This window comes from Streptomyces sp. TN58 (assembly GCF_001941845.1).
Lineage (GTDB): Bacteria > Actinomycetota > Actinomycetes > Streptomycetales > Streptomycetaceae > Streptomyces.
Genome location: NZ_CP018870.1, coordinates 5772853 through 5887680 on the forward strand (window position 1 = coordinate 5772853; position 114828 = coordinate 5887680).

94 protein-coding genes, 1 tRNA gene, 2 pseudogenes and 1 riboswitch (1 of these 98 only partly in view) are annotated in these 114828 nt (G+C 73.6%); of the genes and pseudogenes, 43 read left to right on the forward strand and 54 right to left on the reverse strand.

Features of this window, described 5'->3' with window-relative positions; all coding sequences use genetic code 11:
- Nucleotides 1–24: 24 nt before the first annotated feature.
- Nucleotides 25–699 (forward strand): AIM24 family protein, encoded by a 675-nt coding sequence (locus tag BSL84_RS26190; protein ID WP_030030840.1) that lies wholly within the window; start codon nucleotides 25–27, stop codon nucleotides 697–699.
- Between the two features lie 60 nt (nucleotides 700–759).
- Here BSL84_RS26190 and BSL84_RS26195 read toward each other — a convergent pair whose 3' ends face one another.
- The 4 genes from BSL84_RS26195 to BSL84_RS26210 form a co-directional block, all read right to left on the reverse strand.
- Nucleotides 760–1650, reverse strand: a complete 891-nt coding sequence (locus tag BSL84_RS26195; protein ID WP_075971254.1) for a glycosyltransferase family 2 protein — start codon at nucleotides 1648–1650, stop codon at nucleotides 760–762.
- Between the two features lie 107 nt (nucleotides 1651–1757).
- Entirely contained in the window at nucleotides 1758–2699 is a 942-nt protein-coding gene (locus BSL84_RS26200) for a polysaccharide deacetylase family protein (protein ID WP_045322374.1), read from the reverse strand.
- An 88-nt stretch (nucleotides 2700–2787) separates the two neighbouring features.
- Complete coding sequence (locus BSL84_RS26205) at nucleotides 2788–4149, reverse strand: alkaline phosphatase PhoX (RefSeq protein ID WP_075971255.1); 1362 nt, start codon at nucleotides 4147–4149, stop codon at nucleotides 2788–2790.
- A gap of 9 nt (nucleotides 4150–4158) precedes the next feature.
- Complete coding sequence (locus BSL84_RS26210) at nucleotides 4159–4716, reverse strand: hypothetical protein (RefSeq protein WP_045322365.1); 558 nt, start codon at nucleotides 4714–4716, stop codon at nucleotides 4159–4161.
- 343 nt (nucleotides 4717–5059) lie between these two features.
- Here BSL84_RS26210 and BSL84_RS26215 point away from each other — a divergent pair, with 343 nt between their 5' ends.
- Both BSL84_RS26215 and BSL84_RS26220 read left to right on the forward strand, forming a co-directional pair.
- Nucleotides 5060–6373 carry a cytochrome P450 family protein gene (locus tag BSL84_RS26215; protein WP_045322366.1) on the forward strand — a complete coding sequence of 438 codons (1314 nt, stop codon included), beginning with the start codon at nucleotides 5060–5062 and terminating at the stop codon, nucleotides 6371–6373.
- A gap of 40 nt (nucleotides 6374–6413) precedes the next feature.
- Nucleotides 6414–7499 carry an amidohydrolase family protein gene (locus BSL84_RS26220; RefSeq protein WP_234363517.1) on the forward strand — a complete coding sequence of 362 codons (1086 nt, stop codon included), beginning with the start codon at nucleotides 6414–6416 and terminating at the stop codon, nucleotides 7497–7499.
- Nucleotides 7500–7561: 62 nt separating this feature from the next.
- Here BSL84_RS26220 and BSL84_RS26225 read toward each other — a convergent pair whose 3' ends face one another.
- Nucleotides 7562–7987 carry an OsmC family peroxiredoxin gene (locus BSL84_RS26225; protein WP_030030469.1) on the reverse strand — a complete coding sequence of 142 codons (426 nt, stop codon included), beginning with the start codon at nucleotides 7985–7987 and terminating at the stop codon, nucleotides 7562–7564.
- A 68-nt stretch (nucleotides 7988–8055) separates the two neighbouring features.
- Nucleotides 8056–9114 carry a cell division protein ZapE gene (gene zapE, locus BSL84_RS26230; protein ID WP_420711184.1) on the reverse strand — a complete coding sequence of 353 codons (1059 nt, stop codon included), beginning with the start codon at nucleotides 9112–9114 and terminating at the stop codon, nucleotides 8056–8058.
- Between the two features lie 84 nt (nucleotides 9115–9198).
- On the opposite strand from zapE, the gene BSL84_RS26235 reads away from it, so the two are divergent.
- The 4 genes from BSL84_RS26235 (at nucleotide 9199) to msrB (ending at nucleotide 12488) form a co-directional block, all read left to right on the forward strand.
- Complete coding sequence (locus BSL84_RS26235) at nucleotides 9199–9981, forward strand: pyrimidine reductase family protein (protein ID WP_075971256.1); 783 nt, start codon at nucleotides 9199–9201, stop codon at nucleotides 9979–9981.
- A 137-nt stretch (nucleotides 9982–10118) separates the two neighbouring features.
- The gene (locus BSL84_RS26240) at nucleotides 10119–10586 is read left to right on the forward strand and encodes a hypothetical protein (RefSeq protein ID WP_037662822.1); all 468 of its coding nucleotides are present in this window, start codon (nucleotides 10119–10121) and stop codon (nucleotides 10584–10586) included.
- Nucleotides 10587–10653: 67 nt separating this feature from the next.
- Nucleotides 10654–12051 (forward strand): UDP-N-acetylmuramate--L-alanine ligase, encoded by a 1398-nt coding sequence (gene murC, locus BSL84_RS26245; protein WP_075971257.1) that lies wholly within the window; start codon nucleotides 10654–10656, stop codon nucleotides 12049–12051.
- Nucleotides 12052–12074: 23 nt separating this feature from the next.
- The gene (msrB, locus tag BSL84_RS26250; RefSeq protein ID WP_030029809.1) at nucleotides 12075–12488 is read left to right on the forward strand and encodes a peptide-methionine (R)-S-oxide reductase MsrB; all 414 of its coding nucleotides are present in this window, start codon (nucleotides 12075–12077) and stop codon (nucleotides 12486–12488) included.
- A gap of 123 nt (nucleotides 12489–12611) precedes the next feature.
- Here the strand turns inward: msrB and BSL84_RS26255 are convergent, their stop codons facing one another.
- Nucleotides 12612–12935, reverse strand: a complete 324-nt coding sequence (locus BSL84_RS26255) for a hypothetical protein (RefSeq protein ID WP_030029807.1) — start codon at nucleotides 12933–12935, stop codon at nucleotides 12612–12614.
- Between the two features lie 368 nt (nucleotides 12936–13303).
- On the opposite strand from BSL84_RS26255, the gene BSL84_RS26260 reads away from it, so the two are divergent.
- Genes BSL84_RS26260 through BSL84_RS26275 form a run of 4 tightly spaced genes read left to right on the forward strand, consistent with a single transcriptional unit; the run spans nucleotide 13304 to nucleotide 17115 of the window.
- A complete protein-coding gene (locus BSL84_RS26260) occupies nucleotides 13304–15718 on the forward strand; it encodes a sensor histidine kinase (protein WP_075971258.1) in 2415 nt (804 codons plus the stop codon).
- The gene (locus BSL84_RS26265) at nucleotides 15715–16134 is read left to right on the forward strand and encodes a roadblock/LC7 domain-containing protein (RefSeq protein WP_030032847.1); all 420 of its coding nucleotides are present in this window, start codon (nucleotides 15715–15717) and stop codon (nucleotides 16132–16134) included. The genes BSL84_RS26260 and BSL84_RS26265 overlap by 4 nt, the downstream gene beginning before the upstream one ends.
- Nucleotides 16134–16523: a DUF742 domain-containing protein gene (locus BSL84_RS26270; protein WP_045322371.1), complete on the forward strand. Its 390-nt coding sequence runs from the start codon at nucleotides 16134–16136 to the stop codon at nucleotides 16521–16523. The genes BSL84_RS26265 and BSL84_RS26270 overlap by 1 nt, the downstream gene beginning before the upstream one ends.
- Nucleotides 16510–17115: a GTP-binding protein gene (locus BSL84_RS26275; protein WP_075971259.1), complete on the forward strand. Its 606-nt coding sequence runs from the start codon at nucleotides 16510–16512 to the stop codon at nucleotides 17113–17115. The genes BSL84_RS26270 and BSL84_RS26275 overlap by 14 nt, the downstream gene beginning before the upstream one ends.
- 31 nt (nucleotides 17116–17146) lie before the next feature.
- Here BSL84_RS26275 and BSL84_RS26280 read toward each other — a convergent pair whose 3' ends face one another.
- The 5 genes from BSL84_RS26280 to BSL84_RS26300 all read right to left on the reverse strand — a co-directional run bounded on the left by BSL84_RS26280 (nucleotide 17147) and on the right by BSL84_RS26300 (nucleotide 22920).
- Nucleotides 17147–18061, reverse strand: a complete 915-nt coding sequence (locus tag BSL84_RS26280; protein ID WP_234363518.1) for an NAD-dependent epimerase/dehydratase family protein — start codon at nucleotides 18059–18061, stop codon at nucleotides 17147–17149.
- On the reverse strand, nucleotides 18058–19218 hold the full coding sequence (locus BSL84_RS26285; RefSeq protein WP_075971261.1) for a cytochrome P450: 1161 nt from the start codon (nucleotides 19216–19218) through the stop codon (nucleotides 18058–18060). Before BSL84_RS26285 ends, BSL84_RS26280 begins: the two co-directional genes overlap by 4 nt.
- Nucleotides 19219–19679: 461 nt before the next feature.
- On the reverse strand, nucleotides 19680–21158 hold the full coding sequence (locus BSL84_RS26290; protein WP_075971262.1) for an AMP-binding protein: 1479 nt from the start codon (nucleotides 21156–21158) through the stop codon (nucleotides 19680–19682).
- Nucleotides 21158–21892, reverse strand: a complete 735-nt coding sequence (locus BSL84_RS26295) for a glycosyltransferase family 2 protein (protein WP_075971263.1) — start codon at nucleotides 21890–21892, stop codon at nucleotides 21158–21160. Before BSL84_RS26295 ends, BSL84_RS26290 begins: the two co-directional genes overlap by 1 nt.
- A gap of 5 nt (nucleotides 21893–21897) precedes the next feature.
- Nucleotides 21898–22920 carry a 3-oxoacyl-ACP synthase III family protein gene (locus tag BSL84_RS26300; RefSeq protein WP_075971264.1) on the reverse strand — a complete coding sequence of 341 codons (1023 nt, stop codon included), beginning with the start codon at nucleotides 22918–22920 and terminating at the stop codon, nucleotides 21898–21900.
- 337 nt (nucleotides 22921–23257) lie between these two features.
- Here BSL84_RS26300 and BSL84_RS26305 point away from each other — a divergent pair, with 337 nt between their 5' ends.
- Complete coding sequence (locus BSL84_RS26305; RefSeq protein WP_075971265.1) at nucleotides 23258–25318, forward strand: phosphocholine-specific phospholipase C; 2061 nt, start codon at nucleotides 23258–23260, stop codon at nucleotides 25316–25318.
- Here the strand turns inward: BSL84_RS26305 and BSL84_RS26310 are convergent.
- On the reverse strand, nucleotides 25305–26018 hold the full coding sequence (locus BSL84_RS26310) for a hypothetical protein (protein WP_159393558.1): 714 nt from the start codon (nucleotides 26016–26018) through the stop codon (nucleotides 25305–25307). The genes BSL84_RS26305 and BSL84_RS26310 overlap by 14 nt on opposite strands.
- A 73-nt stretch (nucleotides 26019–26091) precedes the next feature.
- Here BSL84_RS26310 and BSL84_RS26315 point away from each other — a divergent pair, with 73 nt between their 5' ends.
- Nucleotides 26092–26847 (forward strand): alpha/beta fold hydrolase, encoded by a 756-nt coding sequence (locus BSL84_RS26315; protein WP_075971267.1) that lies wholly within the window; start codon nucleotides 26092–26094, stop codon nucleotides 26845–26847.
- A 54-nt stretch (nucleotides 26848–26901) separates the two neighbouring features.
- On the opposite strand, the gene BSL84_RS26320 is transcribed toward BSL84_RS26315, so the two are convergent.
- Nucleotides 26902–26974: transfer RNA gene (locus tag BSL84_RS26320), tRNA-His, on the reverse strand.
- A gap of 74 nt (nucleotides 26975–27048) precedes the next feature.
- Complete coding sequence (locus tag BSL84_RS26325; protein WP_107484932.1) at nucleotides 27049–27894, reverse strand: glutamine amidotransferase-related protein; 846 nt, start codon at nucleotides 27892–27894, stop codon at nucleotides 27049–27051.
- Nucleotides 27895–27971: 77 nt separating this feature from the next.
- Here BSL84_RS26325 and BSL84_RS26330 point away from each other — a divergent pair, with 77 nt between their 5' ends.
- A complete protein-coding gene (locus BSL84_RS26330; protein ID WP_045322400.1) occupies nucleotides 27972–28817 on the forward strand; it encodes a LysR family transcriptional regulator in 846 nt (281 codons plus the stop codon).
- A 189-nt stretch (nucleotides 28818–29006) separates the two neighbouring features.
- Nucleotides 29007–29279: a hypothetical protein gene (locus BSL84_RS26335; protein WP_030030559.1), complete on the forward strand. Its 273-nt coding sequence runs from the start codon at nucleotides 29007–29009 to the stop codon at nucleotides 29277–29279.
- A 149-nt stretch (nucleotides 29280–29428) separates the two neighbouring features.
- Here BSL84_RS26335 and treZ read toward each other — a convergent pair whose 3' ends face one another.
- On the reverse strand, nucleotides 29429–31177 hold the full coding sequence (gene treZ / locus BSL84_RS26340; protein ID WP_030030558.1) for a malto-oligosyltrehalose trehalohydrolase: 1749 nt from the start codon (nucleotides 31175–31177) through the stop codon (nucleotides 29429–29431).
- Nucleotides 31178–31311: 134 nt separating this feature from the next.
- Between treZ and BSL84_RS26345 the strand changes: the two genes are divergently transcribed.
- Nucleotides 31312–31875, forward strand: a complete 564-nt coding sequence (locus tag BSL84_RS26345) for a DUF1707 and FHA domain-containing protein (protein WP_030030557.1) — start codon at nucleotides 31312–31314, stop codon at nucleotides 31873–31875.
- Nucleotides 31876–31972: 97 nt separating this feature from the next.
- The gene (locus BSL84_RS26350) at nucleotides 31973–32458 is read left to right on the forward strand and encodes a GNAT family N-acetyltransferase (RefSeq protein WP_030030556.1); all 486 of its coding nucleotides are present in this window, start codon (nucleotides 31973–31975) and stop codon (nucleotides 32456–32458) included.
- Here the strand turns inward: BSL84_RS26350 and BSL84_RS26355 are convergent.
- Both BSL84_RS26355 and lpdA read right to left on the reverse strand, forming a co-directional pair.
- Nucleotides 32413–33828, reverse strand: a complete 1416-nt coding sequence (locus BSL84_RS26355; protein WP_045322383.1) for a M14 family zinc carboxypeptidase — start codon at nucleotides 33826–33828, stop codon at nucleotides 32413–32415. The two genes, BSL84_RS26350 and BSL84_RS26355, sit on opposite strands and share 46 nt — an antisense overlap.
- A 116-nt stretch (nucleotides 33829–33944) precedes the next feature.
- Nucleotides 33945–35357: a dihydrolipoyl dehydrogenase gene (gene lpdA, locus BSL84_RS26360; RefSeq protein WP_075972241.1), complete on the reverse strand. Its 1413-nt coding sequence runs from the start codon at nucleotides 35355–35357 to the stop codon at nucleotides 33945–33947.
- An 83-nt stretch (nucleotides 35358–35440) separates the two neighbouring features.
- Here lpdA and BSL84_RS26365 point away from each other — a divergent pair, with 83 nt between their 5' ends.
- Nucleotides 35441–36376, forward strand: coding sequence for a LysR family transcriptional regulator (locus tag BSL84_RS26365; RefSeq protein ID WP_075971269.1), 936 nt, complete (start codon nucleotides 35441–35443; stop codon nucleotides 36374–36376).
- Here the strand turns inward: BSL84_RS26365 and BSL84_RS26370 are convergent.
- The 4 genes from BSL84_RS26370 to treY form a co-directional block, all read right to left on the reverse strand.
- On the reverse strand, nucleotides 36333–37439 hold the full coding sequence (locus tag BSL84_RS26370; protein WP_107069633.1) for an alpha/beta hydrolase: 1107 nt from the start codon (nucleotides 37437–37439) through the stop codon (nucleotides 36333–36335). The two genes, BSL84_RS26365 and BSL84_RS26370, sit on opposite strands and share 44 nt — an antisense overlap.
- Nucleotides 37436–38746 (reverse strand): hypothetical protein, encoded by a 1311-nt coding sequence (locus tag BSL84_RS26375; RefSeq protein WP_051873358.1) that lies wholly within the window; start codon nucleotides 38744–38746, stop codon nucleotides 37436–37438. The genes BSL84_RS26370 and BSL84_RS26375 overlap by 4 nt, the downstream gene beginning before the upstream one ends.
- Nucleotides 38747–38750: 4 nt before the next feature.
- Nucleotides 38751–40520, reverse strand: coding sequence for a protein kinase domain-containing protein (locus tag BSL84_RS26380; RefSeq protein ID WP_075971270.1), 1770 nt, complete (start codon nucleotides 40518–40520; stop codon nucleotides 38751–38753).
- An 86-nt stretch (nucleotides 40521–40606) separates the two neighbouring features.
- Nucleotides 40607–42898: a malto-oligosyltrehalose synthase gene (treY, locus tag BSL84_RS26385; RefSeq protein WP_075971271.1), complete on the reverse strand. Its 2292-nt coding sequence runs from the start codon at nucleotides 42896–42898 to the stop codon at nucleotides 40607–40609.
- An 82-nt stretch (nucleotides 42899–42980) separates the two neighbouring features.
- Here treY and BSL84_RS26390 point away from each other — a divergent pair, with 82 nt between their 5' ends.
- Complete coding sequence (locus BSL84_RS26390; protein WP_075971272.1) at nucleotides 42981–44306, forward strand: MFS transporter; 1326 nt, start codon at nucleotides 42981–42983, stop codon at nucleotides 44304–44306.
- On the opposite strand, the gene glgX is transcribed toward BSL84_RS26390, so the two are convergent.
- Nucleotides 44291–46405, reverse strand: a complete 2115-nt coding sequence (glgX, locus tag BSL84_RS26395) for a glycogen debranching protein GlgX (RefSeq protein WP_030032037.1) — start codon at nucleotides 46403–46405, stop codon at nucleotides 44291–44293. The genes BSL84_RS26390 and glgX overlap by 16 nt on opposite strands.
- A gap of 285 nt (nucleotides 46406–46690) precedes the next feature.
- Here glgX and BSL84_RS26400 point away from each other — a divergent pair, with 285 nt between their 5' ends.
- Nucleotides 46691–47968, forward strand: coding sequence for an SAV2148 family HEPN domain-containing protein (locus tag BSL84_RS26400; protein WP_045322388.1), 1278 nt, complete (start codon nucleotides 46691–46693; stop codon nucleotides 47966–47968).
- A 240-nt stretch (nucleotides 47969–48208) separates the two neighbouring features.
- On the forward strand, nucleotides 48209–48922 hold the full coding sequence (locus BSL84_RS26405; RefSeq protein WP_075971273.1) for a 3'-5' exonuclease: 714 nt from the start codon (nucleotides 48209–48211) through the stop codon (nucleotides 48920–48922).
- Between the two features lie 9 nt (nucleotides 48923–48931).
- Here the strand turns inward: BSL84_RS26405 and BSL84_RS26410 are convergent, their stop codons facing one another.
- The 5 genes from BSL84_RS26410 to BSL84_RS26430 are packed head-to-tail and all read right to left on the reverse strand — an operon-like array spanning nucleotide 48932 to nucleotide 53827.
- Entirely contained in the window at nucleotides 48932–50458 is a 1527-nt protein-coding gene (locus BSL84_RS26410) for a S1 RNA-binding domain-containing protein (protein ID WP_234363519.1), read from the reverse strand.
- Between the two features lie 57 nt (nucleotides 50459–50515).
- The gene (locus BSL84_RS26415; protein ID WP_075972243.1) at nucleotides 50516–51301 is read right to left on the reverse strand and encodes an alpha/beta fold hydrolase; all 786 of its coding nucleotides are present in this window, start codon (nucleotides 51299–51301) and stop codon (nucleotides 50516–50518) included.
- Nucleotides 51302–51340: 39 nt separating this feature from the next.
- Complete coding sequence (locus BSL84_RS26420; protein ID WP_075971274.1) at nucleotides 51341–52204, reverse strand: phosphotransferase enzyme family protein; 864 nt, start codon at nucleotides 52202–52204, stop codon at nucleotides 51341–51343.
- Nucleotides 52205–52220: 16 nt separating this feature from the next.
- Nucleotides 52221–53195: an SDR family oxidoreductase gene (locus BSL84_RS26425; protein WP_079273300.1), complete on the reverse strand. Its 975-nt coding sequence runs from the start codon at nucleotides 53193–53195 to the stop codon at nucleotides 52221–52223.
- Nucleotides 53192–53827: a TetR/AcrR family transcriptional regulator gene (locus tag BSL84_RS26430; protein WP_030033150.1), complete on the reverse strand. Its 636-nt coding sequence runs from the start codon at nucleotides 53825–53827 to the stop codon at nucleotides 53192–53194. The genes BSL84_RS26425 and BSL84_RS26430 overlap by 4 nt, the downstream gene beginning before the upstream one ends.
- Before the next feature lie 130 nt (nucleotides 53828–53957).
- Here BSL84_RS26430 and BSL84_RS26435 point away from each other — a divergent pair, with 130 nt between their 5' ends.
- The 3 genes and pseudogenes from BSL84_RS26435 (at nucleotide 53958) to BSL84_RS26445 (ending at nucleotide 58197) form a co-directional block, all read left to right on the forward strand.
- On the forward strand, nucleotides 53958–56390 hold the full coding sequence (locus BSL84_RS26435) for an FUSC family protein (protein WP_234363520.1): 2433 nt from the start codon (nucleotides 53958–53960) through the stop codon (nucleotides 56388–56390).
- A pseudogene (gene mgt / locus BSL84_RS26440) lies at nucleotides 56391–57628 on the forward strand (macrolide-inactivating glycosyltransferase).
- Nucleotides 57629–57648: 20 nt separating this feature from the next.
- The gene (locus BSL84_RS26445) at nucleotides 57649–58197 is read left to right on the forward strand and encodes a DUF1697 domain-containing protein (protein WP_075971276.1); all 549 of its coding nucleotides are present in this window, start codon (nucleotides 57649–57651) and stop codon (nucleotides 58195–58197) included.
- A gap of 4 nt (nucleotides 58198–58201) precedes the next feature.
- Here BSL84_RS26445 and BSL84_RS26450 read toward each other — a convergent pair whose 3' ends face one another.
- Nucleotides 58202–58579: a DUF4440 domain-containing protein gene (locus BSL84_RS26450; RefSeq protein WP_075971277.1), complete on the reverse strand. Its 378-nt coding sequence runs from the start codon at nucleotides 58577–58579 to the stop codon at nucleotides 58202–58204.
- A gap of 85 nt (nucleotides 58580–58664) precedes the next feature.
- Here BSL84_RS26450 and BSL84_RS26455 point away from each other — a divergent pair, with 85 nt between their 5' ends.
- Nucleotides 58665–59672 (forward strand): ketopantoate reductase family protein, encoded by a 1008-nt coding sequence (locus BSL84_RS26455; RefSeq protein ID WP_075971278.1) that lies wholly within the window; start codon nucleotides 58665–58667, stop codon nucleotides 59670–59672.
- Nucleotides 59673–59875: 203 nt separating this feature from the next.
- On the opposite strand, the gene BSL84_RS26460 is transcribed toward BSL84_RS26455, so the two are convergent.
- The 14 genes from BSL84_RS26460 to BSL84_RS26520 form a co-directional block, all read right to left on the reverse strand.
- Complete coding sequence (locus tag BSL84_RS26460) at nucleotides 59876–60631, reverse strand: sirohydrochlorin chelatase (protein ID WP_075971279.1); 756 nt, start codon at nucleotides 60629–60631, stop codon at nucleotides 59876–59878.
- A 5-nt stretch (nucleotides 60632–60636) separates the two neighbouring features.
- Entirely contained in the window at nucleotides 60637–61521 is an 885-nt protein-coding gene (locus BSL84_RS26465; RefSeq protein WP_030027825.1) for an ABC transporter permease, read from the reverse strand.
- Complete coding sequence (locus tag BSL84_RS26470) at nucleotides 61508–62302, reverse strand: ABC transporter ATP-binding protein (protein ID WP_030027824.1); 795 nt, start codon at nucleotides 62300–62302, stop codon at nucleotides 61508–61510. The genes BSL84_RS26465 and BSL84_RS26470 overlap by 14 nt, the downstream gene beginning before the upstream one ends.
- 49 nt (nucleotides 62303–62351) lie before the next feature.
- On the reverse strand, nucleotides 62352–63479 hold the full coding sequence (locus tag BSL84_RS26475; RefSeq protein WP_075971280.1) for an ABC transporter substrate-binding protein: 1128 nt from the start codon (nucleotides 63477–63479) through the stop codon (nucleotides 62352–62354).
- Between the two features lie 189 nt (nucleotides 63480–63668).
- Nucleotides 63669–65027, reverse strand: a complete 1359-nt coding sequence (locus BSL84_RS26480) for a sulfate adenylyltransferase subunit 1 (RefSeq protein WP_045322406.1) — start codon at nucleotides 65025–65027, stop codon at nucleotides 63669–63671.
- A gap of 2 nt (nucleotides 65028–65029) precedes the next feature.
- Nucleotides 65030–65968, reverse strand: a complete 939-nt coding sequence (gene cysD, locus BSL84_RS26485; protein WP_045322407.1) for a sulfate adenylyltransferase subunit CysD — start codon at nucleotides 65966–65968, stop codon at nucleotides 65030–65032.
- The gene (gene cysC / locus BSL84_RS26490; RefSeq protein ID WP_075971281.1) at nucleotides 65965–66510 is read right to left on the reverse strand and encodes an adenylyl-sulfate kinase; all 546 of its coding nucleotides are present in this window, start codon (nucleotides 66508–66510) and stop codon (nucleotides 65965–65967) included. The genes cysD and cysC overlap by 4 nt, the downstream gene beginning before the upstream one ends.
- Before the next feature lie 35 nt (nucleotides 66511–66545).
- A complete protein-coding gene (locus BSL84_RS26495; protein ID WP_045322409.1) occupies nucleotides 66546–67274 on the reverse strand; it encodes a phosphoadenylyl-sulfate reductase in 729 nt (242 codons plus the stop codon).
- Nucleotides 67271–67450 carry a hypothetical protein gene (locus BSL84_RS26500; protein WP_030027817.1) on the reverse strand — a complete coding sequence of 60 codons (180 nt, stop codon included), beginning with the start codon at nucleotides 67448–67450 and terminating at the stop codon, nucleotides 67271–67273. Before BSL84_RS26500 ends, BSL84_RS26495 begins: the two co-directional genes overlap by 4 nt.
- Complete coding sequence (locus tag BSL84_RS26505) at nucleotides 67447–69153, reverse strand: nitrite/sulfite reductase (protein WP_075971282.1); 1707 nt, start codon at nucleotides 69151–69153, stop codon at nucleotides 67447–67449. The genes BSL84_RS26500 and BSL84_RS26505 overlap by 4 nt, the downstream gene beginning before the upstream one ends.
- A 218-nt stretch (nucleotides 69154–69371) precedes the next feature.
- A complete protein-coding gene (locus BSL84_RS37670) occupies nucleotides 69372–69455 on the reverse strand; it encodes a putative leader peptide (protein ID WP_310942095.1) in 84 nt (27 codons plus the stop codon).
- An 880-nt stretch (nucleotides 69456–70335) separates the two neighbouring features.
- A complete protein-coding gene (locus tag BSL84_RS26510; protein ID WP_045323862.1) occupies nucleotides 70336–70899 on the reverse strand; it encodes a GNAT family N-acetyltransferase in 564 nt (187 codons plus the stop codon).
- A gap of 5 nt (nucleotides 70900–70904) precedes the next feature.
- Nucleotides 70905–72167: a GAF domain-containing protein gene (locus tag BSL84_RS26515; RefSeq protein WP_045323863.1), complete on the reverse strand. Its 1263-nt coding sequence runs from the start codon at nucleotides 72165–72167 to the stop codon at nucleotides 70905–70907.
- A 380-nt stretch (nucleotides 72168–72547) separates the two neighbouring features.
- Nucleotides 72548–74191, reverse strand: a complete 1644-nt coding sequence (locus BSL84_RS26520) for an acyl-CoA dehydrogenase family protein (protein ID WP_030031495.1) — start codon at nucleotides 74189–74191, stop codon at nucleotides 72548–72550.
- Between the two features lie 17 nt (nucleotides 74192–74208).
- Here BSL84_RS26520 and BSL84_RS26525 point away from each other — a divergent pair, with 17 nt between their 5' ends.
- From BSL84_RS26525 to BSL84_RS26540, 4 genes and pseudogenes are all read left to right on the forward strand, one after another.
- Nucleotides 74209–75324 (forward strand): YihY/virulence factor BrkB family protein, encoded by a 1116-nt coding sequence (locus BSL84_RS26525; RefSeq protein ID WP_045323861.1) that lies wholly within the window; start codon nucleotides 74209–74211, stop codon nucleotides 75322–75324.
- 65 nt (nucleotides 75325–75389) lie between these two features.
- Nucleotides 75390–75937, forward strand: a pseudogene (locus BSL84_RS26530) (GNAT family N-acetyltransferase).
- Nucleotides 75938–76196: 259 nt separating this feature from the next.
- Nucleotides 76197–77336, forward strand: coding sequence for a ribosome small subunit-dependent GTPase A (gene rsgA, locus BSL84_RS26535; protein WP_045323859.1), 1140 nt, complete (start codon nucleotides 76197–76199; stop codon nucleotides 77334–77336).
- 161 nt (nucleotides 77337–77497) lie between these two features.
- A complete protein-coding gene (locus tag BSL84_RS26540; RefSeq protein ID WP_045323858.1) occupies nucleotides 77498–79153 on the forward strand; it encodes a hypothetical protein in 1656 nt (551 codons plus the stop codon).
- A gap of 31 nt (nucleotides 79154–79184) precedes the next feature.
- Here BSL84_RS26540 and BSL84_RS26545 read toward each other — a convergent pair whose 3' ends face one another.
- From BSL84_RS26545 to BSL84_RS26560, 4 genes are all read right to left on the reverse strand, one after another.
- Nucleotides 79185–79379, reverse strand: coding sequence for a hypothetical protein (locus BSL84_RS26545; protein ID WP_045323857.1), 195 nt, complete (start codon nucleotides 79377–79379; stop codon nucleotides 79185–79187).
- A gap of 141 nt (nucleotides 79380–79520) precedes the next feature.
- Complete coding sequence (locus tag BSL84_RS26550; RefSeq protein ID WP_030034053.1) at nucleotides 79521–80138, reverse strand: GNAT family N-acetyltransferase; 618 nt, start codon at nucleotides 80136–80138, stop codon at nucleotides 79521–79523.
- A 75-nt stretch (nucleotides 80139–80213) separates the two neighbouring features.
- Nucleotides 80214–80696: a DUF456 domain-containing protein gene (locus BSL84_RS26555; RefSeq protein WP_075971283.1), complete on the reverse strand. Its 483-nt coding sequence runs from the start codon at nucleotides 80694–80696 to the stop codon at nucleotides 80214–80216.
- A gap of 24 nt (nucleotides 80697–80720) precedes the next feature.
- On the reverse strand, nucleotides 80721–81698 hold the full coding sequence (locus tag BSL84_RS26560) for a helix-turn-helix domain-containing protein (protein WP_075971284.1): 978 nt from the start codon (nucleotides 81696–81698) through the stop codon (nucleotides 80721–80723).
- Nucleotides 81699–82105: 407 nt separating this feature from the next.
- On the opposite strand from BSL84_RS26560, the gene BSL84_RS26565 reads away from it, so the two are divergent.
- The 3 genes from BSL84_RS26565 to BSL84_RS26575 all read left to right on the forward strand — a co-directional run bounded on the left by BSL84_RS26565 (nucleotide 82106) and on the right by BSL84_RS26575 (nucleotide 86343).
- Nucleotides 82106–83983, forward strand: coding sequence for a protein phosphatase 2C domain-containing protein (locus BSL84_RS26565; protein WP_075971285.1), 1878 nt, complete (start codon nucleotides 82106–82108; stop codon nucleotides 83981–83983).
- Between the two features lie 28 nt (nucleotides 83984–84011).
- Nucleotides 84012–85754, forward strand: a complete 1743-nt coding sequence (locus tag BSL84_RS26570) for a pyruvate dehydrogenase (protein WP_075971286.1) — start codon at nucleotides 84012–84014, stop codon at nucleotides 85752–85754.
- Nucleotides 85755–86007: 253 nt separating this feature from the next.
- The gene (locus BSL84_RS26575) at nucleotides 86008–86343 is read left to right on the forward strand and encodes an ATP-binding protein (protein WP_376499679.1); all 336 of its coding nucleotides are present in this window, start codon (nucleotides 86008–86010) and stop codon (nucleotides 86341–86343) included.
- A gap of 42 nt (nucleotides 86344–86385) precedes the next feature.
- Here the strand turns inward: BSL84_RS26575 and BSL84_RS26580 are convergent, their stop codons facing one another.
- Together BSL84_RS26580 and BSL84_RS26585 are read right to left on the reverse strand one after the other, a co-directional pair.
- Nucleotides 86386–87444: a DUF2637 domain-containing protein gene (locus BSL84_RS26580; RefSeq protein ID WP_030029985.1), complete on the reverse strand. Its 1059-nt coding sequence runs from the start codon at nucleotides 87442–87444 to the stop codon at nucleotides 86386–86388.
- Nucleotides 87445–87694: 250 nt separating this feature from the next.
- Entirely contained in the window at nucleotides 87695–88555 is an 861-nt protein-coding gene (locus BSL84_RS26585; RefSeq protein WP_045323851.1) for a (2Fe-2S)-binding protein, read from the reverse strand.
- Nucleotides 88556–88688: 133 nt separating this feature from the next.
- Here BSL84_RS26585 and BSL84_RS26590 point away from each other — a divergent pair, with 133 nt between their 5' ends.
- Nucleotides 88689–89354 (forward strand): GntR family transcriptional regulator, encoded by a 666-nt coding sequence (locus BSL84_RS26590; RefSeq protein ID WP_045323850.1) that lies wholly within the window; start codon nucleotides 88689–88691, stop codon nucleotides 89352–89354.
- Nucleotides 89355–89746: 392 nt separating this feature from the next.
- Here BSL84_RS26590 and BSL84_RS26595 read toward each other — a convergent pair whose 3' ends face one another.
- Both BSL84_RS26595 and BSL84_RS26600 read right to left on the reverse strand, forming a co-directional pair.
- Entirely contained in the window at nucleotides 89747–90541 is a 795-nt protein-coding gene (locus BSL84_RS26595; protein ID WP_045324068.1) for a hypothetical protein, read from the reverse strand.
- A 165-nt stretch (nucleotides 90542–90706) separates the two neighbouring features.
- Complete coding sequence (locus BSL84_RS26600) at nucleotides 90707–92386, reverse strand: PucR family transcriptional regulator (RefSeq protein WP_045324069.1); 1680 nt, start codon at nucleotides 92384–92386, stop codon at nucleotides 90707–90709.
- 254 nt (nucleotides 92387–92640) lie between these two features.
- On the opposite strand from BSL84_RS26600, the gene BSL84_RS26605 reads away from it, so the two are divergent.
- The 7 genes from BSL84_RS26605 to BSL84_RS26635 all read left to right on the forward strand — a co-directional run bounded on the left by BSL84_RS26605 (nucleotide 92641) and on the right by BSL84_RS26635 (nucleotide 102389).
- Nucleotides 92641–93534, forward strand: a complete 894-nt coding sequence (locus BSL84_RS26605; RefSeq protein ID WP_030027480.1) for an FAD binding domain-containing protein — start codon at nucleotides 92641–92643, stop codon at nucleotides 93532–93534.
- 2 nt (nucleotides 93535–93536) lie between these two features.
- Entirely contained in the window at nucleotides 93537–94136 is a 600-nt protein-coding gene (locus BSL84_RS26610; protein ID WP_030027482.1) for a (2Fe-2S)-binding protein, read from the forward strand.
- A 2-nt stretch (nucleotides 94137–94138) separates the two neighbouring features.
- The gene (gene pucD / locus BSL84_RS26615) at nucleotides 94139–96538 is read left to right on the forward strand and encodes a xanthine dehydrogenase subunit D (RefSeq protein WP_030027483.1); all 2400 of its coding nucleotides are present in this window, start codon (nucleotides 94139–94141) and stop codon (nucleotides 96536–96538) included.
- 324 nt (nucleotides 96539–96862) lie between these two features.
- Nucleotides 96863–98326 (forward strand): NCS2 family permease, encoded by a 1464-nt coding sequence (locus BSL84_RS26620; protein WP_030027484.1) that lies wholly within the window; start codon nucleotides 96863–96865, stop codon nucleotides 98324–98326.
- Between the two features lie 118 nt (nucleotides 98327–98444).
- A complete protein-coding gene (locus BSL84_RS26625) occupies nucleotides 98445–99608 on the forward strand; it encodes an XdhC family protein (RefSeq protein ID WP_075971287.1) in 1164 nt (387 codons plus the stop codon).
- A gap of 131 nt (nucleotides 99609–99739) precedes the next feature.
- Nucleotides 99740–100993 (forward strand): YncE family protein, encoded by a 1254-nt coding sequence (locus tag BSL84_RS26630; protein WP_075971288.1) that lies wholly within the window; start codon nucleotides 99740–99742, stop codon nucleotides 100991–100993.
- 148 nt (nucleotides 100994–101141) lie between these two features.
- Nucleotides 101142–102389: a GNAT family N-acetyltransferase gene (locus BSL84_RS26635; protein ID WP_075971289.1), complete on the forward strand. Its 1248-nt coding sequence runs from the start codon at nucleotides 101142–101144 to the stop codon at nucleotides 102387–102389.
- A gap of 154 nt (nucleotides 102390–102543) precedes the next feature.
- Here the strand turns inward: BSL84_RS26635 and BSL84_RS26640 are convergent, their stop codons facing one another.
- Nucleotides 102544–104769, reverse strand: a complete 2226-nt coding sequence (locus BSL84_RS26640; RefSeq protein WP_075971290.1) for a terpene synthase family protein — start codon at nucleotides 104767–104769, stop codon at nucleotides 102544–102546.
- Between the two features lie 109 nt (nucleotides 104770–104878).
- Nucleotides 104879–107002 (reverse strand): ABC transporter ATP-binding protein, encoded by a 2124-nt coding sequence (locus tag BSL84_RS26645; protein ID WP_079273301.1) that lies wholly within the window; start codon nucleotides 107000–107002, stop codon nucleotides 104879–104881.
- A 290-nt stretch (nucleotides 107003–107292) separates the two neighbouring features.
- Between BSL84_RS26645 and BSL84_RS26650 the strand changes: the two genes are divergently transcribed.
- Entirely contained in the window at nucleotides 107293–108789 is a 1497-nt protein-coding gene (locus BSL84_RS26650; protein ID WP_030036619.1) for an immunity 49 family protein, read from the forward strand.
- Nucleotides 108790–109025: 236 nt separating this feature from the next.
- On the opposite strand, the gene cobN is transcribed toward BSL84_RS26650, so the two are convergent.
- Nucleotides 109026–112646 carry a cobaltochelatase subunit CobN gene (gene cobN / locus BSL84_RS26655; RefSeq protein ID WP_075971291.1) on the reverse strand — a complete coding sequence of 1207 codons (3621 nt, stop codon included), beginning with the start codon at nucleotides 112644–112646 and terminating at the stop codon, nucleotides 109026–109028.
- A gap of 30 nt (nucleotides 112647–112676) precedes the next feature.
- Nucleotides 112677–112827: riboswitch (cobalamin riboswitch) on the reverse strand.
- A gap of 386 nt (nucleotides 112828–113213) precedes the next feature.
- Between cobN and BSL84_RS26660 the strand changes: the two genes are divergently transcribed.
- Nucleotides 113214–114464 (forward strand): cobalamin biosynthesis protein CobG, encoded by a 1251-nt coding sequence (locus BSL84_RS26660; RefSeq protein WP_234363522.1) that lies wholly within the window; start codon nucleotides 113214–113216, stop codon nucleotides 114462–114464.
- Nucleotides 114465–114468: 4 nt separating this feature from the next.
- Nucleotides 114469–114828, forward strand: partial view of a precorrin-8X methylmutase gene (locus tag BSL84_RS26665; protein ID WP_030898811.1) — the 5' portion only. 288 nt of this gene lie beyond the right edge of the window; only the first 360 of its 648 coding nucleotides appear in the window; it begins with the start codon at nucleotides 114469–114471; the stop codon falls past the right edge of the window.

The following is a 114828-nucleotide window of genomic DNA, read 5'->3' on the forward strand; positions in this document are numbered from 1 at the left end:
CCGGCCCGGGTGAGGATCAATGCCATGAAGAGTGACCTTTTCGCGTCCGAGAACCTGGCCCAGGCGGCCGTCGCCCCCGGCATGAGCCTGCAGAACGCCAAGTCCGTGAGGTACAACGTCAACGGGGAGATGCTGGCCCGTCAGGGATCGATGGTCGCCTTCCGCGGCAACCTGCAGTTCGAGCGCAAGGGCCAGGGCATAGGCGGCATGCTCAAGCGGGCCGTCACGGGCGAGGGCCTGGCGCTCATGTCCGTACGCGGCCAGGGCGAGGCCTGGTTCGCCCACCAGGCGGGCAACTGCTTCATCGTCGACTTCGAGCCGGGTGACGCCCTCACCGTCAACGGTCGCAACGTGCTCTGCTTCGACCCGACCCTGTCCTACGAGATCAAGATGGTGAAGGGCGCCGGCATGACCGGCGGCGGCCTCTTCAACAGCCTCTTCACCGGTACCGGCAAGCTCGCCGTCGTCTGCGACGGCAACCCGATCGTCATCCCGGTGACCGCGCAGTCGCCGGTCTTCGTCGACACGGACGCGGTGGTCGGCTGGAGCGCCCAGCTGGAGACCGGCCTGCACCGCTCGCAGTCGGTCGGCTCGATGATCCGCGGCGGCTCCGGTGAGGCCGTCCAGCTGAAGCTGAGCGGTGAGGGCTTCGTCATCGTCCGCCCGAGCGAGGCCACCGAGACGGCGGCCGCGCACTGAACCTGACCGGTGTGGGCCGCCGCTACGGAGGCGGACGCCCCGGGTGCCGCAGGGGCGGGGTCAGAGTACGGGGGGCCGGCCGAGGCGGGTCATCCGCCATACGGTCCGCCACCGCATGGGCCGTCGGGGCGGACAGGGCGTCCGTACGCCCTCGAAGAACCCGGCCCACCAGGCGGCCAGGCCGGACAGCGGGGGGCGCTGCGCGATCGTGTACGCGGCCCAGGTCGCCAGGTAGACCGGCACGAGCACGGCAGGCAGGTGCCGCTTGGCGAGCCAGACCCGGTTCCGGCCGGTGTTGCGGTAGTAGACCGCGTGCCGGGACGCCGCTGTACGCGGGTGCTGCAGGACCATGTCGGCCCGGTAGTCGATGTCCCAGCCGGCGTCCAGGACCCGCCATGCGAAGTCGGTTTCCTCGTGGGCGTAGAAGAACGGGGCGGGGAAGTCGCCCACCTGGTCGATCACGCGCATACGGATGGCGTGGCCGCCGCCGAGGAACGTCGTCACCGGCCCGGACACCAGCGGGTCCTTGCCGCCCAGGCGGGGGACGTGCCGGCGCTGGCTCGCCCCGGTCTCGTCCGCGATCCGGAAGCCCACCACCCCCAGGCCGGGGTTGTCGGTGAAGGCTTCCCGGACGAGGCCGAAGGTGTCCTTGTGGGGCAACCGTCCGTCGTCGTCCAGGACCACGACGACGTCCACGCCGCCGCTCTCACGCAGCCACTCGACGCCGGCGTTCCGGCCGCCGGGGATGCCCAGGTTCTCGGGCAGCTCCACACCGGCGACACCGTCCGGCAGCGCGGGCAGGGCCACGCCCTGGCCGAGGACCACGACGGTGGCCGGCTCTCCGTCCTGGGCGGCCACCGAGTCGAGCAGGGCCCGCAGCTCGGTGGGCCGGTCGCCCATGGTCAGCACCACGACGCCCAGCGTCGGCGTCCTGCCCTTCGTGCCGGTCATGCGGAGCCTTTCAGCAGTTCGGTGGCGCCGCCCGGTCCAGGTTCGCGGCCGAGCCCAGGCTAGACGCCGCAGCGCACCGCCTGCTCCGGCCCGGCTCCGCGCCCGTACTACGTCCCGATCAGGTCGGAGACCTTCACGAAGCGGTAGCCGCGTTTGCGGAGTTCCGGGACGATCTTGCGGATGGCCTCCTCGGTGACCGGGGCGGCGCTGCGCGTGCAGTGCATCACCACCACCGAGCCCGGTCTGACGCCTGCGAGGACCTGTTCGGCGACCGCGTCCGGGTCCGTCGCGAAGGCGTCCCCGCTGACCACGTCCCACTGGACCGCCGTGACCCGGGCCGTCGACAGGGCCCGTAGCGCCGGGTCGTCGTAGCAGCCGCCGGGGAAGCGGAAGTAGGGGACGGTGTTGACGGCGCCGGCCTGCCGGAAGGCGGCGAAGGCCCGGTCCACGTCGGCCCGGGCGGCCGCGCCGTCGAGCGCGGGCAGGCCGTAGCAGGGGGACTTGAAGGCGTGGTGGCTGTAGGAGTGGTTGGCGATCTCGAAGTTCGGGTCGGTTCCGATGGACTTGGCCTGGTCCGGGTACTCCTCGGCCCAGCGGCCAGTCATGAAGATCGTCGAGGGCACCTTCAGGGTGCGCAGCGTCGAGATCAGCTCGGGGTTGTCGAAGCGCTCCCCGCCCGCGGCGCGCGGTCCCTGGTCGGAGGTCATGTCGGCGTCGAAGGTCAGCGCCACGGTCTTGTCCGTGTGCTGCTTCGCCCGCTCGAAGACCGGGGTCAGGCCGTTCGGTCCGGGGGCCAGGGTCGGGGCCCTGCCGGGGGCGCCGGCGGGCGGGGCGCCCGGCAGGGGGCTCTGGGAGGCGGCCGCGGCGCCGGGCGCGGAGGCCGCCGGGGCCGCCGGGGACGCGGAGGCCGCCGGGGACGCGGGGCCGGATGCCGGGGGCGTGCCCATACGGGCTTCGCGGCCGCCCTCGGGGGAGCCGGAGCCGCCGCAGCCCGCGAGGGAGGCCGTGAGGGCGGCACTGAGTGCGGCCGCGGCCGCCACCTTGCGCATGCGCACAGAAATGGTCACGCACGCAAAATATATGACTATGTGACAAGTGGGTGCCGCGGCACTCCCGTCGTGCCGCGGCACCCCCCGGTCAGCGCCGCCAGGGGCCCGTCACGGCGAAGGTCGTGCCGGGGGCGTAGGCGTTGACGTACATCGTCCGCCCGTCGGGGGAGAAGGCGACCCCGGCGAACTCCCCCCACTCCGGCGCCCCCGGGCCGCCGACGTCCTGGGCGTTGCGGGCCACCGGGTAGACCTCGCCGTCCGCCGTCACCCCGAGCACGTACTGCGCCCCGCCGCCGTCCTCGCAGACCATCAGCCCGCCGTCCGGGGCCAGGCAGATGTTGTCGGGGGAGTCCCCGGGCAGCGCCACGTCGGCGGACGGACCGAAGAGAACGTCCAGCCGGAGCCGGGCGCGGCGCGGGTCGTAGAACCACACCTGCCCGTGGTGGTCGGCGGGCGCGCCCTCGGCCCGGCGGGCGTAGCTGGACACGAAGTGCACGCCGTGGCCTCCCCAGTAGCAGCCCTCCAGCTTCTGCGCGTGGGTGATGCCGCCCGGGCCGAAGTCCTGGTACCGGATCGGGGTGCCGGCCGCCGAGGGGTCCGGTACGGGCACCCACTCCACCGGGAACTCCGCGCCCGTTTCGTCCACCGCCGCCAGGTCCGCCAGCCCCGGGACCCGCAGGGCCTCCAGGACGCCGCCCGCCCGCAGCGAACCGGCGCCGCCGAGCGGCCGCTCCGGCAGGAACCGGTAGAACAGCCCGAAGGGCCGGTCGAAGGCGTCCTCGGTCTCGTACACCACCCCCCGGTACGGGTCCACGGCCACGGCCTCGTGCGCGAAGCGGCCCATCGCGGTGAGCGGGACCGCGCCGGTGCGGTGGGGCCGGGCGGGGTCCACCTCGAAGACGTAGCCGTGGTCGCGGGTGTAACCGGAGGTCCCGGCCCGGTCCTCTGTCTCCTCACAGCTCAGCCATGTGTTCCAGGGGGTGCGGCCGCCCGCGCAGTTGACGGCGGTACCGGCCAGGGCGACCCGCTCGCCGGTCACCCGCCCGTCCGCGGCGAGGTCCAGGGCCGTGCACCCGCCGAGCGCCCCGGGGTCGTACGTCAGCCCCGGTACGGCGGGCACCCGCAGGGCGGCGGTGGCCCGGTTCTCGTGGTTGCGCACCAGCCGCACCCGGCCGGCCCCGGCGTCGAAGGCGGCCATGCCGTCGCAGTTGGCGGGGACGGGGCCCTCCCCGGAGCGCAGCGGGTCGCCCGCGCGGGAGAGGACCCGGTAGGTGAACCCGGCGGGCAGGTCGAGGAGCCCGCGCGGGTCGGGGAGCAGCGGCCCGTACCCGCCGCCGGCCCGGGCGGCGGCCCGGGCCGAGGCGGGGGAGCCGCCGGCGAACAGCGCGCCCAGCGCCCCGCTGAAGGCGATGGCGCCGGCGGCGAGCAGGCTGCGCCGGGGGACGGACACCGGCTCCCCCTACGGGCGGGTGGTGCCGGGCAGGCAGGCCACCGCCGGGTTGAAGGTCTCGTGCAGGCCGCGCGGGTTCTTCTTCCACAGCCACAGGTGCAGGGCGTAGTGGACCGGCTGCCCGGGGAAGTTGCCGGGCTTGGGGCCCTTGAACGCGGTGCCGAGCAGCGTCGGGCGGTCGTCGTCCGTGGTCAGCTTCTGGTCGCGGTCGTAGACCAGCCACTGGACCCCGACGAGGCGCTTGCCGCCGCGCCCGTCGTCCTCGTAGTACAGCGCTGCGGGCTTCGCCGGGTCGACGGAGTTGTCGTACGCGTGGTTGAAGTGCGGGTAGCCGAGCGCGCCGGTTCCCCCCGCCCTGTCGTAGACGCAGTACTTGTCGGGGACGTAGCCGGCCGCCACCGCGTTGGCGTGCACCTGGAACCGGGCGGTGGCGCGGTACACGGCCGCCCGGTCGGCCAGGGCCCGGCCGGCGTCCGGGCCGTGGCCGGCGGCGGCCGGCGGCGCGGCGAGGGCCGCCAGGGCCAGCGAGGCGGCTGCGGTGAGGGCGGGGGCGATACGTCGGACCATGCGCGGGCTCCTCGGAACGGACTGGCTGATGGCACACCAGCCCTTCCCGCCGCCCGCCGCGCCCGCCCCGCGTCCGCCCCGTACACGGCACGGACGGACGACCGCCGATCGGCCGACGCCCGACCCGGCGCCACCGCGCCGACCACCCGCCGGGCAGCCGTACGCCGACGGCCCCGCACCGGGAGCCGGCGGCTCACCCGAACGGGAGCCGGGCCGTTTCACGGCGCACCGGCACGGGGAACCGGTGAGTCCGCAGACGGCCGTTGCGACGGCCACGGGCGGACGGCCGTTGCGACGGCCCCGGCCACAGCCACGGCGGCGAATGCGACGGAGGGTGCGGAACATGGCGCAGCGGGACGCGGCACCGATCGGCGACGGAGGACTGCGGGACATCGTCTCGGCGGTCTCCCGGGGCGCACCGGAGTACCGGCAGTGCCCCCACCCGGTGTACGCGGCCCTGCGCGAGCAGGACCCGGTGTGCCGGCTCACCCCTGCGCACGGGATCGACACCTACCTGATCACCCGTTACGACGACGCCCGCGACGCCCTGTCGGACCCCCGGTTCAGCAAGGACATGCACGGCGCCATCGACACCTACCACGCGGTGTACGGCAGCTTCTTCGACGCGCTCGACGACAACGTGCTCTTCTCGGACCCGCCGCGGCACACACGGCTGCGCCGCGTCCTGCGGAGCGCCTTCACCCCCCGCCGGGTGGAGCTGATGCGGCCGCGGATCACCCGGATCGCGGAGGCGATCCTCGCCGAGTGCCGCAGGGCGGGCACGGTCGACCTGATGGCCTCGTTCGCCTTCCCGCTGCCCGTCGCGGTCCTGTGCGAGCTGATGGGCATCCCGCAGGAGGACCGCCCGGAGATCCTGGAGCAGTTCGCGGTGGTCACCCGCTGCCGGTTCGACCCGAGCCGCAGGGCGGAGCTGAAGGCGGCCGAGGAGCGGCTCCAGCACCGGCTGGAACGCCTCATCTCGGACACCCGCGACCACCCGTCGGACACCTTCCTCAGCGACCTCCTCCAGGCGGAGGAACGCCTGGACGACCCAGAACTGGTGGCGTCGCTGTGGGTGCTGTTCTTCGCCGGCCACAAGACCACCGCCTACCAGATCGGCAACTCCGTCCTCAACCTGCTGCTCCACCCCGACCAGGCGGCCAGGCTCCGCCAGGACCCGCGTCTCATCCCGGGGGCGGTCGAGGAGATGCTGCGCTACGAGGGGTCGGTGGAGACCTCCACCTTCCGGTACGCGGCCCGGGAGGCCCGGATCCGGGACACGGTGATCCCCGAGGGCTCGCTGGTGCAGATCGCGATCTCCTCGGCCAACCGGGACCCGGAGCGGTTCGACGAGCCCGACCGGCTGGACGTGACGCGCGAGGGGCTGCAGGGCACGCACCTGGGCTTCGGCCACGGCACCCACTACTGCCTGGGGGCGCCGCTGGCCCGGCTGGAACTGGAGATCGCGCTGGCCTGCCTGCTGCGGGAGTTCCCCGGCATGCGGCCGGTGGACCTGGAGGAGACCCGGGGCGCGTGGCTCAAGGGCCCCGTCCCGGCCTTCCGGGGGCTGGAGCACCTGCGGGTCGTCCTGGAACCCACGGGCCCGGACGGGGACCCCGGCGAGCCGACCCTGGCCTCCGTGGCCTCCGGAAAGTAACCCAGACCCGAACGGGCGGTGGATTGGCATGACGGATTCCGTGAGTACCCCTGTGCGTCTCCTGGGAACACCGGCGGACGAACTGCGCATCGCGGCGGTCGGCACCAGCGAGGTCATCCGGATCGCCCGGGGCCCCTCCGCGCCCGCCGCGGACGCGGACACGGCGGGCACGGTCCATTCGAAGATCGACATGCACCACCACTACTGCGCTCCCGAGTGGCGCGAGTGGGCGGTGCACCACGGGCTGATCACACCGGAGCAGCTGCCCCCGTGGGCGCGCCTCGACACCGAGGCGTCGATCCGGTTCATGGACGACGCGGGCATCACCACGGCCGTCCTCAAGCCGATGCTGCCGGCGCGCTACCGGTCGTCGGCGCAGCTGCGCGAGGCGATCAACATCACGCTGCGGTCGATGATCGAGGTGGCGACCTCACACCCGGGGCGGTTCTCGTACTACGTGCCGCTCTTCCTGGACGACCAGGAGGCCTCGTCCTGGGCCGTGCGCCGGGGCCTCGGGCAGCTCGGCGCCGCCGGCGTCAACCTGACCGCCAACTACGGGGGCGTCTACCTCGGGGACCCCGCCTACGACCGGCTCTTCCACGAGCTGAACGACTACTCGGCGGTGGTGGACACCCACCCGCACAACCTCCCGGGCGGCCCGCCCGGCGCTCCGACGGTTCCGGGGATCCCGAACTTCATGTGCGACTTCCTGCTCGACACCACCCGGGCCGCCGTGAACATGATCAGCAGGAGGACGCTGGACCGGTTCCCGGACCTCTCGGTGGTCCTGCCGCACGCCGGCGGCTTCCTGCCGTACATCGCCACGCGCCTGCAGGCACTGGGCCGGTTCTGCGAACCGAGGGTGGAGCCCGCCGCCGTACGCGACCACCTGGGCCGCTTCTACTACGACACCGCGGGCCCCATGGCGCCCGCGGCGACCCTGCTGGAGCACGTGCCCGCCGACCACGTCCTCTTCGGCACCGACTGGCCCGCCGCCCCCGCCGACACGGTCCTGGACCTGGCACTGCCCGCCCTGGAAGCGGACCCGGCCTTCACTCCGGAGCAGCTGCGGGGGATCTACCACGGCAACGCGATGCGCCTGATCCCGCAGCTGGCGACGGCCTGAGGGGACACTCCCGGGGGTACGGGCCGCGCCGTGCGCGCCGGCCCGTACCCCCGGGACGGTGATCAGGCGAGCTTGGCGCTCAGGGTGATCGTGGTGCCGGTCAGGGCCTGGCTCACCGGGCAGTTCTTCTTGGCGTCCTCGGCGGCGGCGGCGAAGGCGTCGTCGTCCAGCCCCGGGACCTCCCCCTCCACGCTGAGGTGGATGCCGGTGATGCCCTCACCGGGCTGGAAGGTGACGTCCGCCTTGGTCTCCAGCCGGGTGGGCGGGGTGCCCGCGCCCGCGAGGCCGTGGGACAGCGCCATCGAGAAGCAGCTGGAGTGGGCGGCGGCGATCAGCTCCTCCGGGCTGGTCTTGCCGTTCGCGGCCTCGGAGCGGGCGGGCCAGGAGACGTCGTACGAACCGATGCCCGAGGAGTCGAGGCTGACGACGCCCTTGCCCTTGAGCAGGTCGCCTTCCCAGACGGTGTGCGCGTGACGCGTGGTGGCCATGGTGATCCCTTCGCAGGTGTTGGGAAACGGCCGGCCTCCCGCAAGGGGGCGGACCGGCCTTCCCAAACCTACTGGGACACCAGGGGTTTCGCGTCGCGCGCCAGCGCGGTGAGCCGCGATATGGCGCGGAAGTACTTCTTCCGGTAGCCGCCGTTCAGCATGTCCTCGCTGAACAGCCTGTCGAAGGGGACACCGGACGCCAGCACCGGCACCTCGCGGTCGTACAGCCGGTCGGCCAGGACCACCAGCCGCAGCGCCGTCGACTGGTCCGGCACCGGGCCGACGTCGGTCAGGCAGACCGCCGTGATCCCGTCGGTCAGGGCGCCGTAGCGGCTCGGGTGCACCCGGGCCAGGTGTTCCAGCAGGCCGGGGAAGTCGTCCAGGCTCGCGCCCTCGGTCGCGTACGCGGCCTTGGCGACCTGCTCGTCGGAGAACGGCGCCGGAGCCTCCGGCAGGCCGCGGTGGCGGTAGTCCTGGCCGTCGATCCGCAGCGGCCGGAAGTGCGCCGACAGCCCCTGGATCTCCCGCAGGAAGTCCGCGGCGGCGAAGCGGCCCTCGCCGAGCTTGCCGGGCAGCGTGTTGGAGGTGGCGGCCAGTGCCACGCCCTGCTCGACCAGGCGGCTGAGCAGCGAGGACACCAGCACGGTGTCGCCCGGGTCGTCCAGCTCGAACTCGTCGATGCACAGCAGCCGGTGCCCGCCCAGGGTCTGCACGGTCTGCTGGAAGCCGAGCGCGCCCACCAGGTTCGTGAGCTCCACGAAGGTGCCGAAGGCCTTGAGCGCGGGCTCGGCCGGGGTGGCGTGCCACAGGGAGGCGAGCAGGTGGGTCTTGCCGACGCCGTAACCGCCGTCGAGGTAGACCCCGCGCGGCCCGGCGGGGGCCGCGGGCTTCTTCGAGAACCAGCGCCTCTTCCCCGCGCCGCTCGCGTGCGCCCCGCCGAGGCCCGCGGCGAAGCCGCTCAGCACGGTGACCGCCTCGGCCTGGCTCGGCTGGGCCGGGTCGGGGTTGTAGGTGTCGAAGCGGACGGAGTCGAACCGCGGCGGCGGCACCATCTCGGCCACCAGCCGTTCGGCGGGCACCCGCGGCTCGCGCGCGCACAGCGCCCGCGGCCCGGCGTCGTCGGCTATCGGGGGCCGGCCCGGGGTGTGACCGGAGGTGGAGAGTGATGTCGACACAGCCCTTAACTCTACGGGGCGTGGCACACTGCACCGATGCGACGCCTGTTCCCTGTGACCGATCAGACACCAGCCCAGAGGGCGGACGCGGCCGACCGGGAGTGGTCGCTCGACGAGCTCGCGGACGCCTACGCGTACCCCGAGCTGGCGGCGGACGGCCACTGGCTGCGGGCCAACATGGTTTCCACCCTGGACGGCGCCGCCCAGCACGACGGCCGCTCACAGCCCATCTCCGGCGAGACCGACATGCGGATCTTCGGCACCCTGCGGGCGCTGGCCGATGTGGTGGTCGTCGGCGCGGAAACGGTTCGCCAGGAGGGGTACCGCCCCGCCCGCGCCCGGGAGGCCTTCGCGGCCCGCCGGGAGGCCGCCGGTCAGGGCCCCGCCCCCGCCATCGCGGTGATCACCGCCAGCCTCGACCTGGACTTCTCGCTGCCGCTCTTCACCTCGCCGCTGGTGCCGACCCTGGTGGTCACCGGCGCCGCGGCGCCCTCCGACCGGGTGGCCGACGCCGTGCACGCCGGGGCCGAGGTCGTGGTGGCCGGCGAGGGCGCGGCCGTGGACGCGGCCCGGGCCGTACGGGAACTCGCCGACCGGGGGCTGCGCCGTCAGCTCACCGAGGGCGGCCCCCGGCTGCTGGGGCAGTTCGTGGCCGCCGACGTGCTGGACGAGCTGTGCCTGACGATCTCCCCGACCCTTACGGCGGGCGGTGCCCAGCGCATCGCGGGAGGGCCCCCCGTCACGGTTCCGCACCGGCTCGTGCCCGCCTGCGTACTGGAAGAGGCCGGGTTCCTGTTCACGAGCTACCGTCGGATCTGACAAGGGGCGGAATTTCCCGTTCCGCTTTGCTTCCGCTGGGCACATATACCTGCGCAAGCCCCGTGCGAGAGCGGGGCAGGATGGTTTCCGCAGGGGCCGGCCGGCGCCGGCCTCGGCCCATGAAGGAGAGGGCGTCCGTGTTCACGAGCGTATTGATGATCGAGCAGCCGCTGACCACGGTGGACGTGGACTTCGTCACCAGCCTCCACGGAGACGACCCGGTCTCCTTCGTCGTCCTCATGCAACCCCGCGGCGACCAGGACCGACTGCTGCGCGCCATCGACGACGTGGCACTCGGCGAGCTCCCGGAGGCCATCCGCGAGGGCGACGAACCCGAGGGCGAGGACGCGCTCGGCCCCGCCGCACACGCCCTCGCGCACTCCCTGAACGCCCTGCGCCAGAAGGGCGCCATGGCCGTCGGGCAGATCGTCGAGAAGCATCCGCTCGACAAACTGCAGTCCGTCGTGGACGAGACCGGCGCCGACGAGGTGATCGTCCTGACCTCGCCGCACTTCGTGGAGGAGTTCTTCCACCGGGACTGGGCCTCACGGGCGCGCCACAAGGTCGGCGTTCCCGTGCTCAAGCTCTTCGCCCACAACGAATAGGCTGGGACCCCACAGCCCGACGCCCACGGGGCACCCAAGCACCGCACTCGATCCTGGAGCGACCTGAATGAAGCCCGGCCTGCCGACCGCCATGGAACGGCCCCACTTCATCGGCATCGGCGGCGCCGGCATGTCCGGCATCGCGAAGATCCTGGCCCAGCGCGGCGGCCAGGTCGCCGGCAGCGACGCCCGCGGCGACTCCGAGACCGCCGACGCCCTGCGCGCCCACGGCGTCACCGTCCACGGCGGGCACACCGTCGACCACCTCGCCGCCGACTCCACCTGCGTGGTCGTCTCCAGCGCCATCCGCGCCGACAACCCCGAGCTGGCCCGCGCCGCCGAGCTCGGCATCCCCGTCGTGCACCGCTCCGACGCCCTCGCCGCCCTGATGGACGGCCTGCGTCCGATCGCCGTCGCCGGCACCCACGGGAAGACCACCACCACCTCGATGCTGGCGGTCTCCCTCTCGGCCCTGGGCCTGGACCCCTCCTACGCCATCGGCGGCGACCTCGACGCCCCGGGCTCCAACGCCCACCACGGCGAGGGCGACATCTTCGTGGCCGAGGCCGACGAGAGCGACCGCACCTTCCACAAGTACTCCCCGCAGGTCGCGATCATCCTCAACGCGGAGCTCGACCACCACGCGAACTACGCGTCGATCGAGGAGATCTACGAGTCCTTCGAGACCTTCGTCGGCAAGATCGTGCCCGGCGGCACCCTGGTCGTCGCCCACGGCCAGGAGGGCGCCGCCGAGATCGCCCGCCGCGTCGCGGGCCGCGAGGGCCTCACCGTCGTCACCTACGGCGAGGAGGAGGACGCCGACATCCGCATCACCAAGATCACCCCGCGTGGCCTGACCAGCGAGGTCACCGTGGTCCTGGACGGCCGGATGCTCACCTTCACCGTCTCCGTCCCCGGCCGCCACTACGCCCACAACGCCGTCGCCGCGCTCGCCGCGGGCGTCGCCCTCGGCATCCCGGCCCACAACCTGGCCTCCGCCCTCGGCAAGTACACCGGCGTCAAGCGCCGCCTCCAGCTCAAGGGCGAGGCCGCCGGCGTCCAGGTCATCGACTCCTACGCGCACCACCCCACCGAGATGACCGCCGACCTGGAGGCCATCCGCGGGGCCGCCGGGGACTCCCGGATCCTGGTCGTCTTCCAGCCGCACCTGTTCTCCCGCACCCAGGAGCTCGGCAAGGAGATGGGCCAGGCCCTGGCCCTCGCCGACGCCTCCGTGGTCCTGGACATCTACCCCGCCCGCGAGGACCCGCTCCCCGGCGTCACCAGCGAGATCATCATCGCCGCGGCCCGGGCGGCGGGCGCCGACGTCACCGCCGAGCACGACAAGACGGCCGTCGCCGACGTGATCGCGGGAATGGCCAAGCCCGGCGATCTCGTTCTCACCATGGGCGCGGGCGACGTCACGGACCTCGGTCCGGCCATCCTCGCGCGCCTGTCGAGCTGACGGAACGAGGGAGCGGGAGAGTCATGTCGTACGAGGTCGAGAAGACGGACGAGCAGTGGCAGGCGGAGCTGACCCCGTCCGAGTACCAGGTGCTGCGCCTCGCCGGCACCGAGCCGGCCTTCCGCGGTGAGTACACCGACACCAAGACGGAGGGCGTCTACTCCTGCCGCGGCTGCGGCGCCGAGCTGTTCCGCTCCTCGGAGAAGTTCGAGTCGCACTGCGGCTGGCCGTCCTTCTACGACCCGAAGGACACCGACGCCGTCGAACTGCTCGCCGACACCTCCCACGGCATGGTCCGCACCGAGGTCCGCTGCGCGAAGTGCGGCTCCCACCTGGGACACGTCTTCGAGGGCGAGGGGTACCCGACGCCCACCGACCAGCGGTACTGCATCAACAGCATCTCGCTGCGCCTGACCCCGGCCCCCGACGCGGGCTGACGCCCGCTCCGCAGGACCGGGCCCCGGCTTCCGGGGACGACGGGCCTTCCTCAGCCCCCGCACGGGGCCGGGGAAGGCCCGTCTGCGTGTCCGCGCGGGCTCAGACCCGTACGCCGCGCCGGCTCAGCCGCTGCACTGGGTCAGTTCGCCGCCCTGGCGGACGCTGTACTGCCCCGGCGGCACGTTCATGACCTGGAAGCCGCCGTTCTGGGCGATCTCGACCGTCCCGCCGAAGCCGGCCGACCCGTACACGTAGGCCGGGCCCGCAGTGAAGCCGCCGCCGGACAGGTGCACCTTGCCGTTCTCCAGGACCCCGGAGGTCGAACACGTCGCGGCCGGGACCGCGGCCGGCGGGGTGTGCGGGACCGCGGCGAGCGCGGCCGGGGCGGCGACGAACGAGGCGGCCACGAGGGGACCGAGGACGAGGAGCCGTGTGCGCCGGTTCATGGGACTTCCTTACCGGGAGGAATCGGGAGGCCTCGCGCCGCACGCCGCGGGCGGGGCCGCCTTTCCATCGTCACCCCGCCCCCTGCCCGGTGCGACCGGAGCGCCGGGCGGCCGAAACCGGACGCCGATGATGTCGAGGACATCGCGGTTCGATTCCGATCCGGTCTCTGGCCTGGGGTGATCCACCGCAGATAGCACGGACGGCCTTCGAAGACACCTCTCTGTTTCTTCCGTCTGTCTGGTTATGATCGCCCCCTCACATCCCGTCACCACCACGCGGGTTGTGGCCGTCCCCTCAGCAGTGCCCTGCCCGGTCAGGCCGTTCGCCCGCCCCTGACGTCCCCAGTCGCCCCCGCTCCCGAGGACCGATGTCTCCCACAGAACCCGAAGGCATACGAGGGCGGTCGACGACGCGTCGGTGGCGCAACGTACGCCTGCGCACCCTCCTCATCTGGCTGGCCGTGGTCCCCACCGTGGCGATGGGCACCCAAGTCACGTTGACCGCCGACCGGTTGCTGGAGCAGTCCGCGCAGCTGCGCGCCGACGTGGAGGCAGCCGAGCGGGTCGGCGCACCCCTCTACACGCTCATGGTCGACATGCAGGCCGAGCGGACGGCGACCGCGGCCCTGTGGGCGGGCACCGAAGGGGCCGAGGGCGAACTGCGCATACGGCGCGCCGCCACCGACTCGGCCGCCGCCGAGTTCGGCCGGCTCGCCGACGACCCGGCGAGGTCCTTCGCCGAAGTGACCGGGCAGCTCGGCAAACTGGCCGCCTACCGCCAGCGCGCGGACACCCGCAGCGGCGCCGCCGACAGCACGCTCGCCTACTACTCCGAGGTCATCGGCAAGGTCATCCAGGTCTACCAGCGGGAGTTCAGCCACGCCGAGGACGCCGAACTCGCCCAGGCCAGCCGCCCCGTGGTCTCGATGCTCCAGGCCACCGAGATGGTCGCGCGCGAGGACACCGTCCTGGCGCTCGCCGGACCGTCCGGAGAACTGGGCTTCGTCGGCTACGACCAGTTCGTCAGCTCCCTGGGAGCCCAGCGCTACCTCCACGAGGCGCTGATCGTGCCGCACCTCGCGGAAGGCGACGAGCGGTTCTACGAACGGGTCGTCGGCTCCGCGGACTGGCAGACCAAGACACGTATCGAGAACGCGGTCCTCTCCGGCCACAAGGACACCGACACGGGCATCAGGGTGCCCGCCGAGGTCGGCGAATGGAAGTCCGCCCACGCCAACTTCTCCGTCCAGATGACCACGCTCAACATCGACCTGGCGCGCTCGGTGCTCACCCGCGGCGAGGCCAAGGCCGCCGAGCTGCAGACCGAGGTGACCTGGCTGATCGCCGGCAGCGGCGGCGGGCTGCTGGCCGTCGTCGTCGTGGTCGTCTTCACCACCCGGTCGGTCCTGCGCCGCCTGCGCGAACTGCACGAGCGCACCGTGACCGTGGCCGAGGACACCCTCCCCGACGTCGTCGCCCGGCTCCAGCGGGGGCAGACCGTGGACCCCGAGGCCCTGCCGGCCGTCAGCGGGGACCGGGACGAGGTCGGCCGCATCAGCGACGCCTTCGCCCGCGCCGTCGCCGTGTCGGTCGACGGACACCGGCAGCTGGCCGCGGAGCGCCACGGCTTCGGGCTGTTCGCCTCGGGCATCGCCTCGCGCACCGGGAACCTCGTCAGCCGCCAGCTGAGCCTGACCGAGGACATCCAGGACGCCTTCGGCCACGACGAGGCGCTGCTCGCCCAGTTGATGCGGTCCGACCAGCTGACGGTCGGCATGCGGCGGCAGGTCGAGAACCTCCTCATTCTGGCGGGCGGTGAGGTCCCCGACCCGCACACCGAGCCCATGCGCGTCGCCGACCTGCTGCGCGAAGCCGCCGCGGAGGTCGAGGACTTCCGGCGCATCGAGCGCCAGGCCCTGGACGAGACCAGCGTGGAGCCGAGCGCCATCAGTCAGATCAGCCACCTGCTGGCCGAGCTGCTGGACAACGCCACCCGGTTCTCCCCGCCCAAGTCCAAGGTGGTCATCCGCGCCGAACTCGTCGCGGACGGACTGACGGTGGAGATCGAGGACCGCGGGCCACGCGTGAGCCCCGAGCGGTACGAGGAGATGAACGGGCGCCTGCACCAGGCGCCGCCGTACTCCGTCCTGGCGCAGAACGCGCACCGGCTCGGCCTCTTCGTCGTGGGCCACCTCGCCGACCAGCTCGGCGCCACGGTCACCCTGCGCCGCTCGGTGTACGGCGGGACCTGCGCGGTGGTGGTCCTCCCGGCCGCACTGCTGCTGCCGACCGAGGGGGAGCCCCCGCGCGAGGACCCGGTTCCGGCCGCGACCCCGGCCGCGGAACGGATCCCGGCCCCGGCCGCGGCCGCGGAGCACGCTGTGGAGCGGGCCGCGGAGCCCGAGTCGGCCGAGGCCGAGTCCGCCGAGACCCGGACTGCCGTGCCCGAGTCCGCCGCGGACCGCGAGCCGGAGCCGGTGGCGCACACGAGCGCCGGACTGCCCAGCCGCCGTACGAAGACGCCCCGGCACGCACCCGCCGCCGTACCCGCACCCGCCGCCGTACCCGCGGCCCGCCCGGACGCCGCTGCCGCCCCCGCGCGCCCGGCCCTCCCCGAGCGTGTCCCGCAGGCCCACCTCGCCGACCAACTGCGCGCGCCCCGCGCGCCGGAAACACAGGTCCCCCAGGACAGCGCGACACCCGAAGAGGTCGCCGACGCCTGGGCGGACTACGAACAGGGGACCCAGACAGTGGAAGAAGAGCTCCGACGGGATCAGTCATGACCACCTCATCGAACACCGCGGCATCCAACGACGCGATCTACAGCGTCCTCGACAACAACCTGAGCAGAATCGCCGGCATCCAGGGAGCGGTGCTCCTGTCCAACGACGGCATCCGCCTCAGCGCCTACCTGCTGGACCAGCCCCAGGCCGAACGCATGGCGGCCGCCGCCTCCGGCATCGCCTCCACGATGAAGGCGATATCCCGGGAGATCGACGGCGGCCGCGTCATCCGCCAGCTCGTCGAGATGGACGACCGGTACCTGTGCATCGTCGGGTGCGGGGAGGGCAGCACGCTCATCGTGGTGACCTCCCGCAAGGCCCGCCTCGGCGAACTGGGCGGCGAGGCCGTACGCACCGCGCAGGCGCTCGGCGAATGGCTGGGCACCCCCGAGCGCGGCCAGACGCCGAACCGGTAATGCCGCCGCAGGACGAGCCGCAGGCGCCGCCGCCGCAGCAGCCCGCAAGTCGCCGCCGTACGCGGCTGTACGCCCTCACCGACGGCCGTACAGCCGCACAGCACACCGTCCTGACCATGGACACCACCATCACGGCGGCGGACGCCGACGACGCGCACGGGGCGCTGCCCACCGAGTGGCAGGAGATCCTCGACCTGTGCGCGCCGCCGGGCGGGCGGGCGGTCGCGGAGATAGCGGCACGGATGAACATCCGCCTCACCCCGATGACGCTGCTCCTCGGGGAACTCGCCGAACGCGGGCTGATCACCCACCGGCCGCCTCTGGCGGCCTCCGACACCACCGACGTCAACCTGCTCATGAGAATCAGGGACAGCCTTGCCCGGATATGAAACGCCCGCCACACCCGCCCCGGGGGAACCGGCCCCGGTCAAGATCCTGATAGCCGGCGGATTCGGGGTCGGCAAGACCACCCTGGTGCAGACGATCTCCGAGATCGAGCCGCTGCGGACGGAGGAGCGGCTGACGGCCGCGGGCGTCGGCGTCGACGACCTCGAAGGCATCGAGTCCAAGAACCTCACCACCGTGGCGATGGACTTCGGACGGATCACGCTCACCGACGCCGGCGTCGTCCTCTACCTGTTCGGCACGCCGGGCCAGGAACGCTTCTGGTTCATGTGGGACGACCTCCTGGGCGGCGCCCTCGGGGCGATCGTGCTGGTCGACACGCGGCGCCTCGACCGCAGCTTCGCGGCCGTCGACTTCTTCGAGAGCCGCGGCCTGCCCTTCGTGGTCGGCGCGAACTGCTTCCACGGCGAACAGCCCTACACCGCCGAGGAGATCGGGGCGGCCCTGCACCTGCGGGATCCGAACACGCCCGTCCTCATGCTCGACGCCCGCTCGCGCACGGACGTCCGCGCGTCCCTGCTCGCCCTCCTCGACGTCCTCATCGACCAGGCCCGCCAGGCCCCCGCCACCGGCTGACGGTCCCCCGCCACCGGCTGACGGTCCCCCGTCACCGGCTGACGGCCCCGGCCCGGACCGCCACCACGTCTCCCAGATGGTCCGCCAGCGTGCGCCGCGGGAGCCAGCCCCGGGCGCGGGCCCGGGTCAGGTCCAGGACCACCGGGTGGGCCAGCTGGTCCACCGCGTACCGGCTCAGGGCCGGCTCGGCGGTCGCCAGCGCCTCCGCGACCCGGGCCGCCGTACGGGCCACCCGCAGCGGCAGGTGCCGGACGCGGGCGCGGACGCCGTGCGCGTCCAGCACCGCGCGGACCGCGGTGTCCCGCCCGTACGGCTGCCCGTCGGCGATGTTGTACGCCCCCGGCGGCCAGGCCGCAGCCGCGAGGCAGGCGTCCGCCAGGTTCTCCACGGCCGTCAGGCTCAGCCGTACGTCCGGGCCCGGCAGCAGCAGGGTCCCCGCCCGTACCCGGGACAGCAGCCGCGGCAGCAGCGTGGTGTCACCCGGCCCGTACACGGCCCGCGGCCGCAACACCACCGCCCCGGCGGCCAGCGCCAGCTCCTCGCCCGCCGCCTTCGTACGGCCGTAGGCGTTCAACTGCCCGGCGCGCGGATGGTCCTCGCCGACCAGGGAGCGGTCGAGCCGCGGGTCGTAGACGCTGGCACTGCTCACCCACACCACCGGCCGGCCCGCCGCGGCCCGTAGCAGCCGCTCGGTACCGACGACGTTGACCTCCTGCATCAGCGCCTCCGCCGCGGAACCGGGGGAGGGATCGCCGACCGCCGCCGCGCAGTGCACCACCACGTCCACGCCGGTGAGGTCCGGGTCGCCCGCGGCCGCGTCCCAGAACCGGTGCCCGCCCACCGGTCCCGGCCGGCGGCCCAGCCCCACCACCCGCGCACCGGCCGCCGCCGCGGTGCGCGCCACGTGCCCGCCGCAGAAGCCGCTCGCGCCCGTCACCGCGATCACGACGCCGCCCGTAGGCACAGCGTCCGCCAGCCCGGCAGGGCAGCGCCCCGGTCCACGCGGGCGCGTGTCACCACCGGCCGGTGGGGGGCCAGCGCCGCCAGTACGTCGGCCAGCTGGACGGCCGCGAGCCGGGCCCCGGGGCACGTGTGCGCCCCGGCCCCGAACACCAGTCGGGACACCGCCGGTTCCGCGGGGTCGCGGGCGTCCGGGTCGCGCCGGTGCGCGTCCGCCGCGTGCCGGGCGACCAGCAGCAGCCGGTCGCCGGCCCGCACCGGGCAGCCGCCGACCGTGCCGTCCGCGGCGGCCACCCGCGGCAGCAGCGGCGAGGCCGCGGTGACCCGCAGCAACTCGGCCGCCAGGGCCGGGCGAAGTGCCTCGTCGGCTGCCTGGTCCCACAGCCCCGCGTCGGCGCACCAGGCCACGGCCCGCGGCAGCGCCGCCACGGTGGTGTTCACGGCGGCCACCGCCACCATCGCCGCGAGCGCGCCGTCGACACCGTGCCCGCGCATGTGCCGGGTGGGACAGGGCCGGTGGGCCGCACGGGCGTCTTCCGCCGCCTCGCCGCCCAGCAGGTCGCGGAGCCGGCCGGCGGCCCGGGCGGCGGCGGCCTCGGCGCGCGGGCGGCGGGGGCCGGGCAGGTGGCTGCGTACGGCGGCGGCCGCGGCCTCGGCGGCGGCCCGCGCGACCCCGTACGGGTCGGCGCCGGAGCCGAGCAGCGCGCACACCACCGTCCCGGACAGTTCCCGGGCCAGCTCGACGAGGTCCACCTCCCGGCCCTCGGCGAGCGGCGCGAGACGGCGTACGAGCAGGGGCTGCCAGCGGGCCCGCAGCTCCTCCACCCCGGCGGTGCCGAGGCCGCCCGCGAGGTCCCGCCGGTCGGCCCGGTGCCCGCCGCCCTCCTGGTCGAAGAGCACACCCCCGTCGCCCCCCAGCGCGGAGCGCGCCGCGGCGCCGGTGGTGCCCTCGGCGGTCCGGTCGAGCGGCAGCCCGGTCAGCGCCTCCCGGTAGGCGTCCGTGCCGTGCACCAGCATGGTCCGGCCCAGTCGGCGCACGGGACGGCCGCGGGTGGCGGCGAGCAGCCCGAACAGCACGGGATGGCCGCCCAGATAGACCCGGCGGTCACGGCGACGCGCCCGGGCATGCGACGTGGGACTCATCAGGGCGGTACCTCCGTGGAACGTGCGGACGAGGGGAAAGAGCGGGCTGCCACGGCCGTACGCCGCCCCCGGCCGGCGGCGCGGCTCCGGCTCGGCGGCCCGGACACCGGCCGCCGGGCCGCGCGGACGCGGTATGGGGCCCAGGCCTGGCGGCTCGGCCGGCGCCTGACGGCAAGAACAACGGCGTGGTGGCCGTAACACAGGCGGCCCTGCGGCTCGGCGCGGACAGCGGTACGGCGGCCCGGACACGGGCCGGTGGCCGGCATGCCGGCCGCCGGGCCGCGCGGACGCGGTATCGGGCGCAGGGAGGCGGCTGGGCCGTGGCCTGACGCCTCGAACGACGGCGTGGTGGCCCGGACACCGGGCCCGGCGGCGCGGCTCCGGCCGGGTGGCTCGGCCCCGGCCCGGCGGCCCGGACACCGGCCCGGCGGGGGTTGCTGTCGGCGCGGTGGGGCCGGTTCTCACGCCGGGCCCAGGTGCCGGGCCGCCAGGGCGGCCGTCGCCGCACGGTCCGGTTTGCGCGAGCGCCCCGACAGCGGGATCCGCGCGAGGAGCACCTCGTCCGGGCGGGCCGTGCCCATCCGGGCGACCGGCTCCGACAGGGCCGCGCGCAGCGCCGGTTCGTCAGCGCCGCGCTGCGGCTGCACGACGGCGACGAGGCGTTCGTCGCCGTCGCCCGCCGGGATCCCGACGAGCACGGCCAGCTCCACCCCCGGCACGTGCAGGGCGGGCTCGTACAGGCCCGGGTAGATGTTCTCGGCCCGGCGCAGCACCATGTCCTTGCACCGGCCCTCCAGGACGATCCGGCCCCCGGCGTCCAGCCGCGCCCGGTCGCCCGTACGCACCCACGGATCGGGATCCTCGCCGAGGTAGCGGTGGCGGGCCGCCGGCCCGGCCAGCAGCAGCTGGCCGTCGCCGTCCCGGTCGGCCCGTACGCCGGGCAGCGGGGCCCCGACCAGGTCCCCGGCCCCCTCGAAGGCGGACTTCTCCCGGGACTCGACCGCCGCGGCGGGGAACAGTTCGGTGAGCGCGTACACACCCCAGGCCTCCGCCGCGCCCGCGTCCCGTACGCGTTCCAGCAGGCCGGCGCCTGCCGGGGCGGAGCCCGTCCACACCCGGCCGTGGAACCGGGCGCCGGCCCCCAGAGCGTCCCGCAGCCGGGGCGGGGTCAGATAGCTGTCGCAGGGCCGCAGCCGGTGCAACTGCCGTGCCAGTACCCGGGCGTTGCCGGCCGGCAGGGCCACGGCGGCGCCGCGGGTCAGGGCGGGGACGAGGACGAAGAAGGTGCCGCCGAGCACCGGATCGTCCCCGCGGGCGTCGAACAGGGAGGAGACCGTCGCCATGCCCGCCGAAAGGCTCGCCCGGGTGTGCACCACGGCGCGCGGCCGGGAGGTGGTCCCGGAGGTGAACACGATCACCGCGTCGGCGTCGCCGTCCACGGCGGCGGACGCGGGCACGCCGAGCCGCGGAGCCCCCGGGTCCAGTGCGGGCGCGCACCCCGGCAGCCGGGGTCCGACGGTGGCCACCGGGCCCAGGCCTGCCAGGTCGGGCAGGGCGAGCCCGGCGCGGCGGGCCAGCGGCCGGGCCCAGCCCGCCACGGCCTGCGCGGCCGCGTCGGCCAGCACCAGCGCGGGCCGCGCCAGCGCGAGGCGGGCCCGCAGGACGTCGGGCCCGGCGCCCGGGTCCAGGACGGCCCCGCGCAGCCCCAGCCGCCACAGCGCCAGCAGCATGGCGAGGGCCCGCGGTCCGGGGCGTACGGCGACCCCGACGGTGTCGCCGGCGCGCAGCCCGCGCGCGTGCAGGGCGGCGGCGAACGCGTCGGCCAGCTCGGCGACGTCGCCGCGGGTGGCCCGCACCCGGGGCGCGCCGGTACGGGTCGCGGTGAGGACGGCGGGCCGCTCGGGGCGGCTGCGCAGCGCGTGGTCGAGTCGGTCCAGCATCAGCGGGGGTCGTCCGTTCCGTGTGGTCCGCTGCCCTGGTCCAGGTACCAGCGGGCGGTGCCGGCGATCCCGTAGGCCCGCAGGCGCCGCGTCGAGTTCTCCACGACCATCTCCCGGCAGTGGACGATCCGGTCGGTGTGGCGGCGTACGGCGTTGAGGAACAGCCGGTCGGTCGGCGAGGGGCGCCGCGGCATCCCGCCGACGGCCAGGTACAGCTCGGCGGTGATCGCCATGTTGTTCCCGGCGTGCATGCGGTACGGGGCACGGTAGCCGTGGCGGCGGGCGTGCCGCGGCCGCAGCCGCCCGAAGAGGGCGGCGAGCACCACCAGCACGGCGAAACCGGCCCGACCCAGCGGGCCGTGCTCGTCGCGCCGGGCCGTGATCCGCCCGCACACCAGCCCGGGCCGGCGGGTGAGCGCGGCCCGCGCGGCCGCCGTCCAGCCGGGCCGGGGCAGGCAGTCGGCGTCGGTGCGGGCGAGGAACGCCGCCCCCCGGCCGATCGCGTACCGGAAACCGGTGTCCACGGCGGATCCGACACCCTTCTCGGGCTCCTCGACCACCTCCACCGGGAAGGGCGCGGCGGCCGCGAACTCCCGGGCGACGGCTCCCGTGCCGTCCGCCGAGGCGTTGTCGACTACGAGGAGGGTGAAGTCCAGGTCCCGCTGCGCGGCGAGCGCCCGCAGGGTGTCCGCGAGCCGGGCCTCCTCGTCGTGCGCGGGCACCACGACCCACATGCGGCTCACGACTTCTCCCAGACCATCGTCATGATGCTGATGCCGCCGCCCAGGCCGACGAACAGCACCCGCTCGCCCGGCGCCAGCTGCGGGAACACCCGGTCCAACTGCACCCCGATGCTCGCGCTCGCGATGTTGCCGAGCTCGGGCACGGTCACCACCAGCTTGTCGGCGGGCACCCCGGTCAGTTCGGCGAACCGCTCCAGGTACGGGACCGTCACCTGGTGCACGAGCACCTTCGCGAAGCCGTCCCACGACATCCCCGTGCGGTGCAGCGTCCGGTCGATGACGGCGGTGCCCACCTTCTCGAAGACGCCGCGCAGTTCGTGCCCGTCACCGCGGAAGTAGGTGTACGCGTCCCCGCGCGGGTGGCGCGAACCGCCGCCGGGTATGCCGCCGACCTCCCAGTGCTCCGAGTGGGTCTCGGTGTCCACGTAGAGGATGCCGCCGCGCTCCACGGCCTCCACCACGACGGCGGCGCCGGCGTCGCCGAAGGTGTAGCCGGCGAAGGCGTCGCGCAGCTCCGCCGGTCCGGACGGGTCCTTGCGCACCGCCCGGCTCGGGGTCTCGCCGGTCACCACCAGGGCCCGCCGGGCCCGGCCGGCGAGGATCATCGACCGGGCGAGGTCGATGCCGTTCACGAAGCTGTTGCAGGCGTTGGCGACGTCCAGGGCGTGGGCCCGCGAGCCCAGTTCCGCCTGCACGATGTGCGCGGTCGCCGGCTCGACCATGTCGCGGGACGCGGAGGCGAAGAGCAGCAGGTCGATGTCGAGGGGCGACAGCGCGGCGGAGTCCAGGGCCCGGCGGGCGGCGCCCACGGCGAGCGTCGACGCGTACACGCCCTCGCCCGCGACCCGGCGGGAGACGATCCCGGTGGCCTGCGTCAGCAGCCTCGGCGGCAGCGCCAGACCACTGCGGCGCGCCACCTCCCCCTGAAGGGCCTCGGAGGACACCACCTCGGCGGGCAGGAAGCTGCCGACGGCGGTCGGCCCGGCGCTGCGGGGCGGGTCACACGGCTCGATGAACATGTCCACACGATGGCAAGGCGGGCGCGGCCCGGGCCTGAGTACGGATGCTCAGTTCGCGGGGGTGCGGTGCGCGGCCCAGATGAGTAGGAACGCCGCGTTCCGGCCATGTGTCCCGTTCCCGCCGTCTGTTGTGCGCCGGCGGTTCGCCGTACCCTCGCGGCGGCGCGGCAGCGGGCGGGCGAGACGTCGCGGACACGACCTCAGGGCCGCACCGCAGTGCCGTCCGTTTTCCATGTGTACGGCGCGGTGTCACGAAGGCATCTCCGTCCGGTACCCCGGGACCGCTGTCCTTGGGGCGCCCCTCGACTCCCCCCTCACCCCCAGAGGTCGTCACCCCATGGCAGAACTCGACCGTCGCAGGTTCCTGCAGATAGCGGGCGGCACGGCCGCCCTCGCGATGCTGAACGACAGCGTCGCGCGGGCCGCCGCCATCCCGGCGCACGGCACCACCGGAACCATTCGGGACATCGAGCACATCGTCGTCCTGATGCAGGAGAACCGGTCCTTCGACCACTACTTCGGCGCGATGAAGGGCGTCCGGGGCTTCGGCGACCCTCGGCCGGTGCTCCAGGACAACGGCAAGACGATCTTCCACCAGTCGAACGGGTGGAAGGACATCCTGCCCTTCCACCCGCAGGTGGAAGACCTCGGCATGCAGTTCCTGACCGGCCTCGACCACGACTGGGCCGGCGGCCACCGGGCCTACAACAACGGCAAGTACGACAAATGGGTCCCGGCGAAGACCGCCACGACCATGTCGTACATGACGCGGAACGACATTCCGTTCCACTACGCCCTCGCCGACGCCTTCACGGTGTGCGACGCCTACCACTGCTCCTTCATCGGCGCCACGGACCCCAACCGCTACTACATGTGGACCGGCCACACCGGCAACGACGGCACGGGCGGCGGCCCGGTCCTCGGCAACCAGGAGGCCGGCTACGGCTGGAAGACCTACCCCGAGCGCCTGGAGTCCGCGGGAATCTCCTGGAAGGTCTACCAGGACATCGGCGACGGCCTGAACGCCGCCGGCTCCTGGGGCTGGATAAACGACGCCTTCCGCGGCAACTACGGCGACAACTCGCTGCTGTACTTCAACGCCTACCGCAACGCCCAGCCGGGCAGCCCCCTGTACGAGAAGGCCCGCACCGGCACCAACGCCAAGGCGGGCGACGGCTACTTCGACCGGCTGCGCGCCGACGTGCTGGGCGGCAACCTGCCTCAGGTCTCCTGGATCGCCGCCCCCGAGGCGTTCAGCGAGCACTCGAACTGGCCGACGAACTTCGGCGCCTGGTACATCTCACAGGTCCTGGACGCGCTGACGGCGAACCCGGAGGTGTGGGCGAAGACCGCCCTGTTCGTCACCTACGACGAGAACGACGGCTTCTTCGACCACGTGGTCCCGCCGTACCCGCCGGCCTCCTCCGCCTGGGGCCTGTCCACGGCCGACGTGTCGAGGGACCTCTACGCGGGCGGCGGCGGATACGCGGCCGGACCGTACGGGCTGGGCCCGCGCGTCCCGATGATCGTGGTCTCGCCGTGGAGCAAGGGCGGCTACGTCTGCTCCGAGACCTTCGACCACACCTCGGTGATCCGCTTCATGGAAAAGCGCTTCGGGGTGCACGAGCCGAACATCTCCCCGTGGCGCCGCGCCGTCTGCGGCGACCTGACCTCGGCCTTCGACTTCACCCGGGCCGACGCCGCGCCCGCCGCGCTGCCGTCCACGGCCGCCTACGTCCCGCCGGACAAGGACCGCCACCCCTCCTACCACCCGACGCCGCCGGCGACGGGCGCCCTGCCCCCGCAGGAGGCCGGGCCCAAGCCGACCCGCCCGCTGGGCTACGTCCCGTACGTGGACGGCGCCCGCACCGTCTCCACCGGCAAGTTCACCCTCACCTTCGCCTCCGGCCCGACCCTGGGCGCCCACTTCCACAGCACCTCGGGCAACCGCACGGACGGCCCCTGGCCCTACACCGTCGAGGCGGGCAAGACCCTGGCCGACACCTGGTCCACCAGCAGCTCCACCGGCCATCAGGTCAACCTGACGGTGTGGGGCCCCAACGGCTTCCTGCGCACCTGGAAGGGCCCGGCGAAGAAGACCGGCCCGGAGGTCACGGCCCGCCACGTGAGCGCCACCGGCGATCTGGCCCTGACGATGACCAACTCCGGCACGGCCGCGGTCAACCTCACCGTGACCAACTCGTACGGCGGCGCGGCCCAGACCCTCCGGGTCGCGGCCGGCGGCACCGTCGCCCACACCGTGCACCTCGCCTCCACGGGCCGCTGGTACGACGTCAGGGTCGTCTGCGACCTCGACTCCACCTTCCTGCGGCGCTTCGCCGGGCACGTGGAGACCGGCGCCCCGGGCGTCTCGGACCCGGCGATCAGGACCGCCTGATCCGGTCCTCCGGTGCGCGCAGCAGCCGCCGTTCCAGGACCGCCAGGTCCGCCGGGCGGTGGCTGCGGGCGTGCCGGAGCAGGAGGTCGCGGGCGGTGTCCGGGACCCGGCGACGCTTCGGGTGGCGGGTGGTGAACTCCTCGCCCGCGAAGAACCGCACGGCGCCCTCCAGCCCGGCGCGGTCAGACTCCCTCACCGCCCAGGCCAGTTCGGCCGTGGCAGCCGCCGCCAGCAGGCGCAGCGGGGCCCGTTCGGCGAGGAGCCGCGCCGCGTCGCGCGGCTCCTGTCGTACGGCGCCCAGCCAGCCCAAGACCACGCTCAACGGCACCCCGCGCGGGGCGGCGGCCTCCTCGGCGCCCGCCGCGAGGGCCCCGGCGTACTCCCGCAGCCCATCCGGCGCCGCGGCCACCCAGCGGACCCGGTGGCGTGCCGGGATCCCGTCGGGGGAGAGCGGGTCCAGCAGGCGGTTCGACTCGGGGGTGGCATGGCGGGTCCCGTCGTCGTCCCCGCAGGTGCACAGGAACAGCACCTCGCCCGCCGCGGCGGCGCGCGCCCGGCCCAGCTCCCGCACGGCCCGGACCTCGGCGGCCTCGTCCGGATCGGTGATCTCGTAGCTGCTCGGGTGGTGGGGGTGCCGGGCCCCGTCGGGCCGGGAGAAGGCCCCCATGACCAGGCGGTCCGTGCGCGGTGTCGGGCTCACGGTGTGATGGTAGGCGCGATGGGCATGACGTACGGCGTCGGTTGTCACCACCCCCGTCACCGAAGGAGAACGCATGGCCATCGCCCACCGCCGGATCGGCACCGGACCCCTCCGCGTCATCGTGCTGCACGACTGGTTCGGCACCTCCGCCAACTGGGGTTGCGCGCTGGACCACTTCGACCCCGAGGAGTTCTCGTACGCCTTCCTCGACTACCGCGGCTACGGCGACCGCCGGGACGTCACCGGCCGCCACACCCTGCCCGAGATCGCCGACGACGTCCTCGAACTCGCCGACGAGCTGGGCTGGGACACCTTCTCCCTGCTCGGCCACTCCATGGGCGGCAAGGCCGCCCAGCAGGTCCTCGTCCGCGCCCCCGAGCGGATCGAGAAGCTGATCGGCCTGGCTCCCGTGCCGGCCGCGCCCTACGAGATGGACGACGCCACCCACGCGCTCTTCTTCGGCGCCGCCGAGAACCCGGAGAACCGGCGCGCCATCCTCGACCTCGTCACCGGCAACCGGGCGAGCCGCCGCTGGGTCGACGCGATGGTCGCCCACTCGCTGGAGGTCTCCCGGCCCGAGGCCTTCGCCGACTACCTCGCGAGCTGGCAGTCGCTGGACCTGTCCGCCGCCGTCAAGGGCAACACCGTCCCGGTGCTCGTCCTGGTGGGCGAATACGACCTCGCGCTCACCGCCGACGTGATGCGCGCCACCTGGCATGCCTGGTACCCGAACTGCCGGATCCGGACGATCTCCGGCGCCGGGCACTACCCGCCGCACGAGACGCCCGTGGCTTTCGTCACCGAGGTGGAGGCCTTCCTCCGCGCGTGACGGCGAACAAAAAACCCCTGGGGCACGAGGAGACCTCGTGCCCCAGGGGAACAGGGTGAGTGACGGGACTTGAACCCGCGGCCACCTGGACCACAACCAGGTGCTCTACCAACTGAGCTACACCCACCACGAAGGGCGGCGGACCACCCGTTCGATGTGCATGCACAGCATAGCCGATCTGCGGGGTGGTCCTGCGACGCCTTATCCGGCGGACCGGCTCGCGGCCAGGGTAGCGGCGAGCCTGGCGGTGACCCCTGCGGCGCCCCCGCCGGACCGACCGGCGGCGTGCGCGACGGCCGCGACGGCGAGGGCCCTGATGATCGGGTGGGGCCTGGCCCCGTCCCCCTGGAGCTCCGGCTGGAAGAGCGTGGCCAGGAAGAAGGGGTGCCCGGGCAGCTCCGCGACTCGCACCTGCCCGTCCTCGTCGTGCCCCGACAGGCGCAGCCCGTGCGCGGTGAGCGCGGGCAGGTGCCGCGGGGCGGGCCCGTAGTGGCAGTGGTAGCGCTCCACGGACCGCTCCGCGCCGAGCGCGGCCTCGGCGAGCGACCCGGCCTCGGCCCGTACGACCCCCTCGTGGCCGACGAGCGAGCACGCGAGCGGCGCGATCAGCGGGTCGGCCGCCCCGGGGTCGTTCTCGGCGTGCGCGACGCCGGACAGCCCGCACACCGTCCGGGCGTACTCCAGCAGCGTGTGCTGGAAGCCGCCGCACGTCCCGAGGAAGGGGATGCCCTCCTCGCGTGCCACCCGGATAGCGGCCAGCGCCCCGGCCTCGCTGGCGTACGGGCTGCCCGGCAGCACCCACACGGCGTCGAAGCGGGCCAGGGTCCCGTCGGCCGCCTCCGCCGCGGCGTCGGCGGTGGGGATCCAGTAGGCGTCGAGGACGAGTCCGTCGCGGGCGGCCAGGGTGTCGAGCAGGACCGGGATCCGGGTGTGGGACTCCACGTGCGGGGAGCGGTCGCCGACCAGGGCGATCCGCGCCACCCCCGGGCTGTCCGCGGTCTCGGTGGCAGGGGCGTGTGCCGTGCGTGCGGTGTCTGCGGTGGTCATGCGGATCATCCTGCGGCCGCCTCTCCCTTCAGCGCCAACGATTGTTCCCGCACGACCGATAAGCAATCCTGATGACCATGGATCCGCACCTGCTCCGCACCTTCGTCGCCGTCGCCCGCCTGGCCTCCTTCTCCGCTGCCGCCCGCGAACTCGGCTACACGCAGTCCGCCGTCTCCCAGCACATCGCCGCGCTGGAAGCGGACCTGCGGGCGGACCTCCTCACCCGGCGGCCCGTCGCACCGACCGCCGCCGGAGAGCGGCTCCTGGAGCACGCCGGACCGCTGCTGCTGCGGCTCGACGCCGCGCGGGCCGACGTACTGCGGCTCGCCGCCGCCCCGCCCGGGCGCGTCACGCTCGCCGCTTCCCCGCTCGCCGTGGGCCCGCGACTGCTCGCCGCCCTCCCCGCCACCGGAGTCACCCTGCGCGTACTGCCCCCGGCCGAGGTGCCCGCCGCCGTGGCCACCGGAGGCTGCGACCTCGGGCTGGTCGACGGCCCCGCCGCCCCGAGCGATCCGCTGCGGCTGCCCGATGTCGCGCCCCTCACCGTCACGGGCGCCGGGGAGGAGGAGCTGGCCGTGCTGCTCCCCGGCGGCCATCCCCTCGCCCGGCGGGCCGCCCTCCGCCTGGACGACCTCGCCGACGCCCGCTGGATCGACGCCCCCGGTGTCGGCCTGCCGCTCACCGCCGCCCGCGCCTCCGTCCGCTACGAGGGCACCGACCTGCACGCCCTCTGCGCACTGGCCACCGCCGGGCACGGCCTGGCGCTCCTCCCGCGCCGCGTCGCCGACGCCGCCGGCGCGGGCGTCGCCGTACCGCTGTCCGCCCCGCGCCTGGTGCACCGTACGGAACTGCTCTCGCCCGGCGTCCCGACCGGCGCGGCCGCCGCCCTGGCCGCGCGGCTCACGGCAGGGTCCACCGCATGACCGGGCGGGCCGGCGCGCCAGGGCCTGTCCGAAGTCGTGCCGTAGGGCCCTGGTCGTCGCCGGATGTGCCCAGCTCGCCGATACACCGCCGGGCACAGCGAACCGGTCGCGGTTCGCGGATCCGGGTTAAAGCGGTGGGGAGCGGAAAGGTGCCTTGTCTCAGCACGGACGACCGAAGGGAGCGCCATCATGGCGCAGGAGAAGAAGAAGGAGGACAGGTCGCCGCTGGAGCGCGTGACCGGCGAGAGCGACGTGTCCCCCCGAGAGCAGCGCGAGCGTGGCGCCGCTCCGTCCGGCGGCAAAGGCCGGATCCAGGAGGCGGCGGGCAAGGTCAAGGACGCGGCGCGGGAGGCCTTGGGCACCGGGAAGCGTGAACCTACCGAGGCCACCCCGGAAGCCGAGGAGATGCTGCGTGAGCGTCGTGAGAGGTCGAATCGGTCGGACGGATCCGGCGGCGGTTAGGGAGCGTCCGGCGGATCAGGGCCGGAACCGGGGCTGTGCGCGCTGATGGAGCGCCTGGTTTGATTCCTCGGCTTTGCCGGGTCCCCGCCACCCCCGCCCTCACGGGCGGCCGGCGCTGCTTTGACGACGCCCCGGGCGGGCAACACACCCTAGGGGCCCAGGATCACCGCCGACTCGCCCGGCAGGTGGATCCGCCCGTCCGGGCCGGGGTGTTCGACGGGGTCCCAGGACGCCAGCACCCGTACCCCGTTGCGGCCCAGGGCGATCGTGACCGGATCGGACGCGAGGTTCACCGCCACCCGTACGTCGCCCCGCCGGAAGGTGAGCCAGCGGCGCTCCTCGTCGTACGCGACCCGGACCGCCGCGAGGTCCGGGTCGCGCAGGTCGGGGTGGGTGCGGCGGAGCGCGACCAGGGTGCGGTACCAGTCCAGCAGGCGGGCGTGGAGGGGCTGTTCGGGCTCCGACCAGTCCAGGCGGGAGCGGTCCCGGGTGGCCGGGTCCTGCGGGTCGGGGATCTCCTCGGCCTTCCAGCCGTGCGCCGCGAACTCCCGGCGCCGGCCGGACCGTACCGCCTCGGCGAGATCCGGATCGGGGTGGTCGGTGAAGTACTGCCACGGCGTGCGCGCGCCCCACTCCTCGCCCATGAACAGCATCGGCACGAAGGGCCCGGTCAGCGCCACCGCCGCCGCGCAGGCCAGCAGCCCGGGCGAGAGGGAGGCCGAGAGCCGGTCGCCGAGCGCCCGGTTGCCGATCTGGTCGTGGGTCTGGGTGTAGCCGACGAACCGGTGCGCGGGGGTGCGGCGGTGGTCCACCGGCCGGCCGTGCGTGCGGCCCCGGAAGGACGACCAGGTGCCGTCGTGGAAGAAGACCCGGGTCAGGGTCTTGGCCAGGGCGGCCAGCGGAGCCCCGGCGAAGTCGGCGTAGTAGGCCTGCGATTCGCCGGTCAGCGCACAGTGCAGGGCATGGTGGAAGTCGTCGTTCCACTGGGCGTGCAGGCCCAGGCCCCCGGCGGCGCGCGGGGTGGTGGTGCGCGGGTCGCAGCGGTCGGACTCGGCGATCAGGAACAGCGGCCGGCCGGTCTCCGCGGCGAGCCCGTCGACGGCCGCGGACAGCTCCTCCAGGAAGGTCAGCGCCCGCTCGTCCGCCAGGGCGTGTACGGCGTCGAGCCGCAGCCCGTCGATCGCGTAGTCGCGCAGCCACGCCAGGGCGCTGCCGACGAGGTAGGCGCGCACCTCGTCGGAGCCGGGCGCGTCCAGGTTCACCGCCGAGCCCCACGGGGTGTGGTGGGTGTCGGTAAAGTACGGGCCGAAGTCCGGGAGGTGGTTGCCGGAGGGGCCGAGGTGGTTGTGCACGACGTCGAGGACCACACCCAGCCCGGCCGCGTGCGCGGCCGCCGTGAACCGGGCCAGGCCGGCCGGGCCGCCGTACGGCTCGTGTACCGCCCACGGCGCGACCCCGTCGTAGCCCCAGCCGTGCCGGCCGGCGAAGGAGCACACCGGCATCAGCTCCACGTGCGTGACGCCGAGGGCGGTGAGGTGGCCGAGCCGGGCCGCGGCCGCGTCGAAGGTGCCCTCGGGGGTGAAGGTGCCGACGTGGAGCTCGTAGAGGACCGCGTCCTGGAGCGGGACGCCCGGCGGCGGGACGCGCCGGGGGGCCAGGGCATCGAAGTCGACGACGGCCGACAGCCCGTCGGGCCCGTCCGGCAGCCGCCGGCCGCGCGGGTCGGGCAGCGGTCCGGTGTCCCCGTCCAGCAGGAAGCCGTAGCGGCTGCCGTCCCCGGCGGGCGCCTGCGCGGTCCACCAGCCGTCCCGTTCCGGATCGCGCGCCATCTCGTACGTCGCGTCGTCGAGCCGCAGCGCGACCCGGCCCGTCAGCGGTGCCCACACCTCGAACTGCACGGTGGCCCCCTCGTCTGTCGGCGGTGTCCGGTGCGGCTGTGACCGCGGATCCTGGCAGGCTTATCGTGCCCATCATTCCGGGCTCGGCGGGGGAGTTCTGGACACTCCGCCCCCGACGGGCCGACAATCACCCTGTGACGTCGAGTTTCGAACTTCCTGCCTTCCCCGCGCCGCGGCTGTCGGACGCCGAGCGAGATCGTGCGCTGGGCCAGCTCAGGGAGGGCGCGGCCCTCGGCAAGCTGTCCCACGACACCTTCCTGCGCCGCATGGAACTCGCCCTGGTGGCCCGCCGTTCCGAGGACCTCGCGGTCCTGACCGCCGACCTCCAGACCAGGGAGGCCGCCGAAAGCCCGTGGACCCGTCGGCTGTTCGGCTGGGTCGGCCGGGTATCGGCGGTGTCCGCGGGTGTCCGGCGCGCCTGGACGGCCGAGCGGTTGCCCAAGCTGCTCCTGCCGCACCCGAGCGCGGCGGCCCTGCGGATCGGCCGCGACCCCGGCAACGGGCTGCGGCTCAGCCACGAGACCGTCTCCCGGTCGCACGCGGAACTGAGCCTGCGCGACGGGGTGTGGGTGCTCAAGGACCTCGGCTCGACCAACGGCACCTCCGTCAACGGGCGCCGTGTGACGGGCTCCGCGGTCGTCCGCGACGGCGACCAGGTCAGCTTCGGGAACATGAGCTTCCGGCTCTCGGCGGGCTGAGCACGCGGCCCCCGCGCCCGCCGGTCACGCCCCCGGTCGCGCCCGCCGGTCACGCCCCGCAGGAGAGCCGGCGGGAGGGACCGCGCAGGATGGGGGCATGGAACACACCCCTGTCATCCGCCGTGCCCGGGTCGGGGACCTGCCCCGGCTGGTCGAACTGGTCCACGAGCACGTCGCGTACGAGAAGTCGGCCCCCCGCCCCGCTGACCTCGCCGGGCGGCTCGGCCCGCGGCTCTTCGCCGAGGACGCCCGGCTGTGGGTGCTGCTCGCGGAGAACGCCGACGGGGTCGTCGCCGGGTACGCCGCCTGCTCCGCCGAGTTCGCCTTCTGGGACGCGCGCGACTACCTGCACATGGACTGCCTGTACCTGGCCGCGGAGGCCCGCGGCCAGGGTCTGGGCGCCGCCCTGGTGGACGGCGTGGCGCGGCTGGCCCGCGAGCTGGGCCTGGAGCAGGTCCAGTGGCAGACCCCCGACTGGAACGAGGCGGCGATCCGCTTCTACGACCGCCTCGGCGCCGCCTCGAACCCCAAGCTCCGCTACACCCTGCCCGTGGGGCCGCCTGCCGCCACGAGCCGCGCGTAGGCGGCCAGGACCGTACGGGACTGGTGTTCCACCTGGGTGGCCACCGGGATCCAGCGGGCTCCGAAAACCGCCGCGAAGTCCTCGCACCATCCGCTGACCAGCCGGTCCAGCCCGGGCGCCGCCGGATGCCCCTCGGCGCGCAGGACCCGCAGCAGCATCGCCGCCGCGCGCAGCGACAGCCGCCGCCCGAAGGCGTCGATGCTGGCGATGTACGCCGCCGTCGCCTCCGCGGGGGCGCCGGGACCGGTCCACTCGGCGGTGATCCGCGGGATCAGCGCGAGCGTCCAGTCCACGGCGCGCAGCAGCGGAGCCGCGGCCGGGTCTCCGTGCGCGCCCGGACCCGGCCGGTCCGGGTCCCGGTCCAGGTGGAGGGGGGACCGGGCCCGGGCCTGCTCCCGGGCCGCGCCGACGAGCGCGGCGTCCGCCGTGAGCCGGGCGGCGAGCATCCGCAGGGCGCCGCGCGGGTCGGGGTGCGGCGCCGGATCGTCCACCAGGTCGGATGCCCACATGGGGACTTCGACGATCGCGGTGGTGCCCGCGTGGCGGTGGGCGTGGTACCAGGTGCTCAGCCGGGTGTCCTCTGGGTGGAACGCCCCGGCGGCCTCGCTCCCCGGCTCCGGGATCACGAAGATGCCGGGCCCCGGCGAGGGCCAGCCGGCGGCGTCCGAGGCCCCGTTCTCCACCGGAATGCGCAGGTCGGCGGCCGATTTCGCGAACGGCTCGGCGAGGCCGGGTATGTCCCGGGTGAGCTGTACCCAGGTACCGCCGAGATCGGTGGCGTGCAGGGAGACCTGGAGCACGGGCCGCAGCTCGTCGATGAGCGCGGTCAGCGCCAGCGTCTCCGGCGGCAGCCGGTCCGCGGGCAGTAAAGACGGCGCCCACTCGGGCTGTTCGGGGCCGGGCGGCCGGTAGAAGTACCGGTGGTAGTCCAGCAGCGAGTCCGGGCGGGGCGTGCGGTGCAGGTCCGCGCCGTCCGGGTCGGCGCACAGCAGGAAGTGCCAGGCGCAGCCGGCCCGGGGAGCCGGGTCGTCGCGCAGCAGCCGGCGGGCCAGCGAGAGGGCCGTGGCGCCGCCGACGGGCTCGTTGGCGTGGGCTCCGGCGACGACGAGGACGCTGCGCGCGTCCCCGCCGGCCCCCGCCGCGTCGGCCGGTACCGCGCCGGCCGGTACCGCGTCGGCTGAAAGCCCGCCGGCCGGCCCGGTCGGCGGGGCCGCCGTCGCGGCGACCGACAGTACCCAGATCGGCCGCCCGGCCCGCGAGGTGCCGGCCTGGCGGAGCCGGACATCGCCGGGGTGTTCGTCCGCGAGGGCACGGGCGGCCAGCCCGAGTTCCTGCGGTGTGGGGTAGCACATGTCACGGAGGAGAGTCACAAGGGATGCCATGCCCGCCGGTCCCGCCGCCTACTGCTGTACGGGCCCCGCAGTTCCCCCGAACCGCGGGGAAACCCCTGGCCAAGGCTGCGTCGGCGCCTCCCGGCCACGCCTCGCTACTGCTGGTGCAGACCCCGGCCGGCCAGGCTCAGGAAGACCTCGCCGACCGCCTCCGAGAGCGTCGGGTGAGCGTGTACGTGGCGGGCCACGTCGGAGGGCTCCGCCTCCCAGCCCACGATCAGCTGGCTCTCCGCGACCATCTCCGACACGTGCGGCCCCACCAGGTGCACCCCCAGCACCCGCCCGCCCCGCTCGGCGACCACCTTCACCATGCCGCCCCGGCCGTGCACCATGCCCTTCGCCACGGCCGTCAGCGGCATCGTGTTCACCACCACGTCGTACGCCGCTTCGCGCGCCTGCGCCTCCGTCAGCCCGACGGCGGCGGTCTGCGGCGCCGAGTACGTCACCCGCGGCACCGCCGCGTAGTCCACCGGCGCGCTCGCCACCCCCGCCAGGGTCTCGGCGACCAGCAGCCCCTCCGCGAAGGACGCGTGCGCCAGCCCGAGCGAGGGCGGCGGCAGCAGATCCCCCACCACGTGAACGCCGGGGACGGCCGTCTCCAACCGCGACCAGTCCGCCGGCGCCACGAACCCCCGCCCATCCGCGGCCAGTCCGGCCGCCGCGAGGTCCAGCCCGTCGGTGACCGGGACCCGCCCCACCGCCACCAGCAGCCGCTCCGCCCGCAGTTCCCGCAGCTCCCCGCGCGCGGTGCGCACCGCCGCCCGCACCCCGCCGTCCGCGAGCCGCTCGGCCCCCTCCAGCCGGGCGCCGGTCCGCACGTCGATCCCGCGCTTGCCCAGCCCGCGCGCCAGATGGCGCGACACGTCCGCGTCCTCCAGCGGAACCAGCCTGTCCGCGGCCTCGACCAGAGTCACCTCGGCGCCCATGGAACGGTGGAACGACGCGTACTCCACCCCGATGGCCCCGCCGCCGAGCACCAGCACCGACGCCGGCAGCCCCGGGGCGAACAACGCGTCGTCACTGGTGACCACCGTGCGGCCGTCGGGTGCCAAGCCCGGCAGCGTACGCGGCCGGGACCCGGTGGCCAGCACGATTCCACGGGTCGCGGTGAACTCCCGTCCGTCCTCAGCCCGTACGGACCGAGGCCCCGTCAACCGCACGGCGCTGCGCACCACCCGCACTCCGGAATGCGCCAGATGCCCCTCCACACCCTTGTGGTTGCGGGCCACGATGTCGTCCCGGGTCGCGGTCAGCGCCGTCCAGTCCACCGACTCCACGCTCGCCCGCACCCCCCAGCGCTCGCGGGCCTCGGTCACGCCGTCGAGGAGTTCCGCCGCGTGCAGCATGGCCTTGCTGGGAATGCAGCCCCGGTGCAGGCAGGTCCCGCCGACCTTGTCGCGCTCCGCGAGGAGGACTCTCAGGCCGAGGGCCGAGGCGCGCAGGGCGGTGCTGTAGCCGCCCGTGCCCCCGCCGATCACGATCACATCCACAGTGCTGTCGTCGGTCATGTCCCCAGCGTGCAGGCCCCGTTCCGGGCGGTCCAAGGAAATGATCTTCTGGTTTCCATGCAGGATCCTTATGCTTCCGCCCCATGAGCCTGCGCCAGATGGAGTACTTCCTCGCCGTCGTGGAGGAATCCTCCTTCACCCGCGCCGCGGACTCCCTCCACGTCACCCAGCCCGCCCTCTCCCACCAGGTCAAGGCCCTGGAGCGGTCCGTGGGCGGCCCCCTGCTGGAGCGCATGCCGCGCGGGGTCCGGCTCACCGCCATGGGCCGCGCCTTCCTCCCGCACGCCCAGCTCGCCGTACGCAGCGCCCACCAGGCCGAACGGGCCGCCCGCGCCGCCGCCGGGGTCGCCGGCGGCGAACTGCACCTCGCCACCGTCCACGCCGTCGCCGTCGGCCTGCTCCCCGGCGTCGTGGCCCGCTGGCGGGCCCTGCACCCCGGGGTGTCGCTCATGCTGCGCGAGTACGGCTCCACCGAGGCGCTGGAGGAGGAGCTGGAACGGGGCGCCGCCGACCTCGCAGTGGGACCGGAGCCCGCGCGGTGGACCGGGCCGCTGCTGCCCCTCGGCCGGGAGGAGCTGGTCGTCGTCGTCCCCTCCGACGACCCGCTCGCCGGACGCGCCGCCGTCCGCCTCGCCGAGCTCGCCGACCGCGACTGGATCCGCTGCGCGATGGAGCCGCTGGTCGACGGGGTCCTCGTCCTGGACCGGGCCTGCGGCGAGGCCGGCTTCACCCCGCACACGGTGCTGCGCACCGAGCACACCTCCACTGCCGTAAGGATGGCTGCCGCCGGCGTGGGCATCGTCATGGCCCCCGCCCACATGGCCCGCAGCGCCGTCGGCGAGGACTGCGCGTTGCTCTCCCTCGACCCGGCGTGGCACCGCGGCCTGGCGGTCTTCTCCCGGGTCCCGCTGACCGGCGCCGCCGCGGCCTTCGCCGAACTCCTCGCCGGGGTCGAGCCTGCGGCCACGGCTACGGCTACGGTGACGGCACCGCGGGACGCGAGTGGTCGGCCAGACTGAGCAGCAGATGGGCCGTCTCGGCATGGTAGAAGTCCGAGTGCGCCCCCACCGGGTTGATCCTGGTGCTCCGGTAGCGCCAGCTCGCGTCCACGTTGACGAAGGCGTGGTCCAGCGACGTGTGCGGATAGGGCGTGTCGGCGCGCAGCAGCCGGGTGGCCCACACGTCGTTCGGCGCGAGTCCGGCGCCCGCACGGGACAGGCGCATGCCGGAGTGCCCGATACCGGGCTTCCGCTCGCCCAGCAGGTGCCAGAACCCCGTCGCCCGGTCGTGGCGCGAGTGGGTGAACACCAGCGGTCCGCCGACCGGTGAGGTGTGGCCCAGCGGCCCGGGGCGCAGCCGCGTGAACAGGGACTCGAAAGCCTCGGTGGGTGCCGCCATCTGCAGGACCGTCAGCGTGTCGACAGTGAACGGGCGCGAGGGGTGCGCGGTGGTGCTCCAGCCCAGCGTCCCGCCCTGCCACGTGTCCGCGGCCCGGGTCACCGCCTCGCACAGGAAGCGGCCCCCGAAGGAGTGGCCGACCAGGTGCAGGTACTGGCCGCCGCGGGTGCGCAGGGTCCGGTCCGCCGGATCGCCCCGCTCGGTGTGCAGATAGCCCAGCAGATGGCCCAACACGTGCGGGGCGTATCCGGAGTCCGGGGCGCTCATCGCGTGGGCCCGCTCGCGGACCTTCTCGTAGCCGCCCTTGGTGATCAGCGACGAGGAGGGCCAGCGCACCACCACCGTCCACGGGGCGTAGCGTTCCCGCAGGCCCGGGTAGAGGGCCGCGCGAGCCGTGCGCTGGCGGTCCATGAGGGCGAGCAGCCGCTGCGCCGAGCGGACGGCCGAGTCCCGGCCCGTCCGCCAGCCGTGCACGTACACGATGATGTCGGTGGCCCAGGCCGGCGGGACGAGCCGCTCGGCCAGGTACCGGGTCAGCCGGTCGGCGCGCACCTGCCGGCCGGTGGCGGCGGACAGCAGCCACCCCTCCTTGTCGAGGTCGACGGTGGTCAGCGCTTCCGCGGGTACGGCCGCGGGCCGTACCGGGCGGCGCGCGGACAGGCGGTGTCGGCGTCGTGTGTTCATGAACGCGTCGGTCCTTCCTGGGACGCGGGCAGACGGCTGTCCATCCCGCAGACGAGGCCGTAGGTCAGGGCCAGCGGATTGCGGTACTCCCTGGCGAACCAGCGCACGGTCTCCAGCACGGCCCGCCCGGCGGGCAGCCCGTCGGTCACGTAGAGGGTCAGGAAGCGCAGCGCGAACTCGGCTCCGAAGACCTGCGGCATGGCGATGGACGGGGCCAGGACACCGAGGGCGCCGTGTTTGACCAGGGCGGCGGAGATGCCGGCGTAGCCCGCGGTGGCCGGGGCCCCGGCGAAGCACACGTTGAGCAGGACCATGGGGTGGAAGAGGCACAGCGTGCCCTCCCGGGCGTTGGCCTCGGTGTGCCGCTTGCGGTACCGGTCCACGATCGAGGCGTCGATCGGGACGGGGTCGCTCAGCCGCAGGGCCTGCCAGGTCCGGTCCCCCTGCCGGACGTACTCGCCGTGGCAGTAGAAGTACATCAGGGCGTGGTCGACGACCGGCTGGTGCAGCGTCGCCAGCAGCTCGCTGCCGTGGAAGTGCTCCGACAGCTCCGTGCGGTCGTCGAGGAGCTTCACGACGTCGTCCGCGAGCAGGTTGCCCGCCAGCTCCTCGTCCGTCCAGGCGCTGGAGGCGGGGCGGGCGCGGGTGGACTCGTACCAGTACGCGGTCGGATACACACCCGCGAGTGCCTCGATCTCGTGCCGGTGCCCCAGGAACGCGGCGAACGGGTCGCCCGGCGGCTCCTCGCCGGGTACGCCGGCGCTGTGGCCCGCACCGACGGCCAGCAGCGGCCAGGGCAGATCGAGATCGGAGTCGAAGCGGATCCGCAGGTCCCGGCGACCGAGCAGGTCCAGCAGCCGGCGCCGCACCTCGGCGAGTTCGCGGCCCTGCCCGGCGAGCAGCTCGTCGAGCAGGTACTCGCCCTCCTCGGCCAGTTCGGCGACCTGGGCCAGCACCTCGACGGCCGAACGGCCGCTGAGGTCGGCGAGGTTGGTGTGCGGCAGGACGTCGAGCGGCCCCTGCCGCCGGGACGGCTGGTAGGCGACGAACTCCTGCCAGCGGGATATCAGGCGCGCCGACAGCGTCCTGAGCTCCTCGGCGCCGGTCTCCAACACCGTGTAGTACGAGCCGGTGCGGGGCTGCGGCAGGATCTCCGGATCGCCCCACAGGCACAGGGTGGTCACCGTGTCGGAAGGGGTCCGGATGCAGACGGTCAGATGCCGTACTCCGCAGGACGGGGGTTCCGCGAGCAGCCGGTATCCACGGCTGGGGTCCTGCGGGGCGGACAGGGCGAGCTGGCGGTTCAACGGTTCAGAACTCCGGTCCTTCGTGCGGGGAGGAGCCGAGGAGGACGGGCTCCGCGGCTTCCAGGGTCGCGTCGAGTTCCTGCAGCACCACCCCGTGCGCGCGGTCGTAGACGGTGATCCGCAGCTGGTGCCGCCCCGGGGTGTACGCGGTGAACGTGAAGGCCGCGGCCTGCCCTCCGGGGGCCTGTACGCGGTAGTCCGCGCACGGCGGTACGAGGGTCGAGCCGGCTCCGCGCGGTGACGCCACCAGCACCAGCTCGGCGGGGGCCCGGGTGTCCCCCGGGGACCGGTGCCAGGGGTGGCCCGCGGGAACGTCGAGGGTGAACTCCAGCCGGACGGACCTGCCCACGTGCGCGGGCGCGTCGATCAGGGTCAGCCGGGGGGTGCAGGCCGGCAGCCGGAGCCGGTGGGCGGGCATCGCGGCCGTGGGGCCCGCCTCCGCCTCCGCCCCTCCGGACGGCGCGGCCGACACGGCGGCAGGCCGGGGCTGCGCCTGCGCACCGGGCTCCCGTGCGGGGGTGGCGCGCAGCAGGGCCAGACAGTGCCAGCTCGCCGTCAGCAGCACCCGTACCGTCCCGTACGCCGCGCCGAACACCGCCCCCGACAGGAGGGCCGTCAGCGGGTCCGGGGCGGAGGGGCGGCTGACCAGGTGCCAGCCGAAGAGAGTGACCAGGGTGACCAGCACACCCGTCAGGAAGGCGGCCATGGCCCGGCTGGTGGCGGTGGTGAACAGGTGCACCAGCCGTTCCCGAAGGGACTCCCAGAAGGACGGCGGCGGCCGGTTCGCGACGGCCCAGTGCCCGCCGGGCACGGGTTCGTGCTGCCCGGCGAGCCGGCGCAGCGAGACCACGGCCGGAGCGGCGGAGGTACGGGCGCCGGGGTACGGGGAGAGCAGGACCTCCAGCAGGAGGGTGAGCTCCGCCTCCCCGGGGATCCTGGGAGGGCGGGCGTCGTGCACCTTGCGGATCCAGCGGAACCTCCGCAGCGGCCCGTACAGCAGGCTGCGGCTGCCCATCAGGATCTCGTAGAGGACCATCCCGAGGGCCCAAAGGTCACCGGAGCGGGTCGGGAACGGAGGCCGGTCGGCCGTCCGCCGGGCCAGTTCGGGCGCGGTGTAGCGGGAGTCGGGCCGCCAGGGGCGGATCCAGGGCCCCTGCCCGTCGTGCGGTGAGGGCGCCGTTCCGTAGCCGGCGAGGGCCAGGGTGCGGTCGTCGCGGAAGAACACGTTGCGGGGGTCGAAGCGGCCGTGCGCGATGCCCGCGTCGTGCAGCTCCTGGAGGGCGGTCGCCATCTCCACCCCGAGGTAGGCGGCGCCCGCGCCGCCGAGCTTGCCCTGCTCCTTGAGTAATCGGCTCAGGGAGATCGGCTGGACGGGGTCCATGACGACCCAGACGGACCCGCCGTGCTCGAACGCGTCGTGCACGGCCAGGAGGTGGGGCGTACGCGGTGACGCGACCCGCCGGATCTGGCGCAGCAGATCACCCGGTACCGCGACCCGGTCCTTGCCCGTGTCCGCGCCGGCCGCGCCCTTCGCGTACGTGGTCCGGCCCTTGGCGGCCGGTAGTCGGGGCGCGGCCCCCGCCGGCCGCTCCTGCAACGCATCCAGCATCGACCCGGGCCGCGACGGCTGCGTCAGCGGCAGCAGCTGCTGGATGAACACCTCGGCCCTCTCTTTCTGGTCGAAGGCGGACCAGAAGACGGCTCCCTCGTGCTCCTCCCAGGCCTGGTCCAGCCAGTACCGCTGCCGGAGCACGCCCGGGTTCTCGGCCTCCATGCGCTCGCCCCCTCCACCCGGGCGCGCGGACCGTGCGGCTCGGGTGCGAAACAGCCTAGTGCTGCGACCGGCCCCGGCGCAGGCGATCAGCGGCGCAGCCACACCCCCGCCGGGCGGCCGTCCAGCAGCGCCGACACCGTCACCGAACCGCTGTGCCGTACCGGGGATTTCGAGCCGGAGGGGGAGGGGAGGACCGGGGTCCACCCGCCGGGCGGCAGGTCCAGCCGGGTGCCGCGCCAGCCGCCCGCCGCCGCCAGCCGGTGGGACAGCCGGGTGGCCGCCACCAGCAGCCCCGGGCCCCGGGTGAAGGCCACCAGGTGATCCGCCGCCGGGCCCCGGGCCGATGCCGGGGCGTAGCCGCGGAACAGTTCCGGCCGGTCCCGGCGCAGCCGCAGCAGCGCCGCCGTGAGGGCCAGCTTCTCCTCGGCCGGGCCCTGCGGGGCGGCCCCCGCGTCCAGCCGTGCCAGCGCCTCCCGCGGGAAGTGCGCCGGCCGCCGGTTGTCCGGGTCGACCAGCGCCCGGTACTCGGTCTCCGCGCCCTGGTAGACCTCCGGGACGCCCGGCATCGCCAGGTGCAGCAGCGCCATGCCGAGCAGATTGGCGCGCGCCGCCTCGGCGAGGTCCGCCGGGACGTCCAGCGGCGCCGGGGCATGGCCGGGGACGCCGGCCTCGTACTCCTCGTCCGGGTCGGTCCAGCTCGTGCGCAGGGCGGCCTCGCGGGCCGCCTTGAGCAGTGCGTCCGCCAGCCGCGGCACCGCCTCCGGGGCCGGGCCGAGTCCGAGCGCCGTCTGCCGGGCCACCCACGCCAGGTGGGGATCACGGACGTCCTCCCCGCCGGCCGGGCCGTCAGGTGCCGTCATCAGCTCCGGCGCCTGGGACAGCGCCGAGATCCGGGCCCGCACGTCCGCGCTGCGCTTGGTGTCGTGCGTGGACAGCACCGTGCCGGTGCCGGGCCAGTCCCGCGCCAGCGCGGCGCAGTACGCGTGGAACTCCTCGGGCGCCACCGCCGGACGCCCCGGCTCCCCGCCCACCTCGGTGGCCGACAGCAGCGGCGCGTACCGGTAGAAGGCACGGTCCTCAAGGGACTTGGCGCGCAGGGCGGCCGACGTCTGGGCGAAGCGCGCGGCGAAGGCAGGGTCCCGCAGCAGCAGCTCCCGTACGCCGGCCACCGCGGCCGGGCCGGCCAGCTCGGACGCCCGCTCCAGCGCCTGCGGCGGCAGCTCCGGCTCGCCCGGATAGGGCCGGTAGACGGGGAAGGCGATCAGCAACTCCCGTACGGCAGCCGCCAGCTCTTCACCGGCCCGCCGCTCCAGCGCCCCCAGCTCGGCGGCCAGGTCCCCGGTCAGCACCTCCCGCGCACAGGCCCGGGCCGTCTCCGGCCACGGCGGCATCCCGGTGAACCGCCCGAACCGGTCGGCCAGTTCGGCGGCGCCCGCCGGATCCGTGAACACCCCGTCGACCCGGTGCAGGGCGTCGTACCCGGTGGTCCCCGCCACCGGCCACCCGGCCGGCAGCCGCTCGTGGCGGGCCAGGATCTTCTCCACCACCACCCAGCAGCCGTCGCCCGCCGCGGCCCGCAGCCGGCCCAGGTACTCCTCCGGGTCGGCCAGGCCGTCCACGTGGTCGATCCGCAGACCCTGCGCGACCCCGTCACGGACCAGCTCCAGCACCTTCGCATGGGTGGCCGTGAACACCTCCGGATCCTCCACCCGGACCCCGATCAGCTCCGAAATGGTGAAGAAGCGCCGGTAGTTGAGCGCACCGGGGGTCTCCCGCCACCACACGGGCCGGTACCACTGCGCGGCGAGCAGCTCCGGCAGCGGCAGGCCCGCGGTGCCCTCCCGCAGCGGGAACTCCTGCTCCCCGTGGCGCAGCACCTCCCCGTCGACCCGCAGGTCGCACGAGTCCACCGGGCCGGGGAGCAGCGGGAGCGCCACCCGGCCGCCGCCCGCCTCCCAGTCGATGTCGAACCAGCGCGCGTACGGCGAGCCGGGCCCGTCCCGCAGCACCTCCCACAGCGGCCGGTTCAGCCGCAGCGGCGTCGGCACCGCCATGTGGTTGGGCACGATGTCGAGGACCAGCCCGAGGCCGTGCGCCCGGGCGGCCCCGGCCAGGGCCCGCAGGCCGGCCTCGCCGCCCAGCTCGGCCCGTACCCGGGAGTGGTCGGTGACGTCGTACCCGTGGGCCGATCCGGGCGCCGCCTCCAGGACGGGGGAGAGGTGCAGGTGCGACACGCCGAGCGAGGCGAGGTACGGCACGGCCGCCTCGGCCGCCGCGAAGGGGAATTCCGGGCACAGTTGGAGGCGGTAGGTCGACGCCGGGGTGACAGGACTCGGAACGTCGGATTCCGATGCTGGGGTCGGGCGCGGCTGGCTCATGAGAACGTACGTACCCAGCCTGCCGGATTCCGTGCCATGACCCAATGCATCCGAGTGACTGCGCCGCGTTAGTGTCGATCAAGTGCTTGGAACCGTCACCACCTACCGAAGAGTCATCGCCCTGACCGGGCCGCTGCTCCCGCTCGTCTCCTTCCTCGCCCGGCTGCCCGTCGCGATGTCCCAGTTCGGAAGCTTCCTCCTGGTCGCGCAGACCAGCGGCTCCCTGGCCACCGCCGGCATAGTCGGAGGGGCCCTCTCCCTCGGCCAGGTCCTCTTCGGGCCCGTCCTGGGCCGGCTCGCCGACCGGCACGGCCAGCGGCCCGTCGTCCTGGCCGCCGCAGCGGTCAACGCCGTGGCCACCGCCGCCCTGGTCGCCGGTGCGCTCACGCACCTCGCGACGCCGCCGCTCGCCGCGGTCGGCGCCCTCACCGGCGCCTCCGTACCGCTGATCGGGCCGCTGGCTCGGACCCGATCCGTCGTCCTGGCCCGCCGTGCCAAGGCCGACGAGGGTGTCGTGGGTGCCGTACACGCCCTCGAAGGCACCCTGGACGAGGTCTCCTTCGTCTTCGGCCCCGCCCTGGTCGGGCTGGCCGCGCTGGTCGCGCACCCGGCCTTCGCCCTCGCCGGCGCGGCCGGTCTCGTCGCCGTCTTCGGCGGCGCCTTCGCCCTGCACCCGACCGCCTCCGCCACCCCCGGGGTCCCGGCCCGGGCGCGGCGGGCCGGCAGCCGGGTGCGGCCGCCCGCCGTGGTCTACGCCGTCCGGGGCTCCCTCGCCCTCCAGGGGGTGATGTTCGGCGCCTGCCAGGCCGGCATCACCGCGCTGACCATCCGCCTCGGCGTCCCGGACCAGGCCGCCGTCGTCTACTCCGCGATGGGGGTCGTCAGCGCCGCCGTCGGCCTCGCGCTCGGCGCGCTGCCCGCCCGGTACGGCCTGCGGCTGCGCTGGCGGGTGGCGACCGGCGCCGCCCTCGTACTCTCGGCGCCCCTGCTGGTCACCGACGGCCTGTGGCCGCTGTACGCGGTCGTCACCGTGCTCGGCGCCGCCTACGCACCCCACCTGATCACCGCGTTCGCGCTGACCGAGCGGGTCGTGGAACCGGCCCGGCTCGCCACCGCCATGGCCTTCGCCGCCAGCAGCCTGGTGGCCGGTCAGGCCGTCGCGCTCGTGGTCTGCGGGCGCCTCGCCGAGCGGTACGGTCCCGGCGGCGCCTTCGCCGTGGCCGTGGGGGCGGCAGCGCTCTGCCTGACTCTCGCCCTGGTCACCCGGGTGCCGGCCGCGGGCCCGGCTGCCACGGGTACGCCCGCCGGGCCGGAGCCGGGCGCTGCGGAGGACCCCGCCGCCGGGCCGGGCCCCGCCGCCGGGCCGGGCCGGCCGCCGACCCAGGGCCCCGCCTACGCCGGCCGCTGAAGCACCACGAGGCACCGCCCCGTCAGCGCCACCCGGTCGCCGGCCGCGTACTGCGGCCCGGTACCGGGTGGCAGCACGTCCGCCCGGGAGGTGTCCACCACCAGCCGCCACTGCGTACCGTGCCCCGGCGGGACGGTGAACTCCTGTGGGTCCGCACCCGCGTTGAACATCAGCAGGAACGAGTCGTCGGTGATCCGCTCCCCGCGGCTGCCCGGCTCGGAGATCGCCTCCCCGTTCAGGAACACCGTCAGCGCCCGCGCGTGCTGCGCCTGCCAGTCCCGCGCCCGCATCTCCTCCCCGTGCGGGGTGAACCAGGCGATGTCGGAGAGCTCGTCGTGCGTGCCCTCCACCGGCCGCCCGTGGAAGAACCGGCGCCGCCGGAACACCGGGTGGTCGCGCCGCAGCCACACCATCCGCCGCGTGAACTCCAGCAGCGAGGGCGCCGGCTTGCCGGGCTCCGGCCAGGCGACCCACGACAGTTCGTTGTCCTGGCAGTAGGCGTTGTTGTTGCCGCCCTGCGTGCGGCCGAACTCGTCGCCGTGGCTGAGCATCGGCACCCCCTGCGACAGCAGCAGGGTGGCCGTGAAGTTGCGCATCTGCCGCTCGCGCAGCGCCACGACCTCCGGGTCCTCCGTCGGCCCCTCCACCCCGCAGTTCCAGGACCGGTTGTGGCTCTCGCCGTCCCGGTTGCCCTCCCGGTTGGCCTCGTTGTGCTTCTCGTTGTACGAGACGAGGTCGTTCAGGGTGAAGCCGTCGTGGCAGGTGGTGAAGTTGATGGACGCCAGCGGGCGCCTGCCGTCGTCCTGGTAGAGGTCCGAGGAGCCGGTCAGCCGACCCGCGAACTCCGCGAGCGTGCGCGGCTGCCCGCGCCACAAGTCGCGTACGGTGTCGCGGTACTTGCCGTTCCACTCCGTCCACAGCGGCGGGAAGTTGCCCACCTGGTAGCCGCCCTCGCCCAGGTCCCACGGCTCGGCGATCAGCTTCACCTGGCTGACCACCGGGTCCTGCTGGACCAGGTCGAAGAACGACGACAGCCGGTCCACCTCGTGGAACTGACGGGCCAGCGTCGCCGCGAGGTCGAAGCGGAAGCCGTCCACGTGCATCTCGGTGACCCAGTAGCGCAACGAGTCCATGATCAGCTGGAGCACGTGCGGGGAGCGCATCAGCAGGGAGTTCCCGGTGCCCGTGGTGTCCATGTAGTGCCGCGGATCGTCCGACAGCCGGTAGTAGGAGGCGTTGTCCAGCCCCCGGAAGGACAGCGTCGGCCCCAGGTGGTTGCCTTCGGCGGTGTGGTTGTAGACGACGTCGAGGATCACCTCGATCCCCGCCTCGTGCAGGGCCCGCACGGCCGACTTGAACTCCAGCACCTGCTGCCCGCGGTCCCCGGAGGCGTAGCCGTTGTGCGGGGCGAAGAAGCCGATCGTGTTGTAGCCCCAGTAGTTGCTCAGCCCGTCGTTGACCAGCCGGTGGTCGTTGACGAACTGGTGCACCGGCATCAGCTCCAGCGCCGTCACCCCGAGCTTGGCCAGATGCCCGATGACCGCCGGGTGCGCGAGCGCACCGTACGTCCCGCGCAGCTCCTCGGGCAGCTCCGGATGGCGCATGGTCAGGCCCTTGACGTGCGCCTCGTACAGCACGGTGTGGTGGTACTCGTGGCGCGGCGGACGGTCGTTGGCCCAGTCGAAGTACGGGTTCACCACCACCGAGCTCATGGTGTGCGGGGCGGAGTCCAGGTCGTTGCGGGAGTCGGGACGCCCGAAGTGGTAGCCGTACACCGCCTCGTTCCAGTTCACGCTGCCGCTGATGGCCCGGGCGTACGGGTCCAGCAGCAGCTTCGCCGCGTTGCAGCGGCGGCCGCGCTCCGGCTCGTAGGGCCCGTGCACGCGGAAACCGTAGCGCTGCCCGGGCATGATGCCGGGGAGGTAGGCGTGGCGGACGAAGGCGTCCGTCTCCCGCAGCTCGACGGCCGTCTCGGACCCGTCGTCGTGGAGGAGGCACAGCTCGATGCGCCGGGCCGCCTCCGAGTAGACGGCGAAGTTGGTGCCGGCGCCGTCGTACGTAGCGCCGAGGGGATACGCCTGTCCTGGCCAGACCTGCATAGACAACGACTCTTCCCTCGGTGTCGAAGACGTCCCGGATGATCCGGCTTGGACCGCGTCACTGCCAGATCTTCCCCGAAAGAGGGGCCGCAAGCGCGGACTTGGGAGTGCTCCTACCGGGTGACCCGCAGACCCGACAGTCAGGTCAGCGGACTGTCCGCGCATCGGATAATGGGTCGATGCACGATCCGTGTGCGGGCCATCGGGCTGCACCGGGCCGCGCGCGCGGGATACCCTTCCGTGATCACTGGAGACGGGCGTCCAGACGCAGAAGGCGGTGCACGGGTGAGCTCGGGAGGTCTGGAGCTGCCCCCTGGTGACAGCAGTCACGAGGGTGGTCCGGCGGACGCCCCAGGTGGTGTCCCCGGCGGGGCGCCGACGGGGCTCCCGGCAGGGGCGGTCTCCCTGGCGGGCGGGCCCGCGGACGCGGCAGGCGCGGGGGCCGGCGCCGAACTGGACTGGGGCGCGGACGCCTGGAGCGAGGTCCGTACGCGGGCGCAGCGCGCGGGCCGGGCGTACATCTGGCTCAACCTGATCGAACAGCGGCTGCGGTCGGTGGTCGGCGCGGTGCTGCGGCCGATCTACGAACCGGTGCACGGCGGGGACGACTGGGTCGTCGCGGCCGCCGGCCCCGCCGGGCAGGAGTGGGTGCAGCGGGCCGTCGCCGTACGCGAGGTCAGCCGGCGCAAGGGCTACCTCCTCGACTCCGCCGACGACAACGTGCTGAGCTTCCTGACCCTGCCGCAGCTGCGGGAGCTGATGGTCCAGCACTGGCCCTGCTTCGAGCCGTACTTCGACGACCGGCGCGAGATCGAGCTGGCCCTGGACGAGCTGGAGGTCACCCGCAACGTCGTCTCCCGCAACCGGGCCCTGTCGCGGCCCGTGCTGGAGCAGGCGGAGCGGGCCTCGGCGCGGCTGCTGGAGGTACTGGGCGGCGGCTCGGGCAGCCCCGCCGCCGACCGGCTGCCGATCGACGCCGTCGAGGACCTGGTGGGCGACCGGTACGCGGACGTCGTCTCCGTCCACCCCGACCGGGTGCGGCTCCAGCGGAACCTGCCCGCGGAGGACCTCTTCGGGGGTGCGCGACGGCTCGACGCCATCGGGATAGGGCTCAACCTGCTGGTGCAGAACTTCTCGGGGCGAAGACTCGTCCGGCTCACGGAGGCGGGCTGCCGGGTGCGGCTGCTGTTCCTGAACCCGGCGAGCAGCGCGGTCAAACGGCGCGAGCGGGAGCTGGGACTGCGCAAGGGGGAGCTGAGCCGCTCCGTGGAGATGAACATCCTGCACGTACGGCGGGTGCGGGCGGGACTGAAGGACCCCTCGCGCTTCGAGATCCACGTCTTCGACGAGACGCCGCGCTTCACCGCCTACCTGGTCGAGGGGCAGGCGTCGGGCATCGCGGTGGTCCAGTCGTACCTGCGCCGGGCGCGCGGCATGGAGTCACCGGTGCTGGTGCTGCGGGGCGGCGGCCGGGGGGTGCCCAAGGACGCGGACCACGGACTGTTCGCGACGTACCGGGAGGAGTTCGAGTCGATGTGGGAGGACTCACGCCCGGTGTCGTGACCCCCGCGGCCGCTGCCGGAGGGCCCCGTAGCCGGGCTTGTCAGTGGCCCGTGGCAGGCTGAAACCCGTTGACCGGAGACGTACGGGGGAGGGACACGGGGTGGAGGACCAACACGGTGCGGGGGGCCGGCACGGCCGGGTGCTGATCGGATTCGACCTGGAGACGACCGGCACGGAGCCGGCGGCCGCGGGGGGCCGCCCGGCCCACCCGGCGGTACACGCCGGAACGAGGGCCGCGCGATGAGCTGGATCAGCGGGCCGTTGATGGCCTTCGACCTGGAGACCACGGGCACCGACGTCGAGACCGACCGCATCGTGACGGCGGCGGTCGTGCGCCTGGATCCGGAAGGAGCCGTCTCGGCGGAACGGACCTGGCTGCTGAATCCCGGCGTGGCCATACCCGAGCAGGCGTCGGCGATCCACGGCATCTCGACGGAACACGCCCGCGAGCACGGGGTACCCGCCGCTTCAGCCGTCGAGGAGATCGCGCGGGCCGTCGCCGAGGGGCTGCGCTCCGGGACGCCCCTGGTGGTGATGAACGCACGCTACGACCTGTCGCTGCTGGACCGTGAGTGCCGGCGCTACGACGTCGCGTCGATCAGCGAGCGGCTGGGCGGCATGCCTGCGCCCGTCATCGATCCGCTGGTGATCGACAAGCACATCGACAAGTACCGCAAGGGCAAGCGGGCCCTGCACGCGCTGTGCGCCCACTACGGCGTGGTCCTCGACGACGCGCACGACGCGCGGGCCGACGCCGTGGCCGCCGCCCGTGTGGTGCGGCGCATAGGTGAGAAGCACCGGCCCGTCGGCCTGATGCCGCTAACGGACCTGCACGGCCTTCAGGTGCGCGCGGCGGCCCAACAGTCGGCCTCCCTCCAGGCCTATCTGAGGCGTACCGCGGATCCGTCGGCCGTGGTCGAGCCGGCCTGGCCGCTCATCCCCCGGATGCGCTGACCGCGGCGGTCAGCGCTCTCCGGGGGAGAGGGCCTGTAGGTGGGAGAGAGTGATCCGACGCCGTGGCAGGTCGACGTCCACGATCTTCACGGCGAGGAGGTCTCCGACCTGTACCACCTCCTCGGGTCCGTTCACGTGTCCTTCTGCCAGCTCGGAAAGGTGCACCAGGCCTTCGAGGCCGCCCTCTCCGTCTTCGATGCGCACGAAGGCGCCGAACGGGACGAGTTCGGTGACGACGCCGATCACCGTCCGGCCGACCTGCTGGACGAACGGCGGCATCGGGTCCCGCTGCAGTGCCTTCAGGGACAGTGGCACGCGCTCCCTCACGAGGTCGACGTCGAGGATCTCGGCCGAGATCTCCTGGCCGACGGAGACGATTTCGGACGGGTGGTCGAAACGGCGCCAGGACAGTTCGGGAATGTTGATCATCGCGGTGAAGCCGCCGATGTCCACGAAGGTCACACCGAAGTCGGCGATCACCGTGACCGTGCCGGTGATGATCTGGCCACGGCGGAGCGTCTTCAGAAAGGCCCAGTTCCGGTCACTCGGCGTCGGCTCGGTCCGCCACCGGGCTCGCAGGACGCCGTCGCTGTCGGGCAGGACCGCGGTGAACAGCGGGTGACGTTCGCCGAGGGCCACAGGCAGGGCCATGGCAGCACGTGCACCTGCCACGAGGGTGGCCAGCTCCTCGTACTCGGACTCGTCGGCGATCGTGCCGGCGAGCTTCCCGTTCTCGTCCTCCCACACGATCTCCACCGGACCTTCGCCGGGAAGCGAGGCGAGGACCGCGTCGACATCGGTGGCCAGGTCAGGCCAGACGGTCAACCGGGCACGCGGGGTGAGTCGGGTGCGTATCGCTTCGAGAGTGCCGCCGGTGAGGCGGTGCCAGCGGGAGGCGTTGTGGAGGTGTTCCTCCTCCAGGATCGCTGCGTGCCGCATGGCGACGGACCAGCGCACGCGCGCCCAGAAGTCCTCGTCGGCGGGCCGCTGTACGCCGGGCTCGTCGGAGTCCGCGTCGTAGGGCGAGGTTTCCAGCCGCTCCGGGAAGAGGCCGAGAACCCGGGTGCCGGCGACCGCGTGCTCGCAGGGCCTGTCGCTGCCGACGTAGACGTACTGGTCCCAGCCGACATGCACACTGAACCTGTCCTCCACCTCCAGACGGCACCAGGCACCGTTGTCGCGGAGCATGACACGGACCAGCTCCAGGCCGAGGGAGACGGGCACCTCCGCACCGTCGTGGAATCCGCTGAGGTCGGGTGGGAAGAGCCCGGCAAGGCCGTGAACGTCGGCCGCCGGCTCCAGGCCGAAGCGGGCCAGGCCGGAGATCCCCGGCTCGCGAATGACCAGGTGGTCGATGCCGGTGTCCTCGGCGAAGGCGGCAATCGCCTGCAGATACGCGGCCTCGACCGGTCCGTGATCGCTGGTCGAGTCCTCGGCGCCGATGTAGCTGCCGTGCTCGTCGCGGTCGGCAGGGTCGTACTTGGTGATCCGGTAGACGAAGGGCGGCACGTTGCTCCCGTGGTTGTCGGTCGGCATGGTTTCGGCCTGACGGGTCCGCCCGAAGGGCGGGCGGACCCGCGAAGTCACCACCCCCTAGCGGGCGAGGAACGGGGTCAGGGCCGCCGTGAGTTCGTCGGGGGCGTCCAGTGCGATGAGGTGGGCGGCCGTCGGGAACTCGACCAGGGCGGCGCCGGGGATCTCGGCGGCGTAGCGCCGCGCGATGTCCTGGAAGTCGGGGACGTCGAGCTTGCCGACCCCGACCAGGGTGGGGACCGGGACGCCGGACAGGTCGCCCCGTACGACGCCCTGCGCGTGCTCACCGACGACGTCCTGGTTCACCAGCGACGTGCGGATCGGCTCGCGGAGCCGGTCGGCCAGTCCGGGGGCGACGTCGTCCCACGTGCGGGCCGGGCCGCGCACCCACATGTCGAGGTTCACGGCGACGGCGGCGTCCAGGTCGCCGGCCGCCAGGGCCGCCGTCTCCGCCTCGTCGTACGCGACCATCTCGGCGCCCCAGCCGTACCCCGGCCACGGCGCGGCCAGCACCGCGAGGGAGTGCACCCGGTCCGGATGGGTGAGGGTGAAGTCCACGGCCACCCGGCCGCCCCAGGACGCGCCGACGAGCCGGACCCGCTCGTGGCCGAGGTGGTCCAGGAGCCGGAGCAGGTCGCCGGTCTCGGTGAAGGGACCGCTCGGCGGAGCGGACCGCCCGAAGCCGCGCAGGTCGTAGCGGATGACGGTGTACCGCTCCGCGAGGGCGGGCACGACCGGGTCCCACATGTGGTGGTCGGCGATGCCGGCGTGCACGAGCACGACGGGCGGCCCGTCGCCGGTGACGACGTACGAGAGGTGTCCGAGGTCGTCGGAGAGTGTGATCATCCGCAGATGTTCGCAGGCCGGCCGCCTGCCCACCACTCTTTAGAACGCGTGCCACCGGGTCTGGGGGGCGGCGGTTCGGAGGGAGGTCACGCGGCGGTGGAACTCCGTGCGTGCCGCGGGGTTGGCGGGGGCGTGCTGGGCCACCCAGGCGCAGCTGGCCGTTTCGCGGGCGCCGCGCAGGACCGCGCAGCCCTCCCAGTCGCGGACGTCCCAGCCGTACGCCGCCGTGAACGCCTCGTACTGCGCGGTGGGCATCCCGTACCGGTCGCGGGACAGGGCCATCACCACCAGGTCGTGTTCGCGCAGGTCCGCCGATACGGTCTCCAGGTCGACCAGGACCGGGCCGTCCGGGCCCACGTGGACGTTGCGGGGCAGGGCGTCGCCGTGGACCGGGCCCGGCGGCAGGTGCGGGGTGAGGGCGGCGACCTCGTCCGCGTAGGCGTCCCGGCGGGAGCGCAGGTACGCCGCGTCGGCCGGGTCCACGAAGTCCCCCGCCAGCCGCAGCCAGCGCTCGACCCCGCCCAGCAGATCCCGCGGCGGCAGGGCGAACGGCGGTGCGGGCAGGGCGTGGACGGCCCGCAGCAGCACCGCCAGGTCCTCGGGACCGGCGGGGCGTACGGCTTCCGGGAGCCGGTGCCACAGGGTCAGCGGATGCCCGTCCACCAGTCGCGGCTTCGGCTCGGCGGCGCGGACCGCGGGGATGCCGGAGGCGGCGAACCAGTCGGCCACCGCCAGTTCGCGTTCGGCCCGCTCCAGCAGTGCGGCTTCCCGGCCCACCTTGACCACGAGGCCGCCGACGGCGAACACGGCGTTCTCGCCGAGCGCGAGCAGCAGCGGTTCCCGGAGCCCCGCGCCGGTGAGGCCCGCAGCCGCCAGTACGTCCCTCGCCCGCGCTTCGTCCATGCCGCCGTTCTACCACTCACAGCGGGTCGCCGAGCGGGCCGTGCTCCGCCTCCAGGTTCTTCGCCCAGTGGGCGGCGAAGTCGGGCAGGGTGCCGTCGGCGTCGGTGAACCCGTACTCCTGGTACAGCCCCCAAGTGGCCAGGGCCCGTCCGGACTTGGCCATGATCTGGGGGTCGGCGGCCAGCGCCGCGACCGCCCGGCCCAGGTATGCGGGAGATTCGGAGTGGGCGAAGTCCGGGTCCTGCGCCACGCCGTCGCGCCAGTCGGCCTCGGTGACGCCGAAGTGGTCGAGCACGGCCTCCGAGCGCAGGAAGCCGGGCGTGATCGCCACGGCGGCGACACCGTGCGGCCTGAGCTCGGCGGACTGGGCGAAGGCGAGGCGGATCACCGCCGACTTCGCCAGGTCGTAGAAGAACGAACCGCGGTAGCGGGCGGTGTTGCCGTCGGTGACCTCGACCACCAGCCCGCTCCCGCGGGCGACCATCAGCGGCAGCGCGAACCGGCTCGTGATCACATGGGTCTCCACGGCCTGCCGCAGCAGCCGCAGACCGGTGTCCAGGTCCTGTCCCCACAAGGGGTGTTCCCAGTCGGTCAGCGGATCCCCGCCCCACACCGAGTTGACCAGGACGTCGAGCCGCCCGTCCTGCTCCACGGCGATCCGCTCGACGAGGGCCCGGACCTCCTCGGGACGGCTGTGGTCGGTGCGGACGGGCACACCCACCCCGCCCGCGGCCGTCACCCGGGCCGCCGTGTCCTCGATCGTCTCCGGCCGGCCCATCTCCGAGCGGCCGGCGGCGCCGCTGCTGCGCCCGGTCACGTACACGGTCGCGCCGGCGGCGCCGAGCTCTACGGCGATGCCCCGTCCGCCGCCGCGGGTACCGCCGGCGACCAGGGCCACCTTTCCGGCCAGGGGCGTTTCGGTCGGGGGCTTTCCCGCCGTGGCCTTTCCGGCCGCGGGTGTTCCCCCGGGCGGGCGGGTGTCGGTCGTCATCGGTCCTCCGGTGCGTGGTGGTCCCGCGGCGGATTCCGCGGCGGGAGGTGGGGGAGCAGTACCGCGTCGAGTTCCTGCCGAAGCCGCTGCGCCAGGCTGCCTTGGCGTTCGACGGCCCAGGTCAGGCCCGCGCCGGCGGTGACCGCCTGCACGGTGCCGGCCAGCGCCGCGACATCGGCCCCGGCGCGCAGCTCACCGGCCTCGGCGGCCCGCGCCAGCAGTGCCTCGATCGCCCGCCGCTGGGCCCGGTGCACCGCGAGGGCGCGTTCGTACAGCTGCGGATCGGTGAGGTCCGTACACAGGAAGGCCAGATGGTGGGCGAAGCTCTCCGGCGTGTCCATCCCGGCCATGTGCCCCGCCGTCAGCGCCGCCAGCGCTTCGAGCGCGGACGTCCCGGCCTCCCGTACCCGCCCGGCCGCCTCGCCGGCCTCGCCCGCCTCCTTCGCCGACCGGTCGGCCAGCGCCAGCAGCAGACCGCGCTTGGAGCCGAAGCGCTGCACCAGCGTGCCGGGCACCAGGCCCACCTCCCGCGCCACCGCGGCCAGGGTGAGCCCCGCGGGCCCCACCCTGCCCATGACCTGCGCGGTCGCACGCAGGATCTCCTCGTCCTCGATCCCCCGGGGGCGCCCCACGGCCGCCCACCTCCCTCAGTTAATGAATGCTCGTTCATTTATTCATACGCGGAGCCGCGCCCCGGCGCAAGGCCGGCCGCCCGGCATCCGGCGGGTGGTGGCTTCCCGCCGGCGGCCCGATGCTGGAGGAGTGGGCGCCGAACCCGAAGGACGCGGGGGCCGTGGCCCGGGGACGGTGACGCGGCGCGCGATCCGCACCACCCTCGCCGCATGCGGCGGCTTCTACTTGTTCCTCTACGGGCTGGACCAGCCCGTGGCGGCCACCTACGCCCTCTTCGGCGTCGTGTCGCTGGCCGCGCTCTCCCACATCCCCGGTACCGGCCGCCAGCGGGCGGCCGTCATGGCCAGGACCACGCCCGCGAGCTGGCTGCTGGTCACGGCCGGCACCTTCCTCGCGGTACGGACCTGGACCGCCGTGGCGGGCATGCTGCTGATCGGCTTCGTACTCGCCTTCGTGGCGGCGGCCGGCCCGCGCGCGGCCGGCGCGACCCCGGGGCTGCAACTGCTGTACATCCTGCCCAGCTTCCCGCCCTACGCCCCGGACACCCTCGGCCAGCGGCTCATCGGGCTCACCTCCGGACTCGTCCTGCTGGTCGTCGCCGAGCTGTGCGTACTGCCCGAACCGCGCGGCCCCACCTACCGGCAACTGGCCGCCGAGGCCGCCATGGTCGCCGCGCGCTGCGCGGACGAGCTGGGCCGGGCGCCGTACACGCTGTCCGCCGGCACCGAGGCGGACGTCCGCGCGGCCGGCGAGTCACTGCGCCCCCTGCGGGTCGACGAGGCCGACCGCCCGGCGGGGCCGGGTCTGCGCGACCGGGCCCTGGCCCACGCCGGCCTGTCCGTCCGTACGCTCCTCGGCCGCATGCAGCACCTGCCGCCACCGCCCCCGGGGAAGGTCCCGCTCAGGTCCGGGGCGGACCTGCTGGCCGCGATCGGGCGGGCCGCCGCCGAGACGGCCGCGCTCCTGTCCGGTACGGGCACCCGCACGGGCGCCGGCACCGGCACCGGCAGCGGGTACGGGGAGGCGCAGACGCTGCGGCGGCTGCGCGACGAGGCCGCCGACCGCGCCGAGCACGAGGAGCAGGGCCTGACCGCCGCCCGCGGCAGGCGCCGCGCCGCACTGCTGGAGGCCGCGGACGCCGGGGTGGCCTTCTCCGTGGCCTCGGACCTGGCGGTCCACGGCCGCCGCGCCCGTATCCCCGGCCCCGGCCCCGGCCCCGGCGGCGTCGGCGTCGGGGCGCCGGGAGCGGTCGATCCGATCCGCTTCTGGTACGCGGGCCGCGGCGCTCCCCTGCTGTGGTGGCACCGGCTGCGGGCCCATGTCGGGCCCCGGTCCGTGTACTTCCAGAACGCCGTCCGCATCGCCCTCGCGCTCGGCGCCGCACGGATCGTCGCGGGCGTGGAGTCGCTGCCACACGGCTTCTGGGCGATGCTGGCCGTCCTCAGCCTGACCCGCACCACGGCCGCCCAGACCAAGGCGACGGTGCGCCTGGCGCTCGCGGGCACGCTGCTCGGGGCGCTCCTCGCCGCGGGCGTGCTGGCCCTGGTGGGCGGCAGGACCACCGTCTACGCGCTGGTCCTGCCGGTCGTCATGGCCGTCGCGTTCCGGGTCGGGCCGGTCCGGGGCGTGGGCTGGGCGCAGGGCATGTTCACCCTCGTCGTGTCGTTCGTCTTCGCGCAACTGGCGCCGGTGACCTGGCGGCTGGCTGAGGTCAGGCTGCTGGACGTGATCGTCGGCAGCATGATCGGTGTCGTCTTCGGGCTGCTCGCCTGGCCGCGTGGGGCCCAGGCCGAGCTGCACCGGGCCGTCGCCGAGCTCCTGGAACGGGAGGCCGAGGCGGTCGAGCGCACCACGGCCGCGGTGGCGGCGGGTGTTCCGGGGACCGTGCCCGACGACCGGGCGCTGCAGCTCGCGCTGGCCCTGGCGGAGAGCGCGTACGCGCAGCGCCAGGGCGAGCCGAGGGCGCCCGCGCCGGGTGCTCCGGACTGGCAGGCCGCCATGATGACGGGCCATCACGTGCTGTGGGGCTCGCGGCGGCTGCTGGCCCGCTCCGGACCCGTACTCGACACCGCGCACCGGGACCGCCTGGGCGGCCGTACGGTCGAACTCGTCGCGGCGATGTACGGGGCGGCCCGCCGAGCGGCAGCCGCACCGGGCACGAGCCCGCCGCAACCCCCCGTAAACGGGTCCCCAGTACCCGCGGCCCCCGCGCCCGGGTCCCCCGTACCCGGCGGCGGCCGACCGGCGGGGGCGCCGCCGACGGAGGCGGCGGTGGCGGCGCAGGCCCACGAGCAGGAGCCCTCCGCGCCCGGCACCGAAGCGCCGGCCGGTCGGGACGCGCGCGGAGCGGTGCCCTCCGAACCCCCGCCCGGGGCCGCCGGTACGGCCGTAGCCGCCGGGGACGGGGGAGGCGGGGGAGGTGGGGGAGGTGGGGCGTACCCCGACACGCCCGAGAGTGCGGCCCCGTCGCGGTACTTCGGCGCACTCGCCTGGCTCGAATCGCTCACCGTCGACGTCGACCGGGTGCTGGCCCCGTGTCGCGAGCAGCAGCCGCGAAACTAGTTGCACGAGACGTATCGTCTCGTTATCCTCGGATCATGACCTCAGCCAAGCCCGCCCACATCGCCATGTTCTCCATCGCCGCCCACGGGCACGTGAACCCGAGCATCGAGGTGATCCGCGAGCTCGTGGCCCGCGGTCACCGCGTCAGCTACGCCATCCCCGCCTCCTTCGCCGACAAGGTCGCCGAGACCGGCGCCACCCCCGTCGTCTACACCTCCACCCTCCCCACCGACGACGAACCGGAGGCCTGGGGCACTGAACTCATCGACAACCTGGAGCCCTTCCTGAACGACGCCGTCCAGGCCCTCCCGCAGCTCGCCGCCGCCTTCGAAGGCGACGAACCGGACCTCGTCATCCACGACATCACCTCCTACCCGGCGCCCGTCCTCGCCCACCGCTGGGGCGTCCCCGCCGTGTCCCTCTCCCCGAACCTCGTCGCCTGGGAGGGCTACGAACAGGAGGTGGCCGCGCCGATGTTCGCCGAGCTGAAGGCCTCCGAGCGCGGGCAGGCGTACTACGCGAAGTTCGCCGCCTGGCTCACCGAGAACGGCCTCGGCGACGACGTCGACCGCTTCCAGGGCCGCCCGCGCCGCAGCCTCGTCCTGATCCCCAGGGCACTCCAGCCCCACGCCGACCGCGTCGACGAGACCGTGTACACCTTCGTCGGCGCCTGCCAGGGCGACCGCAGCGCCACCCAGGGCACCTGGAGCAGGCCTCAGGCCGCCGACGGCAGGAAGCTGGTACTCGTCTCGCTCGGCTCGGCCTTCACCAAGCAGCCCGCCTTCTACCGCGCCTGCCTGGACGCCTTCGCCGACCTGCCGGACTGGTACGTCGTCCTGCAGATCGGCAAGTTCACCGACGAGGCGGACCTCGGCGAGGTCCCCGCCAACGCCGAAGTCCACCGCTGGGTCCCCCAGTTGGACATCCTGCGCCAGGCCGACGCCTTCATCACCCACGCCGGCGCCGGCGGCAGCCAGGAAGGGCTCGCCACCGCCACACCGATGGTCGCCGTCCCGCAGGCCGTCGACCAGTTCGGCAACGCCGACATGCTGGCGTCCCTCGGCGTGGCCCGCCACGTACCGATGGCCGACGCCGACGCCGCCACCCTGCGCGAGGCGGTCCTCTCCCTCACCGCCGACCCCGCCGTCGCCGCCCGGGCCGAGGAGATCCGGACCCGGATGGCCGCCGAAGGCGGCACCCGCCGGGCCGCCGACCTCATCGAGGCCGAACTGTCATAGGGACCCCCTAAGGTTCCGCCATGACGAAGAAGTACGCGGCGCTGCTGCGCGGAATCAATGTCGGCGGCAGCAAGAAGGTCCCGATGGCGGAGCTCCGCTCCCTCCTCGGAGGACTCGGACACGGCGACGTGCAGACGTACCTGCAGAGCGGCAACGCCGTCTTCAGCAGCGCGCAGAACGACCCGGCTGCGCTCGCCCGGGAGTTGGAGACCGCCATCGAGGCACACTTCGGCTTCCGGGTCGCCTGCCTGGTGGTGGACGGCACGTACCTGCGCACTGTCACGGAGGCGTGCCCCTTCCCGGCCGCCGAGCTGGAGGGCAAGCAGCTCCACGCCACCTTCTTCGCCGAGCAGCCCGGCCCCGAGCGCTTCGCCGCGCTCGACGCGGCCGCGTTCCTCCCCGAGGAGTACCGGCTCGGCGACCGCGTCCTCTACCTGTACACCCCCGACGGCCTGGGCCGCTCCAAACTGGCCGAAGCCCTCGCCAGGCCCGCCGTCGTCAAGGGCATCGACGTCACCACCCGCAACTGGAACACCGTCACCAAGCTCGTGGAACTCACCACCCCCTGACCGCCTACTCCGGCACCGGCGTGGCCTGGTGGTAGTACATCCGCCATCCGAAGCCGTCGACCGCCTTCCGCCAGATCGAACTGCGGCGCGCCCGCCGCCCGTCGATCACGGTCTCGTACGTGAGGTGAACGACCCCGGGGGCCAGTTCGACGCCGGTCATGCCGGCAGGCTCGTACCGGGGTCCGTCCTCGGCGCCGCCCTCCAGCTCAGGCAGCGCCGCGAGAATCGACGGCCGGTCCCACCTGCGGCCCGAGGCGCCCACCTCGACGAACTCCGGATCGAGGAGCCCGTCCGTCAAGGCCCTCGACGTCCGCACCGCCGGGCTCATCAACCGCAACTCCCGCGCGACCGCCGCGGCCACGCCCTCTCCGCCACCATCCATGTGACCATCCTCGCCCAGCGGCGCGCGGCACCGGCAGCCGGACCCGGGGGAGACGGGAGCGGGCGGGTGTGCCAGGCTCGTCGGCATGCGGTACATCATCATCGGCGCGGGCGCCGTGGGCGCCACCATCGGCGGACGGCTCGCGGAGGCGGGCGGCGAGGTCGTCCTCGCCGCGCGCGGCGCGCACGCGGAGGCCCTGCGGGCCGAGGGGCTGCGGCTCACCACGGCGGACGGGCCCCGCGTGCACCGGCTCAGGGTGGTCAGCGGACCGGACGAGATGGGCGAACTACGCCCGGACGACGTGCTGTTGCTGACCGTGAAGACCCAGGACGCCATCGCGGCGCTCGACGCCTGGGGTGACGCGGAGGTCGCGGGCGGCGGCACGGCCGCACAGCGGCTCCCGGTGTTCTGCGCGCAGAACGGCGTGGAGAGCGAGCGGCTGGCGCTACGGCGCTTCGCGCGCGTGTACGGGGTGTGCGTCTGGCTGCCCGCGACCTTCCTGGAGCCGGGCGTCGTCTCCGCGCTGTGCGCCCCGCTGACCGGCATCCTCCACCTGGGCCGGGCCGCGGGCGGTACGGACGCCCTCGCCCGGGCCGTCTCGGCGGACCTCGCCAAGGCCGGCTTCGAGGCCCCGGTGGTCGGGGACGTCATGCGGTGGAAGTACGCGAAGCTCCTGGGCAACCTCGGCAACGCGATCCAGGCGACGACCGGCCCGGAGCCCGACCCGGCGAAGGCGGCCCTGCTGGCACGGGCCGTCCACGAGGCGAAGGCCGCCTTCGGCGCGGCCGGCATCGCCTACGCCTCGGACGCCGAGCAGGCGCAGGCCCGCGACGGCAAGGTCGACCAGCCGCCGGGCGTACGGGGCGGCTCCTCCTGGCAGAGCCTGGCGCGCGGTACGGGCTCGGTGGAGGCGGACTACCTCAACGGGGAGATCTCGCTGCTGGGCCGCCTGCACGGGGTGCCCACCCCGGTCAACGACGTCCTGCGGCACGCGGCGAACATCTTCGCCCGCGAGGGCCTGCCCCCGGGCGCCATGTCCGTCGCCGACCTGACGGCCCTGGCCGACGAGGCCGCGTCCCGCGCCGGCGCCTAGGGGGTGTTGCCGAAGTCCCGTCTGGGTGGCGGGGGCCGGCCGCGCACGCTCGCCGCGTTGTCGTCGGTCGCCGACGCCCGCGTCGACTCCCTCCTCCGCCTTGCGAGCGCACGCACCGGCCCCCGCCACCCCCGCCCTCACGGGCGGCCGCCCCTACTTCGACGACACCCCCTGGGGCCGGGCCGCTCAGGCCGTCGTGCCGCTCAGGCCGTCAGGGCCGGGAGGCGGGCCGGCGCCGCGGCGGCCGCGTCGAAGCGGCGCAGCAGCAGGAGGGCCAGTTCCGGGGCTGCGCCCAGGACGCCGGCCACCACGTCGGCGCCCGCCGCCTCGGCGCCGGCCGCGATGCGGTCCGGGAGCCGGCCGGGCGCGATGACGTACGGGGCCACCGCCACCCGGGCGAAGCCCTCGGCCCGCAGGGCCCGTACGGCGTCCTCCGTACGGGGCAGGGCAGCGGAGGCGAACGCAGGCCGCACGGCGCACCAACCGGTGTGCCGCCACTCCCGCGCGGTTTCAGCGATCACTGCGATCGCCTCCGGGTCCGTGGAGCCGGCGGACGCGAGTACCACCGCGGTGGTGGCGCGGTCCGCCGGGGTGATGCCGGCTTCGGACAGCCGGCGTTCGAGCGCGTCGACGAGCAGCGGCGACGGGCCGAGTACGTCCGCCACCGAGACCATGAGCCCCGGCAGCCGGGTCAGCGCCTCCGACAGCGCCGCCGGGATGTCGGCCTTCGCGTGGAAGGCCCGCGTCAGCAGCAGCGGCAGGGCCACCACGTCGCGGACGCCGTCGGCGTGCAGCGCCGACAGCACCTGCTCGACCCGAGGGGCGTTGAAGTCCAGGAACGCCGTCTCCACCCGCAGTCCGGGCCGCAGCGCCCGCACCCGCCGGGTCAGGGCGTGCACGGTCGCGGCGTGCCGCGGATCGCGGCTGCCGTGGGCGATGACCAGCAGTACGGGCGACATGCGGATCAGCTCTTCACCAGGAGCCCGCGGCTGCGCAGGACGTGGCGTTCGAGGGGGCTGAAGATGAGGAGGTCGATGGCGATGCCGACGACGAGGATGAGGGTGATGGCGAGGAAGACGCCGGGGAGGTCGATGTTGTTGCGCCCGTTCTCCAGGAGCTGGCCGAGACCCAGGCCGAGGTCGGGGGAGGAGGCGATGATCTCGGCGGCCATGAGGGAGCGCCAGGAGAACGCCCAGCCCTGCTTGAGGCCGGCGACGTAGCCGGGCAGTGCGGCGGGCATGACCACGTGCCGGGCGCCGCGCAGGCCGGTGGCGCCGAGCGTGCGGCCGGCCCGCAGGAAGAGGGGCGGGACCTGGTCGATGCCGGAGACGAGGCCGTTGGCGATGGACGGCACGGCACCCAGCAGGATGACGGTGAACATCATGGCGTCGTTGAGGCCGAACCAGAGGACGGCCGGCGGCACCCAGGCCACGGACGGCAGGGACTGAAGGCCCTGGAGGATCGGGCCGATGGCGGCGCGGACGAACGTGACGCGGGCGACGAGGAGGCCGAGGGGGGTGCCGATGGCGAGGGCGAGGAGGAAGCCGAGCAGGCCGCGGGAGACGGAGGTCCAGATGACCTCCAGCAGGGTTCCCTTCAGCCACATCTCGGACAGGCTGTCCCACACGGCGGACAGTGCGGGGAGTTTCGTCTCGTCGGTGACCTTCAGGGAGACCAGGACCTGCCAGACCAGCAGGACCAGCCCGACCGCCAGCAGCGGCGGCAGGGCCTTCTTGACCAGGACCTCACGCACCGGTGTGCGGTGCGTCTGCACCGCGTCGAGGGCGTCGAGGCCGGCTTCCAGGCCTGCGAGGTCGTCCGTTTTCGCCTTTGTTTCAGTGCTGGCCATGGCGGCGGATCTCCCCACGCAGGTGTTCAGTGATCTCTAGGGACAGTTCGGCGACGTCCGCGTCCTCGATGCGGCGGGGCTGGGGGATGTCCACGGTCCATTGCCTGGCGACCCGGCCGGGGCGGGAGGAGAGCAGGACGACGCGCTGCGCGAGGCGGACGGCTTCGCGGACGTTGTGGGTGACGAAGAGGACGGACAGGCCGGTCTCCTGCCAGATGCGGGTGAGTTCGCCGTGCAGGACGTCGCGGGTGATGGCGTCGAGGGCGGCGAACGGCTCGTCCATGAGGAGGAGCCGGCTGTCCTGGGCGAGGGCCCGGGCGAGGGCGACGCGCTGGCGCATGCCGCCGGAGAGTTCGTGGACGCGTTTGCCGTGCGCGCCGCCGAGGCGGACCAGTTCCAGGAGGCGTTCGGCTTCGGCCCTGCGGTCGGCCTTGGGGACGCCGCGCAGCCGGAGGGCGAGTTCGATGTTCTTGCCGGCGGTCAGCCAGGGGAAGAGGGCGTGTTCCTGGAACATGAGGGCGGGGCGGCCGCCGGGCGTCTCGATCGATCCTGCGGTCGGGCGGTCGAGGCCGGCGACGAGGTTGAGCAGGGTGGATTTCCCGCAGCCGGAGGCCCCCAGGAGGGTGACGAACTCACCCGGTGCGACATCGAGGCTGATGTCGTCCAGGACGAGTTGTGAGCCGGCCGGGCCGGAGAAGGACTTCGAGACGTGCTCGATACGGGCAGCGTGCGTGTGCTCCGCCACCGAGTCCTCGGCAGCCTTGGCAAGCGTCGTGGCCATGGTCGTCACCTCCTGGGATTGCTGGACTGCTGCATTGCCGGACCACGCGTCACTTCGCGCCGAGACCGGCGTCGGGGACCTCGGGCTTGCCGGCGGCCCTGAGGACCTTGTTCAGGAGCGTCAGGTCGTAGATGCCGGACAGATCGTGCTGCTCGATGAGCTCGGCCTTCACCGCGTGTTCGGCCTGGGCCTTGAGGGTGGAAGCCAGCGGATCGTCGGTGACGAGGATGCTCTGCCACGCCGGGTCGATGACCTTCGCGTCGAGCGGCTTGCCGCTGTCCGCCGCCAGCCTGGCGTTGGCGGACGCCTTCGCCTTCTCCGGGTTGGCGTTGATCCACTCGTTGGTCTTCACCGTGCCCGCGAGTACCGCCTCCACCACGTCCGGGTGGGCCTTGAGGAACTTCTGGGACACGATGACGTTCGTGATCACGAACTTCTTGCCGGGCCACAGGTCGGTCTCGTCGAGGAGGACGCTCGCTCCGTCGGTGACGAGCTTGGAGGCGGTGGGCTCCGGTACCCACGCGCCGTCGATGGAGCCCTGCTTGAAGGCGTCCGGGGTGACCTTGTTGTCCGTGCGGACGACGGAGACGTCGCCCTTGCCGGACTCCGGGTCGACCGTCCAGCCCTTCTCCGAGATCCAGTTGAGGAACGCGACGTCCTGGGTGTTCCCCTTCTGCGGGGTGGCGATCTTCTTGCCCTTGAGGTCGTCCAGGGTCTTGATCCGGTCCGGGTTCACGACCAGCTTCACGCCGCCGGAGGCGGAGCCGGAGATGATCCGCAGGTTCGATCCCTTGGACTTCACATAGGCGTTGATCGACGGCGAGGGCCCGATGAAACCGATGTCGAGGGAGCCGCCGTTGAGCGCCTCGATCGCGGACGGACCGGCGTTGAAGGTCTGCGGCTTGATCCTCGTGCCGCCGAGCTCCTTCCCGATCAGGCCCTCCTGGAGGCCGACGAGCGCCGTGGCGTGCGTCAGGTTCGGGAAGTACCCGATACGCACCTCGGAGGCCGACAGCTTCCTGCCGTTCGCTTGAGCGGTGTCCGCCCCGCCCTCGGCCTTGTCCTCGGCCTGGGAGCCGTAGCCACAGGAGGCCAGCGCGCCGATCAGCAGCGGCAGGGCAGCGGCGGCGGCGAGGCCGCGGCGCAGGATCTTGCGGGTGGAACCGGTGACAGGCACGGGGAGTGCTTCCTCTCGCCGCGCCGTCGTTCTACGGCGCGGATTCTGGTCGGTGGAGCGGGGGCGGGTACGGCTGGTGGAGGACGGTCATCGCGCACATCGCGCCACGCCTCCCTGGCCGCTGCCGAGGGCGCCGCTGCCCACGCGGCCGCCCTCCTTCGCGAAGGTCGAGTAGAGATCGGCGAACATCTAGAAGTCCCAGCCGTCCTCGTCCGGCCGTACCGCGTCCTCGGCGGGCTTGGCCTGGGAGGCGAAGGACTCGCCCGCCATGCCCGCCGCCAGGGTCGTCCCGTCCGCCGGGTCGATCAGCAGGAAGGATCCGGTACGGCGGGAGTCGGCGTACGCGTCGAGCGCGAGCGGCTCGGCGGTCCGCACGACCACGAGGCCGATGTCGTTCGCGACCAGCTGCCCGGGCTCCGGGTGCTGGGACAGGTCGTCCAGGGTCAGCCGCGACGGGATCTCCTTGACGATCGCCTTGACCGTACGGGTCGTGTGCTTGATCAGCACCCGGGCGCCGACGGCGAGCGGCTGGTCCGCCACGTGGCAGACCGTCGCGACGACGTCCTGCGTGGTCGCCGGGGCGGTCGCGGACGGCGCGATCAGGTCGCCGCGCGAGATGTCGATGTCGTCCTTCAGCCGCACCGTCACCGACTGCGGCGCCCAGGCGATGTCCACCGGCTCGCCCAGCGCGTCGATGCCCTCGATGACCGAGGTACGGCCCGACGGCAGGACCGTGACGGGCTCGCCGACACGCAGCACGCCGGAGGCGATCTGGCCCGCGTAGCCGCGGTAGTCGGGGTGCTCCGCCGACTGCGGGCGGATCACGTACTGCACCGGGAAGCGCGCCGGGCAGGCGGTGAGGTCGTGGCTGACCGGGACGGTCTCCAGGTGCTCCAGCACCGTCGGGCCGCCGTACCAGTCCATGTTCGCCGACGGCTCCACGACGTTGTCGCCTGCCAGGGCGGAGATCGGGATCGCGGTGATCTCCGGGACGCCCAGGTCCGAGGCGTACGCGGTGAACTCCTCGGCGATCGCTGCGAAGACCGACTCCTGGTAGCCGACGAGGTCCATCTTGTTCACGGCCAGGACCACGTGCGGGACCCGCAGCAGGGCCGCGACGGCCGCGTGCCGGCGGGTCTGCTCGATCACGCCGTTGCGGGCGTCGACCAGGACCACGGCCAGGTCGGCGGTGGAGGCGCCGGTCACCATGTTCCGGGTGTACTGCACGTGCCCGGGGGTGTCGGCGAGGATGAACCGGCGGCGCGCGGTGGCGAAGTAGCGGTACGCGACGTCGATGGTGATGCCCTGCTCCCGCTCGGCCCGCAGGCCGTCGGTCAGCAGCGCCAGGTCGGGGGCCTCCTGGCCGCGCTGGGCCGAGACGGCCTCGACGGCCTCCATCTGGTCGGTCAGGACCGACTTGGAGTCGTGCAGCAGCCGGCCCACCAGGGTGGACTTGCCGTCGTCGACGGAACCGGCGGTCGCGAAGCGCAGCAGGGTGGTCGCTGCGAGGTCGGCCAGGTTGGCGACCTGATCGGTGGTGCTGGTCATGTCTAGAAGTACCCTTCGCGCTTGCGGTCTTCCATCGCGGCCTCGGACATCTTGTCGTCGGCGCGGGTCGCGCCCCGCTCGGTGAGGCGGGAGACGGCGATCTCGGCGATCACGGCGTCGAGCGTGACGGCGTCGGAGTCGACGGCGCCGGTGCAGGACATGTCGCCGACGGTGCGGTAGCGGATGAGCCGCGTCTCGGGCGTCTCGCCCTCCTTGGGGCCGCCCCACTCGCCGGCCGTCAGCCACATGCCGTTGCGCTTGAAGACCTCACGCTCGTGGGCGAAGTAGATCTCCGGCAGCTCGATGCCCTCACGGGCGATGTACTGCCACACGTCCAGCTCGGTCCAGTTCGACAGCGGGAAGACCCGCACGTGCTCGCCGGGCGCGTGCCGGCCGTTGTACAGCTGCCACAGCTCGGGCCGCTGGCGGCGCGGGTCCCACTGGGAGAACTCGTCGCGCAGGGAGAACACCCGCTCCTTGGCGCGGGCCTTCTCCTCGTCGCGGCGGCCGCCGCCGAAGACGGCGTCGAACTTGAGCTGCTGGATCGCCTCCGTCAGCGGAACGGTCTGCAGCGGGTTGCGGGTGCCGTCCGGGCGCTCGCGCAGCTTGCCCGCGTCGATGTAGTCCTGGACGGACGCCACGTGCAGGCGCAGCCCGTGCCGGGCGACGGTGCGGTCGCGGTACTCCAGCACCTCGGGGAAGTTGTGGCCCGTGTCGACGTGCAGCAGCGCGAAGGGCACCGGCGCCGGCGCGAACGCCTTCAGCGCCAGGTGCAGCATGACGATGGAGTCCTTGCCGCCGGAGAAGAGGATCACCGGCTTCTCGAACTCGCCCGCCACCTCGCGGAAGATGTGCACGGCCTCGGATTCGAGGGCGTCGAGGTGCGACAGCGCGTAGGGCGCGTCCGTCTCTTCGTGGACGTGTGCGACGGTCGTCGTCATGCCAGACCCCTCTCGGTGAGCAGCGCGTGCAGGGCCGAGGCCGACTCCTGCACGGTCTGCGTGTGCGACTCGATACGGAGGTCCGGGGACTCCGGCGCCTCGTACGGGTCGTCGACCCCGGTCAGACCGGAGATCTCGCCCGCCGCCTGCTTGGCGTACAGACCCTTCACGTCACGCTCGGAGCACACCTCCACCGGGGTGGCCACGTGCACTTCGAGGTACTGCGTCGCGGCGGCGGCGTGCCGCACCCGGACCGCCTCGCGGCTGTCCGAGAAGGGCGCGATCACCGGCACCAGCGCCTTGACGCCGTTGCTCGCGAGGAGTTCGGCGACGAAGCCGATCCGCTGCACGTTGGCGTGCCGGTCCTCGCGGCTGAAACCCAGTCCGGCGGAGAGGAACTCGCGGATCTCGTCCCCGTCGAGTACCTCCACACGGTGGCCTTCGGCGCGCAGCCGCTCGGCCAGCGCGTAGGCGATGGTGGTCTTGCCCGCGCTCGGCAGCCCGGTCAGCCACACGGTGGCGCCCTGGTCGCTCACGCTCATCTGCTCTGTCTCCGTAAGTTCTTCGCTGGTCGTCATCAGCCGTGCAGTCCGCACTCGGTCTTGCCCCGCCCGGCCCAGCGGCCGGACCGCGCGTCCTCGCCCTCCGCCACACGGCGGGTGCAGGGGGCGCAGCCGACGGAGGCGTAACCGTCCGTCAGCAGCGGGTTGGTGAGCACGCCGTGCTCGGCGACGTACGCGTCCACGTCGTCCTGGGTCCAGCGGGCGATCGGCGAGATCTTGACCTTCTGCCGCTTCTCGTCCCAGCCGACCACCGGGGTGTTCGCCCGGGTCGGGGACTCGTCGCGGCGCAGCCCCGTCGCCCACGCGTCGTACGCCGTCAGGCCCTCTTCCAGCGGCTTGACCTTGCGCAGCGCGCAGCACAGGTCGGGGTCGCGGTCGTGCAGCTTCGGCCCGTACTCGGCGTCCTGCTCGGCCACGCTCTGCCGCGGGGTCAGCGTGATGACGTTGACGTCCATCACCGCGTCGACCGCGTCCCGGGTGCCGATCGTCTCCTCGAAGTGGTAGCCCGTGTCGAGGAAGACCACGTCCACGCCGGGGCGGACCCGCGAGGCCAGGTGGGCGACGACCGCGTCCTCCATGGAGGAGGTCACGGCGAACTTCGCGCCGAACGTGTCGGCCGCCCAGCGCAGGATGTCGAGCGCGGAGGCGTCCTCCAGGTCCCGGCCGGCCTGCTCGGCCAGCTCCTTGAGGGTGGCGGCCTTCAGGTCGGCGTTCCTGAGACTGGCGTCTTGCGTGGTGGTCATATCTCGTCCCCTCCCGCTGAGTTCGTCCCGACGCCCCGGGACAGCAGCCCGAGGTACTTCAGCTGGAAGGCCCGGTTGCAGGCCCGGCATTCCCACGCGCCGTGACCCGTCTCGTGGGGGAACAGGTCCTCGTCGCCGCAGTACGGGCAGTAGAACGGGGCGGCTCGCTCGCTCACGAGAGGCTCTTCTCGTCCGCGCGGGCGACCCAGGCCGCGAAGCGCTCGCCGTCCTCGCGCTGCTCCTCGTAGCTCTTGACGACCCGCTCGACGTAGTCGGGCAGACCGGCCGAGGTGACCTTGAGGCCGCGGACCTTGCGGCCGAAGCCGGCCTCCAGGCCGAGGGCGCCGCCCAGGTGGACCTGGTAGCCCTCCACCTGGTTGCCGTCGTCGTCCAGGACCAGCTGCCCCTTGAGACCGATGTCCGCCACCTGGATACGGGCGCAGGCGTTCGGGCAGCCGTTGATGTTGATGGTGATCGGCTCGGCGAAGTCCGGCAGGTGGCGCTCCAGCTCGTCGATGAGCGACGCGCCGCGCGCCTTGGTCTCGACGATGGCCAGCTTGCAGAACTCGATGCCGGTGCAGGCCATCGTGCCGCGGCGGAACGGGGACGGCTTGACCCGCAGGTCCAGGGCCTCCAGCGCCTCGACGACCGAGTCGACCTGGCCGGCCTCGATGTCGAGCACGATCATCTTCTGTTCGGCGGTGGTGCGCAGACGGCCGGAGCCGTGCTGCTCGGCGATGTCGGCGATCTTCGTCAGGGTGGCGCCGTCCACGCGGCCCACGCGCGGCGCGAAGCCGACGTAGAACCGGCCGTCCTGCTGCTGGTGGACGCCGACGTGGTCCCGCCACTGGCCGGAGGGCTGCTCGGGCGCCGGGCCGTCGGTCAGCTTCCGCTTCAGGTACTCGTCCTCCAGGACCTGGCGGAACTTCGCCGCGCCCCAGTCGGCGACGAGGAACTTCAGGCGGGCGCGGGTGCGCAGCCGGCGGTAGCCGTAGTCGCGGAAGATCGAGATGACGCCCTCGTACACGTCCGGGACCTCGTCCAGCGAGACCCAGGTGCCCAGGCGCACACCGAGCTTGGGGTTGGTGGACAGGCCGCCGCCGACCCAGACGTCGAAGCCGGGACCGTGCTCGGGGTGGTTCACGCCGACGAACGCGACGTCGTTGATCTCGTGTGCCACGTCGAGCAGCGGCGAGCCGGAGATCGCGGACTTGAACTTGCGGGGCAGGTTGGAGAAGTCCTTGTTGCCCACGATGCGGCGGTAGATCTCCTCGATGGCGGGGGTGCCGTCGATGATCTCGTCCTGCGCGATGCCGGCGACGGGCGAACCGAGGATGACGCGGGGCGTGTCACCGCAGGCCTCGGTGGTGGACAGGCCGACGGCCTCCAGCCGGCGCCAGATCTCCGGGACGTCCTCGATCCGGATCCAGTGGTACTGCACGTTCTGGCGGTCGGTGAGGTCGGCGGTGCCGCGGGCGAACTCCTCGGAGATCTCGCCGATGACGCGCAGCTGCTCGGTGGTCAGCCGACCGCCGTCGATGCGCACGCGCAGCATGAAGTACTTGTCGTCCAGCTCCTCCGGCTCCAGGATCGCGGTCTTGCCGCCGTCGATCCCGGGCTTGCGCTGGGTGTAGAGGCCCCACCAGCGCATACGGCCGCGCAGGTCGTTGGGGTCGATGGAGTCGAAGCCCCGGTGGGCGTAGATCGTCTCAATGCGTGTCCGCACATTGAGACCGTCGTCGTCCTTCTTGAACTGCTCGTTGCCGTTGAGGGGCGTGTGGTGTCCGACGGCCCACTGACCCTCGCCGCGGTGACGGCCGGTCTTGCGGCGCGCGGCGGCTGCGGGTGCTGCTGCGGGCGTTTCGGGGGTGGCGGCCATGGCGGTACGTCCTTCTTGGGCGGCTCAGGGCAGGGGCGGGTGAAGCGGGTGGGGTTGGCGTGACCCCTGGACGCTGAGCGGGTGCGGCTGATTGCCCGCGCCTTGGCCGGGGTTACCGGCGGACAGGGCGGTGTTCGGCCTTCAGGGGACTGCGATGATCGACACTTCCACGGCGACGATGCCGGGATTGCGGCGATGTGCGGCGGTTGCTGGTTCCGTCAGCACGCCGGACAGATGGCGCTGGACATGCGGCCGAGGTCGACGTGCCGCCGACTCACCAAGGCAATTCCAGCTCCATTCATGGCGGAAGCGTGGCATGGGGCGATTGGAGGAGTCCACTACTGTCCACGATTCGGACGAACTGGTCTCACGTCCCGAGACGGCGTGACGGGGGTCACGTACGGAAACCCCCGAGCGGGGCGCGCCGTTCCACAGCCGGGGCGCGGCCCCCCTTCCCCGGCTGCGGCCCGGTGCCCGCGCCTCACTCGCCGGCGGGGCTGGGTTCGGGGCGCCGGCCCCGTTCCCGGGTCTGCGGCCGGGTGGCCGCGCCTCAATCGCCGGCGGGGCTTGGGGGTGGTGCCCCTGATCGGGAGCGATATGGGTGGGGTGGTGCCCCTCCGGGGGCTCTCCTCGGTTCGGCGCGTTCCGCACTTCTCGGTCGTACCCGGTGGTTGCGCCTCGGCCTGCGGGGAGCCCCCGGAGTGTCCCCACCCCACGGCCCGGACGCCGGGCGGGGCGGCCGGGGTGGGGGTGTGGGGACGGTGGGGGGTGTCCCCGCAGGACGAGCGCGCACCGCCGGGTATGGCCGAGAGGTGCGGCACCGCGCGAGCCGAGGAGACACCCCCCGGCGGCCCCGCACCCCCACCCCCCACAACCGACCCCGGTCGGGGGCACCAGACCCAGCCCCGCCGGCGATTGAGGCGCGGCCACCGGCCCGCAGCCGGAGGGCAGGGGCAGCGCCCCAGCGACCGGCCCCGGTCGGGGGGCACCAGACCCAGCCCGCCGGCGTTTGAGGCGCGGCCACCGGCCCGCAGCCGGGGAACAGGGGCAGCGCCCCAGCGACCGGCCCCGGCCGGGGGGCACCAGACCCAGCCCGCCGGCGCTTGAGGCGCGGCCACCGGCCCGCAGCCGGAGGGCAGGGACACCGCCCCGCACGGGAATCCGCAGACCGCGCCGGAGGCGTCACGCTCCGGGCCAGGGCCCCGGCGTCGGAGCCTCCGCCTTCTCCTCCGTCTCCGTCCGGAAGACCTTGAAGCCCCGCCGCTGGTAGTTCGCCATCGCCGTCGGCCCGTCCTGGCTGCAGGTGTGCACCCACACCCGGCGGGTCGGCTCGCGGTCCGGCCAGCGCGCCGCGAGGTCCCACGCCCGTTCGACGCCGACGGTCAGCAGGTGCCCCCCGATGCGGCGGCCGCGGAAGTCCGGCAGCAGGCCGAAGTACATGATCTCCACCACGCCGTCTTCCTGCGGGTCGAGCTCCACGTACCCCGCCGGCGTGCCGCGGTCGTACGCCACCCACGTCTCCACCCCCGGCCGGTCGAGCTGCTCCACCCACTGCGCGCGGGTCAGGGACAGCCGGTCCGTCCAGTGGATGTCGCCGCCCACCGACGCGTACAGGAAGCGGCTGAACTCGGGGGACGGCACCTCCGACCGCACGATGGATATCTCCGGGCCCGCCGGAGCCGCCGGGACGAGGTCCGCGGGAGAGGTCATCTCCAGCGACCAGGTGGTGAGAGTGATGGTGCTCATGCAGCTCAGGGAACCATGCCGGGCCCCGTCCGGCCCAGGCGGGCCCGGACCACCGCCGGGGCCGTGGAGTGCGGGAGCAGCGCGGCCGGGTCCTCGGGGCGGATCAGCTCCACCTCCACGTCCTCCGCGAAGCGGTACGGCCGGTGGGCCAGGACGCCCGCGAGGTGGCGCCGTACCCGCGACAGCTCCGCCCGGACCGTCACCGTACGGCCCGGGTCGCCGAACACCTCCGCCGACAGCTCGGCCGCCGAACGCCCCCGCGGGCTCTCCGCCAGCAGGAACAGCAGCTCGGCATGGCGCGGGCTCAGCTCCTGCGACCAGCTCCCGGACGACCCGTACACCGTCGCCGACCAGGAACCCGCCCGGCTGAGGTCCAGGACGACACGGGTCGCCGCCGTGCCCGTACGGTCCTGCGCGACCCGCAGCAGCCAGCCGCCGGGCAGCGGCTCCGCCATGCAGTCGCCGAGCTGCGGCACCCACACCCGGCCCGGCGCGAAGCCCTTCGGCAGCGGGATCCGCTCCGCCGGCGCCAGCCCCGTCACCGCCGCCGTCCAGCCGTGCGGATCCACGGCCAGCGCCCGTCCCGGCAGCCGGGCCAGCAGCGGCGCAGCCACCGCCCGCAGCCGCTCCAGGGACTCCAGGTGCCGGATCCGCAGCTCCCGTTCCGCGAGCCGGGCCACCGAGCTCACCCAGGCCAGCGTCGCCGGATGCATGGTGGCCAGCGGCCCGCTGACGTCGACCACCCCAAGCAGCCGCCCGTCCCGCGGGTCCCGCACGGGAGCCCCCGCGCACGTCCAGTCGTGGTGGCTGGAGACGAAGTGCTCCGCCGAGAACACCTGGACGGGCCGCCGGGCCACCAGGGCGGTCCCGACGCCGTTCGTGCCGACCACGGCCTCGTCCCAGTCCGCCCCGACCGCGAAACCCAGCCGGTCCGCCTTGCGCAGGATGGACGTGTGGCCCTCCCGCCACAGCAGCCGCCCGTCCGCGTCCGCGACGACCATGATGTGCAGCGCCCCGTCCAGCGCGGGCAGCAGGCCCTCCCGCAGTACGGGAAGGACCTCCCGCAGCGGGGAGACGTGCCGCCGCTCCTCCGTCTCGGCGGCCGACAGCATCCTTGAGCGCGCGTCCCGGTCCGGGTGCACCCCGCCGGCCAGCATCCGCCGCCAGGACTCCGCGATCTCCGGCCGGGGCGCGGCCGGCGGGCGGTCGCCCGCCAGCGCGGCCGCCCGCACCCCCTTGAGGAGGCGCGTGGCCTCCCGCGGGTGCATGGCCGAGATGCGTGCCACATCGACCGTGATGCCTGTGGTGTCGGCCACCGGAACCTCCCCGTGCGAACAGGACGTACGACGCCGGCCGCCCGGCGCTTCCCCAGGTGCCGGTCGGCGGCTGCCTCGGACCGCTGCCCCCGGCACCCCCGACGAGCGGCTGCCGAGTCACAGGTTGCAACGGTATGCAACTCTCGCCAAGTCCCGGCCGCCCGACCGAAAATGTCCGGACGTCGCCCGAGCGGCGTGACAGCTCCTCCTCGGGGCTTCGGATCAGAGGTGGTGCCGAGTCGGCGCGGCGCCACCTCTGCGCCGGTCGACGGGCCCGGATCCAGGCTCGGAGCGGTTTGGGGACCGCAGGGGAGTCCGACGGGGGCTCCTCCCTAGCCCGCGATCCGCGCCCGTTCCACGACCGCGCGCAGATCCAGCGTGTGCGGCAGCGTGCCGAACGCCGCACCCCGGTCACCGCCCAGACGCGAGGCGCAGAAGGCGTCCGAGACCTCGGGCGGAGCCCACCGGACCAGCAGTGACCCCTGCAGTACCAGGGCCATGCGCTCCACCACCCGGCGGGCCCGGGCCTCGATCCCCTCCAGATCGGCGAGATCCGTCAGCAGGTCCTTGACGGCCGCGTCCAGCCGGTGGTCGGCGCCCCGGGCCAGGCCCACCTCCTGGAGGAAGGCGTTCAGCGCCTGCGGCTCCCGCTGGAGGGCGCGCAGTGCGTCCAGGGCCTGGACGTTGCCCGAGCCCTCCCAGATGGAGTTGAGCGGGGATTCGCGCAGCAGTCTCGGCAGCCCGGACTCCTCGACGTAGCCGTTGCCGCCCAGACACTCCAGCGCCTCGGCGACCATCGGCGTACAGCGCTTGGTCACCCAGTACTTGGCGGCGGGCACGGCCAGGCGCAGGAAGGCCTTCTCCTGCTCGGTCCCGGCGTCGTACGCCGCGGCCAGGCGCAGCGTCAGGGTGGTGGCGGCCTCCGACTCCAGGGCGAGGTCCGCGAGCACGTTGCGCATCAGCGGCTGGTCGATGAGCGGCGCTCCGAAAGCGGAGCGGTGCTCCGTGTGGTGCACCGCCTGCGTCAGCGCCTGCCGCATCAGGGCGGCCGAGCCGATGACGCAGTCCAGCCGGGTCGCCGCGACCATCTCGATGATGGTCCGCACTCCGCGGCCCTCCTCGCCGACCCGCCGGGCCCACGTCCCGTCGAACTCGACCTCGCTCGACGCGTTCGACTTGTTGCCCAGCTTGTCTTTCAGCCGCTGGATCGCGAACACGTTGCGCGTGCCGTCCTCCAGCACCCGGGGCACCAGGAAGCAGGTCAGACCTCCCGGTGCCTGCGCCAGCACCAGGAAGCCGTCGCACATCGGCGCCGAGCAGAACCACTTGTGCCCGGTCAGCACATACTCGCCGGACGCGTCCAGCGGCACCGCCGCCGTCGTGTTGGCCCGTACGTCGCTGCCGCCCTGCTTCTCCGTCATCCCCATGCCGAAGAGCACGCCGGCCTTCCGCGACGCCGGCCGCAGCCCCTCCTCGTACACGTGCGAGGTCAGCCGCGGCTCCCACTCGGCGGCGATCGCCGGATCGGCCCGCAGGGCCGGCACGGCCGCGTGCGTCATCGAGACCGGGCAGCCGTGGCCCGCCTCGGCCTGCGACCACAGGAAGAAGCCGGCGGCCCGGCGCAGGTGCCCGGCCGGCCGCCCCCAGGCGTCGGTCAGCCCCGACGACACCGCGTGCCCGAGCAGCCGGTGCCAGGCCGGGTGGAACTCCACCTCGTCGATCCGGTTCCCGTACCGGTCGTGAGTACGCAGTTTCGGAGGGTTGTCGTTCGCCTGCGCGCCCCATTCCTGGGCTTGCGCGGAACCCGCCGCGCGCCCGAGGTCCGTGAGCTCTTCCCGTACCTCGCCGAGGAGTTCGGGATCCGCGGTCGCCAGGTGCCGCTCGACGCCCTCGGTGAGGGCCCGGTCGCCGGTGTAGACGTCGTAGCCCACCAGGGGCGGAGCCTGGTTGCTGACTGTGTGGGTGGTGGCTGCCATGCGGATACCGTAAGGACGTGCAGCCAGCAAAAGAAACACCCGAGCGGATCCCAGGACGGCTCCACCGGGCCCGCGCCCTCTACCGCAACGTCTCGAAGCGGAAGATGGGCTGGCTGCTGCTGAAGGACACCGTCAACTCGTGCATCGAGTACCGCATCCTCGGGCTCGCGGCCGAGGCGGCGTTCTTCACGCTGCTCTCGCTCCCCCCGCTCTTCCTGGGCCTGCTGGGCCTGCTCGGCTACGTCGACGGGTGGACGGACACCCGTACCGTCGAGAGCATCGAGGAGAACATCCTGCGCGCGGTCGGCACGGTCCTGTCCGACCGCGGCGTCAACGACATCGCCAGACCCCTCCTGGACGACGTCACCCGCAGCGGTCGGCCCGACCTGATCTCGCTCGGTTTCGCCTTCGCCCTGTGGTCGGGATCCCGCGCCGTCAACGTCTTCATCGACACCATCACCGTGATGTACGGCCTTGACGGCCACCGCGGCATCGTCAAGACCCGGCTCCTGGCCTTCCTCCTCTACGTCATCGCCCTGCTGATCGGCGCGATCGTGCTGCCGCTGATGGTGGTCGGCCCCGACGCCGTCGTCAGACTCGTGCCGTGGAGCACCGAGGTGATCGCGGTCCTGTACTGGCCGACCGTGACCCTGCTGTCCATCGCCTTCCTGACGACGCTCTACCACGTGTCCGTACCGGTGCGCTCGCCCTGGATCGAGGACGTGCCGGGCGCGCTGGTGGCGCTGGCGATGTGGGTGCTCGGCTCGTTCCTGCTGCGGATCTACCTCACGAACACCGTGGAGGGCCCGACCATCTACGGCTCCCTGGCCGCGCCCGTCGCCGTCCTGCTCTGGATCGGCATCTCGGCCTTCGCCGTGCTCGTCGGCGCGGCCGTCAACGCCGCCATCGACCGCGTCTGGCCGTCGGTGGCCACGGCGGCGGCGCGCGAGGCGAACGAGCGGCTCCGGGAGGCGGAGGCCGCGCAGCTGGTCGCCCGGGCGGCAGCCTGGCGGGCCATGGCGGAGGGCGAGTCGGAGGACGACGAGGACGAGGGCATGCCGTCGGAGTTCCCGGAACGCTGGTCGAAGTTCCTGCCGCCGGAGGACTACCACTCACGCCTGCGCAAGCACTGACCGCCGGCCCGCCGGCCCGCCGGCCCGCCGGCCCGCCGTGCCGCCGGGGCGCATAGGCTTCCGGCGTGAACGACAGCGCACACGCAATACGGATCCGGCCGGGCGGACCGGCGGACGCACCGGCCCTGCTGGACATGCTCGACTCCGCCGTGGCCTGGACGCCCGCGGCAACACCGAGCAGTGGGGCACCATCCCGTACTCGCGGCGGCCCGGCGGTCCGGAGCGGGTCGAGCGCTACACCACCGAGAACACCCCCTACGTCGCCGAGCTGGACGGGACGCCCGTCGGAGCCCTGGTGCTGGACTGCGGGCCCAGCCCGCAGCTGCCGATCGCGCCGGCCGGAGAGCCCGAGCGGTACGTACGGCTGCTGGTCTCCGACCGGCGCCACGCGGGCCGCGGCATCGGCGCCGCCCTGCTGGCGCACGCCGCCGAGGAGGCCTGGCGGGCCGGCGTCACCCTCCTGCGGGTCGACTGCTGGGCGGGCGGCGGGGGCGAACTGGTCGCGTTCTACGAGCGCTGCGGCTTCACACCCACCGAACCCTTCCTGTCCGGGGACTGGCCGGGGCAGGTGCTGGCCCGGCGGCTCGGACCCGGCGGCGGAGCACACGGCTGACGACGCGAAGGCGATGCGGGGAAGCCTTCCGGACGACGTCCCGGAAAAAGAAGTGGCCCCCACGCGAGCGGGCTTGTTACGGTGGGGCCGTTCCCGCCGAGCGGTGAGGAACCACGGCAACGTGTACGACCCGGAGGTGAGTTCATTGATGACTGTCACGGCGCAGGGCGCTGCCCGCACTCAGAAGACCATCGATGTGACCTCCGTGGTCTCCGGCTGACCTCACACCTCACCTCGCGTACCGCCGTAGGGCGGGCGCATGCGGCCGGGGCCACCCTGTGAAGGGTTCCCCTTGTCTTTCTCCGCTTTCCCGCAGGCCTCGCTCTCGCCCGCCCTCGCCCCCCTGGGCTGGGACGACGCATGGGCGGCCGAGTTCACCCCGTACGCCGAGCAGGGCCTCCTGCCCGGCCGTGTCGTCCGCGTCGACCGCGGTCAGTGCGACGTACTGACCGCAGACGGCGTCGTCCGCGCCGACACCGCCTTCGTCACCCCCCACGACCCGCTGCGCGTCATCTGCACCGGGGACTGGGCCGCCGTCGAAGCGGCGGGCAACCCGCGGTACGTGAAGGCGTACCTGCCGCGCCGGACCGCCTTCGTACGCTCCACCTCCTCCCAGCGGTCCGAGGGGCAGATCCTCGCCGCGAACGTCGACCACGCGATCATCGCCGTATCCCTGGCCGTGGAGCTCGACCTGGGGCGCATCGAGCGCTTCCTGGCCCTGGCCTGGGAGTCGGGTGCGCAGCCGCTGGTCGTCCTCACCAAGGCGGACCTGGTCCCGGACCCGGTCACCCTCGGCCACCTCGTCCAGGACGTGGAGACCACCGCCCCGGGCGTGCAGGTCCTCACCGTGTCCTCCCACACCGGGGAGGGCACCGACGTCCTCGGCGCGATCGTCGCCGCCGGCACCAGCGTCCTGCTGGGCGTCTCCGGCGCGGGCAAGTCCACCCTGGCGAACGCACTGCTCGGCACGGACGCCATGGAGGTCCAGGCCACCCGTGACGTCGACGGCAAGGGCCGTCACACCACGACCACCCGCAACCTGCTCGTCCTGCCGGGTGGCGGCGTCCTCATCGACACCCCGGGGCTGCGCGGCGTCGGGCTCTTCGACGCGGAGGCGGGAGTCGGGCAGGTCTTCTCCGAGATCGAGGACTACGCCGCCCAGTGCCGCTTCCACGACTGCGCCCACGAGGCGGAGCCGGGCTGCGCGGTGCTCGCGGCCCTGGAATCGGGGGAGCTGCCCGAGCGGCGGCTGGAGAGCTACCGCAAGCTCCTGCGGGAGAACCAGCGGATCGTGGCGAAGACCGACGCCCGGCTGCGGTCGGAGATCCGCCGCGACTGGCGGCTGAAGTCGGCGGAGGGCCGGGCCAATTACTCCGCCAAGCGCGGCAACCGGATCTGACCCGGACGGGCGCTCCGCCGCCGGGGGGCCGGGCCGAGGCCCGGCCCCCCGGCGGCCCGTTCCCGCGCCCGCCGAAATCGGTGATCAAGCTGCCCGTTCCCTGTGTACTCTGAGCGGGCTTTCGAACCTGTTCAAGCACCTCAAAAGAAAATGGGGGGCCGGTGCGCAATCGCCGACTCATAGTTTCCGCTGCCGTCCTCGCGGCCGGCGTAGGCCTCGTACCCGCGACGGCCCAGGCCGACGGCGGCCCGGCCAAGCCCGACGCACACGGGGTCAGCGCCCCGGGCGCCGACCTCGGCAAGGCGGCAGCGTCCAACTTCACCACCTTCACGAGCGCCCCCGAGCGCACCGTCCGCCCCGCCGGCAAGGGCGGCGCCCAGGTGCAGGGGACGGCCGCCTCGGAGCCGACGGTCGGCCTGACCGCCAAGGGCACCAGCGCCCGCGGGATCAGCCTGGAGCTCGCCGTCAGCATCGACCCGGGCGCCCAGATCACGGCGTTCATCGAGTGGGGCGACGGCAGCTACGACGCGTTCGACACCTACGGTCCCGCCAACCAGACCGTGGCCCACTCCTACTCGGAGATCGGCGCCTACACCGTCAAGGTCACCCTGAAGGACGCCACGGGTGAGCGGGGCAGCAACTCGCTCGCCGTCGTCACGCCGGGTTCCGACTTCACGCCGTACAAGCCGACCCGCCTGCTGGACACGCGCTACGGCACGGGCGGGCCCGCGGCGAAGATACCCGCCTACGGCACCACGCGGGTGAAGATCTCCGGCAACGGCGACATCCCCACAGGGGTCACGGCCGTGGTCCTCAACGTCACGGTCACCAACACCACCAGCGGTGGCCACGTCACCGTGTGGCCCACGGGCAGCGAGCGTCCGATCACGTCGAACGTCAACTTCGCCAAGGGGCAGACCGTCCCGAACCTGGTGATCGTGCCCGTCGACAGGAACGGCTTCGTCGACCTGTACAACGGCGGCTGGGAGCCGGTCGACCTGATCGCCGACGTCACCGGCTACTTCACCCGGACCTCCTCCTCCGGTTACACCCCGGTCAACCCGTCGCGCTTCGTCGACACCCGCAACGGCACGGGCACCGCCCAGGGCCAGGTACGCGGACAGGCCACGTTCGGCGCCCGGTTCGCCGGCCGGGACGGCATCCCGGCGGACGCCACGGCGGTCGCGCTGAACGTGACGGTCACGAACCCGCGCGAGGCCGGCCACCTGACCGTGTACCCCAGCGGGGGCAGCGTCCCGATCACGTCCAACGTGAACTTCCGCGCCGGCCAGACGGTCGCCAACTCCGTGATCGTGCCGGTCGGCACGGACGGGTCGGTCAGCTTCCGCAACGGCGCCTGGAACGGCACCGACGTCATCGTCGACGTCGTCGGCTACTACCGGCCCGGCAGCCGGGGCGCCTACCTGCCCTTCGTCCCGGAGCGCCTGCTCGACACCCGTGACAGCTCGGACTGGGCGTGGGGTCCGCTGGGCGGCCAGGGATACATCTACATGCCGCTGTCCACCCAGCGCCCCGCCAACACGGCCTACGTGCTGAACACGACGGTCACCAACACCCGCGGCGAGGGCTACCTCACGGTCGCCCCGGACCCGAACTCGCTGAGCGCGTACGAGGGCGGCTGGGAGAGCTGGCCCACCCCGCCCAACTCCTCCAACCTGAACTGGAAGCGGTCCGAGACCGTCCCGAACCTGGTCCAGGCCGGGATGGGGAACCACGGCATCGTCGACTTCTGGAACCGGGGCTGGGACGACATCGACCTCGTGGTCGACATCTTCGGCGTCTACCAGACGAACTGACCCGCCGTCCGCTCCCGCGGGCCCGGCGGGATCACCCGGCCCGGTCGGGGAGCGGCGCGCCGCACCGGGGGCAGCCGCCGGTTCCGCGGCCGCGGCCGCGGTCCGGGTCGAGGCATCCGCATGCCTCGCAGACGAGGTGAAGCAGGCAGGCCGGCTCGCCGGCGTCCGCCGGCTCGGCGGGCGGCGGCATCGGCTCGGGCGGCGGCTTCGGTTCGGGCGTGTCCATGACGGCTCCCGGCGGGGCGGTGGCAACGGCTTGCCTCGGCGGCTTCGAGCGTAGTCCCCGCTCGTGGCGACCGTCTGCGCCCACCCCACCGCCGCCCTGCCCGGTGCCGGGCCGACCGCGGCCCGGCACCGGCCGGTGGTGTCAGACCCCGTCCGCGGTGCGCGGTGCGCGGCGCATGGCCCACAGGGTCGGCCCGCCTCCGGGGAGCCGCGCCTCCCCGAGCACGGTGAAGCCGAAGTGCTCGTAGAACGGCAGGTTGTCGGGCTTGGAGGACTCCAGGTAGACCGGCAGGCCCGCCGCGTCGGCCTTGGCCAGACCCGAGCGCAGCAGAGCCGCCCCGTGCCCCTGGCCGCGTGCGGCGGGGTCGGCGCCGAGCACCGCCAGGTACCAGTGCGGCTCGGTCGGGGCGTGCTTCACGGCCTCCGCGACGGCCTCGCGGAAGAGCCCGGCCCGGTCGCCGAGGATGCCCTCCAGCTCCTGGACGGTCTCGGCGTCGGGCGCGGCCTTCGCCTGCCCCTCGGGCGCCACCCAGAAGGAGGCCGCCGCGTCGGTGCGCTCGCACACGCCGTGGCGGACGTACTGCCGGGTGAACAGCGTGGTGAAGTAGCGGCTCAGCCCCGCCTCGCGGGAAGCGTCGTCGGGGAAGAACCAGCGCAGCATCGGGTCGTCGTCGAAGGCGGCGGCCAGGGTGCGGCTGACCATGCGGGCATCGTCGATCGTTGCCGTCTTCGGAGCGTTCGTTATGGGCATACGGGTCATTCTGCACCCTGGATGATCTTGACCGGCGGGCGGCCCCCTCGTGCGTGGCGCCTTGTCGGCGGCGGGGCCCTTGGGTCAGTCCGTGCACACCGCGCCCACCCACGCCCCCACCACCAGCAGGCACGCGAACAGTTCCACCAGCACGCTCGTGCCCACCGCCCGCATCACCGCACGCGTCGAGGCCCAGGCCTCGCCGTGCCCGCCCAGACGCAGCCGCTCACACAGGTAGACCCCGCCCACGAAGCCCGGAACCGCCCCCACCACCGGGACCAGGACGAAGCCGAGCAGCGCGCCCGCGCCCGCGAAGACCGCCGTGCGCGGGGTGACCGGGAGCCCGCGGGGCCGACGCGGCGGCAGCTGCCACTTCACCACCTGGACCACCAGCAGCAGAGCCGTCGCCGCGACCAGCAGCGACCACGCCAGCGCCGACCGCTCCTGCAGCGCCCACCACATCAGCCCCGCCCACACCAGCCAGGTCCCCGGCACGCCCGGAACCAGCACCCCGACCAGCCCGAGCAGGAGCACCAGGCCCACCAGCAGCAGCTGCGGCACGTCCACCCGCCCAGCGTGCCCGACCAGGGGCTACCGGGCCACCCAGCCACGTTCGTACGCGTGCCAGCCCAGCTGCAGCCGCGTCGTCACCCCGGACAGCTCCATCAGGCCCTTGACCCGCCGCTGCACCGTCCGCAGGCCGAGCTCCAGGTGCTTGGCGACGCTCGCGTCCGTCATCCCCGCCAGCAGCAGCGAGAGGATCTCCAGATCCGTGGCGTCGGGGACGCCCCCGGCCTCCTCCGCCGAACCGGCCGCGCCCAGCCGCAGCGGCAGCGACTCCCGCCACACCGCCTCGAACAGCCCCGCCAGCAGGTCCAGCAGCCCGGACGCGTGCACCACCAGCGCCGCCGGCTCCGCGCCGCGCGCCGTCAGCGGGACCATGGCGAGGGACCGGTCCGCGATCACCAGCTTCGCCGGGACCTCCGCCGTCACCCTGACCTGCTCGCCCCGGGCCAGCGCCGCCGACGCCTCCCGGATCCCGCGCGGCAGGGTCAGCGCCTCGCGCTCGATGACCACCCGGTGGTCCACCCCGCGCAGCGAGGCACGCTCCTCCGCCTCGTCGCCCCAACCCGTGACGGCCCCGTGGCGGGCGCCGACCAGCGCGCACACCTCCTTCTCCGCGCCCAGCCGCAGCTGGTGGAAGCGGCGCGCCACCGCGCTCGCGCCCTGCACCACCTCCAACAGGTCGTGCACCGCCGGCTCGACCGCCTCGGCCCGGTACGCCCGCGTCAGCAGCTCCGCCGCCAGCTCCGCCCGCTCCAGCTCGTGCCGCTGCCGGGTCAGCAGGGCCCCGAGGGCCACCCCCGGCGGCGCCGCCACCCAGCGGCCCGGCCGCGCCGAGGACTGCGCAGCCAGCCCGTGCCGCTCCAGATGGCGCAGGGCCCGTTCGGTCTGCGCCACCGGCAGGGTCAGCCGGTGCGCGAGGTCGGGGACCTCGGCCGCGCCCAGCGCCACCAGCGCGCGGTACGCGGACTCCTGGCCCTCGTCCAGCCCTATGGCACCCAGCACCCGTCCACCCCTTTCCGACACCACGCCCGGCGGGAAGCCGCCACGGCGCGAACCCGCGCCGACATCATCGCCGTACCCCCCGCCCCTCTGCCAAGGTCACACCCCCGCACCATCAACATCCGCAGGCGGAAAGGCACTTACGCGCCGGCTTGTCGTGCAATGCAGTGGTTGGGTGCCAATTCGACCGGGGCGAGCGATGCGGCCGGTATCGCGCACGACGATGGCCACAGCGCCAGGGACGCGCAGGTACGCGGCCCCTGCCGGACGGCAAGAAGGCGGTCGCGCGGGCGTACGGCGTCCGCTGATCCGTACGGGCAGGACGCGAAGGGTCCACAAGGCCGCCGCCCTGTGGACCCTTTTCGGGTATTCGGCGTTTTCGGCCCCCACCGGAGGCGGAGAATGAGGGCATGAGTCAGCAGGGCGCGGACGACTGGTGGCAGAAGCTCTACGAGGACCCGGACGCGGGGCCGGCACCCGACCCGGGGGACACCCTCGACAACCGGTTCCGGTCGGCGGCGGGCGTGACGGCGGACCCCGCCGAGACGCCGCCCCCCGTGCCGCAAGAGCCGGTAGGGGAAGCCGAGTTCAGGCCGGGGCCCGTGCCCTGGCCGGGGCCCGGATTCGGGCCGGGGCGCGGGCCGCTGCCTGCCCCGCGCCCGGAACTCGACGGCGAGCTGCCCGCACGCCGTCCGCTGCCCGGCGCCGTCCGCCCGGAGCCCCCGCAGCCCGCTGCGGCGGGGCCGGTGCCCGCGCCGCGCCCGGCTCCCGACGGCAGGCCCGCGGGCCCGCCCGCGCAGGCGCCGCCCCTGCCGGCCTCCGCTGACACCGCGCCGCCCCGGCAGGCCCCGCCGCCCCCGGCCAAGGCGCCGGCCGGGCCGCCCCGGCCGCCGGCCCCGGCAGCCCGCCCGGCACCCGGCGAGCCCGCTGCCGAACGGCAGGCCCCGCTGCCGGCGCCCGCCGAAGCGCCCACCGCTGACGGGGCTCAGTCCGGCGCCGGGTACACCCCGCCGCCCCCGGCCCCTGCCGCGCCGATCGGCGAGCGGTACGTACCGCCACCGCCCCCGGCGCCGCCCTGGCACGGAGCCCAGCCACGCGATCCGCGCACCGGCGGCGCCACCGGCTACGCCCTCGGCGGCGTCGACGTGCCGCCCGCGACCGGTCCGGAGCTGCCCGTCCGGCGCCCCCCGACGGCGCGCCCGGAAACCCGCACCGACGAGGCCCGGCAGCCCGCATCCGCACCCGCCCCCGCACCCGTATCCCCGCCCGCACCCGCACCCGCGCCGGCGCGTCCGCCCGTGAGCCCGCCCGCCCCGGAGGCCGCCGCGCCCCGGCAGCGGCCAGAAGTGCGGTACCTCGGCGACCGCGCGCCCACCTACGCCCCCGAACCGGGCGCGCTCCCGCCCGCGGACCCGGCCGCCCTCGACGGCCTGGTCCCCGACACCGTCCTGGAGGGAGCCCGCTACGGCGGCCACACCCTCCGCGCCGCCTCCCTGCGCGGCGACTCCGCCCGCTACCGCGGCGAGGCCCGCCGGGACTTCCTGCTCACCGCCCGCTTCAGCAGCGGCGACGACGCCCTGGTCCTGGTGGCCCTCGCCGGCGGGGACCGGGCGGCGCCCGGCGCCGCCGAGGCCGCAGCGGACCTGTGCCGCACGGTCGCGGCGGCGGTCGGCCGCAGCCAGGAACGGCTGGCCGACGACATCCGGGCCGGGCGCCGCGACGCCCTGCGCTCGGGCCTGCAGCGGCTCACCGACCGCGGCTACGGACGCCTGCGGGCCCGGGCGGCCGAGCTGGGGCTCGCGGAGGAGCAGTACACGGCGGGGCTGCGCGGACTGCTGCTCCCGGTGGACCCCGAATGCCGTACCCGGGTGTGCTTCGGCGCCGGCGCCGGCGGACTCTTCCGGCTCCGCTCGGGTCAATGGCAGGACCTGGAGCCGACCGGTCCCGCCGCCCCGCCCGCGTCCGCGCAGCCCCCCGCCCCCGGAGACGGCGACGTAGACGGGGGCGGGGACCGGGACGGGGTCGGAGGCCGGCCCGACGAGGCGCCCGGTGAGTCCGGCAGCCCCTTCCGCTTCCGGGCCGCCGTGGCCAGGCCCGGAGACACCCTGCTGCTGTGCTCCGGCGGGCTGGCCGAGCCGATGCGGGAGGAGGCCGCGCTCCAGGCTGAGCTCGCCGCCCGCTGGGGCGAGCCGGAGCCGCCCGGCCTCGCCGCGTTCCTCGCCGACATCCAGCTCCGCCTCAAGGGCTACGCCGACGACCGCACGGCTGCCGCAGTCTGGGAGGCGTAACCGGCGCGGGCATGGCTGGATGGGAGGCATGGCCAAGCAGAACATCGCGGAACAGTTCGTCGACATCCTCGTACGCGCCGGCGTGCGCCGTGTGTACGGGGTGGTCGGCGACAGCCTCAACCCCGTGGTGGACGCGATCCGCCGCACCGACGGCATCGAGTGGATCCAGGTCCGCCACGAGGAGACGGCCGCCTTCGCGGCGGGCGCCGAGGCCCAGCTCACCGGCCGCCTCGCCGCCTGCGCCGGATCCTGCGGCCCGGGGAACCTGCACCTGATCAACGGGCTGTACGACGCCCACCGCTCGATGGCACCGGTCCTCGCCCTGGCCTCGCACATCCCCTCCGGCGAGATCGGACTCGGCTACTTCCAGGAGACCCACCCCGACCAGCTCTTCCGCGAGTGCAGCCACTACAGCGAGCTGATCTCCAACCCGCAGCAGATGCCCCGGCTGCTCCAGACGGCCGTGCAGCACGCCATCGGCCGCAGCGGCGTCAGCGTGGTCGCGCTGCCCGGTGACATCGCCGACCAGCCCGCCCCCGAGAAGGCGGTGGAGCACGCCCTCGTCACCGCCCGGCCCACTGTGCGCCCCGGCGACGGCGAGATCGAGAAACTGGTCCGCCTCGTCGACGAGGCCGACCGGGTCACGCTCTTCTGCGGCAGCGGCACGGCCGGGGCGCACGCCGAGGTGATGGAGTTCGCCGGCCGGGTCAAGGCCCCCGTCGGGCACGCCCTGCGCGGCAAGGAGTGGATCCAGTACGACAACCCCTACGACGTCGGCATGAGCGGGCTGCTCGGCTACGGCGCGGCCTACGAGGCCACCCACGAGTGCGACCTGCTGATCCTGCTCGGAACGGACTTCCCGTACAACGCCTTCCTGCCCGACGACGTGAAGATCGTCCAGGTGGACATCCGCCCCGAACACCTGGGACGGCGCTCCCAGCTGGACCTCGCCGTGTGGGGAGACGTGCGCGAGACCCTGCGCGCCCTGAACGCGCGGGTGCGGACCAAGACGGACCGGCGCTTCCTCGACCGGATGCTGAAGAAGCACGCCGACGCCCTGGAGGGGGTGGTCAGGGCCTACACCCGCAAGGTCGAGAAGCACACGCCCATCCATCCCGAGTACGTGGCTTCGATCCTCGACGAACTCGCGGACGAGGACGCGGTGTTCACCGTCGACACGGGCATGTGCAACGTGTGGGCGGCGCGCTATCTTTCCCCGAACGGCAAGCGGCGCATCATCGGGTCCTTCAGCCACGGCTCGATGGCCAACGCCCTCCCGCAGGCCATCGGCGCACAGTTCACCGACCGCGGCCGTCAAGTGGTGTCGATGTCGGGTGACGGCGGCTTCTCCATGCTGATGGGAGATTTCCTCACCCTGGTGCAGTACGACCTGCCCGTCAAAGTGGTGCTCTTCAACAACTCCTCGCTCGGCATGGTCGAGTTGGAGATGCTGGTTTCCGGCCTCCCCTCCCACGGGACGGAGAACAAGAACCCGGACTTCGCGGCGATCGCCCGCGCGGCGGGTGCCTTCGGGGTGCGCGTGGAGAAGCCCAAGCAGCTCAGCGGCGCTTTGAAGGATGCCTTCCGGCATCGCGGACCCGCTCTGGTGGACGTGGTGACCGACCCCAACGCCCTGTCGATCCCACCGCGGATCAGCGCCGACATGGTGACCGGATTCGCACTGTCCGCCAGCAAGATCGTGCTCGACGGCGGAGTGGGGCGGATGATCCAGATGGCTCGTTCCAACCTCCGCAACGTGCCCCGCCCCTGAGCCGCAGGAGTGCCGATCCGCCCGAAGGGCATGCATCCCCGTAGGCCTGTTCGAGAGCGACGGACACGGGAGGGACACCGCCGTGCGGGTGGGGGCGAAGACGGGGAAGCCGTGGAGGAGAGGGGCGCCGGTACCGCGCGAACCGTCCACGGCCGGAAACGCGGAAGCGGCGGACACACTGCGCATCAGCCGGAGCGTGCGCCGCGCCGACCTGAAGGCGGTGGGCGAGGTCCGACGGGCCCTCAGGGAACTGATGCGCCACCGGTGCCGGACCGAGGCCGCCGACGTGGCCGAACTGCTGATCACGGAAATCGTCACGAACGCCCTCGTCCACACCGACCGGGGCGCCGAGGTCTCAGCGAGCCTCACCGCCGCACGGTTACGCGTGGAGGTACGCGACCACGCCGCACGCCGACCCCGGCCGTACGTACCGACCGCCGACGACGGTACGCACGGCCGGGGACTGGCGCTGGTGGAGGCGCTGGCCGACGACTGGGGCGTGGACGCCCTCGCCCTGGGCGGCGGCAAGGTGGTGTGGTTCGAACTCGACGGCTGCCTCGACGCCCCGTACGCCGCAGGGCCCGCCTGAACGGGCGGGCCCTGCGGGGTGTCTCCCGGAGATCCGGAGCGGTCAGCCGAACTGCTGCTCCAGGTCCTTGAGTTTGCGTTCCAGCGAGTCCAGTCGGGGAAGGGTCTGGGTGTCGTCCTCGGCGGTGAGGTCCACCGTCCGGGTGCCGGTCACCTCAAAGGAGTCGGTGGGGTTGACGGCCTGCAGGGAGGGCCGGCGGCGTAGTGGCAGCTGTCCCGGTTCCGGTATGGCCGGCTCCGCGCCGACCGGCGCGGAGCCCGCTCCCTGCGTCAGCTCCGGAAGCTCGACCTGGCGGCCGCGGGACCGCCCGAACGCCCGGTTCTGCCGGCCCAGCGCCTTGATGCGCGCCCGGTCGAGCCGGTTCTGGTCGCGCCTGCGGTGCCGGTCCTGCTCCCGCTCCTTGCGGTCCTCGCGCACCTCGTCCACGGCCTCGTCGAGGGTGCGCACCCCCTCCAGCAGCATGAGGGACCACGCGCCGAAGGTCTCCCGGGGGGCCCGCAGCCAGCGGACCATCCGGATCTGCGGCAACGGCCGCGGGATCAGGCCCTGTTCGCGCAGCGCCGCCCGGCGGGTCTGTTTGAGCGCCCGGTCGAACAGGACGGCCGCCGAGAGCGACATCCCCGCGAAGAACTGCGGGGCGCCGTCGTGGCCCAGACCGCGCGGAGCGTGCACCCAGTTGAACCAGGCGGCCGCCCCGGCGAACAGCCAGACCAGCATGCGCGATCCGAGGGCCGCGTCACCGTGGCTGGCCTCGCGGACGGCGAGCACCGAGCAGAACATGGCGGCGCCGTCGAGGCCGAAGGGCACCAGGTACTCCCAGCCCCCGGAGAGGCTGAGGTTCTGCCGGCCGAAGCCGACCAGCCCGTGGAAGGAGAGCGCGGCGGCCACCGCCGCGCAGCAGAAGAGCAGGACGTACGAAGCGGTCCCGTAGACGGCCTCCTTGCGGCGCCGCCGCTCCTCGCTGCGCTCCCAGCTGTCGTCGGCCGCGGCCTTCTCGCTCTCGCGCTTGCCCCGTGCCAGTACCGCAACCGCCGCAAGTACGCCCAGGATCAGCAGACTGCCGGGCAGCAGCCAGTCCAGCGATATGTCGGTCAGTCTCATGCGGATGTCCCTTGCCTCGCGTATGCGGCTGTGCGGCTTTCCGGGCGCCATAGTGGCGCAGGCGGTGCACGGTGCACGCGGGTTTCGGGGCAAGTGGACGCCATCGGGGGGCGGGGCCCGCCGGATAGGGTGTTGTATCTCGAACTGGCGCCCGTGCGGACGGGGTTGTGTTCGAATGCCGCCACCTCTGCGGGTGGGTTGGACTCCGCCGACCGGACCAGTGCCGGGCCGGCGCGCTCGCCGGGCGGGGTCAGGCGGCTTCCGCCGTCAGGCGGGTGATGCGGTCCGCGTCGCAGGTGCGGGGGCAGGTGACACAGGTGTCCTCCGGCCGGATCGTGTAGAAGAAGCAGCAGCTGGCCCGGTCGCGGGTGGGCAGCTCCCGCCCGCCGGGGCCGGAGAGGGTGCGGAATCCGGCGCCGCCGGTGTACGGGGCCGTCGAGCCGGGCAGCAGTGCCTCCAGCTCGGCCATCGTCCGCCGCTCCTCGCCGAGCAGGTGGCCGACGTACCAGAGGCTTTCGACGACCTCGTCGGTCACCATGCCCCACAGGGCGCGGCGACCGCGCCGCATGCGCGAGCCGAAACCTTTCAGCACAGGTTCGAGGTGCTGGGCCACCGCGGACCGCACCTCTTCGCGCAGGGCCTCCTCGTGCGGCACGACCCGGGCTCCCGGCAGGGCGGCCGCCGGGTCGTCCGGCAGGCAGGCGAAGCTCTCGACGCGTACGGCCATCCGGCCGAGGGTCCGGTGGAAGGCGACCTCGGCGACGGGGAGGCGGGGGACCCGCCGGTGGAGGAACCACGGGAGCGTGATCAGCAGGCAGGCCGGCCACGCGTACCGGTGCAGCCCGAAGCTCGCGATCACATCGGGCCGCGCCTGGGTCCCGTAGTCCCTCAGGACCTGGGCGTCGTCCCAGGCGAGGAAGGCGTCCAGCTCGGCCCCGCCGGCCGCCAGCTCGTCCGCGCCGACCCACCCCGCACCGCGAGGGGAGGGTTCGTGCGCGGCCAGCTCGACGACCCGCAGTCCGCCGTACGCCTCCGCCAGCCGGGCGTACGCGTCCGCCACCGCGGAGCCGGGCGGGGCAGGGGCGACAGCCGGGAGGGCCGAGACGGTCATGGCGGGCCACCGATCACGCGATCGTTAACAGGTAAGCCTTACCTTACCTGATGCTGGGTGGCTCCGTATCCACCCCTCCCGCGGCGCGTCACCTATTCTCGGAGCAGGTCAGGACCCGGAGGAGGAGGACCGAGTGCACGAAACGGCCCACGCCCGGGTACCGGCACAGAAGCGGAAGGTATTGCGCCATTCGGTGCGCGGGCAGGTCCTCGACGCGCTGCGCGCCGCCCTCGTCGACGGCGAGCTCGTACCGGGCGAGATCTACTCCGGCCCGGCCCTGGGCGAGCGCTTCGGGGTCTCCGCCACTCCCGTGCGCGAGGCGATGCAGCAGCTGGCCGCCGAGGGGGCGGTGGAATGCCTGCCGAACCGGGGCTTCCGCGTCCTGTCGCGCAGCGCGCGGGACCATGCCGAGCTGGCGGAGGTCCGGGCGCTGCTGGAGGTGCCCGTCATGCTGCGGCTGGCCCGGACGGTGCCGGAAGCCGACTGGCAGGCCCTGCGCCCGGCGGCCGCCGCCACCGCCGCGGCGGCCGCGGCGGGTGACCTGCCGGGGTACGCGGAGGCGGACCGGGCCTTCCACCGGGCGGTGCTGCGGCTGGCCGGCAACGACCAGCTGGTGGCGGTGGCGGAGGAACTCCACCGCCGGGCCCAGTGGCCACTGCCGGGTGCTCCGCGGGTTCGGCGGGCGGATCTCGTCGCCGATGCGGCCGAGCACTCGGCGCTGCTGGATGCGCTGGTCGCGCGGGACCTGCCGGTGGTCGAAGCGCTGGTCCGCGAACACTTCGCCGGCTCCGGGGGCTGACCCCTCCGGGGCCGGGGGAACGGGCTCCGCCCGGGCCCGGTCCTCAAGCGCCGGACGGGCTGAGGTGCCGGGGCTCCGCCCCGAGGGCCCCGCGCCTCAAGCGCCGGCGGGGCTGGGTTGGCCGGGCCGGTGCGCCAGGGGGCTGCGGGGCTGGGATTGCCGGGCTGGGGTTCAGGCTTCGGGGCTCCGCCCCGGACCCCGCGCCTCAAGCGCCGGCGGGGCTGGGTTGGCCCGGCCGGTGCGCCAGGGGGCTGCGGGGCCGGGTTGGCCGGGCCGGTGCGCCAGGGGGCTGCGGGGCTGGGATTGCCGGGCTGGGGTTCAGGCTTCGGGGCTCCGCCCCGGGGGCCCCGCGCCTCAAACGCCGGCCGGGCCGGGTTGGCGGGCTCCGCGTCTCACGCGCCGGTGGGGGTCGGGGTGGGGTGGAGTTGGTCCGCCAGCCAGGTCGGGATGCCGCCCAGGAGGTGGAACAGGCGGCGGGCCTCCGCGCGGAGGCGGGCGGCTTCCGGTTCCGGCTCGGCTTCGGCCAAGGCCGCCAGTGCCGGGGCCGTCCCGATCAGGAAGCCCAGGTCCTCCCGGATCCGCAGCGACTCCGCGAAGCCCTTGCGGGCCTCGGCGACCTCGCCGTCCCGCAGGGCCAGCGCCGCCAGGTGCCGCCAGGTGAAGGACAGCAGCAGGGTGTCGCCGTGCGCCTCGGCCCCCGCGTGGGCGCGGTGGTACGCCGGCCGCGCCGACTGCGGGGCGTCCGCCAGGTGCTCGGCGACCAGGCCGCGCCGGAAGTCCAGCAGCGGGCGGGTCCGGGAGCCCGGTGACAGCAGGGCCGCGGCCCGGCCGAGCGCGGAACGGGCCTCGTCGGCCCGGTCGCGTACGCCGAGCACGGTCGCGGCGTAGGCCAGGTGGCCCCGCTCGCACGCCGCCGCGCCCCGGTCGTCGTCGTCCTGGGCGACCGCCTCGGCGACCCGCAGCGCGTCCTCGGCCTCGGCCCACCCCTGGCCGGTGAACAGGCACCGCTCGACCAGCAGCGCGGTCCGCTGCACCGCGGCGGCCGCCTGCCCGGCCCTGCCGACGTGAGGCGTCAGCAGCGCCGCCGCGTCGGTCCAACAGCCGCGCGAGCGCAGCCGCCATATCGCCCGCTGGAGGGGGTCGTCTCCCCCGGTGGTCCCGGCACCCGACATGGCGGTATCCGCCACATTGCCCTCCCCGAAGCAGTCAAGCAGCACATGGTTGAGCCCTGGGGCGAAATGAGAGCACGGATCGGCGGCTCCGGCCAAGGGGTCGGGTGAACTCTTTCACAAAGTCCGGACGGATCATCAGTGCCGCCGGACACCCGCGGCCGGCGCCGGAGGAAGATCTCCTCAGCTCATGCGCAGTGCCAGGAAGAAGTCGAGCTTGTCCTCCAGCCGGGAGAGGTCACGCCCCGTCAACTGCTCGATTCGCCCGACCCGGTAGCGCAGCGTGTTGACGTGCAGGTGCAACCGGGTCGCGCAGCGGGTCCAGGAGCCGTCGCAGTCCAGGAAGGCCTCCAGGGTCGGGATCAGCTCCGCCCGGTGGCGCCGGTCGTAGTCCCGCAGCGGGTCGAGCAGCCGGGCGGTGAAGGCACGGCGCACGTCGTCCGGGACGAAGGGCAGCAGCAGGACGTGCGAGGCGAGCTCGTGGTGGCCCGCCGCGCAGACCCGGCCCGGGCGGGCCGCCGCGACCCGGCGGGCGTGCCGGGCCTCCTCCAGCGCCCCGCGCAGACCCTCGGCGGAGTGCACGGCCGCGCTGACGCCCAGCGTGAGCCGGCCGTCCTCGGCCAGGCCGGCCGCCAGGGGTTCGCGTACGACGGCGAGCAGCTCGTCGGCGTGCAGCGCCGAGTCCGGGCCCTTGTCCTCGCCGGCGTCGCCGGAGAGGGAGGGCAGCGGCACCAGCGCGATGGCCTCGTCACCCGTATGGGCCACCGCGATCCGGTCGGACGGCTCCGGACCCGAGACCGACGGGTCGACGAGGATCTCCTCCAGCAGGGACTGGGCCACCGGCCCGCCGGGGATGTCCCCGTTGTCCCAGTCCACCCGGGCCACGACGACCTGCCAGTGCGGGGCGGCGCCCAGCCCGGGCAGCAGCACGGGGGCAGCCACCCGCAGGCGGGCGGCGATCTCGGCGGGCGCGGCACCCGTCTGGACCAGCTCCAGGACCTCCTGTGCGAGGCGCCTGCGCACCGTACGGGCGGCGTCCCGGCGGTCGCGCTCCACGGCGATCAGCTGGGTGACGCCCTGGAGCAGGTCCAGGCGCTCGGCCGGCCAGTCGCCGGCGTCCGCCTCGACGGCCAGCAGCCAGTCGGACAGCACGGTCTCGCGCACGTCGCGGACACCCGCGCCGGCCGCGCCGCGCCCGTGTCCCCTGATCGGGAAGAGCGAGTAGGTAATACCCTGGATGGAGATCCGGTGCGGCCCTCTGCGGCCCGTCCGGACCGCCGCCAGGTGCTCGCCCGCCAGCGCCGCACAGATGCCCGGCGACAAAGGCTCGCCCGCTCCGGCGATCTGCCGGCCGGTGGGGGACAGCACCCAGGCCCGGAGGTCGAGGTCGGTGGTGAGGAGATCCAGCACCACGTCGGGGCCGCCCCCTGCCGGGCCCGACGTCATCAGACGGCGATGCCGGTCCACGACGGCCGCCAGGTCCCCGGCGCGCTCGCCCGAGACCTGCCGCACGACGTACTCGGTGATCGTGGCGAATGCAACGTCCTCGTTCACGGCGAACAGCGGCAGGCGGTTGCGGACACAGGCCGACACGAGGTCGTCGGGGATGGCACCCAGCTCCGCCTCGCCCGCGGCGAGCCCCGCGACGCCGGCGCTCGCGAGGATTCGTACGAACGGCTCGGAGTCGGCTGAATTTCGCCTCCATGCCAGGCCGGTGAGGACGAGTTCGCCCCCGGACAGGTACCGGCTGGGATCACGCAGGTCGGTCGTCATGACCCCGCGGACCGTACGGTCGAGTTCGTCCTCGCCGCCGAGCAGCCGCAGCCCCAGCGCCTCGGTCTCCAGCAGTGCGCGCAGCCGCATGATGTCGCCGCCGATCTGTCTCGAATGTTGCCGTTGGAAATCGGGCAGGTCGTCGCATCCTGCCTTTCATACGAATCTACAAGACGAGGGAGGCCGTCAGCCAACTCCTTCATGGTTTCGGTGACTGCACCCGAGGGACGGGCGGCTTGTGTACTGAGTCCACACCGCGTTAACAGCACGTGAACGACCAGTCGAGGGCCCTTTGGCCTCCTGGCTTGAAGTGAACGACACGATGAAGAAGAAGAGAGCCACACATGGACTTCCTTCGCCCCGCCAGCTGGGAGGAGGCGCTCGCCGCTAAGGCCGAGTTCCCCACAGCTGTGCCGATTGCGGGTGGCACCGACATCATGGTCGAGATCAACTTCGACCACCGCCGTCCGGAGTACCTCCTTGACCTCAACCGCATCGAGCTGCTGCGGGAGTGGGAGGTAGGCGAGGAGGTCACCAAGCTCGGCGCCTCCGTCCCGTACACCCAGATCATGGAGAACCTGCGCACCACGCTGCCGGGTCTCGCGCTCGCCTCGCACACGGTCGCGTCCCCGCAGATCCGCAACCGCGGCGGTGTCGGCGGCAACCTCGGCTGCGCCTCGCCCGCCGGTGACTCCCACCCCGCCCTGCTGGCCGCCGGCTGCGAGGTTGAGGTCGAGTCCGTACGGGGCTCGCGCATGATCCCGATCGACGAGTTCTACACCGGCGTGAAGCGCAACGCGCTGGCCGCCGACGAGCTGATCAAGTCGGTCCACATCAAGAACGCCACGGGCCCGCAGCAGTACTCGAAGGTCGGCACCCGCAACGCGATGGTCATCGCGGTGTGCGGCTTCGGCCTCGCGCTGCACCCCGACACCCGCACCGTGCGTACGGGCATCGGCTCGGCCGCCCCGACCCCGGTCCGGGCCAAGGCCGCCGAGGAGTTCCTGAACGCCGCGCTCGAAGAGGGCGGCTTCTGGGACAACGGCAAGGTCATCACCCCGTCGATCGCCAAGCAGTTCGGTGAGCTCGCCTCCGCCGCCTGCAACCCGATCGACGACGTCCGTGGCACGGCGAAATACCGCCGTCACGCGGTTGGCATCCTCGCTCGCCGCCAGCTCGTCTGGACCTGGGAGCAGTACCGCGGCAGCAACGGCCGCTCGCTTGAAGGGGCTGCGTAATCATGCGCGTCAATTTCACCGTCAACGGTCGTCCGCAGGAAGCCGACGACGTCTGGGAGGGCGAGTCCCTCCTCTACGTGCTGCGTGAGCGGCTGGGCCTGCCCGGCTCGAAGAACGCCTGCGAGCAGGGCGAGTGCGGCTCCTGCACCGTCCGCCTCGACGGCGTGCCGGTCTGCTCCTGTCTGGTGGCCGCCGGCCAGGTCGAGGGCCGCGACGTCGTGACCGTCGAGGGCCTGGCCGACTTCGCCAAGCAGCGCGCGGAGCACGGCCACGGCTGCGGCACCGGCGCGTGCGGCGGCGGCAAGGGCGTGTCCACGGACGAGGCCAAGCAGTGGTCCGCCAAGGGCACCGACTCGCAGACCGGTGAGGGCGTAGAGCTCTCCGACATCCAGCAGGCGTTCATCGACGCCGGCGCGGTCCAGTGCGGTTTCTGCACCCCGGGTCTGCTCGTGCAGGCCGACGCGCTCCTGGAGCAGAACTCCGACCCGTCCGACCAGGACATCCGTGAGGCCCTGTCCGGCAACCTCTGCCGCTGCACGGGCTACGAGAAGATCCTCGACGCGGTCCGCCTCGCGGCCGCCCGTCAGGGAGAGGCTGTCTGATCATGGCCAACACCCGCACCGTGCCTTCCGGTACGCCGACGAACGTCACCCAGAAGCACAACAAGGGCGGCATCGGCGAGTCCACGCTCCGCCCGGACGGCACCCTCAAGGTCACCGGTGAGTTCGCGTACTCCTCCGACATGTGGCACGAGGACATGCTCTGGGGCCAGACCCTGCGGTCCACCGTCGCCCACGCCGAGATCGTCTCCATCGACATCTCCGAGGCGCTGGCCATGCCGGGCGTCTACTCGGTCCTCACCTACGACGACCTGCCGGCCGAGATGAAGAACTACGGCCTGGAGATCCAGGACACCCCGGTGCTCGCCAACGGCCGGGTACGCCACCACGGTGAGCCGGTGGCCCTGGTGGCCGCCGACCACCCGGAGACCGCCCGCCGCGCGGCCGCCAAGATCAAGATCGACTACCGGGAGCTGCCGCTCGTCACGGACGAGGCCTCCGCCCTCGCCGCCGACGCGCCGCTGATCCACGAGGGCCGCGACGACCACCACTCCGGTCACGTCCCGCACCCCAACATCGTGCACCGCCAGCCGATCATCCGCGGCAACGTGGAGGAGGCCCGCAAGCGCGCCGACGTGATCGTCGAGGGCGAGTACACCTTCGGCATGCAGGACCAGGCCTTCCTCGGCCCGGAGTCCGGTCTCGCCGTGCCGTCCGAGGACGGCGGGGTCGACCTCTACGTCGCCACCCAGTGGCTGCACTCGGACCTCAAGCAGATCGCCCCCGTCCTCGGCCTGCCCGAGGAGAAGGTCCGCATGACGCTCTCCGGCGTCGGCGGTGCCTTCGGCGGCCGCGAGGACATCTCCATGCAGATCCACGCCTGCCTGCTGGCCCTCGCGACCAACAAGCCGGTCAAGATCGTCTACAACCGCTTCGAGTCCTTCTTCGGCCACGTGCACCGCCACCCGGCGAAGCTCTGGTACGAGCACGGCGCCACCAAGGACGGCAAGATCACGCACATGAAGTGCAGGATCGTGCTCGACGGCGGCGCCTACGCCTCGGCCTCCCCGGCCGTCGTCGGCAACGCCTCCTCCCTCTCCGTCGGCCCGTACGTCATCGACGACGTCGACATCGAGGCGATCGCGCTCTACACGAACAACCCGCCCTGCGGCGCGATGCGCGGCTTCGGCGCCGTCCAGGCCTGCTTCGCCTACGAGGCCCAGATGGACAAGCTCGCGGCGAAGCTGGGCATGGACCCGGTCGAGTTCCGCCAGCTCAACGCCATGGAGATGGGCACGATCATGCCCACCGGCCAGGTCGTGGACTCCCCGGCGCCCGTCGCCGAGCTGCTGCGCCGGGTCAAGGCCCGCCCGCTGCCGCCGGAGCGCCAGTGGGAGACCGCCGGCGAGGGCGCGGACGTCCGCGCGCTGCCGGGCGGCCTGTCGAACACCACCCACGGCGAGGGCGTCGTCCGCGGCGTCGGCTACGCGGTCGGCATCAAGAACGTCGGCTTCTCCGAGGGCTTCGACGACTACTCCACCGCCCGCGTGCGCCTGGAGGTCATCAACGGCGAGCCGGTCGCGATGGTCCACACGGCCATGGCGGAGGTCGGCCAGGGCGGTGTCACCGTCCACGCGCAGATCGCCCGTACAGAGCTGGGCGTCACGCAGGTCACCATCCACCCGGCCGACACGCAGGTCGGCTCCGCCGGTTCGACGTCCGCCTCGCGGCAGACGTACATGACCGGTGGCGCCGTGAAGAACACCTGTGAGGCCGTGCGCGAGGCGCTGCTGGAGATGGGCCGCCGCAAGAACGGCTCCTACCACCCGGCCTGGGCCCACGCCGAGCTCCTCCTGGAGGGCGGCAAGGTCGTCACCGACGGCGGCGAGGTCCTCGCGGACATCGCCGACATCCTGGAGGACGAGGCGATCGACCTCGAACTCGAATTCCGCCACCGCCCGACGGTCGCCTTCGACCTGAAGACCGGCCAGGGCGACGGCCACGTCCAGTACACCTTCGCCGCGCACCGCGCGGTCGTCGAGGTGGACACCGAGCTCGGCCTGGTCAAGGTCGTCGAGCTGGCGACCGCCCAGGACGTGGGCAAGGCCCTCAACATGCTCTCCGTGGTCGGCCAGATCCAGGGTGGTACCACCCAGGGTCTCGGCGTGGCGGTCATGGAGGAGATCATCGTGGACCCGAAGACCGCGAAGGTGCGCAACCCCTCCTTCACGGACTACCTGATCCCGACCATCCTCGACACCCCGACCATCCCGGTCGACGTCCTGGAGCTCGCCGACCCGAACGCGCCGTACGGCCTTCGCGGTCTGGGCGAGGCCCCGACCCTGTCGTCCACCCCGGCCGTCCTCGCGGCGATCCGGCAGGCGACCGGGCTGGAGCTCAACAAGACCCCGATCCGTCCGGAAGCCCTTACCGGGACCCTCTAGGACGGACCCGGTCCGGGGGCCGCGCGCCCCCGGACCCCCTCGGACTCTCCGGGCGGTGTGGCACGGGAACGTCACACTTCACCGCCGCACCGCCCGGAGTACACGAAGCACCGCACCGCTCGCGGTCACCTTCGGACGGCAGTACCCCTGCGAAAACCCCCATGTAGTACAAGCGGTCACCCCGCACTACCCGCAGTACACGCAGTGCACCTTCGCGTCGCCTCGGGCCGTCACCCCGGGTCGTGCAGCCAAACGCAGCATCCCAAATCCCGCAATCTCCAATCCCCAAGCGGGTGCCCCTTTGAACCTTGGGAGTTAGGCACCATGACCCAGTCGTCTGTGGAGCCCAAGACCACCGCGGAAGAAGCCGGCGACGGCTCTCTGAACCCCGCCGGCAGGTCCTGGCTCGACCGCTACTTTCACATAACCCACAGAGGATCCAACGTCGGCAACGAGGTTCGTGGCGGTATCACGACCTTCATGGCCATGGCGTACATCCTCCTGCTCAACCCCCTGCTCCTGTCGGGCAAGGACGTCGCCGGAACCGTCATGGACGGCTCGGCGATCATCACCGCGACGGCCTTCGCCGCCGCCGTGACCACGCTCCTCATGGGCTTCGTCGGCAAGGTCCCGCTGGCGCTCGCCGCCGGACTCTCCGTGTCCGGTGTGCTCGCCTCGCAGGTGGCCCCCCAGATGACCTGGCCGCAGGCCATGGGCATGTGCGTGGTCTACGGCGTCGTGATCTGTCTCCTGGTCGTCACCGGCCTCCGCGAGATGATCATGAACGCGATCCCCCTCGCGCTCAAGCACGCCATCACCATGGGCATCGGCCTCTTCGTCGCCCTGATCGGCTTCGTGAAGGCGGGCTTCGTCGGCAACGGCGGGGAGTTCATGCCCCCCGTCCAGCTCGGCGCGACCGGTGAGCTGTCCGGCTGGCCCGTCCTGCTCTTCGCCGTCACCCTGGTCGCCATCTTCATGCTCCAGGCCCGCAAGGTGCCCGGCGCGATCCTGATCGGCATCGTGGGCGGCACCGTCCTGGCCGCGATCCTCAACGCCATCGTGGACATCGACCCCAAGGCCTGGAAGAACGGCCCGCCGGAGCTGGACGGCTCCGCGGTCTCGATGCCGAACTTCTCGCTCTTCGGCGACGTCTCCTTCGGCGGCTGGGGCGACGTCGGCTACATGACGGTCGGCATGATCGTCTTCACCCTGGTGCTCGCCGGCTTCTTCGACGCGATGGCCACCATCATCGGCGTCGGCACCGAGGCCAAGCTGGCCGACGACAAGGGCCGGATGCCGGGCCTGTCCAAGGCCCTGTTCATCGACGGCGCCGGCGGCGCGATCGGCGGCGTCAGCGGCGGCTCCGGCCAGACCGTCTTCGTCGAGTCCGCCACGGGCGTCGGCGAGGGTGCCCGCACGGGTCTCGCCTCCGTCGTCACCGGCCTGTTCTTCGCCGCCTGCCTCTTCTTCACCCCGATCACGCAGATCGTCCCGGGTGAGGTCGCCTCCGCGGCCCTGGTCGTCATCGGCGCGATGATGATGCAGAACGCCCGCCACGTGGACTGGGCGGACACCTCCACCTCGATCCCCGTCTTCCTGACGGTCGTGATCATGCCGTTCACCTACTCGATCACCGCAGGTGTCGCCGCGGGTGTCATCTCCTACGTCGCCATCAAGGTCGCCCAGGGCAAGGCCCGGGAGATCGGCGGCTTCATGTGGGCGCTGACGGGGATCTTCCTGGTCTTCTTCGCGCTCCACCCGATCGAGGGCTGGCTCGGGGTCGGCTGACCCTGACAGCCGCAGTACCGGCAGTGCCGTGCACCCCCGGGGGCGCGGTCACCCGTAGTAACACCCGCACCCTCCGCGTATCCCATACTGGAAACCGAATCCTCCGAGGAGGCCGCACATGCTGGACATCGCCGAAGAGCTGAACCGGTGGGTCGAGCAGGGACGTGACTTCGCCGTCACCACGGTCGTGGCGGTGGGCGGCAGCGCGCCCCGGCAGCCCGGGGCCGCCCTCGCCGTCGACAGCGAGGGCACGGCCATCGGCTCGGTTTCCGGTGGATGCGTGGAGGGTGCGGTGTACGAGCTGTGCCGTCAGGCGCTGGAGGACGGCGAGACCGTCAGCGAGCGCTTCGGCTACAGCGACGACGATGCCTTCGCCGTAGGCCTGACCTGCGGCGGGATCATCGACATCCTCGTCACCCCGGTTCCCGCCGGCTCTCCCGCACGAGCGGTCTTCGAGGCCGCCCTGGCCGCCGCCGCCCGCGGTGAGGCCGCCGCGCTGGCCCGGATCGCCGAGGGGCCGGCCGAGCTGATGGGCCGCGCCGTGCTCGTCCGTACGGAGGGCCCCTACGAGGGCGGGCTCGGCGGACACCCCGAGCTGGACCGGACCGTCGCCGAAGAGGCCCGCGCCATGCTGGACGCCGGCCGGACCGGCGTACTGGAGATCGGAGCCGACGGCCGGCTCTGCGGAGAGCCGCTGAAGGTGCTCGTCGAGTCCAGCGTCCCGCCGCCGCGGATGATCGTCTTCGGCGCCATCGACTTCGCGTCCGCGCTCGTACGGATCGGCAAGTTCCTCGGCTACCGGGTGACCGTCTGCGACGCCCGGCCCGTCTTCGCGACGCGCAACCGCTTCCCCGAGGCAGACGAGATCGTCGTGGACTGGCCGCACCGCTACCTGGAGGCGCAGTCCTCGGAGGGCTCGGTGGACGGCCGGACCGTCCTGTGCGTGCTCACCCACGACGCCAAGTTCGACGTCCCGCTCCTGGAACTGGCCCTCAGACTGCCCGTCGCCTACGTCGGCGCCATGGGCTCCCGCCGCACCCACGAGGACCGCAACAGGCGGCTGCGCGACGTCGGCGTCACCGAGATCGAGCTGGCCCGGCTGCGCTCCCCGATCGGCCTGGACCTCGGGGCCCGTTCCCCCGAGGAGACGGCGCTGTCCATCGCCGCCGAGATCGTCGCGAACCGCCGCGGCGGCAGCGGCGCCGCCCTCACGGGCGCGCACATCCCCATCCACCCGGACGTCGCGAACACGGTGATCGACAGGATCGGCTCCGTCGCTTGAAGGAGTGACGGCGGAAGGTGAGAAAAGGGCGCACCCCGTGGGGGTTGCGCCCTTTCGGCGTTCCCCATATTTTACCCGCCGGTAATCGGAGGGTCCCCTCTCCGTCCTTTCCACACAACGGAGTTGAGCGGATGTTGCGTACCGTGCGAACCCTCGGCGTACTGGCGGCGGCCACCCTCCTGACCGCCTTCACACCCGCCCCGGCCTCCTCCGACGCCCCTGCCGCCCCGGCCGGCGGCCTGCGGGAGGTGCTCTTCGTGGGGAACAACTGGGACGGGACGGCAGACGTACTCGCCTCCACCGGCGACCTCGCCAAGGTCGGCCGGATCGACGTGATCCCCGACAAGGCGGAGCGGCTGCGCGAAATCTACCTCAACCCCGTCAAGCTCGCCTTCTTCCTCGGCATCCGCGAGAGCGCCGGCGAGGGACACGACCAGTTCGCCGACGACATGTTCACCACGCCGGACGGTTCGGCGGTCGTCGTGTCCCGCCCCAGCTTCGCCGACGTCGTCTCCATAGACCTGGCGTCGGGGCGCATCAACTGGCGCTTCCCGGTCTCCGGTTTCCGCTCCGACCACATGGCGGTCTCCCCGGACGGGACCCGCATCGCCGTCTCGGCCTCCACATCCAACACCGTGCACGTCCTGGACATCACCACCGGGCGGCAGACCGGCTCCTTCCGTACCGGCGACAAGCCGCACGAGAACACCTTCACCCGCGACGGCCGCTACCTGTGGAACAGCTCCATCGGCGAGGTGAACACGGCCCTCGACGCCCCCTGGCTCGACTGGACGAAGGGCGACCGGAAGATCACCGTGGTCGACGCGCAGACCTTCCGCACGGTCCGGGTGATCGACATGCGGGAGCGGCTGGACGCCTTCGGCCGCAAGGACCTCTCCGACTCCGTGCGCCCCGTGTCCTTCAGCCCCGACGAGTCCAAGCTCTACTTCCAGGTGTCGTTCTTCGGCGGCTTCCTGGAGTACGACGTGGCCTCGGACCGGATCACCCGCCTCAAGGACCTCCCCGCCAATCCCGCCACCAGCACCGACCGCACCGCCTGGGTCAACGACTCCCGGCACCACGGGATGTCGATGAGCCCCGACGGGACGAAGCTCTGCATCGCGGGCACCATGGACGACTACGCCACGGTCGTGGACCGCGCCACCCTCGCCGAGGGACCGCTCGTTCCCGCTTCCAAGCCCTACTGGGCCACGGTCAGCGGTGACGGGACGGCCTGCGTGATCTCCGAGAGCGGCACCGACCAGGTGACGGCCATCGACTTCGCCACCGGCGCCAAGCGGGTGTCCGTACCCGTCGGGGACCACCCCCAGCGCGTTCGGATCGGCCATGTCCCGGCAGCCTGGACCGGTCCGGCCGGCCGGTAGCCCGGTGCCCGGCCGGCCGAGAGCCAGGCCGGCCGAGAGCCAGGCCGGTCGGCGCTTTCCCGGGGACGAAGAGGCGGAAACCGGCCGAACCTGCAGATCAAGCAATTATGGGGTGACTGGTCCTCGATGACCGATTAGTCTCCCGATCATGGTGCACATCCGTGACGTACCCGAGGCCGACATCGACCGCGCCCTGGAGCTCGCCTACCTGGTCTTCCACGACCGGCCCGAGAAGGAGGCCCGCGAGCGCCACCACGCGCTCCTCGGGCGCTGCGACCGGATCGGCGCCTACGACGGGGACGCCCTGGTCGGCTTCATGGCCGCGCACGACTTCAGCCTCTCGGTGCCCGGGGCGGACCTGCCCTGCCCCGGGCTCACCTTCGTCTGCGTCGCGCCCACCCACCGGCGCCGCGGCGTGCTCACCGCACTGATGACGCAGATGATGCGGCGCGCCACCGACGCGCGGAGCCCCATCGCCGCCCTCTGGGCCTCCGAGGCCGCCATCTACGGCCGCTTCGGCTTCGGCGGGGCCACCACCGGCGCCACCATCGAGATCGACTCCACCCGGCCGCTGGCCCTGCGCATCGACCCCGATCCCCGCCCGCTGCGACTCGTCGACCCGGACGAGGCCGTCGACGTGATCGCACCCCACCACGAGGCGGCCCGCGCCGGCCGGGCCGGCCGGCCCAGCCGCAGCCCGGACCGCTGGCGCGACGAATGGCTGGTCGAACAGGACGAGGAGGACGAGGAGTTGAGCCCGCCCCGGATCATCGTCCTGGGGGATCCGGGCGAACCCGTCGCCGGATACGTCCTCTACCGCACGAAGCCCGAGCAGGCCGGCGCCGGGGACGCCGGGGCCGGCGCCCGCTCCGCCGGCCTGGTGCGGGTCGACGAACTGGAGGCGGAGACCCCGGCGGTCGCCGCCGCCCTGTGGGAGTGCGTGGCCGCCGTCGACCTCACCGGCAAGGTCTCCGCGTGGGGCCGCCCGCCCGACGACCCGCTCCTGCACTTCGCCGCCGACCGGGACCAGGTCCGGGTCACCGCCCAGTTCCCCGCGCTGTGGCTGCGCCTGGTCGACGTACGCGCGGCGCTGACCGCCCGGTCCTGGGCCGCGCCGGTGGAACTGGTGCTGGAGGTGCACGACGTACGGCTGCCCGACAACGCCGGGCGCTTCCGGCTCAAGGCCGGGCCGGACGGGGTGACGTACGGCCACGCCGACGGCGCCCCCGACCTGGCCCTCGACGTCCGCGAACTGGCCGCCTGCTACCTGGGCGGCACCCGGGTCGCCGACCTCGTCGCGGCCGGGCTCGTGCAGGAGCACACACCCGGCGCGGCGGCGGCCCTGGACGACGCCCTGCGCACGCCCCTACTGCCGCACACGGCCGACGAGTTCTAGGGCCTGTATCGAGTTGCCCCGCGGCGTCCCGCACGCCGAGGGCACGCACCGAACGCCGCTCCTTGCTCCACGGGGCAGCTCGATACAGGCCCTAGGGCGTGTGTCCGGCGGCGGCGGTGGGGGCCCGTCGGCCCGGCCCCCACCGCCGCCGGGCTCACGCGGGGCGGGAGAGCCTTGCGGCCGCCATGCCGAAGCCGGGGCCGAGGATCGCGGCGGCCAGGCCCGTCTCGGGCCGGCGCAGGTCCTCCGCCCGGTAACGGCGGCATGCCGCATGCCAGTTGAGGATTCCGGCATGCCAGTCGCGTAGCTCCTGCACGTACGTGTCCAGGGCGGTCCGGGCCTCGGCGCCGAGTTTCCAGTCGTCGTAGAGCAGCGGCAGCTGGTTCGCCACGATGTGCTCGAACTCCTCGGTGCGCTGGGTCATCAGCGAGTGGCAGATGTGCAGGGCCTCCGGATAGCCGATGTCGAAGAAGTTCCTGGTGACCAGGATGTGGTTGTGGACCTCGCCCTCGAACTCCACTTCCTTCTGGTAGGAGTAGATGTCGTTGATCAGGCAGGCCGCGTCGGCGACCGCGTTCTCCAGTGAGCGGATGGTCCCCGACGCGTAGATCTCCCGGGGAATGCCCCGGCCCTCGTGTCCGAGCCGGCACAGGTACATCGTGAGGTGGCTGCCGAAGGTGTGCCGTCGCATCTCCGCGTAGTCCACCGGGTCCGGGATGCGGTGGTGGACGGCGTTGTCCACCTCCCAGAGCCAGCTCTCCAGCATGCGCACCACCGTCGCCCGGAACTCGGCGCGCTGCTCCGCCGACATGGCGGCGCTGGTGCGTACCCACAGGTCGGCGAGGCCCCGCTCCAGCGCGGTGGCGGGGCGCGGCTGCTGCGTGTGGTGGGCGGGGTCGGCGGGGATCATGCCGATCAGCCGGGCCGTGGCCGCCTTTGCCGCCGCGAGGTCCCCGGTCCGCGCGAAGGCCGCCGGGTAGTAGTCGTCGCCGTACGTCCCCCAGGTCAGCCAGCAGGCGTTGAGGGCGAGTTCGTCGGGCGTGGCGTCCGGGTCGAGACCGGCCGAGCAGAGCGCGAAGTCGTAGCCGCGCAGCTTGTCCTCGGTCCAGATCGCGGAGGCGGGATCGCCCGGCTGCGGCTCCAGCAGGCCCGTCCGGCGGGCCCAGGCCACCGACTCCTCGCGCGCGTACGCCAGATGCGGGCTCAGGGAGAGCCGGTGGGGCATGTAGATCTCCGGGACCACCGAGGGCCCGGTGCGTTCGAAGGGGACATGCGTGAAGGAGCGGCGGCGCAGCTCCATCGACCGCCGGTTGAACACGGACCGCAGGTCGAGGGCGCTGGTGCCCGGTCCGGACGGCATGAAGGGGAGGGTCAGCGGGGCGGTCGCCCGGGCCTCCTTGTTCATGTAGCGGCTGGAGACCATGTGCCATTCGTGGCCGCCGGACTGCCAGTCCTGGAGACCCTTGGTGTAGGCGAGGACGGCCGCCACCTCGCTCGGTGACAGAGCGAAGTCGGCGAAGAGCTGCGGGAGTTCGGCCAGTGCCGTCTGCTCGAACTGCTGGAGGCGGGAGGTCAGCAGGTCGTTGGAGACCTCGGCGGCCTCCTGCGTGGTGCAGCCGAGGAACGTCTCCAGGACCAGGACGGCGTTGGAGAGTTCGCCCTCGTCGGTGACCTCACGCTCGTAGGAGAAGAGGTCGTTCCTGATGTGGACCGCGTCCGAGAAGGCGTCCCGCAGCACGCCGAGCGGGCGCGAGTGCGCCACGCGCGCCGGGACCTCGGCGGCGACGTACTCGACCAGGCCCGCCGACCAGGGCGCGCCGCCCACCTTGCGGCGCATCTCGATGTACTCCAGGGGGTTGGCGACCCGCCCGATGTCGATGTTGGCGAGCTCCCACATCGACTCGTCGAGGAGGTTCTTCGTGGACGTGGAGAACCGTTCCCGCCAGTCCGCGGACATCGAGGGAACGGTTCGCCGCCACAGGTCGGCGAGACCTGCCTCCACCGGGTTGGTGGGCTCGGGGAAGCCGCGGTCGAGGTCCATCGGCATGAAGGCGGCCAGCCGGTCGAGGTAGGCCTTGGCGCCGTCGCGGTCCTGGGAGCGCTTGAAGGTCTCCAGGAAGTGGTCGTCGAAGAAGAACACCCACACGTACCAGTCGGTGACCAGCGACAACGCCTCGGCGTCGCAGTCGGGGTGGGTGTAGGAGCAGAGCAGCGCGTAGTCGTGCGAGTCGAGGTCGCTCTCCTCCCAGACGCCGGAGCCCTCCAGCATCGCGAAGTCGCGCGCCCACTGCTTGGTGTGGGCCCTCGCCACCTCCAGGTGGGGGTTGAGTCGCGCCGGATACGGCACGTAGAAGTCCGGCAGTCGGAACGGCTGCGTCACGGCGGGGTAGGCCCTTCGTCCAAAGGTGCGGGGGCCGAGGCCCGGCCCCCGCAAGAGATCAGCAGTGCCCTACCCGCGGTGTCAGCGGGACAAGGAGGAGTTCACCGCATCAGGTGACGGAGGTGTCGGTGGGTGACGCGCCGGCCTGGTGGGGGACGACGGGGGAGGGCGTGGTGGGGGGCTGGGGGAGGGGCTGGGGGAGGGGCTGGGGGACGGACGGGGAGTGGGGCTGGGGCTGAGGCCGGGAGGGCCGGCCGAACTGCTCAGCCTGCATCCGGAACATCGACGCGTACCGGCCGCCGAGCGCCAGCAGCTCCTCATGGCCGCCCTGTTCCACGAGCCGCCCCTCGTGCAGCACGTAGATCACGTCGGCGAACCGAACGCCGGACATCCGGTGCGTGACGAGTACGACGGCGCGCTGCGGCCCCGCAAGCCCCCGGATGCTGTCGAAGGCGGCGATCTCCGCCTCCGGGTCCAGCGCGGACGTGGGCTCGTCCACGACGATCACCCGCGCGTCCCGGTAGCGGGTCCGGGCCAGGCCGAACTTCTGCCACTGGCCCCCCGAGAGCTCCGACGCGCCCCTGAACACCCGGGCCAGCAGCGTCTCGTAGCCGTTCGGAAGCTTCTCGACCACCCGGTCGGCCCCCGCGTACCGGGCCGCGGCGACCACGTCCGCCGCCCGCCGCTCCGCCGCCTCGGTCCCGTCCTCCTCGGTCCCGTCCTCCTCGGTCCCGTCCTCTCCGGCCCCGTCCTCTCCGGGCCGGCCGATGGCGATGTTGGTGCGGGCGGTCACCGGCCACCGCTCGAAGTCCTGGGTCAGCAGCGCGACCCGGTCGAAGACCTGCTCCCGGGCGGCGTCCCGTACCTCGACGCCGTCCCAGGTCAGCGAGCCGGAGTCGGGCAGGTGGAGTCCGGCGAGGAGTTTGACCAGGGTGCTCTTGCCGGAGCCGTTCTCCCCGACCAGCGCGACGACCTGGCCCGCCTCGATGGTCAGGGAGATCCCGTCGAGCGCGGGCTCGTCCCGGTCCGGGTAGCCGAAGCGGACGTCCTCCAGCCGGACCGTTCCCAACCGCTCCGGCAGCGGCAGCCCGCCGCGCGGGATGGCCCGCCGGCCCGCCTCGGCGACGAACCGCTCCAGGTCCCGTACGTAAAGGGACTCCTCGTGCAGGGTGTTGGTGGTGGCCACCAGCGCGCCGAGGCTCGCCGACCCGGTGCGCACCGCGATCACGGCCGTGCCGGCGACGGCGAGGTCCATCCGGCCGGTGACGATGAGCGCGACCATCGCCCCGTACGTGACCAGCGCGGCCGCTCCGGAGAGCGCGGCGGCCAGCAGCTCCGTGGCGGCCTTGTCCCTGGCCAGGCGGGTCGCCTCGGTCTCGGCGACCTCGGCCATGTTGCGGTAGTGGCCCAGCAGGTACCGGCCGACGCCGTGCACCCGTACCTCCGCAGCCGACGTGCGGGAGATCAGCAGCTGGCCGATGAGCCGCGCAGCCCGTACGTGCTCGACCCAGGTGATGACCGACAGATAGCGGCGCTGCGCCACGCGCATCGCGCCCCAGCCGCGCGGGGCGGCGATCAGCAGCAGCATGGGCAGCAGCAGCGGGTGCAGCACCGTGAGGACGCCGGCCGTGGCGACCAGGGAGATGACCCCGCCGAGGGTGGCCACGCACGCGCCGACCGTACGGCGGGCCGAGGGCGGCCCCCACTGGGCGCTGTCCAGCAGCCGCCGGAACTCCCCGTCCTCGATGGCTTCGAGTTCCACCTCGACGGCGGCCTTCAGGTACTGCTCGTACGCGGCCCGTTCGATCTTCGGCTCCAGCCGTCCGGCGGCCGCCGTGGACCGGGAGGCCAGTACGGCGCCCAGTACGGCGACCAGCGCTCCCGCGGCCAGGGCCGGCAGGGCGGCGTGCAGCCGCTCGGCGGGACTGCCCGCGCCGAGCAGCGTACGCAGCACCTCGCTCAGGACGAGCAGCCCGACGGCGGAGGTGACCCCCTGCCCCGCCTCGGAGGCGGCGACGGTCAGCAGCGCCGGCCGGTCGGTGACCCAGGCCAGGCGCAGGGTCCCGGCGACCATGCGGGGCATGGAGCGCAGGGTGGACAGCAGCCGCCCTTCGAGGCGGGCGTAGTCGTGGTTGGACCAGCCGGCGTCGTAGCGCAGGGGCCCGCCGAAGAGCCGCCGCTCGCTCGCCGAGACGGCGGGCTGGAGGGCCGCGGGACGCTTGAGAAGCCTCATGCGCGGCCACCTCCGCCCACTGCCGGGTCGAACACCACATGTACGTGCACGGATCGCAAGATTCCTCCCGAGGCGCTGCGGCTGCGGACTGACGCCGGAAGAACGTGGCTGCTCAGAGCGGCGTCACGGCCCACGGGGAACGAACGCCCGCACGCACTTGCGACGCCGACCCGGACCCCAACGGCGGCCCGGGCGCCGGCCCGTTCGAATCACCCGGAGGTGTCGATGCCCCCTTGTGAGGGATTGCGCCGATGGTTCACCGGCGGGGGGTGGTCTCGTACGGTTCGGGGATGGATCGAGACAAGTCAGTCGGAGTTGGCGGCGAGAGTGTTGAGGAGTTGCTGCGCGGGGTGCACGCGCGGTTGTTGCCCGTCGGGATGGTGACTGCGGAGGTCGCCGCCGGGATGCGGTACGCGCGGGTCGTGGCCGACGAGCTGGTCTACGCGTACGCCTTCGACGGGCCCACCAGCGTGCGGTCGCTCACCGACGCGGACGTGGAGCGTGTCGGGATCGAGGAGCTGGGACAGGCGGCGCGGGCCAATCTGATGCGGGTGCCCGTCCGGTACGAGGAGATCGCCCTGGAGGGGCGGGCCACGCTGCACTCCGTCTACGGCGACTCGCACTTCGTGGCCTCCAAGGCGCTGTACCTGGGGGAACTGGCGCGCAAGGTCACCGGCGAGTCGCTGCCGCACGCCGGTGCCCTCGTCGTCGTCCCGACCCGGCATCTGCTGGCCTTCCACCCGATAGCCGACGGCTCGGTGGTGCAGGCCCTCAACGACCTGGCGACCTACGGCCTCGGCGCCTACGAGGACGGGCCCGGGAGCCTGTCGCCGCGCGTGTACTGGTGGCACCGGGGCGGCCTGACCTCGCTCACCGTCGTCGACGAGGAGACGCGTACGCTGTCGCTCCGGCCGCCGCAGGAGCTGGTGGCCCTGATGAAGGGCCTGGTCCGTCTCGACCGGGCCGGCCGGATCCGCGTGGGGAGAGCCGCCCCGGGGCCGGCCGAGCTGACGCGTGCGACCGTCGAGTCCGTGGCGCGGCTCGCGCAGGACCCGTCGGGGCTCGGTGACGCCTTCGCCTCGGCACTGGCGCTGGCCCATGTCCGGTGCACCGCCGATCCCGTCGCGTCCGAGATCGACACGTGGGACGCGTGGGAAACGGCCGTACGGCTCGGTACCGCGCTGTTCACCGGCTCCGGGCCGGAGCAGTGGTGTCTGGGCGAGGGGAACACCCTGCGGCTGCCCGCCACGCCCGCGGCGCCGCCCGCGGACGCCCGCGCCTGGCTCGACGCCGTCTACCTCGCGCTCGTCTGCCGGGCGCACGACCGGGTGGCCCGGCTGTGCGAGGTGCCCTTGGAGGTGCTGCGGCAGGACGACACCGTCGACGTCCACGTCCTGCACTGGATCGAGGCCCTGCGGACCTACCTCTCCGGCGGCCCCACCGACGCGGTCGTGGAGAAGCTGCTCGCCGCCATGCAGACGTCCCTGCCCGAGGCGCTGACCCACGCGCCGGACGAGTTCGTCAACGGTGTGGACTTCCAGCCGGTGGCGCTCTTCCACCGCCTCTTCACCCGTGAGCACGAGACCTTCGCCGAGGTGCTGCCCGAGGCCATCGCCGAACACGGCGGTTACTGGCGGGAGTCCGGGGCGCCGCGCGCCCGGGTGGCGCTCGGCGTGCTCGCCATGGCCTGCCTCGCCCACGACCAGGGCTTCCCGATCGACCCGGAGGGGCTGGCGTACCTGCCCCGCCACCTCGTCGACGGCAAGCGCGTCGAGGACATCTCCTGACACACCGGCGGCGTGCCGCAACGCGAGCTGATTGTCCGATTGGGTTAGGTTTGCCCACGTGTGTGGTGCCGACCCCTGCCCTCCGGCCGTGCGCGTACTCGGGGTGCGCGGATCCGGCCGGAGCAGGGCGCCGCGCGAAGGCCGTCCTCCCCACGCCCGTCGACGGGTGCGGGGGAGGACGGCCTTCGCCGTGCGGCCCGTGTACGGCCGCCGAGCGGCCGCAGGCGGATGTGGTCCTACTCCGCCTCACCCTCCAGATTGCCCTCGGTCTCCAGGTACACCTGGCGCAGCGCTTCGAGGATCCGCGCGTCCGGCTTCTCCCACATGCCGCGCGACTCCGCTTCGAGGAGGCGTTCCGCGATGCCGTGCAGCGCCCACGGGTTGGCCTCCTCCAGGAACGCCCGGTTGGCCGGGTCCAGGACGTACGCCTCGGTGAGCTTGTCGTACATCCAGTCCGCGACGACGCCCGTCGTGGCGTCGTAGCCGAAGAGGTAGTCCACCGTGGCCGCGAGCTCGAAGGCGCCCTTGTAGCCGTGGCGGCGCATCGCCTCGATCCACTTCGGGTTCACGACGCGGGCGCGGAAGACCCGCGAGGTCTCCTCCACCAGGGTGCGCGTCTTGACCGTCTCCGGGCGGGTGGAGTCGCCGATGTACGCCTCCGGGGCCGTGCCCCGCAGCGCGCGTACGGTGGCCACCATGCCGCCGTGGTACTGGAAGTAGTCGTCCGAGTCCGCGATGTCGTGCTCGCGGGTGTCGGTGTTCTTCGCCGCGACCGTGATCCGCTTGTAGGCCGTCTCCATCTCGTCCCGCGCGGGCCGGCCTTCGAGGCCGCGGCCGTAGGCGTAACCGCCCCACACCGTGTACACCTCCGCCAGGTCGGCGTCCGTACGCCAGTCGCGGGAGTCGATCAGCTGCAGGATGCCCGCCCCGTACGTACCCGGGCGCGAGCCGAAGATACGGGTCGTCGCACGGCGCTCGTCACCGTGCAGGGCCAGATCCGCCTGCGCGTGCGCGCGTACGAAGTTGCCGGACTCCGGCTCCTCCAGCGAGGCCGCGAGCCGCACCGCGTCGTCCAGCAGGCCGATCACGTGCGGGAACGCGTCGCGGAAGAAGCCCGAGATGCGCAGCGTCACATCGATGCGCGGCCGGCCCAGCTCCGCGAGCGGGATGGGCTCCAGCCCGGTCACGCGCCGCGAGGCCTCGTCCCAGACCGGGCGGATGCCGAGCAGCGCCAGAGCCTCGGCGATGTCGTCGCCCGCCGTGCGCATCGCGCTCGTACCCCACAGGGACAGGCCGACCGAGGCCGGCCACTCGCCGTTGTCGGTGCGGTAGCGCGTGAGCAGGGAGTCGGCCAGGGCCTGGCCCGTCTCCCACGCGAGGCGGGACGGGACGGCCTTGGGGTCGACCGAGTAGAAGTTGCGGCCCGTCGGCAGGACGTTCACCAGACCGCGCAGCGGCGAACCGGAGGGGCCTGCCGGCACGAACCGGCCGTCGAGGGCCGCGACCACGTGGGCGATCTCGTCCGTGGTGCCCGCCAGGCGCGGCACGACCTCGTTCGCCGCGAAGGCCAGGACCGCCCCCACCTCCGGGGAGTGGTCCGCCGCGACCGCGGAGACCGCGGCGGGGTCCCAGCCCGCGTCCTCCATCGCCTGCACCAGGGCGCGGGCCGTCTCCTCGACGGCGTCGGCCGAGGTACGGGTGGCCGCGGACTCGTCCAGGCCCAGCGCCTCGCGCAGACCCGGAAGGGCGGCGGTGCCGCCCCAGATCTGCCGGGCGCGCAAAATCGCCAGGACCAGGTTGACCCGGGCCTCACCCGACGGCGCGCCGCCCAGGACGTGCAGGCCGTCGCGGATCTGGGCGTCCTTGACCTCGCACAGCCAGCCGTCGACGTGCAGCAGGAAGTCGTCGAAGCCGTCGTCGTCCGGACGCTCCTCCAGTCCCAGGTCGTGGTCGAGCTTCGCCGCCTGGATCAGCGTCCAGATCTGCGCGCGGATCGCCGGCAGCTTCGCCGGGTCCATCGCGGAGATCTGTGCGTACTCGTCCAGGTGCTGCTCCAGCCGTGCGATGTCGCCGTACGACTCCGCGCGCGCCATCGGCGGCACCAGGTGGTCGACCAGGGTGGCGTGCACGCGGCGCTTGGCCTGCGTGCCCTCGCCCGGGTCGTTGACCAGGAACGGGTAGACAAGGGGCAGGTCGCCGAGGGCGGCGTCCGGGGCGCAGGCCGCGGACAGGCCGGCGTTCTTGCCGGGCAGCCACTCCAGGTTGCCGTGCTTGCCCAGGTGGATCATGGCGTCGGCGCCGAAGCCGCCGTCCTCCGCGCGCGCCTGGATCCAGCGGTACGCGGCCAGGTAGTGGTGCGAGGGCGGCAGATCGGGGTCGTGATAGATCGCGATCGGGTTCTCGCCGAAGCCGCGCGGCGGCTGGATGAGGATCAGGAGGTTCCCGCGGCGCAGGGCGGCCAGGACGATGTCGCCCTCCGGGTTCGCGGAACGGTCCACGAACATGCTGCCCGGGGCCTCGCCCCAGTGCTCCTCGACGCTGTCGCGCAGCTCGGCCGGCAGCTCGGCGAACCAGCGCTTGTAGTCGGCGGCGGGGATGCGGACCGGGTTGCGGGCCAGCTGCTCCTCGGTGAGCCAGTCCTGGTCGTGGCCGCCGGCCTCGATCAGGGCGCGGATCAGCTCGTCGCCGTCGCCCGACACCAGGCCGGGGATCTCGGTGACCGGGCCGAAGTCGTAGCCCTCGGCGATCAGGGTGCGCAGCAGCTCCACCGCGCTGGCCGGGGTGTCCAGGCCGACGGCGTTGCCGATGCGGGAGTGCTTGGTCGGGTACGCCGAGAGGACGAGCGCGATCCTCTTGTCGCGGCGCTCGATGTGGCGCAGCCGGGCGTGGCGTACGGCGATGCCCGCGACCCGGGAGGCCCGCTCGTGGTCGGCGACGTAGGCGGGCAGGCCGTCCTCGTCGAACTCCTTGAAGGAGAACGGGACGGTGATCAGACGGCCGTCGAACTCCGGTACGGCGACCTGCGTCGCGGCGTCCAGCGGGGACAGCCCCTCGTCGTTGTCCTCCCAGGCGGAGCGGGAGCCGGTCAGGCACAGGGCCTGGAGGATCGGCACGCCGAGCGCGGCGAGCGCGCCCGCGTCCCAGGACTCGTCGTCCCCGCCCGCCGAGGCGGTGGCGGGCTTGGTGCCGCCGGCCGCGAGGACGGTGGTGACGACCGCGTCCGCGGACTTCAGGGCCTCGACGAGGGCCGGCTCGGGGCTGCGCAGGGAGGAGACGTACAGCGGGACCGGCCGGGCGCCGTGCGCCTCGATGGCCTCGCACAGGGCGTGCACGAAGCCGGTGTTGCCGCTCATCTGGTGGGCGCGGTAGTAGAGCACGGCGATCTCGGGGCCGTCCGTCCGCGGCGGCGTGGTGCGCTCCAGGGGTCCCCAGGTGGGTGCGGCGGCGGGCGGCTCGAAGCCGTGGCCGGTGAGCAGGACGGTGTCGGAGAGGAAGCGGGCCAGGTGTTCGAGGTTGGCCGGGCCGCCGTGCGCGAGGTAGGCGTGCGCCTCGGCCGCGATGCCGATCGGGACGGTGGAGGCCTCCATCAGCTGGGCGTCCGGGGCCTGTTCGCCCGTCAGGACCACGACCGGGCGGGTCTGGCCGGGGGCCAGCAGCAGGTCCAGGCCGTCCTGCCAGGCGCGCAGGCCGCCGAGGAGGCGTACGACGACCAGGTCGGCGCCGTCGAGGAGGCCGGGGAGGTCGTCGAGGGGAAGGCGGGAGGGGTTCGCGAACCGGTACGGGACGGGGGCGTCCGCCGTGTTCGCCGCGCGGGCGCTGAGCAGATCGGTGTCGGACGTCGACAGCAGCAGGATCATGCGGCGGCAGGCCTTCCTCGGGGTTTCCGCGCCCCGGGCAGTGAGGACAGCGGGAGTTCCTGACTCACCCGGCCGTCTGGCTCTGCCGGGTTCACAGTGGCGGGACCGCGCCGGAATCGCACCGGGCTTCCTCCCATGTCGCCGTCCTCGGCGACGGCGGACCGTATGGAACGCCGGTGGTCATCCTAGGTGGCGGTGGGCTCCGCCGGTTGGGCGGGTGGCTCCGCCGGTTGGGCGGGTGGGTTGGCGGGTGGCTCCGCCGGTTGGGGCGGGTGCGGTGCGCGGGTGCGGCGCCGTTGCGGGGGCTCTGCCCCCGGGCCCCCGCGCCTCAAACGCCGGCGGGGCTGGAATGTGGGGGCTCTGCCCCCGGGCCCCCGCGCCTCAAACGCCGGCGGGGCTGGAATGTGGGGGCTCTGCCCCCGGGCCCCCGCGCCTCAAACGCCGGCGGGGCTGGAATGTGGGGGCTCTGCCCCCGGGTCCCCGCGCCTCAAACGCCGGCGGGGCTCGAAGCGGAGGGTGGCGGTGGACACAGTTCCGGGGAGTTGAATCGTGGGTATGCTCGCCGCCATGCCCCAGCCCCCCTCCGCCGTATCGCGGGACGAACCCGTCATACGGGACCGCGGTGACGCCTGCCCCGGTGCGCTCCGGCTGCACGCGGCGGACGACGGGTACCTCGCGCGGGTGCGGATCCCCGGCGGCGCGCTGACCGCGGAGCAGGCCGCGCACCTCGCCTGCGCCGCCGACCGGTTCGGCGACGGGCACCTCGAACTCACCTCCCGCGGCAACGTGCAGCTGCGCGGCCTCGGCGACGGCTGCGGTGCCGGGCTCGCCGAGGTGCTGGACGCCGCCGGGCTGCTGCCGGCGCCCGCGCACGAACGCGTACGCAACATCGTCGCCACCCCCACCTCGCAGGACGTCCTGCCCTGGGTACGCGAGCTGGACCGGCTGCTGTGCGCGAACACCCGCGTCACCGCCCTGTCCGGCCGCTTCCTCTTCGCCCTCGACGACGGACGCGGCGACGTGGCCGCCCTGGAACCCGACATCACCGTTCTCGGACAGCCCGGCGACCGGGCCCTGGTACGCCTCGGGGCGGCCGAGGGCGCGGTGGCCGTCGCCGGCCGGGACGCCCCACGGGCCGCGCTGCTCGCCGCCGAGTACTTCCTCGACGCCGTGGACGCGGCCGGCACCCGCGCCTGGCGCGTGGCCGAACTGCCCGCCGGACACGCCCTGGACGACGGGCTGCTCGCGGCCCGGCTGGCCGACGCCGGCATCGGCGCGGTGCGCGTGCCCGCCGTGGACTGGCCGTACTGCGCCCCGCCCCCGCCCGGACCGTACGATCCGCTGTGCGTGCTGCCCCCGTTCGGCCGGCTGAGCACCGGACAGTGGAGGGCCCTCGTCCAAGTGGCCGAGCGCGGCGGCGGGTTGCGGATCACCCCGTGGCGCACGATCGTCCTCCCCGGCGCCGCGGACCCCGCCCCGCTGGAAGAGGCCGGCCTGGTCGTCTCCCCGGACAGTCCCTGGCGGTCCGTCACGGCCTGTACCGGGCGCCCCGGTTGCGCCAAGTCCCTCGCGGACGTACGCGCCGACGCCCGCGCCCTGGTGGAGCGGGCACCCGGGCCGCTGCCCGTGCACTGGTCGGGCTGCGAGCGCCGCTGCGGCCACCCGCGGGGCACGCAGTGGGTGGACGCGCTCGCCACCGCGGACGGCTACCGGCTCTCCGTGGACGGGCGCACCCTGCCGCACCGGCCAGACCTGGCGGCCGCCCTCACGGCCGCACGCGCGAACACCTCATCACCCCAGAGTCCGAAGACGCAGTGAAGAAATGAGCGAGTACACCGTGTTTGAGTACGAGAAGGACGGCGCCGCGATCTACCGCCAGTCCTTTGCCACGATCCGCGCCGAGGCGGACCTCTCCGGGCTGCCCGCCTCGGTCGCCCAGGTCGCGGTGCGCATGATTCACGCCTGCGGGATGACCGACCTCCCGCAGGACCTGGGGTACACCCCCGAGGTGGTGCTGCGCGCCCGCGCCGCGCTGGAGGCGGGCGCGCCGATCCTGTGCGACGTCCAGATGGTCGCCAGCGGCGTCACCCGCAAGCGGCTGCCCGCCGACAACGACGTGATCTGCACCCTCTCCGACCCGGCGGTCCCCGACCTCGCCGCGAAGATGGGCACCACCCGCAGC

Bases quoted from the DNA above. Each gene is read 5' to 3' on its own strand.
- BSL84_RS26190 (WP_030030840.1), top strand. From the start codon at position 25: ATGAAGAGTGACCTTTTCGCGTCCGAGAACCTGGCCCAGGCGGCCGTC.
- BSL84_RS26195 (WP_075971254.1), bottom strand. From the start codon at position 1,650: ATGACCGGCACGAAGGGCAGGACGCCGACGCTGGGCGTCGTGGTGCTG.
- BSL84_RS26200 (WP_045322374.1), bottom strand. From the start codon at position 2,699: ATGCGCAAGGTGGCGGCCGCGGCCGCACTCAGTGCCGCCCTCACGGCC.
- BSL84_RS26210 (WP_045322365.1), bottom strand. From the start codon at position 4,716: ATGGTCCGACGTATCGCCCCCGCCCTCACCGCAGCCGCCTCGCTGGCC.
- BSL84_RS26215 (WP_045322366.1), top strand. From the start codon at position 5,060: ATGGCGCAGCGGGACGCGGCACCGATCGGCGACGGAGGACTGCGGGAC.
- BSL84_RS26225 (WP_030030469.1), bottom strand. From the start codon at position 7,987: ATGGCCACCACGCGTCACGCGCACACCGTCTGGGAAGGCGACCTGCTC.
- BSL84_RS26235 (WP_075971256.1), top strand. From the start codon at position 9,199: ATGCGACGCCTGTTCCCTGTGACCGATCAGACACCAGCCCAGAGGGCG.
- murC (WP_075971257.1), top strand. From the start codon at position 10,654: ATGAAGCCCGGCCTGCCGACCGCCATGGAACGGCCCCACTTCATCGGC.
- msrB (WP_030029809.1), top strand. From the start codon at position 12,075: ATGTCGTACGAGGTCGAGAAGACGGACGAGCAGTGGCAGGCGGAGCTG.
- BSL84_RS26255 (WP_030029807.1), bottom strand. From the start codon at position 12,935: ATGAACCGGCGCACACGGCTCCTCGTCCTCGGTCCCCTCGTGGCCGCC.
- BSL84_RS26260 (WP_075971258.1), top strand. From the start codon at position 13,304: ATGTCTCCCACAGAACCCGAAGGCATACGAGGGCGGTCGACGACGCGT.
- BSL84_RS26265 (WP_030032847.1), top strand. From the start codon at position 15,715: ATGACCACCTCATCGAACACCGCGGCATCCAACGACGCGATCTACAGC.
- BSL84_RS26270 (WP_045322371.1), top strand. From the start codon at position 16,134: ATGCCGCCGCAGGACGAGCCGCAGGCGCCGCCGCCGCAGCAGCCCGCA.
- BSL84_RS26285 (WP_075971261.1), bottom strand. From the start codon at position 19,218: ATGAGTCCCACGTCGCATGCCCGGGCGCGTCGCCGTGACCGCCGGGTC.
- BSL84_RS26290 (WP_075971262.1), bottom strand. From the start codon at position 21,158: ATGCTGGACCGACTCGACCACGCGCTGCGCAGCCGCCCCGAGCGGCCC.
- BSL84_RS26295 (WP_075971263.1), bottom strand. From the start codon at position 21,892: ATGTGGGTCGTGGTGCCCGCGCACGACGAGGAGGCCCGGCTCGCGGAC.
- BSL84_RS26300 (WP_075971264.1), bottom strand. From the start codon at position 22,920: ATGTTCATCGAGCCGTGTGACCCGCCCCGCAGCGCCGGGCCGACCGCC.
- BSL84_RS26305 (WP_075971265.1), top strand. From the start codon at position 23,258: ATGGCAGAACTCGACCGTCGCAGGTTCCTGCAGATAGCGGGCGGCACG.
- BSL84_RS26315 (WP_075971267.1), top strand. From the start codon at position 26,092: ATGGCCATCGCCCACCGCCGGATCGGCACCGGACCCCTCCGCGTCATC.
- BSL84_RS26325 (WP_107484932.1), bottom strand. From the start codon at position 27,894: ATGACCACCGCAGACACCGCACGCACGGCACACGCCCCTGCCACCGAG.
- BSL84_RS26330 (WP_045322400.1), top strand. From the start codon at position 27,972: ATGGATCCGCACCTGCTCCGCACCTTCGTCGCCGTCGCCCGCCTGGCC.
- BSL84_RS26335 (WP_030030559.1), top strand. From the start codon at position 29,007: ATGGCGCAGGAGAAGAAGAAGGAGGACAGGTCGCCGCTGGAGCGCGTG.
- BSL84_RS26350 (WP_030030556.1), top strand. From the start codon at position 31,973: ATGGAACACACCCCTGTCATCCGCCGTGCCCGGGTCGGGGACCTGCCC.
- lpdA (WP_075972241.1), bottom strand. From the start codon at position 35,357: ATGACCGACGACAGCACTGTGGATGTGATCGTGATCGGCGGGGGCACG.
- BSL84_RS26365 (WP_075971269.1), top strand. From the start codon at position 35,441: ATGAGCCTGCGCCAGATGGAGTACTTCCTCGCCGTCGTGGAGGAATCC.
- BSL84_RS26370 (WP_107069633.1), bottom strand. From the start codon at position 37,439: ATGAACACACGACGCCGACACCGCCTGTCCGCGCGCCGCCCGGTACGG.
- BSL84_RS26380 (WP_075971270.1), bottom strand. From the start codon at position 40,520: ATGGAGGCCGAGAACCCGGGCGTGCTCCGGCAGCGGTACTGGCTGGAC.
- treY (WP_075971271.1), bottom strand. From the start codon at position 42,898: ATGAGCCAGCCGCGCCCGACCCCAGCATCGGAATCCGACGTTCCGAGT.
- glgX (WP_030032037.1), bottom strand. From the start codon at position 46,405: ATGCAGGTCTGGCCAGGACAGGCGTATCCCCTCGGCGCTACGTACGAC.
- BSL84_RS26405 (WP_075971273.1), top strand. From the start codon at position 48,209: ATGAGCTGGATCAGCGGGCCGTTGATGGCCTTCGACCTGGAGACCACG.
- BSL84_RS26410 (WP_234363519.1), bottom strand. From the start codon at position 50,458: ATGCCGACCGACAACCACGGGAGCAACGTGCCGCCCTTCGTCTACCGG.
- BSL84_RS26415 (WP_075972243.1), bottom strand. From the start codon at position 51,301: ATGATCACACTCTCCGACGACCTCGGACACCTCTCGTACGTCGTCACC.
- BSL84_RS26420 (WP_075971274.1), bottom strand. From the start codon at position 52,204: ATGGACGAAGCGCGGGCGAGGGACGTACTGGCGGCTGCGGGCCTCACC.
- BSL84_RS26425 (WP_079273300.1), bottom strand. From the start codon at position 53,195: ATGACGACCGACACCCGCCCGCCCGGGGGAACACCCGCGGCCGGAAAG.
- BSL84_RS26445 (WP_075971276.1), top strand. From the start codon at position 57,649: ATGACGAAGAAGTACGCGGCGCTGCTGCGCGGAATCAATGTCGGCGGC.
- BSL84_RS26450 (WP_075971277.1), bottom strand. From the start codon at position 58,579: ATGGATGGTGGCGGAGAGGGCGTGGCCGCGGCGGTCGCGCGGGAGTTG.
- BSL84_RS26455 (WP_075971278.1), top strand. From the start codon at position 58,665: ATGCGGTACATCATCATCGGCGCGGGCGCCGTGGGCGCCACCATCGGC.
- BSL84_RS26460 (WP_075971279.1), bottom strand. From the start codon at position 60,631: ATGTCGCCCGTACTGCTGGTCATCGCCCACGGCAGCCGCGATCCGCGG.
- BSL84_RS26465 (WP_030027825.1), bottom strand. From the start codon at position 61,521: ATGGCCAGCACTGAAACAAAGGCGAAAACGGACGACCTCGCAGGCCTG.
- BSL84_RS26470 (WP_030027824.1), bottom strand. From the start codon at position 62,302: ATGGCCACGACGCTTGCCAAGGCTGCCGAGGACTCGGTGGCGGAGCAC.
- BSL84_RS26480 (WP_045322406.1), bottom strand. From the start codon at position 65,027: ATGACCAGCACCACCGATCAGGTCGCCAACCTGGCCGACCTCGCAGCG.
- cysD (WP_045322407.1), bottom strand. From the start codon at position 65,968: ATGACGACGACCGTCGCACACGTCCACGAAGAGACGGACGCGCCCTAC.
- cysC (WP_075971281.1), bottom strand. From the start codon at position 66,510: ATGAGCGTGAGCGACCAGGGCGCCACCGTGTGGCTGACCGGGCTGCCG.
- BSL84_RS26495 (WP_045322409.1), bottom strand. From the start codon at position 67,274: ATGACCACCACGCAAGACGCCAGTCTCAGGAACGCCGACCTGAAGGCC.
- BSL84_RS26505 (WP_075971282.1), bottom strand. From the start codon at position 69,153: ATGGCCGCCACCCCCGAAACGCCCGCAGCAGCACCCGCAGCCGCCGCG.
- BSL84_RS37670 (WP_310942095.1), bottom strand. From the start codon at position 69,455: ATGAATGGAGCTGGAATTGCCTTGGTGAGTCGGCGGCACGTCGACCTC.
- BSL84_RS26510 (WP_045323862.1), bottom strand. From the start codon at position 70,899: ATGAGCACCATCACTCTCACCACCTGGTCGCTGGAGATGACCTCTCCC.
- BSL84_RS26515 (WP_045323863.1), bottom strand. From the start codon at position 72,167: ATGCACCCGCGGGAGGCCACGCGCCTCCTCAAGGGGGTGCGGGCGGCC.
- BSL84_RS26520 (WP_030031495.1), bottom strand. From the start codon at position 74,191: ATGGCAGCCACCACCCACACAGTCAGCAACCAGGCTCCGCCCCTGGTG.
- rsgA (WP_045323859.1), top strand. From the start codon at position 76,197: ATGCGGCCGGGGCCACCCTGTGAAGGGTTCCCCTTGTCTTTCTCCGCT.
- BSL84_RS26545 (WP_045323857.1), bottom strand. From the start codon at position 79,379: ATGGACACGCCCGAACCGAAGCCGCCGCCCGAGCCGATGCCGCCGCCC.
- BSL84_RS26550 (WP_030034053.1), bottom strand. From the start codon at position 80,138: ATGACCCGTATGCCCATAACGAACGCTCCGAAGACGGCAACGATCGAC.
- BSL84_RS26565 (WP_075971285.1), top strand. From the start codon at position 82,106: ATGAGTCAGCAGGGCGCGGACGACTGGTGGCAGAAGCTCTACGAGGAC.
- BSL84_RS26570 (WP_075971286.1), top strand. From the start codon at position 84,012: ATGGCCAAGCAGAACATCGCGGAACAGTTCGTCGACATCCTCGTACGC.
- BSL84_RS26575 (WP_376499679.1), top strand. From the start codon at position 86,008: ATGCGCCACCGGTGCCGGACCGAGGCCGCCGACGTGGCCGAACTGCTG.
- BSL84_RS26580 (WP_030029985.1), bottom strand. From the start codon at position 87,444: ATGAGACTGACCGACATATCGCTGGACTGGCTGCTGCCCGGCAGTCTG.
- BSL84_RS26585 (WP_045323851.1), bottom strand. From the start codon at position 88,555: ATGACCGTCTCGGCCCTCCCGGCTGTCGCCCCTGCCCCGCCCGGCTCC.
- BSL84_RS26600 (WP_045324069.1), bottom strand. From the start codon at position 92,386: ATGCGGCTGCGCGCACTGCTGGAGACCGAGGCGCTGGGGCTGCGGCTG.
- BSL84_RS26605 (WP_030027480.1), top strand. From the start codon at position 92,641: ATGGACTTCCTTCGCCCCGCCAGCTGGGAGGAGGCGCTCGCCGCTAAG.
- BSL84_RS26610 (WP_030027482.1), top strand. From the start codon at position 93,537: ATGCGCGTCAATTTCACCGTCAACGGTCGTCCGCAGGAAGCCGACGAC.
- pucD (WP_030027483.1), top strand. From the start codon at position 94,139: ATGGCCAACACCCGCACCGTGCCTTCCGGTACGCCGACGAACGTCACC.
- BSL84_RS26620 (WP_030027484.1), top strand. From the start codon at position 96,863: ATGACCCAGTCGTCTGTGGAGCCCAAGACCACCGCGGAAGAAGCCGGC.
- BSL84_RS26625 (WP_075971287.1), top strand. From the start codon at position 98,445: ATGCTGGACATCGCCGAAGAGCTGAACCGGTGGGTCGAGCAGGGACGT.
- BSL84_RS26630 (WP_075971288.1), top strand. From the start codon at position 99,740: ATGTTGCGTACCGTGCGAACCCTCGGCGTACTGGCGGCGGCCACCCTC.
- BSL84_RS26635 (WP_075971289.1), top strand. From the start codon at position 101,142: ATGGTGCACATCCGTGACGTACCCGAGGCCGACATCGACCGCGCCCTG.
- BSL84_RS26645 (WP_079273301.1), bottom strand. From the start codon at position 107,002: ATGAGGCTTCTCAAGCGTCCCGCGGCCCTCCAGCCCGCCGTCTCGGCG.
- BSL84_RS26650 (WP_030036619.1), top strand. From the start codon at position 107,293: ATGGATCGAGACAAGTCAGTCGGAGTTGGCGGCGAGAGTGTTGAGGAG.
- cobN (WP_075971291.1), bottom strand. From the start codon at position 112,646: ATGATCCTGCTGCTGTCGACGTCCGACACCGATCTGCTCAGCGCCCGC.
- BSL84_RS26660 (WP_234363522.1), top strand. From the start codon at position 113,214: ATGCCCCAGCCCCCCTCCGCCGTATCGCGGGACGAACCCGTCATACGG.